The organism is Enterobacter sp. MF024 (assembly GCF_005843915.1).
Lineage (GTDB): Bacteria > Pseudomonadota > Gammaproteobacteria > Enterobacterales > Enterobacteriaceae > Enterobacter > Enterobacter barmai.
Genome location: NZ_VCBB01000001.1, coordinates 1 through 111278, shown reverse-complemented (window position 1 = coordinate 111278; position 111278 = coordinate 1). Strand labels below are relative to the sequence as shown.

Here is a 111278-nt window from a genome sequence, read left to right as displayed (position 1 = left end):
GAGTCTCACCAGTGATGTAACTCGCTTCGTCAGAGGCTAAAAATGCAACCGCGCTGGCGATTTCTTTAGGGTCGCCTAAACGACCCGCTGGAACTGCCGCCAGCGTACCCGCACGCTGCTCATCGGTCAGCGCACGCGTCATGTCCGTTTCAATAAAGCCCGGAGCAACAACGTTTACAGTAATTCCGCGGGACGCAACTTCACGTGCCAGCGACTTACTGAAACCGATCAGGCCTGCTTTCGCCGCAGCGTAGTTTGCCTGACCAGCATTTCCCATGGTACCAACCACAGAACCGACAGTGATAATACGTCCATGACGCTTCTTCATCATAGCTCGCATTACCGCTTTTGACAGACGGAACACAGATGACAAATTGGTTTCGATAATATCGTTCCACTCATCATCTTTCATTCGCATCAGTAAGTTGTCACGAGTGATTCCGGCATTATTGACCAGAATATCCACTTCGCCAAATTCTGCGCGAATATTTCCCAGAACAGATTCGATAGATGCAGGATCGGTCACATTCAACATCAGACCTTTACCGTTCGCACCCAGGTATTCACTGATGGCCTGCGCACCGTTTTCGCTGGTCGCGGTACCGATCACTGTCGCGCCGCGCGCGACGAGGGTTTCAGCGATGGCACGGCCAATACCACGACTTGCGCCAGTGACCAGTGCGATTTTTCCTTCAAAGCTCATGATATTCCTCTTCTTACTGCGCAAGTGCCGCTGACAGTGCTTCAGGCTCGTTAATCGCCGATGCGGTCAGGGTATCAACAATACGTTTGGTCAGACCGGTGAGGACTTTACCCGGGCCCACTTCATACAGGTGCTCAACGCCCTGTGCTGCCATGAATTCAACGGTCTTCGTCCACTGAACCGGGCTGTACAGCTGGCGAACCAGCGCATGGCGGATGGCCTCTGGTGCGGTTTCACACTTCACATCAACGTTATTCACCACCGGAATAGCCGGTGCGCTGAAGGTGATTTTTTCCAACTCAACAGCCAGTTTATCCGCAGCAGGCTTCATCAGCGCGCAATGGGACGGAACGCTCACCGGCAGCGGCAGCGCACGTTTCGCGCCAGCGGCTTTACAGGCTGCGCCTGCACGCTCAACCGCTTCTTTATGGCCGGCGATAACCACCTGGCCCGGCGAGTTGAAGTTTACCGGCGAAACGACCAGGCCTTCTGCGGACTCTTCGCACGCTTTCGCAATGGCAGCATCATCCAGACCAATAATCGCTGACATACCGCCAGTACCTTCCGGCACCGCTTCCTGCATGAATTTGCCGCGCAGCTCAACCAGGCGCACAGCATCAGCAAACGCAATCACGCCCGCGCAAACCAGCGCTGAGTATTCACCCAGGCTGTGACCGGCCAACAGCGCTGGGGTTTTACCACCCTGCTGCTGCCATACGCGCCACAGTGCGACCGATGCGGTCAGCAGTGCTGGCTGCGTCTGCCAGGTTTTATTCAGCTCTTCGGCTGGCCCTTGCTGGGTCAGCGCCCACAGATCGTAGCCCAGCGCATCAGAAGCTTCACGAAAAGTCTCTTCGATAACCGGATACTGTTCCGCTAATACAGACAACATTCCAACGGCCTGAGAACCCTGACCTGGGAATACAAAAGCAAATTGCGTCATTTTTTATCCTTTTTCTAGAAACGAACCAGCGCAGAGCCCCAGGTGAAACCGCCACCGAAGGCTTCGAGCAAGACCAGTTGGCCTCGTTGAATTCGTCCATCGCGCACCGCTTCGTCAAACGCGCACGGTACTGATGCTGCAGACGTATTGCCATGACGATCGAGCGTCACCACAACGTTATCCATAGACATGCCGAGCTTTTTAGCTGTGGCGCTGATAATGCGCAGGTTAGCCTGATGCGGCACCAGCCAGTCGAGAGCGGAGCGCTCCAGATTATTGGCTTCCAGCGTCTCGTCAACAATGTGCGCCAACTCGGTCACAGCCACTTTAAAGACTTCGTTACCGGCCATGGTCAGGTAAATAGAGCTGTCCGGGTTAACACGATCCGCGTTTGGCAGCGTTAACAGCTCACCGTAGCGGCCGTCCGCGTGGAGATGCGTGGAGATGATGCCCGGCTCTTCAGATTGTCCTAACAGGACCGCACCCGCGCCATCACCAAAAATAATGATCGTCCCGCGATCGTTTGGATCGCAGGTGCGAGCCAGCACGTCAGCACCGATAACCAGCGCGTGCTTCACGGCACCGGATTTCACGTATTGATCGGCAATGCTCAGCGCATAGGTAAAGCCTGCGCACGCAGCGGCAACGTCAAACGCCGGGCAGCCTTTGATCCCCAGCATGTTCTGAACCTGGCACGCCGCGCTTGGAAAAGCATGCGTGGCTGAGGTGGTCGCAACGATAATCAGGCCGATGTCATCTTTATCGACACCCGCCATCTCCAGCGCGCGCTGGGCGGCTTCATAGCCCATGGTGGAAACTGTTTCATCTGGCGCGGCAATACGACGTTCGCGGATACCTGTACGTGTGACGATCCACTCGTCAGAGGTATCGACCATTTTTTCCAGATCGGCGTTGGTTCGCACTTGCTTTGGCAGATAGCTGCCGGTACCTAAAATCTTCGTATACATGTACGCTCAGTCACTTTTTGCTAATACAGATCCCAGGCGAGCGGCAATCCGCTGTGGGACTTGTCGCTGCACCGCCTGCACTGCCTGTTCAATCGCGACGGTAAAGGCTCGCTGATTGGCCGCACCGTGACTCTTAATCACAATGCCGCGCAATCCTAACAGACAGGCGCCATTATACTGGTCGGGGTTGAGGTGACTGAATCGCCGCGCCAGGCTCTTTTGTAACCAACGCTTCAATATAATCAGCCACCATGACCGTTTTTTACCCTCTCCCTGCGATTTAAGCAGAGAAAGAAACATTCTCACCACCCCTTCCATGGTTTTTAATGTAACGTTTCCAGTAAACCCGTCACACACCAGGACATCCGTTTTTCCGGTCAATAATTCGTTGGCTTCGAGATATCCAATATAGTTTATGGATGGCTCATTTTTTAGCCTCTCGGACGCCTCGCGGATGCTGTCGAGACCTTTAGTCTCTTCCTCGCCAATATTCAGCAAGGCAACGCGGGGATGCGAAATCCCGACGACCTCTTCTGCCAGCACCGAGCCCATAACGGCAAACTGCGCGAGCATAACACTGTCGCAGTCAACGTTAGCGCCTAAATCCAGCACCACCGTTTTGCCCTTTTGCTGATGCGGCAGAACCGTCACCAGCGCCGGGCGCTCAATACCATCAATCGGTTTGAGCAGTAATTTTGCCAGCCCCATCAGCGCGCCGGTATTTCCGGCGCTGACGCACGCCTGCGCGCGTCCTTCTTTTACCAGCTCCAGCGCAATGCGCATCGAGCTTCCGCGACTGCTGCGGATCGCCTGTGAGGCACGGACATCACTGGCAATAACTGACTGCGCAGGAATGATCTGCAGACGCGAACGTTGTTCGAAGTCAGCTTTTGCGAGTAATGGCGTGATAGCGTCGGGATTGCCGACTAAAAGGAGAGTGAGTTGCGAATTAGAGTTCAGTGCCTGCAATGCTGCAGGCACTGTCACGGAAGGGCCAAAATCTCCCCCCATGACATCTAACGCCAGGGTTAGACGTGTCAAGGTATCGTCGCAGCCTGGTTCGGTATATCCCCGCTTGCACGGGGAAACCCTCACTAAGCCTAATCACGCAAACGCGTGATTACTTAGTGATAACCTTGCGGCCGCGGTAGAAACCGTCAGCAGTGATGTGGTGACGCAGGTGTTTCTCACCAGAAGTCTTGTCTACAGACAGGCTGGTAACTGCAGTCAGCGCGTCATGGGAACGACGCATGCCACGTTTGGAACGGGTTGGTTTATTCTGTTGTACGGCCATGGACCTTACTCCTTAATTACTTACGCTTTAAGCTGGCTAATACGGCAAATGGGTTTGGTTTTTGCGCTTCATCAGGCAGTTCCCCAAAGACCATGTCCGCCTCGGACACTTCACAGTGTTCAGAATCATGCACCGGAACTACAGGCAAGGTGAGGATGATTTCATCTTCAACCAGCGCCAGCAGATCGATTTCACCGAATTCGTTAACCTCAATCGGCTCATACGCTTCCGGGAGTGCTTCAGCCTGTTCGTCTGAACGAACCGGACTAAAACAATATGTTGTGTGAACATGAAGTGGGAACGGTTTCCCGCAACGCTGACACTCGAGCGTGACCGACACCTTTGCATCACCGGTGATAACGGCAAGGCGCTGGGGATCGATTTCGAACGACATGGAGCATTCCACATCACTGTCCACACTGACTACGGATTCGGCGATACGCTCAGCCTGATCACGAGTATAGATACCTTCGTAATCAAGGCGTTTTTGAGCCGTACGAACCGGATCAAGAGTCAGGGGTAATTTTACCTTTTGCATAGGGCGCGCATATTAACTTTGTAACGTCATAGAGTCAAAGAAAAAGGCAACCTCAGGCTGCCTTTTGCCAATTATTCGCACACATTGCGGCCCGTAGTTTAAAATGGCTGGCATCGATACGCTATATCTGGTGAAAAAAATATGCCAAATCTGATCCTCGCCTCGACTTCGCCCTACCGCCGCATGCTGCTGGAAAAACTTGGCGTACCCTTTGAATGCGCCGCGCCGGACGTGGATGAAAGCCCACAACCCGGTGAATCGCCACGGCATCTGGTGGTACGTCTGGCGCAGGAAAAAGCGAAAAGCCTGGCAGCGCGATTTCCTGACCATCTTATTATAGGTTCCGATCAGGTTTGCGTCCTTGATGGGATTATCACCGGAAAACCGCACACCGAAGAGAATGCGCGTCAGCAGCTGCTGAAAGCACGCGGCAATATTGTGACCTTCTATACTGGCCTCGCCCTCTATAACAGCGCTACGGGCCATCTGCAGACGGAATGCGAGCCCTTTGATGTTCATTTCCGCCATCTTAGTGAACAGGAGATTGAAGATTACGTCCGCAAAGAGCGTCCGTTAAACTGCGCGGGCAGCTTTAAGAGCGAAGGACTGGGGATTGCGTTATTCGACAGGCTGGACGGGCGTGACCCGAACACGCTGGTGGGATTACCGCTGATTGCGCTGTGTCAGATGCTGCGTCGCGAGCACTGCAACCCGTTGATAGCGTAATTTACGCCGGGTGGCGCTGCGCTTACCCGGCCTACAAAACCGTAGGCCGGGTAAGCGCAGCGCCGCCGGGCAATCAACCACGCAGAACTTTAAGACAGCGTTTCAGCTGCTCGTCCATCGGGGCTTCGATACGTATTACCTCGCCGGTACCCGGATGGGTAAACTTCAGCGCGGCGGCATGCAGGAACAGGCGAGATAACCCCGTACCGGCCAGCTGCTTATCAAATTCCCGGTCGCCATAGCGATCGTCGAAAGCGATAGGATGACCCGCGTGCAGAGTATGAACACGGATCTGATGGGTACGACCGGTGACCGGGCTGCAGCGTACCAGGGTGGCGAATTCATAACGCTCTTCAACTTTGAAGCGTGTTTCTGACGGCTTGCCTTCCTGGCTCACGCGGACAATTCGCTCGCCGCTCTGCAGAATGTTTTTCAGCAGCGGTGCCTGCACTACTTTGACATGGGATTGCCACTGGCCGCGCACCAGCGCGAGGTAATCCTTCTGCATCCCTTTCTCACGCAGCTGTTCATGCAGCGAACGCAGCGCCGAACGCTTTTTCGCCACCAGCAGTACGCCAGAGGTGTCGCGGTCAAGGCGATGAACCAGCTCAAGGAAGCGGGCTTCCGGACGCAGCGCGCGCAGGCCTTCAATGACGCCGAAGCTCAGTCCGCTGCCGCCGTGTACTGCGGTACCGGACGGTTTGTTGAGCACCAGGATATGATCGTCTTCATATAAAATCACATCCGCAAGCGCAGCAACTTTATTCAGATGCGGCGATACCGCCTCTTCTTCCCGCTCGGCGACGCGAACAGGTGGAATGCGTACTTCATCACCCGCTTCAAGTTTGTATTCAGGTTTGATGCGCTTCTTATTCACACGCACTTCACCCTTACGCAGGATGCGATAAATCATACTCTTCGGCACGCCCTTCAATTGGGTGCGCAAAAAGTTGTCGATGCGTTGCCCCGCTTCATCATCGGTAATGGCAACCATTTTTACGGCTGGAGTCTCTGTTTTCATGGGGGGCGATTCTAATTATCGGCAGCCAATAGCGCCACTCATTTTTCTGTGCTTATATTTACCTTTACCCGGACGGTGTTTCATTCACGCAATCGATTTGATGGTTATTAAACCAATCACGTCAGAGAAGTGAAAAAACTGTGAGTAACCGGGTGATAATTGGTAAAAGTCATCTTGCTATAACCCGGTTAGCAATGGAATAATGCTGCTGTTTTCCGCGTTAAATCCGGGTTTTGTAAGGATATCGACGGAATGACCAATTTTGTCTGACCGATCATCCACGCAGCAATGGCGTAAGACGTATTGATCTTTCAGACAGTTAGCGGGCTGCGGGTTGCAGTACTTACCGGTAAATGGAATCTTCTCTGGAGAGTTTTACCCAGGCTATTCCCCTGATAATCGCGCTGTATTTCCGTATGAAATACAGGCAACCGACACTTTGCGCCTCTTAAGCGAGCGACAACCGTGAGGTTGGCGACGTGAATAGACACGAGGCCATCGGTTCATACCCCGGAAAGCGTCACCTTGCCCGCAGCTTAGTCGTCAATGTAAGAATAATGAGTAAGTTACGATGAAAAGAATGTTAATCAACGCAACTCAGCAAGAAGAGTTGCGTGTCGCCCTTGTGGATGGGCAGCGTCTGTACGATCTGGATATCGAAAGTCCTGGACACGAACAGAAAAAAGCGAACATTTACAAAGGCAAAATCACCCGCATTGAACCCAGCCTTGAAGCCGCATTTGTCGATTACGGTGCCGAGCGTCATGGTTTCCTCCCGCTGAAAGAGATCGCTCGCGAGTACTTCCCTTCCAACTATAACGCCCATGGCCGTCCAAACATCAAAGATGTTCTGCGTGAAGGTCAGGAAGTTATTGTCCAGATTGATAAAGAAGAGCGCGGCAACAAAGGCGCGGCACTAACAACCTTTATCAGCCTGGCAGGCAGCTACCTCGTTCTGATGCCTAACAACCCGCGCGCGGGTGGTATCTCTCGCCGTATCGAAGGCGACGACCGTACCGAGCTGAAAGAAGCGCTGGCAAGCCTTGAGCTGCCGGACGGCATGGGCCTGATTGTCCGTACCGCAGGCGTTGGCAAATCTGCCGAAGCCCTGCAGTGGGACCTGGGCTTCCGCCTGAAGCACTGGGAAGCGATCCAGAAAGCCGCTGAAAGTCGCCCTGCTCCGTTCCTGATCCACCAGGAAAGTAACGTTATTGTACGTGCCTTCCGCGACTATCTGCGTCAGGACATCGGCGAAATTCTGATTGATAATCCTAAAGTGCTTGAGCTGGCTCGCCAGCACATCGCAGCCCTGGGTCGTCCGGATTTCACCAGCAAAATCAAACTGTACACCGGTGAGATCCCGCTGTTCAGCCACTACCAGATCGAATCGCAGATTGAATCCGCCTTCCAGCGTGAAGTCCGTCTGCCATCCGGCGGCTCTATCGTTATCGACAGCACCGAAGCGCTGACCGCCATCGATATCAACTCCGCACGTGCAACCCGCGGCGGCGATATCGAAGAGACGGCGTTCAACACCAACCTGGAAGCGGCAGATGAGATTGCGCGTCAGCTGCGCCTGCGTGACCTCGGCGGCCTGATCGTTATCGACTTCATCGACATGACGCCAGTACGTCACCAGCGCGCGGTGGAAAACCGCCTGCGTGAAGCGGTGCGTCAGGATCGTGCGCGTATCCAGATCAGCCATATCTCCCGTTTTGGCCTGCTGGAGATGTCCCGTCAGCGTCTGAGCCCGTCGCTCGGCGAATCCAGCCATCACGTCTGCCCACGCTGTAGCGGCACCGGTACCGTGCGTGACAACGAATCGCTGGCGCTCTCTATCCTGCGTCTCATCGAAGAAGAAGCGCTGAAAGAGAACACCAAAGAAGTTCACGCCATTGTGCCTGTGCCGGTTGCCTCCTACCTGCTGAACGAAAAACGTGCAGCGGTAAGCGCAATCGAATCCCGTCTGAGCGGCGTACGCTGCGTGATCGTCCCTAACGACCAGATGCAAACCCCGCACTATTCCGTGCTGCGCGTGCGCAAAGGTGAAGAGACGTCCACCCTGAGCTACATGCTGCCGAAGCTGCATGAAGAAGAGATGGCGCTGCCGTCTGAGGAAGAGTACTCAGAGCGTAAGCTGCCTGAGCAACCTGCTCTTGCGGCATTCGTGATGCCTGAAGCGCCACCTGCGCCAGCGCAGGAGACCGTTGCGGCTAAGCCTGCTGCAGCCAAACCGGCGGCAGAAGCCAGCCAGCCGACTGAGCAGCCAGGCCTGCTGAGCCGCTTCTTCAGCGCGCTGAAAAAAATGTTTGCAGGCGAAGAGCCGCAGCCAGCCCCGGCGCCTGTTGAGAAGAAAGAAGAGAAACAGGAGCGTTCACCGGATCGTCGTAAACGTCAGAACAACCGTCGAGACCGCACCGAGCGCCGCGATAACCGTTCAGACAGCAACGAAGGTCGTGACAATCGCGATAATCGCGACAACCGTGAGGGTCGTGAGCGCCGTGAAGGGCGTGACGACAACCGTCGCAACCGCCGTGAGAAGCCGCAGCAGAACGCGGAAGATCGTGAAATTCGCCAGCCGGTCAGCGAAGAGTCTGATAAAGGCAGACAGCGTGATGAGCAGCAGCCGCGCCGTGAGCGTAACCGTCGTCGTAATGATGACAAGCGCCAGGCCCAGCAGGAAGTCAAAGCGCTGAATCGCGAAGAAGAGACCGTGCAGGATGCTGAGCAGGAAGAACGCGTTCAGGTCATGCCACGCCGTAAGCAGCGTCAGCTGAACCAGAAAGTGCGCTTCGAGTCTCAGACTGAAGAGGCAGCGGTTGAAGCGGTCGCACCTCAGGCTGAACCAGCCCAGAGCACCGAACTGGCAAAAGTTGACCTGCCTGCCGTTATCGAAAACGCACCTGAGCAGGAAGAGAACGTCGAAGGCCGTGAAAACGCCGGCATGCCGCGTCGTTCACGTCGCTCCCCGCGTCACCTGCGCGTGAGCGGTCAGCGTCGTCGCCGTTATCGTGACGAGCGTTATCCGCTGCAGTCTCCAATGCCGCTGGCTATTGCCTGTGCGTCACCAGAGATGGCATCAGGTAAAGCCTGGATCCGTTATCCGGTTGCCCGTCCTCAGGAGCCACAGTTTGAAGAGCAGAACGTTGCTGCAGAAACGGTAGCCCCTGTTGCGCCAGCCGCCGTTGAGGCGATTACTGAGGCCGCTGCCGTTGCGATCCCTGAGCCGCAGGTTGCTGAAGTTGAAACGTCACATCCGGAAGTGATTGCTGCGCCTGTGACTGAACAACCGCAGATCGTCACCCCTGAAGACGCGGTTGTCGCAGAGCAGGTTGTGGAAGAAGCTGCCGCTGCTGAACCGGCTGAAACCATCGAGGTTGCAGCCGAACCACAGCCGGTCGTGGAAGTTGAAGTGGAAACTGAAGTTCAACCTGAAATCGAAATCGATGTTGAACCGGTTGAGGTTGCTGAAGTGGAACCTGAAGTCACCGAAGTCGCGGAAGTAAAAGCGCCAGAAGTGAAACCAGAACCTGAGGTGAAACCGGCGCCAGCCGCGCAGGTTCACGCTAAAGCGCATCACGCTACCGCTCCAATGACCCGTGCTCCGGCACCGGAATATGTTGCGGAAGCACCGCGTCACAGCGACTGGGTACGTCCGGCATTTGAGTTTGACGGTAAAGGCTCTGCAGGCGGTCATAGTGCTACGCATCAGGCCACTGCGCCAGCCACGCGCCCACAGCCGGCTGAATAAGCCCGCTTAAGCTTAAAAGCCGACCTTCGGGTCGGCTTTTTTATTGCATCTGCTCAGGCCTGCGCATTCCCGCAATTTCAGGCATCACCTCTCTCATCATCTCCAGAAAACGACGCAGTCGCGCCGGATAATAGCGTGACCACGGGTAGACCAGATGAACCGGCAGCGCGGCCGGCTGCCAGTCCGGCAGGAGATGCACCAGCCTGCCCTCGCGGATATCCGCTTCGACCGTCCAGCTCGAGACCACAGCAACGCCCAGCCCGGTGAGTGCGCTTTTACGCGCCACGTACAGGCTGTCGGTACTTAATCGCGGCGAGATAGCCACCCGCAGCGGTTGTGATGTCCCCGCGCTGAACAACTCTACATGCTGACGATAAAACGTATTGAGGGCCACCCAGGGCAGCGCGGAGAGATCTTCGGGCTTCTCCACAGGGGTAAAGCGTGCAAGCAATTCCGGGGATGCCACGATGCAGCGCGGCACCTCGGCCAGCAGCACCGACACCGTGGCGGGGTCGATCTCCGCCCCGACCCGAATAGCGCAGTCGATATTGTCGCTTAAAAAATCAGCCGAGCGATCGTTGAGCATCCACTCCACGTTCAGCCGGGGATAACGCAGCAAAAACTGCGTGAGTGGCTCAAGCAACTGCTCCTGACCGAAGGCATGCGGTGCCCTCACCCGGAGCACCCCCACCGGTTCATCTTCCGTCTGCCCCACTTCATCTTCCAGCGCATGCCAGCTGTCGATCACCCGCCGGGCATGTTGATAGCAGCGTTCGCCGTCATCGGTCAGCTTCATGGCATGGGTTGTTCGCAGGATCAGGCGCGCGCCGAGCAGCATCTCCAGCGACTGCAGTCGGCGGCTGACTGTGGCCTGGCTGGTAGCCATCTGCACGGCGGCAGCGGAAAGAGAGCCGGTCTCGACGATGCGTACAAAGGTCCGCATTAACTCTACTCTGTCTATACGTTCTGAACGTTTCATTATCGTCACGGTTATACGTTACACGTATAAGTGTTTTATCACTGGGCTGGCTACCACCGCAAGGCGGGCTGATAAAGAATAGCGACACACCCGAAATGAGGAATCGCATATGAACACCAGCTCCTTAACCCCAGCCGTCAGCCGCTGGGTCATTTTTATCCTCGCCATCGGCGCAGGATTTAGCGTCGCCGCCATCTATTATGCTCAGCCGCTGCTGCCGCTGATGGGCTCGGATTTGCATCTCAGCGTTGAAGGGATGGGAATGGTGCCAACTCTCACCCAGGCAGGTTATGCACTTGGGATCCTGTTCCTGCTGCCGCTCGGCGATCGCTACGACCGTCGCACCCTGATAGTGGTGAAAAGCGTCGCCCTGGCGCTGCTGCTTCTGGCCTGTAGCCTGACGGGGCAGATCCACTCCCTGCTGCTGGTCAGCCTGCTGATTGGTATGACCGCCACCATGGCGCAGGATATCGTCCCGGCTGCGGCAATTCTTGCGCCTCAGGGCAAACAGGGCAAAACCGTCGGTACGGTGATGACCGGCCTGTTGCTGGGGATCCTGCTCTCCCGTACGGTGAGCGGCGTGGTAGGGGAAGCCTTTGGCTGGCGCGTGATGTATCAGCTGGCTGCGGGCAGCATTGCGATCCTCGCCGCCGTGATGTGGTTCATTCTGCCCCGTTTCGCGGTGCCGTCGAACCTGCGTTATCCGGAACTAATGCGTTCCATGGCGCACCTGTGGCGCCGCTATCCGGCACTGCGTCGTGCGGCGCTGGCTCAGGGTTTCCTCTCCATTGCCTTTAGCGCCTTCTGGTCGACCCTGGCGGTCATGCTGATGGAACATTATGGGCTTGGCAGCGCGGTAGCCGGAGGATACGGTATTGCCGGTGCCGCAGGTGCTCTGGCTGCGCCGCTGGCGGGTGGTCTGGCGGATAAACTGGGTGCGGGTAAAGTCACCCAACTGGGTGCCGCCCTGGTGACCGTCTCCTTCGCCCTGATGTTTTTAATGCCTGCTTTAGGCGTACATGGCCAGCTGATCCTGATTGCCGTTGCCGCTGTGGGCTTTGATCTCGGTCTGCAGTCAAGCCTGGTGGCCCACCAGAACCTGGTTTACAGCCTCGAGCCGCAGGCGCGTGGTCGCCTGAACGCCCTGCTCTTCACCGGCGTGTTTATCGGCATGGCGTTGGGTTCAGCGCTGGGTAGCCAGCTGTATACCCTGGCCGGTTGGCCGGGCGTGATTGCCCTGGCGACGATGACAGCCGGTGTGGCACTGGTTATTCGTATGACCGGGAACGTCCGCTCAACCCCATCAGCCGTGCAGAATTCCTGAAAAAAAATGCCCAATCCGCAAAACGGATTGGGCACAGAGAACATAACCAGTTTCAAGCCATGTTCTAAAGGTCAAGTCAGTTATTTATTCATCTGGAACAGCGACATACCCTGCATATCGCTGAACGCTTTATAGGATGCCTGAAGCGCCGCCTGCTGCATGGTGTAGGACGAAATTGCAGCGTTCCAGTCTACGTCAATAAGATCGCTCATTTGCTGGGTCTGGCCTAACGCACGATCGCTGCCCAGCGTATCCAGTGCATCGAGTTCGGTCAGCTTAGTCCCCAGGTCAGCGCGCACGGTCAGCACGTTATCAAGGGAGTTACGCAGACCGCGGTTGGCCTTATCGATATCCAGATTCAGCTGATCCGTCTTGTCCTGATCGCCGCTGACCGGCGTTTTCAGGGCTGCAATCGCATTATCCAGGATCTTGAACAGATTGGTTTCCGGGGTTGAGCCGTCCGGCTCTGGCGCTGCATTACTGGTGAAGGATTCAAACACTTCACTGCCGGTATGGCTGATCTGCATGTTACGCGCGGAATCAACCTGCTGCCGGATAGGCGTGTCACCGCCGTTATAGGTACCCGTGGCCTGGTCGAAAGCCGCAGCGTCCGTTTTATAACCGGCGAAAATATAGCGTCCGTTACCGTCGGTGCTGTTTGCCAGGTTCACCAGCTGATCGCGGATACCCTGCAGGTCGGTAGCAATGGAGCTACGGTCGTTGTCACTCAGGGAGCCGTTACCGGCATAGACAATTTTATCCTGCGCTGATTGCAGCGCCGTGGTCACCTGACCCAAAACGCTCTCCTCCAGCCCTACTCGCTGGGAGGCAAAAGAGCGGGCCAGCGTAAACTGGCTGTTCTGCGCCTGGGCCTGCGACAGCACCACCGCCTGCGACGCGGCAATGGGGTCGTCAGACGGACGGTTAACGCGTTTGCCGGTGGACATCTGCTCACCGTAACTCAGCCACTTGCTCTGGGAATCGGTGATCCCGCGCATGTTCTGCTGGTACATCATCTGGGTGCTAATACGCATCGTTCACCTCAGCCTTAGCGAATATTAATTAACGCGTCGAAGAGCGTGCTGGCGGTTTGCAGCACCTGGGCATTGGCCAGGTAGTACTGCTGGTAGCGCTGCAGGTTGCCGTACTCTTCGTCGAGGTTAACGCCGGAGATCGACTGCTGCTGGTTGCTCAGCTGCGTCGTCACGTTTGCCTGGGTAGTGCTGCTGGTTTTCAGCGTCGCGGTTTTGCTGCCGACGGTACTGACCAGCGAGGCATAGGCATCGTTAAAGGTTTTGTTGCCGCCGACCACTTTGCTGTTCTGCAGATCCAGCAGCGCCTGGCCGTTGCGGTTATCACTTTCACCGCCATCAGGGTCAGAGGCCAGCGCCAGTTTTCCCTCTTCGCTGATCGCCACGTCCATATTCACGATGGCATTAGCAACAGGCTTGATGGTAAAGCTGTCTTTGTTTTTCGCCGCGCCGGATACGTTAACCTTCAGGCCATCGAAGGAGAGATTTCCGTTACCGTCATCGGTGGCAGTGACCGTCGTTTTATCGGAAAGGCGGGTGATTTTCCAGTTGGAGCCATCAAACTCCATTTTGTAATCAGTCGCCTGCACTTTGGAAAAGTTGTCCATATCGACCGTCGCGGACACGGCAGCCGTACCGGTATTTTTGCTGTTGGCCAACACCGCTGGCGCGCCGATATCAAATAATTTACCGCCGGCTTTGCCTTCTACGTCATAACCCTTTTCATGCTGGGTATTCATCGCGTTAGCGAAGGAGAGCGCCAGCTGGTTGAGGGTATTGCGCGCCGCGTCGAGCTCTTCGGTGCGGAAGGTCATCATGCCGCCCAGAGAACCGCTGGTAAGCAGTTTTTCCGGGATCTCGACCGGGCCCGAGGTACCGTCAACAAAGGCTACGGTGGTACGGGACGGATCGGCGCTGGATTTCACGGCCGCCAGCTGGTTGGCGGTGCTGCCCTGAACCAGGTTGTAGCCGTTACCGAAGGAGACGTTATAGGTGCCGCTGTCCTGAACGGAGACTTCAACGCCCACGATCTGGTTCAGCTCGCTCACAAGCTGGTCGCGCTGATCGAGCAGGTTGTTCGGGGACGCGCCCGCGCCCACGCCGGTCAGACGGGAAATCTGATCGTTCAGGTTGGCAATTTGTTTGGCGTAGTTGTTGATCTGCTCAACGCTGGTGCCGATCGCGGTGTTGATCTGCTTATCCTGATCGCGCAGATACTGATCGTTCACCTTGAACTGGTTCACCAGGCCATCGGCCTTGCCCAGCACCGTCTGGCGCGCAGCCGGATCTTCGGCGTTGCTGACCAGAGTCTGCAGGCTGCTGAAGAAGTCCTGCATGGTGGTGGCCAGGCTGTTGCTGCTGCCAGACAGAATGTCGTCGATTTTGGACATCTGCTGGTAGCGGGTGGTCAGGGCGCTGCTCTGGTTCTGCGCGGTGCGCAGCTGGTTGGTAATGAATGCATCATATTCGCGCTGTACCCCGGAGACATACACGCCGTTGCCAACCCAACCGCCGCCCGTCAGCGTGCTGTTTGAGGCACTCAGCACCGTCGTCTGACGGGTATAGCCCGTCACGTTGTAGCTCGAAATGTTATTACTGGCGGTATTCAGCGCAGCCTGTGCCGCACTGAGGCCACTCATGGCGCTGTTGATCAAACTGGACATGGGGGTTCCTTTTATACTTTCAGACACGAGTCCTGCTGGAGATTATCGGCAGTCTCCAGCCGGACTTGAGAACTTTCAGAACAGATTTTCGATATCGTTGCTGTAGGCTTTGCTGACTTTCTCACCCATCGATTTCAGCTGTTGAATCATGCTGGTCAGCTTGCGGGCATACTGCGGGTCGGTGGCGTAGCCCGCATTCTGCAACGCCTGCGCCCCCTGCTCTGCCGTCGCGGCCTGGGTCACTGCCGCATAGCGCGGGTTACGACTCAGCAGGCCGACATAGTCTGAAAGCGCCTCCAGATACGAACTGTACACGCGGAATTTGGCTTTGACCTTTTTCGCCTCGCCGTTTTCATATTCGGTGGTGGTGATCTCGGTGGTAGGCCCTTTCCAGCTTCCCGACGCCTTGACGCCGAAGATGTTAAAGCTCGGCTCGCCGTTCTCGCGGCGGATCTGACGCTGCCCCCAGCCCGACTCCAGCGCCGCCTGGGCGAGGATCAGGTGATGCGGCACCCCGCTCTGCTGGCTGGCAAGACGCGCCGGCAGCGAGAGCTGCGCCAGGAAGTCTTTGCTGTCGCCGGTGAGGGGTTCATCGTTACTTTCAGGCGCCTTTGGTACCGCTTTACGCACCATCTGGGTCAGGGCCTGATTTTGATAGCTGGTCACCTTTTCCAGATCGAACTTCATCGGCACCTGCTGCGGCGCATCTTCCGGCGGCACGCCCTGGGCGGCCGCCATCTGCTTGACGATCACGTCCGCAAGCCCGAGCCCTTTACCGGCGGTCATCTGCTGCGCAATCTGCTGGTCATACATGCTGGTGTACAGACGCGTTGAGTCGCTGCTGAAGATGCCGTCTTTCGGCAGGGCTTCACGCATGCTTTTCAGCATCATCTGGACAAACATTCCCTCGACCTGGCGGGCCACCGGACGGATATTCCCCGCCGGATCTTTACCCGCTTTGGACTTCAGTTCGTTGAGCGACTGGGTATCCCAGGCCGCGCTGCTCAGCAGTTTGCTATCGGTCAGCATCAGATGATTTCCAGTTTGGCGCGCAGACAGCCCGCGCTCTGCATGGACTGCAGAATCGACATCAGATCCATCGGGGTGGCGCCCAGGGCGTTGAGGGCACGGACCACGTTGTTCAGGTTGGCGCTGGAGCGCACGCTCTGCAGCGAGCCGCCGCTCTGGCGTAAATCAATCTGGGTCTGCGGCGTAACCACCGTTTCACCGCCGCCAAACGGCGTATCCGGCTGGCTGACGTTCGCCGAGCGGTTAACGGTAACGGAGAGGTTGCCCTGCGCCACGGCACAGCTGTCCAGCGTCACCTCACGGTTCATCACCACCGAGCCGGTACGGGAGTTGATGATCACTTTGGCGTCCTGCGGCGTGACGTTCACTTCCATATTCTGGATATCCGCCAGCAGACGTACCTGGTTGCTGCCGCCGCTGGAGACGCGGATCTGCACGGTGCGGGCATCCAGCGCGGTGGCGCTGCCAAAACCGCGGCCGCGGTTGATGGTGTCCGCTATCTGCTGCGCCATGGTGAAGTCATCCTGGTTCAGCTGCAGGTTGATGGTGTTGCCGGTGCCGAACTGGGTCGGCAGCTCACGCTCGATGACGGCCCCGTTAGTAATACGCCCGCCGTTAAGCTGGTTAACCTGCACGCTGCTGCCGCCTGCGGAGGCTCCCGCCCCGCCGACGAGGATATTCCCCTGCGCCAGGGCATAGACCTGGCTGTCCACCCCTTTCAGCGGGGTCATCAGCAGGGTACCGCCACGCAGGCTTTTCGCGTTACCCATGGAGGAGACCACCACGTCGATGGTCTGCCCCTGGCGCGCGAAGGCCGGGAAGGAAGCGGTGACCATGACCGCCGCCACGTTTTTCAGCTGCATGTTGGTTCCGGCCGGCACGGTGATGCCGAGCTGGGAGAGCATGTTGTTCAGGCTCTGGGTGGTGAACGGCGTCTGGGTGGTCTGGTCACCCGTACCGTCCAGCCCCACCACCAGACCGTAACCGATCAGTGAGTTTTCCCGCACGCCCTGTACGCTTGTGAGATCGCGAATACGGTCGGCCTGGGCACAGGTCGCCACCAGCACCAGCAGGAATCCGAAGAGGGATTTAAACATAGGTCACCTCGATTACATCGGTGAGAGGTTAAGGAAGAAGCGCTGCAACCAGCCCATATTCTGCGCTTCGTTAATGTAGCCGTTGCCGACATACTCAATGCGCGCATCGGCCACCTGAGTGGACGGTACGGTGTTGGAGCCGCTGATGGTGCGAGGGTTAACCACACCGGAGAAGCGAATGAACTCAGTGCCCTGGTTGATGGCGATCTGTTTTTCACCCACGACATGTAAATTGCCGTTCGCCAGCACCTGGTCGACGGTGACCGTCAGGGTGCCGCTAAAGGTGTTGCTGGCATTGGCGCCGCCTTTTCCGTTAAAGGAGTTGCCGCCAGACGCCTCGGCATCGGCGCGCGCATTACCGAAGAGGCCTTCGAGGTAGCGTGGCACGGTGTCGAAGCCAAAATTGGTTTTCCCGTCGCGGCTGGCATTCGCCGACGAGCTCTTACTGGCGCTGACGTTTTCCTGCAGCTGGATGGTCAGCGTATCGCCGATATTACGTGGGCGACGGTCTTCAAACAGCGGCTGATAACCGTAGTTAATCGGCTGCGCGGTCTGGAAAATTGAGCCATTCACTACCGGGGTCGGGCCAGGAATGGGTTGGGCGGAAGTCGCACCCTGCACCAACGGTTGAGACGGAACCCAGGCGCAACCGCTGAGGGTAACGGCCAGGAGAGTCACTATCGGATAACGAATCGCCGCGTGTTTTTGCATTGCCTTCATCTTCGAAAACAGGGAGCCGGTGCGGCGCGAACCGCACCGGGCTGCACCTTAGAGTTGCGTCAGTTTCTGCAGCATCTGGTCGGTCGTCGACACTGCTTTACTGTTAATTTCGTACGCGCGTTGCACCTGGATCATATTCACCAGCTCTTCCGCGACGTTGACGTTTGAGGTTTCCACATACCCCTGATACAGCAGACCTGAACCGTTCAGACCCGGCGTGCTCTCGTTCGGCGCACCGGAGGACTGGGTTTCGATGTACAGGTTCTCACCGATGCTTTCCAGACCGGTGTCGTTCATGAAGGTGGTCAGGTTAAGCTGGCCGACCTGCACTGGCGCGGCCTGCCCCTGCTGGGTCACGCTCACGATCCCGTCACGCCCGATGGTGATGCTCAGGGCGTTCGCCGGAATGGTGATCGCCGGTTGCACCTGGAAACCGCCTGCGGTCACCAGCTGGCCGTTCTGATCGACCTGGAACGAGCCGTCACGGGTGTAGCCAGAGGTGCCGTCCGGGAGCTGAACCTGGAAGAAGCCCTGGCCTTTGATCGCCACGTCTTTGCTGTTGTTGGTCTGGGACAGGTTGCCCTGGCTGTGCAGACGCTCGGTCGCCACCGGGCGAACACCGGTACCGATCTGCAGGCCGGAAGGCAGCGTGGTCTGTTCAGACGACTGCGCCCCTGGCTGGCGGATGGTTTGATAAAGCAAATCTTCGAAAACGGCACGCTGGCGCTTAAACCCGTTGGTGCTGACGTTCGCCAGGTTGTTGGCGATGACGTCCATATTGGTTTGCTGCGCGTCGAGACCCGTTTTCGCGATCCATAAAGAACTGATCATAAGAAGTCCTGTTAACTCATTGACAGCAGTTGGTTGGCGCGACCGGCGTTTTCATCAACGCTGGAGATCACCTTCATCTGCATTTCAAAACGGCGTGCGCTGGCGATCATGTCGGTCATCGCGGCCACCGGCTTAACGTTACTGCCTTCCAGCACGCCAGACATGACGCGAATGCTCGGGTCGGCCTGCAACGTCGGGCCACGGGTAGCCTGCGCCGCCTGGGTCAGACGGAACATGCCGTCGTCACCACGCTGCACTTCGAAACCTTCGGCTTTTACCAGCTTCAGGCGGCCAACCGGGGCCACGGTGTTCGGCGGATCGCCCGGGTTCAGGGCGGAGATAGTACCGTCTGCCGCGATGGTGATCTCCGAGCCTTCCGGCACGGTGATCGGGCCACCTTCACCAATAACCGGACGCCCCTGGATGGTCAGTTGCCCGACCGAATCCACCTGGATGTTCCCGTTACGGGTGTAGCCTTCGCCGCCGTCGGCGGTCTCAACCGCCAGCCAGCCGTCCTGCTGCAGCGCCACGTCGAGCGGGCGCGAGGTGTAATCCATCTGCCCCGGCGTCATATCGGCGCCAGGAGTGGACGCCGTCACCAGCGTACGCGTTGGCAGGGAGAGCCCTTCCACCGGCACGGCGCGCATGGCGTTCAGCTGCGCACGAAAACCCGGCGTGGAGGCGTTCGCCAGGTTACTGGCGGTCACGGCCTGCTGATTAAGCGTCTGACTGGCCGCGCCCATCGCGGTATATATTGCGTGATCCATTAAGCTATCCCGTCAGCCACTTAGCGGAGGTTAACCAGCGTGTTGAGGATCTGATCCTGGGTTTTGATGGTCTGCGCGTTCGACTGGTAGTTACGCTGCGCGACGATCATATTGACCAGCTCTTTACTCAGGTCGACGTTGGAGGCTTCCAGCGCGCCGTTGGTCAGGGTACCGAAGTTACCGGAACCGGCGGTGCCCAGCAGCGCCACGCCTGAGGACTGCGTGGCAGACCAGACGTTGTTACCTTCAGACTGCAGACCTTCGTTGTTGGCGAAGTTCGCCAGCACGATCTGCCCCAGAACCTGGTTCTGTTCGTTGGAGTAGTTACCCACAACGGTGCCGTCATCGTTGATCTGATAGCTCACCAGATCGCCCGGCTTGTAGCCGTTCTGGTTGGTGGCCACGATGTTGTTCGCCCCGGTGTTCTGCTGCATGGAGTTCAGGAAGCTCAGGGAGAAGGTCACCGGCAGCGCGCCGCTCAGCGGATCGGTAGTCACGTTGATAGACGCGTTGGCATTTGCCGTGGCGCTCATCGTCCAGGTTTCCGGCGTGGTGCCCATGGCGGTGTAGTTATAAACGCCTTCCAGGTTACCGTTGCTGTCGAAGCTCATCTGGGCAGATTTGGTGATCTTGCCGTTCGCCACGCTGCCATCCTGTGAATAGACATCCCACTTGTTGTCTGCCGTTTTCACGTAGTAGACATACATGTTGTGGGCGTTACCCTGGTTGTCATAAACGGTGATGGTGCCTTTCTTGTTGTAGCTGTCCGAATCCGGGTTGGCGTTGGTCACGTCAAACGCAATGGTCGGCACGCTGTCCGTAGAGTTCAGGTTGATCTGCTGGGCCGCGGTGCTGGTCGCTTTTGCCGACATCAGGTTGTTTGGGATGGTGATCGGCTGCGGGTTCGCGCCGGTCTGTACCGTTGGCGGGGTGCCGCCTGCCGGATAACCCGTTACCTGCAGACCCTGCATGTTCACCAGGTTGCGGTTTTCGTCCAGGCTGAACTGGCCGTTACGGCTGTAATAGACGGAACCGTTGCTGTCGAGCATACGGAAGAAACCGTTCTGGCTGATCGCGACATCCAGACCACGGCCGGTGTTGGTGGTGGTACCATCAGCGAAGTCTTGGGTGATACCAGCAACTTTTACGCCCAGACCCACTTTGGAGCCGGCGAACATGTCTGCGAACGACGCGCTACCGGACTTAAAGCCATAGGTCGCGGAGTTGGCAATGTTGTTACCAATGACGTCGAGGTTAGTGGCTGCAGCATTCAGGCCGCTGACCGCTTGTGAAAAGGCCATTTGTTACTCCTGATAAGGGTTAAGGCTTAAATAATCTGCCGAACTTCGTCGAGCGTTGTTGTACCGTAAGTCCCGAGATCCAGCGTGTTACCGCTGCTGCTGCGGATCACGCCCTGCACCATTGCGAACTGCAGCGGCTGGGCCACCAGCTGCGTGCTGCCGCTGCTGGCGGAAATTGCCACGTTATAAGAACCGTTTGGCGCACTGCTGCCATCGGTCATCGTGCCGTCCCAGGTAAAGGTGTGAACACCGGCTTTCAGTTCGCCGATATCAATAGTGCGAACCACCGCACCGTTCTTGTCGGTGATGGTGGCGGTCACTTTGTCGGCGCTCTGCTGCAGCTCAACGCCAAACGGCGTGGTGGAGGTGGTGCTGGTGCCGTCGGTGGTGCTGCTTCCCGCCAGAACGGTGGTTCCCGGGATCATCACGCCATGGCCAATCAGGGTGCTGGCCTGCATCGACTGGCTGCTGTCGATCTGCCCGGAAATGGAACCCAGGGTGGTGTTGAGCTTCTCGATGCCGCTCACCGTACTGATCTGCGCAAGCTGCGTGGTCAGTTCGTTGTTCTGCATCGGGTTGGTCGGGTCCTGGTTTTTCAGCTGCGCAACCAGTAGCGTCAGAAAGCTACTCTGCAGATCGGAAGCGTTGCTTCCGGTCAGTGAGCTGCTGCCCGTGGTGCCGGAGACACCCGTAGTCGCTGACCTGTCATTTACATTAACGGCAATAGACATTGATCTCTCCTTTACTGGCCCAGAGTGAGCGTTTTAAGCATCATGCTCTTCACGGTGTTCAGCACTTCAACGTTGGCCTGGTAGCTGCGGGACGCTGACATGGTGTTCACCATCTCGCCGACCACATCCACGTTCGGCATCTTGACGTAGCCATTGGCGTCAGCCAGCGGATTGCCCGGCTCGTACACCAGTTTGTCCGGTGCCTGGCTCTCAATCACACTGGCGACTTTTACCCCGCCAGTTTGTGCACCCGGTGCAGCATCCACCTGGAACACAACCTGTTTGGCGCGGTAGGGTTGCCCGTCCGGGCCGGCCACGCTGTCGGCGTTCGCCATGTTACTGGCGGCCACGTTCAGACGTTTGGATTGCGCGGTCAGCGCTGAACCCGCGATATCAAAGATATTGAGTAAGGCCATTATTAGTTGCCTCCTTGCAGTACATTCATCATGCCTTTAATCTGCCCGCCGAGAACGGTCAGTCCCATCTGGTACTTCAGGCTGTTATCGGCGAACTGCGTACGCTCGCGGTCCATATCAACAGTGTTGCCGTCCAGGGATGGCTGATCGGGAACGCGATAAAGTAAATCGATATTCGGGGTGGTCACGGTCTCTGCGGGAATGTGGCGTGCAGAGGTCAGCGCGAGGGCGACACCGCTATTTTCGGCCCGGCCGCGCTCCATCACTTTCTTTAATTCACTGGAAAAATCGATATCACGCGCCTGAAACCCGGGGGTATCAGCGTTTGCGATATTGGCGGCCAGAATCTCCTGACGCTGGGCGCGTAAGTTGAGCGCTTCCTGCTGAAAACGTAGCGCGGCGTCGAGTTTATCGAGCATGTCTCCTCCGCTGATGGCAAAATTTCAGTGGATAGCTTAAATCTCACCCCATCTCCTTCATCGACGGAATAAGCGCAAAATGCGTCGCTATTTATTGCGTTGATGCCAATGCGCTACAGGTAGAATTCTGCTCATCATTAAACCGACGGTAACTGGCGATATGGCATTCAAACGTGGTGTGACCGCAACCCTGCTCCTGTGGAGCGCCCTTTCGCAGGCACAGGATCTCGATGCCCAACTGACGGCGTTCTTTGCCCAGCGGCTGGCGGGATTCAGCGATGAGGTTTCGGTGCAGGTCCGCACGCCAGACAACATGCGTCCCTCCTGCGAGACGCCTGAATTCAGCGCCCCCGGCAACACAAAGCTGTGGGGCAACGTCAGCGTCAGGGCACAATGTGGCAATGAAAAACGGTTTATTCAGGTTGCAGTTCAGGCGACGGGCGATTATGTTGTCGCGTCCCGGAGCATCCCCCGGGGGGCCGCCCTGCAGCCGGGCAGCGTTACGCTGAAGCGCGGCAGGCTGGATCAGCTTCCACCGCGGGCTATTCTGGATATAAACCAGGTGCAAAATGCCGTCACGCTGCGGGATCTGGTGCCAGGACAGCCGTTACAGCTGTCGATGCTGCGCCAGTCCTGGCGAATCAAAGCCGGGCAGCGGGTGATGGTGATTGCCAGCGGCGACGGCTTTAGCGTCAACGGTGAAGGCCAGGCGCTGAACAATGCCGCGGTCGCGCAGAATGCACGGGTCAGGATGACATCGGGCCAGGTGGTAAGCGGAACCGTCGATACGGATGGGAATATTCTGATTAACCTATAATCTTTTTAAAGATTATGCGGCGGCTGCCGATAAATAAGTAACAAATGATGATGTCAGGCGCCAACGCCGCGAACCCTCGATGAGGACAACATAATGAGCATTGATCGTACATCGCCCCTGAAGCCGGTTAGCCCTGTACAACCGCGCGAGCTGAATGACACTGCCACTGCAAAGACTCGCCCGCAGAAATCGGCGACCGCCAACAGCACCAGCGTCACGCTGAGCGATGCCCAGGCGAAACTGATGCAGCCTGGTAGCAACGATATCAACATGGAACGCGTTGAAGCGCTGAAAACCGCCATCCGTAATGGCGAGCTGAAAATGGATACCAGTAAAATCGCTGATGCGCTGATCCAGGATGCGCAAAGTTTCTTAGAGTAATCACCGTATGAGTCGTCTGACGGAAATAATGGATCAAATGACGGTCGTGCTGAACGACCTGAAGACGGTGATGGACGCCGAACAACAGCAGCTCTCTGCCGGGAATGTTCACGGCAGCGCGCTGCAGCGCATTACAGAAGACAAAAGTTCCCTGCTGGCCACGCTGGACTACCTTGAACAGCAGCGACGCGGCGAGCAATCCGCGCGCCACAGTGCAAATGATGATGTCGTCGATCGCTGGCAAACTATTACCGAAAAAACGCAGCATCTGCGCGATCTGAATCAGCACAACGGATGGTTACTTGAGGGTCAAATCCTTCGCAACCAGCAGGCGCTTGAGGTGCTTAAGCCGCATCAGGAGACAGGACTGTATGGCGCCGATGGCCAGACAGCCAGCTCACGCACCGGCGGTAAGAAATTTTCGATTTAATCAGGCGATAGCCAAAAAAAGGGGAGCACCGACAGGCGCTCCCCTTTTTTTACGCCGTGCGGCGGGCGAACTCTTTAACCTTAAAGCCCAGCACCGCGAGGGTGGCGAAGTACGCCACCACACCCACCACGACCACCGCCATCAGGCGCAGCAGACGGTACGGCATGGTGCCCAGCGCCCAGTCAGGCATAACGTACAGCATCCCCACCAGCGCCGCCGCCATCACCAGCACGGCAATCACCAGACGCAACAGGAAGCTCGCCCAGCCCGGCTGCGGGGTGAAGATCTGCTGCTTGCGCAGCTGCCAGTAGAGCAGCCCGGCATTGAGACAGGCTGCGAGACCGATGGACAACGACAGACCGGCATGCTTCAGCGGGCCGATAAACGCCAGGTTCATCACCTGGGTCATGATCAGCGTCACGATGGCGATTTTCACCGGCGTTTTGATGTCCTGACGCGAGTAGAAGCCCGGTGCCAGCACTTTCACCACGATCAGCCCCATCAGCCCCACCGAATAGGCCACCAGCGCCCGCTGGGTCATCGCTGCATCGAAGGCGGTAAATTTCCCGTACTGGAACAGGGAGACGGTGAGCGGTTTGGCCAGGATCCCCAGCGCCACCGCGCTTGGCAGCGCCAGCAGGAAGCAGAGGCGTAACCCCCAGTCCATCAGGCGGCAGTACTCGTCATGATTGCCGCTGGCGAAACTGCGGGAGAGCGAAGGCAGCAAAATGGTCCCCAGCGCCACACCCAGCACCCCGGACGGAAACTCCATCAGGCGGTCGGCGTAGTACATCCAGGAAACCGACCCGGAGACCAGGAACGAAGCAAAGATGGTGTTGATGATCAGCGAGATCTGGCTTACCGACACGCCGAGGATCGCCGGGCCCATCTGCTTAACCACCCGCATCGCCCCGGCATCGCGCAGGTTAATGCGCGGCAGCACCAGCATGCCGATTTTCTTCAGGTGCGGCAGCTGATACGCCAGCTGCAGAACCCCACCCACCGTCACCGCCCACGCCAGCGCCAGGACCGGCGGATGGAAGTGCGGTGCGGCAAAGAGCGCAAAGCCGATCATGCTGACGTTCAGGAACGTCGGCGCAAACGCCGGGACCGAGAAGCGGTTCCAGGTGTTGAGGATGGCCCCAACCAGCGACGCCAGCGAGATCAGCAGAATATAAGGAAAGGTGATGCGCAGCAGCTGCGAGGTCAGGGCAAACTTGTCGGCGGTATCGGCAAAGCCGGGGGCGGTGACCATGATCACCCAGGGCGCCGCCAGCATCCCGATCACCGTAACGATCGCCAGGGCGAGGGTCAACAGTCCTGAGACGTAGGAGACAAACACCTTAGTCGCATCTTCCCCTTGCTTGCTTTTGTACTCAGCCAGAATAGGAACGAAAGCCTGAGAAAACGCCCCTTCAGCAAAGATACGGCGCAGCAGGTTAGGCAGTTTGAATGCAACAAAAAAGGCGTCAGTCGCCATTCCTGCGCCAAACACCCGCGCCACAATGGCGTCGCGCGCAAAGCCCAGCACGCGCGAAAACATGGTCATCGAGCTGACGGCGGCCAGCGATTTTAATAGGTTCATTAACGTGAATTTCCACTACCAGACGGCAAAACGCCTGCAAAGCAGGCGTGATTCTCGCCGGGAGGCGCTGCGCTTACCCGGCCTGCAAGACAATAAACGCGCCTAGTCTACTCGTAAAAACGCGAATTGCTATGGGCAGATGTTACAGCGGGTTATTCGCTCATGGCATCGCGCCAGAGCTTCTCCACGATGCGCTGGGCGCGGATCGCCTGTTCGCCCGATGTTTCAGGAACCGTCTGATTTTGCACGCATTCGATAAAGTGGCGCGCGCAGCCGGCAAAACCGCGCTGCTCCAGGGTGCTTTGCCAGCCCGGTATCGCCGGCGTGACCACGCCCGCTCCCCGCTCTTCGCGCCATTCGCGCATGTCGGTCACGTCCAGCAGCGCCCCGTCCGTTACCGCCTGGATCCACTCCCGCTGGCTCCCTGCCCGACGGTGCATGGAGGTGGTCACCTGTAGCGTTCCCGTACTGAAATGGTGCTCGGCATAGACCATCTCCCCCTGCTCATTGGTTTGCAGGGTACCGCCGGTCAGCTGCGCGTTATCCCCCGCCAGCCACAGGGCGGTGTCCACCACGTGCAGATAGTCATCGAGAAGGGTAAAACGCAGATCGTTGGGCCCGATGCTGTCGGCGCGATGCTTGTCCATCCGCAGCGATGCCGCACCGTTCAGCTGGGTTTTGAGCTGCTGGTAGAGCGGCGCAAAGCGACGGTTAAAGCCGACCATCAGGGTCAGTTTCTTCTGCGCGGCGAGGTCAATCAGCCGCTCGGCGTCGACCAGATTGTCCGCCAGCGGTTTATCGACACAAACGTGAACCCCGGCATGCAGCAGCTCGCTGACCACCTGATAGTGGGTGGCGGTGGAGGTATGGACAAAGACCGCATCACAGGCGCGGGCCAGCTCCTGCAACGATTCGTAGTAAGGCATGCGTACCGACTCGCAGATCCGCAAAGCCTTATCCCGGGACGGCGACCAGGCGCCCTGCAACGTCCAGTCTGACGCGGCGCTCAGCACCGGCAGCCAGGCTTTCTGGGCGATACCGCCCAGCCCTACCACGCCCACTCGTAATTTTGTCACCGTTAATCTCCCAGATGTGCCAGCAGCGAATCGAGGCGCTGCCTGAGTTCTTCGACTTCATTTTCCAGCGCTTCCACGCGGGCCAGTAAGGTTTCGTCGGTTGCCGGCGCCACGGCTTCCACCGCCGCGACGACGGTTTCAACCTCACCGCTGAAGAGATGCATATAGCGGCTTTCACGCTTGCCGGGCTCGCGCGCCAGACGCAGGACAAACGGGCCATCCTCCCGGGCGGCCAGCCCTTCGAGAGTCTGCTCCACTTCCTGCATATCGGCGAACTCATGCATGCGCGCGGCGCGGGTGCGCAGCTCACCCGGCGTCTGGGCGCCCCGCAGCAACAGGGTCGCGACGATCGCCACTTCGGCGGCGCTCAGCTTCAGGGCACCAAACTCGGAGTTGCAAAAACGCTGCTCATATTTGGTCACGCGATTGCCAAAACCGCTGACGGTGCGCAGGTAGTGGCGTTTGACCAGCGCATCGAGCTGATCCTGCACCTCATGCTCGGCCAGGTTCATCACCGGTTCACGGTTGGTCTTCTGGTTGCAGGCCAGGGTGACGGCATTCACCGAGAGCGGATACTGTTCCGGGGTGGTGACCTGCTTCTCCAGCAGGCAGCCGATGACGCGCGCTTCTGTGGCGGTTAATTGATATTTCATCTCTGTTCCTTAGCGCCCCGCGCTCCACTCTTTGGTTGTCAGCGCCGTCAGGACATGATCGCGCCATTCGCCGTCAATCAGCAGGTAGTCTTTGGCGTAGCCCTCTTTTTCAAATCCGAGGCGCGCCAGCAGATCGCCGCTGCGCTGATTGTGCGGCATATAGTTGGCCATAATGCGGTGCATATGTTGGGTACGTTGCATATAGCGGATCGCCGAGGTCAGCGCCTCGAACATCAGCCCCTGCCCCTGCCATTTTTGTCCGATGGAGTAGCCCAGATAGCAGGCGTGAAACGAGCCCCGCACCACGTTAGAGAAGTTGGCGATGCCGATAATCTCTTTTTCATCGGGATCCAGCAGGGCAAAATAGAACGCCGAGCCCTGCTTGTGAAACTCGGCAATCATGCTCAGCCGGGCCTGCCAGCCGGAGGGATAGCAGTGGCTCTCATCCCGTACGGGTTCCCAGGGTTTTAAAAACTGACGATTCTCAGCGTAGTAGTCCGCCAGCCGCCAGGCATCACGCTCATGCACGAGGCGAACCACCAGCCGGTCGGTCGTCAGGCGCACTTTCGGCACATTACTGCGATAGCCAAACATGGATACAACTCCTTCATGTTACAACCTTGACCCGTTAGCTTTACTATACCTGCGCCGCTGCCTTTCGGGAAAACAGTGACATACCATTTTGAAGACTTTTCACATTTTTCGATGAAAACCCTCAATCAAAGTACCCTTTTGATAAAAAAATATTGTCGCCTGCGCTGTGGGAAAAAACCGGCCGACACCGCAGAATATTAGCGCGCTCATCATCTTGATACCCTAAATAATTCGAGTTGCAGGAAGGCGGCGACGCAGCGAATCCCCAGGAGCTTACTCCGGTAAGTGACAGGGGTGAGCGAGGAGGCCAACGCACCGGCAACTTGAAGTATGACGGGTATCTTTGCCTGGAGGGGAAATGTTTCGTATATCACAGGCCCGGAGCCTGGGTAAATATTTCCTGCTTGTCGATAACATGCTGGTTGTCCTCGGCTTTTTTGTCGTTTTTCCGCTTATTTCGATTCGCTTTGTCGATCAGATGGGCTGGGCGGCATTAATGGTCGGCATTGCGCTGGGTCTGCGCCAGTTCGTTCAGCAGGGGCTGGGGGTGTTTGGCGGCGCGATTGCCGACCGCTTTGGCGCGAAACCGATGATTGTCACCGGCATGCTGCTGCGGGCGGCGGGCTTTGCCACCATGGCGATCGCTCACGAGCCCTGGCTGCTGTGGGTCTCCTGTATCGTCTCAGGGCTTGGCGGCACCCTGTTCGACCCGCCGCGTACGGCGTTAGTGGTCAAACTGATCCGCCCTCAGCATCGCGGGCGCTTTTTCTCGCTGCTGATGATGCAGGACAGCGCCGGTGCGGTGGTGGGTGCGCTGCTGGGAAGCTGGCTGCTGCAGTATGATTTCCGTCTGGTCTGCGCCACCGGCGCGGTGCTGTTTATCCTTTGCGCGGCGTTCAATGCGTGGCTGCTGCCCGCGTGGAAACTCTCCACCGTCAAAGCACCGGTGCGGGAAGGGCTCGACCGCGTCTGCCGCGACAAACGCTTTATCACCTACGTCCTGACGCTGGCGGGCTATTACATGCTGGCGGTGCAGGTGATGCTGATGCTGCCGATCATGGTCAACGATATCGCTGGCTCTCCGGCGGCGGTAAAGTGGATGTACGCCATTGAGGCCTGTCTCTCCCTCACCCTGCTCTACCCTATCGCCCGCTGGAGCGAAAAACGCTTCCGCCTTGAGCACCGCCTGATGTCGGGGCTGCTGATCATGTCCCTGAGCATGTTGCCTGTCGGGATGGTGGGCTCGCTGCAGCAGCTGTTTATCCTGATCTGCACCTTCTACATTGGCTCAATCATTGCTGAGCCCGCCCGCGAAACCCTTAGCGCGCAGCTGGCGGACGCCCGTGCGCGGGGCAGCTATATGGGCTTTAGCCGTCTCGGGCTGGCGATTGGCGGCGCGCTGGGCTATGCCGGCGGCGGCTGGCTATTCGACGCCGGGAAGGCCTTCAACCAGCCTGAGCTGCCGTGGGTGATGCTGGCCCTTATCGGGGTGATGACCTTCTTCGCGCTGGGCTGGCAGTTCAGCCACAGACGCACAGCCCCCGGTATGCTGGAGCCCGGTGCCTGACCGAGTCTCAGGCACTATTCCTGTTCTTCGCCGTTATCAGTTTTTTCTGCTGGTCTGGCTGGCTGTCCCCTGACATACTTGCGCGTCAGGATTGAAGCGCTGACATCATGTCGAGGAAAACCATGAAAAAATTTGTTATTGCCACTGCGTTGATCGTCAGCGGCCTGCTGGTTGGTTGTAATCAGCTTACCCAGTACACCGTCAGTGAGCAGGAGATCAACCAGGCCCTGCAGAAGCGCAATAACTTTGCGAAAGATATTGGCGTTCCGGGCGTGGCCGATGCGCATATCGTCCTGACCAATCTTACCAGCCAGATTGGGCGTGAAGAGCCGAATAAAGTGATGCTCTCCGGCGATGCCAGCCTGGACATGACCTCGCTGTTCGGCAGCCAGAAAGCCAATATCAAGCTGAAGTTAAAAGCGCTGCCGGTCTTCAATAAAGAACAGGGCGCTATCTACCTGCAGCAGATGGAGATCGCCGACGCCGTCGTGTCGCCGGACAAGATGAAACCGGTTCTGCAGACGCTGATGCCGTACCTGAACCAGTCCCTGCAGAACTACTTTAATCGCCAGCCCGCTTACATCCTGAAAGAAGATAACAGCAAGGGTGAAGCGCTGGCGAAAAAATACGCAAAAGGTATCGAAGTGAAGCCGGGTGAGATTGTTATCCCCTTCGTCGATTAACCTCTGAGGCGCTCCGGCGCCTTTTTTTACAGAAAAGAGTGCAAACGAAAACGTTTCCCTCTATTCTTTGTGTCCGGCAAAAATCATCTCACCCAGCCGGAGCCTATCCATGACTGTACAATCCCAGGTTTTGAAAATCCGCCGCCCAGACGACTGGCATATCCATCTTCGCGATGGCGATATGCTGAAAACCGTCGTGCCGTATACCAGTGAAATTTATGGCCGCGCGATTGTCATGCCAAACCTGGTGCCGCCAGTCACCACGGTCGACGCGGCGATTGCCTATCGCCAGCGCATTCTTGATGCCGTGCCTGCCGGTCACGATTTTACCCCGCTGATGACCTGTTATCTGACCGACACGCTCGATCCCAATGAGATTGAACGCGGCTTTAACGAAGGGGTCTTTACCGCCGCCAAGCTCTATCCGGCCAACGCCACCACCAACTCCAGCCACGGTGTCACCAGCACTGATGCGATTATGCCGGTACTGGAGCGCATGGAAAAACTGGGCATGCCGCTGCTGGTGCACGGCGAAGTGACCCATGCCGAGATCGACATTTTCGACCGCGAAGCGCGTTTTATTGAAACCGTGATGGAGCCGCTGCGCCAGCGTCTGCCGGGCCTGAAAGTGGTGTTTGAGCACATCACCACCAAAGACGCCGCGGAATACGTGCGCGATGGCAATGAGCTTCTGGCTGCCACCATCACCCCGCAGCACCTGATGTTCAACCGCAACCACATGCTGGTGGGCGGCGTGCGCCCTCACCTGTACTGCCTGCCGATCCTCAAACGCAACATCCACCAGCAGGCCCTGCGTGAGCTGGTGGCCAGCGGCTTTGAGCGCGCTTTCCTCGGCACCGATTCCGCGCCGCACGCCCGTCATCGCAAAGAGGCCAGCTGTGGCTGTGCAGGCTGCTTTAACGCCCCGACGGCCCTTGCCAGCTACGCCCAGGTGTTCGACGAGATGAACGCCCTGCAGCACTTTGAGGCGTTCTGTTCCCTGAACGGGCCGCGCTTCTACGGTCTGCCGGTGAACGAAACCTTCGTTGAACTGGTGCGCGAAGAGAGCAGTGTGGTGGAGTCGATCGCCCTGACCGACGACACGCTGATCCCGTTCCTCGCGGGCGAAACCGTTCAGTGGACGGTGAAGCGTTAAAAATTGTTTGTCCCCTGTTGTAAGTTCAACAATATAACTGTATAAATAAACAGTGTATTACACAGGGGGCAACTATGCGTATCGAAGTGACCATTGCCAGAACAACTGCTTTACCTGCCGGAGCGCTGGACGCGCTGGCGGGTGAACTCTCCCGCCGTATAAATCACTCCTTTCCCGAACGCGATGGTGCTGTCACCGTGCGTTATGCGGGGTCAAACAATCTGTCGGTAATTGGTGGCGCAAAAGAAGATAAAGAGCGCATCAGCGAAATTTTACAGGAAACCTGGGAGAGCGCTGACGACTGGTTTATTACCGATTAAATTTTCTCCTTCATTGTGTTTTTTTGCCGGGTCGCCCCGGCTTTTTTTCGTCTGATCAAGCCAGGCGCAAATAATCTGTTTGAGTCCATCAAAAATCATCAGCAAGGTGATGTTTTAATGTTCAAACAATCCTAAAAGCGATAAAAAAGTGGTGCTCCCTGTTTCTTTTTCCCTTCAGAAGCCTTATTTATTGATATACTGAAATTGCTTCAGAAAAACACGCATTGAACCTCACAGTCGTTGTCTTTTTAACACGTATTCAGGGGGTTATGATGGAAAAGAATAATGAAGTCATCCAGACACATCCACTTGTTGGCTGGGATATCAGCACGGTAGATAGCTACGACGCACTGATGCTGCGTTTGCATTACCAGACCCCAAATCACCCTGACACCGAAGAAGCGGAAGTTGGGCAGACCCTGTGGTTAACCACAGACGTCGCACGCCAGTTTATTTCTATTTTAGAAGCCGGTATTGCAAAAATAGAATCCAGTGACTACCAGGAAAATGAGTATAAGCGGCATTAGTATAATGTCTGAATCTCACCCCAAAGGCACCTGACGGTGCCTCACTTATTTCCCCCTTGTATAACCGCCCTGTCTTAATTACCCTGCTAACCAACGAAACGCGTAAAGAGATCCCCATGAAATACGACCTTATTATTATTGGCAGCGGATCTGTCGGTGCAGCGGCAGGTTATTACGCAACCCGGGCAGGCCAGAATGTGCTGATGATCGATGCTCATATGCCGCCCCACACCGAAGGCAGCCATCACGGTGATACCCGTCTGATGCGCCACGCGTACGGTGAAGGTGAGCGCTATGTGCCGCTGGTTTTACGCGCGCAGGCGCTGTGGGATGAACTGGCGCAAATCAGCGCTGAGCCGGTCTTTGAACGCACGGGCGTGGTCAACCTCGGGCCGTCGGATTCACAGTTTCTGGCCACCGTGGAGCAAAGCGCCCGTCAGTTCAGCCTCAATCTCGAGCGCCTGGACGCCGCAGCCATCATGAAGCGCTGGCCTGAGATTAACGTCCCCGAGGATTACATCGGCCTGTTTGAAGCCGAATCGGGCGTACTGCGCAGCGAACTGGCGATTAAAACCTGGATTGCGCTGGCGAAAGAGGCCGGTTGCGCCCAGCTGTTTAACTGCCCGGTGACCGCCATTACCCACCATGACGACGGCGTCACCGTCGAAACGCCGGAAGGCCCGTACAGCGCAAATCGCCTGCTGGTGAGCGCGGGGACCTGGGTTTCGCGTCTGGTGCCGGGTCTCCCGGTGCAGCCGGTGCGCAAAGTCTTCTCCTGGTTCCAGGCCGACGGACGTTACAGCCACCAGAACCACTTCCCTGCTTTTACCGGCGAACTGCCGGACGGCGATCAGTTTTACGGCTTCCCGTCCGAGAAAGATGCCCTGAAGATTGGCAAACACAACGGCGGCCAGGTCATCAACTCTCCGGAAGAGCGCAAGCCGTTTGGCGCTTACCCTGGCGATGGCTCAGAAGCCTTTAAATTCCTGCGTAACGTCCTTCCCGGCATCGGCGGCCTGCTGCACGGCGCAGCCTGCACCTACGACAACACCCCGGATGAAGATTTCATCATTGATACCCTGCCAGGCCATGACAATACGCTGCTGATCACCGGTCTGAGCGGACACGGTTTCAAATTTGCCAGCGTGCTGGGTGAGATTGCCGCGCAATTCTCTTTGCAGATCGACCCGCCGTTTGATCTCACGCCTTTCTCCCTGTCGCGCTTTAGCCGATAATGCTGTCAGGCTTCGGGTTTCCGAAGCCTTTCATTCATCCTCTCATCGGTATCTTCATGCGTCGTATCGTTAATTATCTGGTCAATAATATTCGCGAGCATCTGATGCTCTATATTTTGCTGTGGTCGCTGCTGGCACTGCTGGATATTCTCTACTTTGTATTTTTCTGATGAAAAATACTGACAAAAATTGACACTTCTTCAGATAACTATAATTTCACAATAAATTATTTGAACATCATAAAATCGTCACAACCCGCCAAAATCAGCCATAACACTAGCTATTAACAACCACATTGACTATAAACGTCAATTTTATTTCAAAATAACTGAACGAATAAAATTAATAATAAATATCTGTAAATATCATTTGCATTAATGTTTCCCCCACGCCATTTTTAGCGCTTGATAATTAATAACGGTACTCACAATGCAGGTGCGTAATTCCCCCACACGCTATGGCGTTATTTCCATGAGTTTGCACTGGCTGATGGCTATTGCGGTTTATGGCATGTTTGGCCTGGGCCTCTGGATGGTGACCCTCAGCTATTACGACGGCTGGTATCACCAGGCACCGGAGCTGCATAAAAGCATCGGGTTTATGCTGATGCTGGCGCTGGTGGTGCGACTGCTGTGGCGCCGTTTCTCCCCTGTTCCTCCGGCGCTGAAGAGCCAGTCGCGCCTCACGCGTCTCAGCGCCGCCGCCGCCCATATCGCGCTGTACGCAATCTTGTTCGCCATTCTGATCAGCGGGTATTTGATTTCTACCGCCGACGGCAAACCGATCAGCGTCTTTGGCCTGTTTGACGTGCCCGCCCTGCTGGCCGATGCCGGCGCACAGGCCGATCTGGCCGGCACCGTGCATTTGTGGCTGGCATGGGGCGTGGTGAGCCTTTCCGTACTGCATGGTCTTGCCGCCATGAAACATCACTTTATCGACAAAGATGCCACCCTGACACGTATGTTGGGCAAAGCGTCACCTGACTCTGGAGCATAAAATGAAGAAAAGCCTGCTGGGATTAACCTTAGCGTCTCTGCTGTTCACCACCGGCGCCGCCGTGGCAGCGGACTACAAAATTGATAAACAAGGCCAGCACGCCTTTGTGAACTTCCGTATTCAGCATCTGGGTTACAGCTGGCTGTACGGCACCTTCAAGGATTTCGATGGCTCCTTCACCTTCGATGAGAGCAACCCAGCGAACGATAAGGTCAATGTGACCCTGAACACCAACAGCCTCGATACCAACCATGCCGAGCGCGACAAGCACCTGCGCAGCGCGGATTTCCTCAACGTGGCGAAATACCCGCAGGCAACCTTCACCTCAACGGAAGTGAAAAAGGATGGCGACGGTCTGGATATTACCGGCAACCTGACGCTGAACGGCGTGACGAAGCCGGTAACGCTGGATGCAAAACTGATTGGCCAGGGTGACGATCCGTGGGGCGGCAAGCGCGCAGGGTTTGAAGCCTCAGGCAAAATTCACCTGAAAGACTTCAATATCACTACCGATCTGGGCCCGGCGTCGCAGGACGTTGAGCTGATCATTTCGGTGGAAGGGGTTCAGCAGAAGTAATACCCTCGCCCGGTCACAGGACCGGGCAAGGTTTCAGGATCATTCCGGGTCAGGAATGCCGAGGCGGGTGTTCAGACGACCACGCGACTTATTGAAGATCTTATTGCCATTCTCGCGTCCGGCACGACGGCGGCGCTGCTCCTCTTCAGGCAACACGCTCTCCTCGCTGCACAGCTCGCTACAGCAGCCGTTAAACTTCTCCGCACAGGCCGGACACTGAATAAACAGCAGATGACAGCCGTCATTTTTGCAGTTGGTATGGCTGTCGCACGGTGTGCCGCACTGGTGGCAATGGGCAATCACATCATCAGAGATACGCTCGCCCATGCGCTCGTCAAAGACAAAGTTCTTGCCGATAAAACGCACCGGCAGCCCCTGCTCGCGCGCGCGACGGGCATACTCGATGATCCCGCCTTCGATATGCCAGACTTTGTTAAAGCCGTTGTGCTTCATGAATGCGCTGGCTTTTTCGCAGCGGATCCCGCCGGTGCAGTACATGACAATTTTCTTGTCCTTGTGCTCCTGCATCATCTCGACGGCTTTCGGCAGTTGTTCACGGAAGGTGTCCGCCGGGATCTCAAGCGCGTTTTCAAAATGGCCCACTTCATATTCGTAGTGGTTGCGCATATCGATAAACACCGTATCGGGATCGTCCAGCATGGCGTTCACTTCCGCCGCTTTCAGGTAATCACCCACGTCGCTGGCGTCAAAGGTCGGGTCGTCAATGCCGTCCGCCACAATGCGCTCGCGCACTTTCAGACGCAGCACCCAGAAGGATTTACCATCATCGTCCAGAGCGATGTTCAGGCGCAGGCCGTCCAGCGCCGGATCGAAACCGTACAGGAAGGTGCGCAGCTCATCGACCTTGCTTTCAGGCACGCTGATTTGGGCATTGATACCTTCATGGGCCAGATAGATACGGCCAAATACGTTCATCGCGGTTAAGGCTTTATACAGTGCGTCGCGGGTTGCCTGCGGATTAACGATGGTGAAATATTTATAGAACGAGATCGTCGTGCGCGGCTCGGTTTCAGCCAACATGCGCGCTTTCAGCTCTTCGTTCGAAATGAGGTTGTGTAACACTGGCATGGTGTACGGTTCCTGCAATCGTAGTGAGAATGAAAATCGGTCGGCATGATATAGCAAACATTGGCAATTTACATCCCTTCATTTTGCGCTACATTTCACAGGTTAAATTATCCGGGAAATAACATCTGCTGTAATAATGACCAATCCATTGGCATGCGTTTTGGTTATGAATGGAAAAATGCGACACTAGGACAACAGGACGTATCAAAAACAGGAACGACATGACTCAACTACCTAAATTTTCCATTGCACTATTACATCCTCGTTACTGGCTGACCTGGGCTGGCATCGGTTTATTGTGGTTACTGGTGCAACTGCCCTACCCGCTGATCTACCGCATTGGCTGCGGCCTGGGTCGACTGGCGATGCGCTTTATGTCACGCCGCGCCCGCATTGCCCGCCGCAATCTGGAACTCTGCTTCCCGGAGATGAGCGAGCAGGAGCGCCACGACATGGTGGTGAAAAATTTCGAATCCGTCGGCATGGGACTGATGGAGACAGGGATGGCCTGGTTCTGGTCTGATAAGCGCATGGCGCGCTGGTCGGAAGTGACCGGCACCGGCATGGATCCGGTACACAATCTGCAGGAAAATAAAACCGGCGTGCTGCTGATCGGCGTCCATTTTCTGACGCTGGAGATCGGCGCGCGGATGTTTGGCATGCAGGCACCCGGCATTGGGGTTTACCGTCCGAACGATAATCCGGTGATCGACTGGCTGCAAACCTGGGGCCGGATGCGCTCCAACAAGAGCATGATTGACCGTAAGGATCTCAAGGGGATGATCCGCGCCCTGAAGTCAGGGGAAGTGATCTGGTACGCGCCCGACCATGACTACGGCCCAACCGCCAGCGTCTTTGTGCCCTTCTTTGCGGTAGACGAGGCAGCCACCACCACTGGCACCTGGACCCTTGCCCGTCTGTCGAATGCGGCCATTGTGCCGTTCGTGCCGCGCCGTAAATCCAACGGCAAAGGTTATGAGCTGATGATGCTGGAGCCGGAGTGCGCTCCGCCCCTGGACGATGCCAGAACCACGGCCGCGTGGATGAATGAGGTGGTGGAAAAATGCATTCTACTGGCCCCGGAACAGTACATGTGGCTGCATCGCCGCTTCAAAACCCGCCCGGAAGGCGTCCCTTCCCGCTATTGATTCCCCCCTGCGGCCGCCATGGCCGCAGCCTCCCTTGAGCTTATAATGCTCTCCGCCATTGCAGCAATCATCACCCAGGCGCATAATTAGCAGGCTTATTACCTTCTTTTATAATGATGCCGCTGCGCATCATAACGCGGATAGCTATGTCTCCCTCAGAAACGCCAATAAACTGGAAGCGGAACCTTACGGTTGCCTGGCTGGGCTGCTTTCTCACGGGTGCCGCCTTTAGCCTGGTGATGCCTTTCCTGCCCCTCTACGTCGAGCAGCTCGGCGTCAGCGGCCACAGCGCGCTCAACATGTGGTCCGGGCTGGTGTTCAGCATCACCTTTCTCTTCTCCGCCATCGCGTCACCCTTCTGGGGCGGACTGGCCGACCGCAAAGGCCGTAAAATTATGCTGCTGCGCTCGGCGCTGGGGATGGCCATCATCATGCTGCTGATGGGGATGGCGCAAAATATCTGGCAGTTTCTGATTTTGCGCGCGGTGCTGGGGCTGCTGGGCGGCTTTGTGCCCAATGCCAACGCGCTTATCGCCACGCAAATCCCCCGCCATAAAAGCGGCTGGGCGCTGGGAACCCTCTCCACCGGCGCGGTAAGCGGCGCCCTGCTCGGCCCGCTGGCGGGCGGTTTACTGGCGGACAGCTACGGCCTGCGCCCGGTCTTCTTCATTACCGCAGGCGTGCTGTTTGCCTGCTTCCTGCTGACATGGTTCTGTATCCGGGAAAATTTCACCCCGGTGCCGAAAAAAGAGATGCTTCACGCCCGCCAGGTCTTCGCTTCGCTGAAGAATCCCCGGCTGGTCATAAGCCTGTTTGTCACCACCATGATTATTCAGGTGGCTACCGGCTCTATCGCGCCGATCCTGACGCTGTACGTGCGCGATCTGGCCGGACACGTCGGCAATATCGCCTTTATCAGCGGCATGATTGCCTCGGTGCCCGGCGTGGCGGCCCTGATCAGCGCCCCGCGGCTGGGGAAACTGGGGGATCGGATTGGCCCGGAGAGGATCTTGATTGTCGCCCTGGTGATCTCCGTCCTGCTGCTCATTCCGATGTCCTTTGTGCAGTCGCCGTGGCAGTTGGGCGTGCTGCGCTTTTTACTCGGTGCAGCCGATGGTGCCCTGCTGCCTGCGGTGCAGACCCTGCTGGTCTATAACTCCACCAACCAGATTGCCGGGCGCATCTTCAGCTACAACCAGTCATTCCGCGATATCGGCAACGTCACCGGCCCTCTCCTCGGGGCGGGTATTGCTGCCAGCTACGGTTTTCGCGCGGTGTTTATCGTCACCGCCTGCGTGGTGATGTTTAACGCGGTTTACTCGTGGTTCAGTTTGTCGCGGGCGGTGCGTCGGCCAGCGGTTATTTCTGAGTCAGATAAGGTCTCATTGTCCGAATAAGACAACCTCGTGACGGCTTTTGCCGCTTTCATACTTGCAATTATGGAGAATCAGCTATTCTTTCCCTGAATACCACGTCAATTCACAGGGAGACGCCGATGACTATGTTTGCCACTTTAGAGGAAGCGATTGATGCCGCGCGCGAAGAGTTTCTCGCCGATAATCCAGGCATTGAGGAAGATGACGCGAATATTGAACAACTCAATATTCAAAAATATGTCATGCAGGATGGGGACATTATGTGGCAGGCCGAATTTTTTGCCGATGACGGTGAAGATGGCGAATGCCTGCCCGTACTGAGCGGCGAAGCGGCTCAGGCGGTGTTTGATGGCGATTATGACGAGATTGAGCTGCGTCAGGAGTGGCTGGAAGAAAACACCCTGCACGAATGGGATGAGGGTGAATTTCAGCTCGAGCCGCCGCTGGATACCGAAGAGGGTCAAACCGCAGCGGATGAGTGGGACGAGCGTTAATTATTCATAGGGCCCATGCTGAGCGTCGATGGGCAGCAGTAACGTATCAAAGACCAGCGAGAACGGCAGATCCAGTATCGTCAGGTAGCGCCATGCGGAGTCGCGGACATCCCATTGCACGCCCGGGTAATATTGATTGCCGTGCCCCTGTCCCGGGACCGCCCGGCTGATAATGCTGCCGCAGCCGCTCAGTAATAACGCCATTGTTATGACGATGAAAAATCTCATCCCGTACCTCAAAAGATAAAAATACCGGCCCTGGAGCCGGTATTTATTTGCCCGGCGGCGCTGCGCTTGCACGGGCCTACAGGTTTTGTAGGTCGGGTAAGCGCAGCGCCACCCGGCGCATCACTTCCCTTTCAACGCCTGCGGATTCAGCTTCAGCGTTTGATAATGGTTCACCCATGAAGAGTATTTCTCCGGAGCGGACCACACACGATGATGCAAACGCGCCATGGTCACAGGGTCGCTCAGCAGCACCAGACGACGATCGCGGTTCAGCTTCTCCGGCGTCTCGTTCAGCGCCTGCTCAACGTGACGATCGCGGGCGATCTCCAGCACACGGCTGGCACGGTGACGGGCTGTCGCCATCGCGATAGCCAGGGCGTTGAATGACGGGTTAAACACCGCGTGCATAAAGCCATCTTCCAGCGAACGGCTGCGATTGAGCTCCAGATAGCGGTCGGTATCCACCAGCACCTGCGGCGGGGAGTACTCTTCCGGGATCAGGAACAGTTTCCAGCGTTTGGTGCGCAGACCCACCGTCGAGCGGCTGGAGATCACCGACACGAACGGCGACAGGATCAGCGAGAAGACAATCGGCGCCAGCCAGAACAGGAAGCGCAGATCCAGCCACGCCATGCCCACCGCCCAGACCAGACCCAGCAGCATCTGGGAACCGTGACGCATAAAGGCTTCGCTCCACGGGGTGGAGTCGTCGTCACGCTGCGGCGAATTCCAGACCACTTCCCAGCCGAGGAACGCGCTGACCACGAAGACGGTGTGGAACAGCATACGCACCGGCGCCAGCAGCACGGAGAACAGCACTTCCAGCAGCAGGGAGAGGGTCACGCGGAAGAAACCGCCGTACTCCTTCGAGCCCTTGCACCAGATCAGCACGATACTCAACAGCTTCGGCAGGAACAGCAGCACCATCGTCGAGGCAAAGAGCGCTATCGCCAGCTCAGGACGCCACTGCGGCCACACCGGGAACAGCTGGCGCGGCTGCAGGAAGTACTGCGGCTCGGTCAGGGCGTGAACCACCTGCAACGCGGTCGACAAGGCCAGGAACATAAACCACAGCGGCGCGGAGAGGTAGGACATCACGCCGGTCAGGAACACGGCACGGTGTACCGGGTGCATCCCTTTCACGAGGAACAGACGGAAGTTCATCAGGTTCCCGTGACACCAGCGGCGGTCACGCTTCAGTTCATCCAGCAGGTTCGGCGGCAGCTCTTCATAGGAGCCCGGCAGGTCGTAGGCGATCCACACTCCCCAACCGGCACGACGCATCAGCGCGGCTTCCACGAAGTCATGCGACAGTATTGAGCCCGCAAACGAGCCTTCACCCGGCAGCGGTGCCAGCGCACAGTGCTCAATGAACGGCTGGACGCGGATAATGGCGTTATGACCCCAGTAGTGCGACTCACCCAACTGCCAGAAGTGCAGACCGGCGGTAAACAGCGGTCCGTACACGCGGGTAGCAAACTGCTGGCAACGGGCGTACAGCGTATCCATGCCCGACGCTTTTGGCGACGACTGGATGATCCCGGCATTCGGGTTAGCTTCCATCAGGCGCACAAGGCCCGTCAGACACTCACCGGTCATCACCGAGTCGGCATCCAGCACCACCATATAGCTGTACTGATTGCCCCAGCGACGGCAGAAGTCATCGATGTTGCCGCTTTTACGCTTCACGCGACGGCGACGACGGCGGTAGAAGATCTGCCCTTCGCCCTGCACTTCGGCGATCAGCTCCATCCACGCCTTCTGTTCTGCCACGCAGATGTCCGGGTCGTAGCTGTCACTCAGGATGTAAACGTCGAAGTGTTCGGCGTTGCCGGTAGCTTTCACCGACTCCCAGGTGGCGCGCAGGCCGGCGAAGACACGATCCACGTCTTCGTTACAGATAGGCATGATCAGCGCCGTACGGTGTTCAGGATTAAGGGGTTCATCCCCTACCGTCGAGTGCGAAATGCTGTACTTATCCCGGCCTATCAACAGCTGCAGGAAGCCCATCAGCGCGGTCCAGAAACCGGCCGATACCCAGCAGAAGAGAATGGCGAACAGCAGCAGGATGCCGCTTTGCAGAATGTACGGCAGCAGCTGCATAAACGACACCAGCAGATCCTGGTCGAACATATCGGCAGGATTGATCAGCGCCCAGCCCTGGTAAGGCAGAATGGTCTTCATATACCAGGTGGCGACGACGGTCTGCGCGATGGTCAGCAGCAGCAGGATGTAACGGCGAATACTCCCGACGGTACGCCATTTTTCCTCGCTGGCCTGCTGCTCTTTAGACAGGCGAGAGAGGTAGCGCGGGTTGGTGTCGCGACCGCGCAGGCGATCCCAGAAACGGCCCACCGGGTTGGTGCGCCACGGATCCGGGAACATCGACGAGCGCGTCGCTTTCGGCATCGCCTCAAGCTGGGCGCGCCCTTCGTCATCGCGAATCAGCTGGCCTTCGGCCAGTGAATCGGGCCAGGCCTGCTCGAGACGGCTTTTCACCGAGCCCAGCGGGGTATCATCTTCACGGGTAAACGGATGATGATCGGCATCCAGCGCGGTATGAACCGCACTGATGTCACCCTTCGGCAGTGCCGCCTTCTCGATATCGGTCAGCGGCATGGCATCGATATACTCAGTTATCTTATTCATTGGCAGGTAGCTGATAGCTCCAGGTTTCACTCAACGGCTGGTCTGCGTTCACCAGAGCGGCGCGCATTTCAGTCGGCTGTTTCGCGTCTTTTACCTTCACGCGCAGGGTTAAACGCCAGCCTTTGGTGACCGGGTTATAACGCACGCTGTTCTCAACGATTTCGCCGTTATCACCAATGCTCGCCTGAGCGGTGACCGGGGTTTCCGGTGCCAGTTTTTTCATATCCTGGCCGGTGAAATCGACAACAAACGCGATGGTGCCATCAGGCTGGCGAATCAGATTAGACTGTTTCACATCACCCGTTGAACGGCGGGTCTGCAGCACATACGCGCTTTCTGGCGCATGCAGCTTGTCTTCATCGCGGCTCATGGTGATGCTGTAGTTGAAGTTCATCTCTTTGCCGGCTTCCGGCAGCTGGTCCGGCGTCCAGTAGGCGACGATGTTGTCGTTGGTTTCGTCGTTGGTCGGGATCTCTACCAGCTCAACTTTACCTTTGCCCCAGTCGCCTTTCGGAGTGATCCAGGCGCTCGGGCGCAGATCGTAACGATCGTCCAGATCTTCAAAGCGGGAGAACTGACGACCGCGCTGCAGCAGACCAAACCCCTGCGGGTTTTCCATGCTGAAGCTGCTTACCGCCAGGTGTTTCGGGTTGTTCAGCGGACGCCAGATCCACTCGCCGTTTCCGGCCAGGATCGACAGACCGTTAGAGTCATGCAGTTCCGGGCGGAAGTTGCTGACTGAAGACGGCTGGTTTGGCCCGAACAGGAACATACTGGTCAGCGGCGCTACGCCCAGTTTGCCAACCTTGTCGCGCAGATAGACTTTAGACTGCACGTCGACCACGGTATCGCGGCCCGGAATAATGACAAAGCGATAGGCACCGGTTGCGCGCGGGGAATCCAGCAGCGCATAGATGGTCAGGCGTTTGTCCGTTGGTTTTGGACGCTCGATCCAGAACTCGCGAAAGCGCGGGAACTCTTCCCCGGAAGGCAGGGCGGTATCAATCGCCAGACCACGCGCAGAGAGGCCGTAAACCTGGCCGCCGCCGATCACACGGAAATAGCTTGCCCCCAACATGCTGACAATTTCGTCGTTTTTATCTTTACTGTTGATGGGATAAAGCACTTTAAAGCCCGCGAAGCCCAGATCTTTCACGGTGTCTTTGTCGTGTTGTACGTTGCCGAAATTGAAATAGTCCGGGCTATACTTGATTTTGCGTACCGCGTTAGAGGTCACTTCATTAATGGTGACCGGCGTGTCGAAGTACATCCCCTGGTGATAAAACTCGAGCTTGAACGGGGTCTTAATTTTATTCCAGTACGCTTTATCGTGATTAAACTGGATCTGCTGATAGTCCGCATATTTCATGTCGCGGAAAACGGAGGGTAAGTTACTTTTTGGCGCTTCGTACCCTTTACCGGCCATCGATTTTGCCTGTTTTGCGACGTCGTCGATGGTAAAGGCCAGGGCCGATGAGGTATACAGAGACAACAGGACTGCCGCTCCTAACCAACGCATTTTCATCATTTGTGGTTTATGTTTCATAATAAGTAAGCACTTCCCCCTTTGTGTGCTTATATCGATCCGATCCATTTTAATGGAAAATCAGGCATTCCGACAACATAATCACCGCTTTGTTCAGCGTGCTGGCTCATGGATTAAGCAAGTGAAAGTAACCCGTTTTCACTTTGCGTGCTTATCCTGGAGACAGTGTGTCAGACTTCGTGTAGGGTTGGCACCGAATGTAAACACTATTGGTCTTAGGGATAAGACGAAAAGTCTGAGAATGCGCAACGTTATATGAGTACCGTACCCGCACAACGCGAATATTTCCTTGATTCTATCCGGGCCTGGCTCATGCTGCTGGGTATCCCGTTTCACATTTCCTTGATTTATTCGAGCCACGTCTGGCACGTCAATAGTGCGGAGTCGTCATGGTGGCTGACGCTGTTTAACGATTTTATCCACTCCTTCCGGATGCAGGTCTTTTTCGTTATTTCTGGCTACTTCTCTTACATGCTTTTTTTGCGCTACCCGCTTAAGCGCTGGTGGAAAGTGCGCGTGGAGCGCGTCGGCATTCCGATGCTTACCGCGATTCCCCTGCTGACGCTGCCGCAATTCATTATGCTGCAGTATGTCAAAGGCAAAGCCGACACCTGGCACAGCCTGTCGCTGTACGATAAATACAACACGCTGGCCTGGGAGCTGGTCTCGCACCTGTGGTTCCTGCTGGTGCTGGTGGTGATGACCACCGTCAGCCTGTGGCTGTTCAGCCGTATGCGCCATCATCTGAGCGCCCGCTCGGACGCGTTTTTTGCCGATATCAGCTGGGGCAAACTGTCAGTGCTGTTTCTGGTGCTGGGTATCGCGTATGCCGCGCTGCGCCGCACGCTGCTCATCGTCTGTTCGCCGATCCTCAGCGATGGCCTGTTTAATTTCGTGGTGATGCAGACCCTGTTCTACCTGCCTTTCTTCCTGATCGGCGCGCTGGCCTTTGTCCATCCGAAGCTGAAAGCCCTGTTCACCACGCCGTCGCGCGGCTGCACTCTTGGGGCGCTGCTGGCGTTTATCGCTTACCTGCTCAACCAGCGTTATGGCAGCGGCGATGCGTGGATGTATGAAACCGAAAGCGTGATCACCATGCTGCTGGGTCTGTGGATGGTCAACGTGGTCTTTGCCCTGGGTCACCGCCTGCTGAACTTTAAATCCGCGCGCGTCACCTATTTCGTTAACGCCTCGCTGTTCATCTATCTGGTGCACCATCCGTTGACGCTGTTCTTTGGCGCGTACATCACGCCGCATATCAGCTCAAACCTGCTCGGCTTTATCTGCGGCCTGGTCTTTGTGGTAGGGATTGCGATTGTGCTCTATGAAATCCATCTGCGTATTCCGCTGCTGCGCTTCCTGTTTTCGGGCAAACCGGCCACGAAAGCGAATAACACCCCGCAGGCCACCAGCTAAGCCGTTGTGCGCCGGTCGCTGAACCGGCGCGTCATCACAGCAGCCACTCTACCGGCAGCCAGTAAACCAGACGCACCAGAACCCGCTGCCAGAAGCGGGTTTTGGGCTCCTTTTTATGCACGATCTCCTGCCCGTCCTTGCGCTCGATCCAGTTCAGACGCCCGAGCTTATCCAGCCGAATTTGCCAGGCTTCGTGACGCTGGCTGCGCACGAACCGGGTATGGATCAGTCTCGCCAGCTTCTTGCTCTCGATGACAAAACCCATCTCGGTATTGAGCATGGTGGAGCGGGGATCAAAGTTGAGCGAACCAATAAACACTTTCTCGCCGTCGACGCTGAACGTCTTGGCATGCAGGCTGGATCCGGAGTTCCCGGTGATCCCGCGGTCGTGCGCCGGCGGGACACCGTCCTGGGTGGGCTTCAGCTCATAGAGCTCGATGCCGTGACGAAGCAATTTTTTGCGCCAGCGGGCGTAGCCGGCATGAACCACAGAGACGTCGTTGGCGGCCAGCGAATTGGTCATGATGGCAACCTTAACCCCTTTGCGCACCATCTGCAGCAGCAGCGCCACCCCGGCCCGGGTCGGCACAAAATAGGCCGAGATAATCGTAATTTGCTCCACCGGTGAGCCCATCACGTCCAGTAAGCGCTGCGGCAACAGGGAGTGGCGTTTCGCCCTGCCCTGCCCTTTACGCGGATCGTCGCTAAGCAGCCGGGTTTTAGCCCAGATCAGCGGTAAATTGCCCGCTTCAAGATTGGTAATAAAGTCGCTGGACTGGAGTTTATCCAGATAGCGCCGGGTAATATCGTCCCGGTACCACTCCTCCGGCGGATGAATTTTATCCTCGATTTCGGCTTCAGAGAGTTCCAGAACCTGCTGGAGCGTGGAGACCGACGCGCAGTTCCAGTAACGCTCAAAATCATCTGCGACGTCCTGCACCACGGGACCGGTCGCCATCACATCCAGATCGGAAAAGAGCGGCTCTTCGCCCGCGCCAAAATAGGCATCGCCGACGTTGCGTCCGCCAATGATGGTGACCTCGCCGTCGACGGTAAAACTCTTGTTGTGCATCCGGCGGTTAAGTCGCGCGAAATCGGTGAGATAACCCAGCGCGCGCAGGGTGCGGAAGGAGAAAGGATTGAACAGCCGGACAGAAAAATTAGGGTGTGCGTCCAGCAGGCGCAGGATGCTGTCCAGCCCCTGGGTGTTGTTATCATCGAGCAACAGGCGAACGCGTACCCCGCGCATGGCGGCGGACAACAGTACGGAAAACAACAGCCGTCCTGACATGTCGTCTTCCCAGATGTAGTACTGAACATCTAACGTCTTTTCCGCCATCTCCGCCAGCCGGTAGCGGCAGGCGAAGGCGTCGAGACTGTTATCAAGGGGAAGAAGGCCGCAAAGTCCAGGGTGAGCGGAGCTGACCGGCGCAATAGCACGCCCCAGTCGCGTATTATGCGTCGGTTTCCTGTCCTCGTTGGGTAAGCAGTCGCTGGTATAGCCGGGCATTTTCTTCATCATAACAGACAAAGTATACCCGCTCCGGCAGAGGCTTGCGGGTGAGATAATCCGAAACCGTGTTTACGGCGATTTCTGCTGCTGCCGCACGGGGATAACCGTAAACGCCAGTGCTTATTGCGGGGAATGCCAGGGTGCGGTAACCGTTGGCTGCCGCCAGATTCAGGCTGTTGCGGTAGGCCTCTTCAAGGATACGTGCTTCATGCTGCTCTCCCCCATGCCAGACGGGGCCGACGGTGTGGATCACCGCTTTGGCGGGCAGATCGCCTGCGAGGGTAATCACCGCGTGCCCCGGGGCGCACTCGCCCTGCTGCTGGCGCACCAGCTTGCAGGCCTCAAGCAGAGCGGGTCCCGCCGCCCTGTGGATAGCGCCGTCCACGCCGCCCCCGCCCATTAAGGAAGGATTGGCAGCATTGACCACCACATCAACATGCAGCGTGGTGATATCACCATGAAAGACTTCAATTCGGGAGTACATAAGCAACCTCTGGATACCGCTTTTTTCTTAAGTGTATCGCAGAGGTTGGGTTGTGGCAGCCAGGTTGACAGAAAACGGCTCCGCCTTAGCGGTAATCAACCTGCACGATGGCGAGAGATTTTTGCGGGTTAATGTACTTCATGCTGACGGTCGCGCGGTCTGCAGCGGGAACATTGCCGTTGATCGCCTCCTGATAGCTTACCTGTTGGGTCGTCATCTTTTTATCCTGCGGGCAGGTAATGGACAACCTGTGTGAATCAGGCGTGATATTGCACGGGTCTTCAACAATCTGTCCGGTGAAATGAATAACATTGGCGAAAGCGGGAGCGAGCGTTACGGCAAACAAAGACGCTGCTGCAAGGGTAGTACGGAACGAAACCATCGGTATACTCCTCAATGACAATCGTCCCTGATCCTTAAACAACGTGCCCTCACAGGGGGCTATCGGCTGGCATCGACGACGCCAGCAACATGAGAATAACAATGGAATAACATTTTCGCCACATCAATTAATGCATTGATTTTATGAATATTTCAACCATTAGCCTTTAGACGGCGGCCACTGCTGTGATAAGTGCAGCGATTTCCCATCCGACACCGTCACAATGACGTTGACCTTGTCATTGGGCCCGGAATTGAGGGTCATGCGGGAAAGGTTGACCGTTTTATTAGCTGGCAATGAGACGGTGTTTTGCTGGCGCGAGGTGCTCTGCCCACCGGGGCCGCTGCGCGAGGTGAGGATCTGCACCTGGCATAAGCAGGGTTCCGTAACGGTCACCTGAGGAATAATAGTGACCATCTCACCTTCGGTGGAGGTCTGAAAGGTAATCTGACTGGTTAGCGCGGCAAGCAATAAAAGTGTATTCATCATTTTCTCCCAAAAAAAAACAGGGCCTCAGCCCTGTTTTTCGACGTTCAGCGGCAGTATTAGTACTGGCCAGCAGTCACGGTGTTGCCGAAGCCAACCTGAGTAATGTTAGCAGTAGCGCCGTTCATAGTTTGACGAAGATCGACTTCGTTACGGCCACCAGACTGGCTAACAGTCGCAGAGAGGTCACGACCGCTCCACTGGCTGATGGTCGCTTCGTTACCCTGGCCACGCTGGGTCAGGCTGATTTCGCTGCTGTCAGCGCCCTGAGACAGGTCAGCATCGTTACCGAAACCATTCTGACGAACAGTAATTTCAGACCCACGTGCATCGCTTTGCAAAGCGTCCACATTGTTACGGCCACCGTATTGATAAACGGTCAGCGATTCTGGGCTGACGTTGTTATTTCCGCCACCACCATGGTTATTACCCCATTGTGGAATAGAACCAGCCATAGCACTGCCAGAAACCACGATTGCTGCAATTACTGCCACTTTTAAAAGTTTCATTGTAAAGCCCCCATCGGATTGATTAATTATCGCCCAATAGCTAGCGTTGAATAACGCGAATCGCCATCTGCGACTGTCTCTGCACTACAACTGCCGTTTTTTGCGTACCATACTGCGTAATATTCGCTTTATTACCAGAACCTTTCTGAATAATCACTGCGGTATTACCATATGCACCTTGATTAATACTCGCATTGTTCGAGTTCCCTTTTTGATCTATATAGGCAAGGTTGTAACTGCCTGATTGATCAATGTTCGCCCGATTATTTCCGCCCTCCTGAGAAACGACAGATAACAATTTCTGACCTTGCTGTTGAACGTTGGCATTGTTATTCACACCAGTTTGTCCAATGATAGCTGCCTGGTTATATGAGGATCTGCTTAGCTCATTAACCGCGAAATTGTATTCTGACGCTGCTAAATCAGTCGTTGCGAAAACAAATCCAGGTGCACCCAGTAATGTCAACATCAATAACAACTTGTTCTTCATGTTATCACCCTGGACCTGGTGGTATAATAACTGCGTTAACAAGAACAAATATTTTGTTAACCCGGCGTTACGATGAAGAGTATGTCTGCCGAAACAATTTTAATATCTCACCCGCCAGTTGTATTTTTATTCTTTCGTTCACCCCAAAGTATTAAATAAAATTAAATACTGTGGCGATACAACGATTTTAGAGGGGTGCAAAAAGCGTCTTTTTCAGTTTGCAAAAATCAAAATCGTCAATTCGGCAGATTTGCCGTTTCGTCTGCTCTGCAGAAGGGAAAACGGGATATATCCATGATTGCGTGACAAACCTCGTGATTTCTTAAGACGTTTACACATTGTAAAAATAGACTTAGCTTTTTGAACAAGCTCATACCTGACTACACATATTGACAAAATAATATAACCTATAAAAATCATAAAGTTATCGTTATTTGTATGATTTTTAAAATGTGTGCATCAATAACAATGTGTACAACTTTTTAATGATTCCTAAGCAATTCATGAACTCATTTTTTACAAAGTAATATTGATTTTTACATCTTGTTACACGTTTAACACTTGCTTTAAAAATCGTAATAGCTAGATTGAAAACAGAAGTTCGGCATTGTTAATTTTATTTTCCCTTCTCTCAAGGGATATGGTCTTTCTTCTACACACAGCAGTGCACATCTGTCAGTACTTCTGGTGCCCCCAATATATATTGGGGGCAGCTGCCAGATGTTCAAAAAAGGGGTTTCATCATGTTTAATGAAGTCCAAAGCTTGCATGGTCAGACTTTATTGTTAGTCACCAAACCTTCTTTACAGGCGACAGCTTTACTACAGCATTTAAAGCATAGCTTAACGTTGAGCGGAAAATTGCATAGTATTCAACGCTCTTTCGATGACATTGCTCCTGGCAGCATTATTCTTTTCGATATGATGGAAGCGGATAAAAAGCTTATCCAATACTGGCAAGATATTTTAAGCAGGAAAAACAACAATATCCGTGTGTTGTTGTTAAATACTCCCGAAGAATACCCATTCAGGGATATTGAAAGTTGGCCACATATCAACGGTGTCTTTTATGTCAACGAGGACGAGACACGCGTGGTGGATGGCCTGCAGGGAGTACTGCGTGGGGAATGCTATTTTTCGCAGAAACTTGCCAGCTACCTCATCACGCATTCCGGAAATTATCGCTATAACAGTTCAGAGTCCGCTTTGCTGACCCATCGCGAAAAAGAGATTCTGAATAAATTACGTATAGGTGCTTCAAATATTGAAATCGCCCGTTCGTTATTTATCAGCGAAAATACGGTTAAGACCCATCTTTATAATCTTTTCAAGAAGATAGCTGTCAAAAACCGGACTCAGGCGGTTTCATGGGCGAATGATAACCTCAGGCGTTAACAGTATGAAACGCACAATGAGTTGGATTACCGCAGCAGGCCTGTGGCTTGCTGCCGGGAATCTTCATGCGGTTGAAGTTGAGATACCTGGATTGTTAACTGACCACACCGTCTCGGCTGTCGGCCATGCTTTCTATCGTGGCTTTAGCGACAAATGGGAAAGTGACTATCCCGGTAACTTAACGATCAATGAACGGCCCAGTGCACGATGGGGAAGCTGGATCACAATAACGGTTAATCAGGACGTTATTTTCCAGACCTTCTTATACCCCTCGAAAACTGACCTGGATAAAAACGTGGTCTTTGCTCTGGCTCAAACCGAAGAGGCATTAAATCGTCTGCAGATCGATAAGGCTCTGCTGAGTACCGGCGATTTAGCGCAAGACGAATTTTAATTCGGAGGCATTCATGCGTGTTGTCCATGCAGTTGTAGCTTTAATGCTAATTCCATCTCTGAGTTGGGCCGGAAATATGACCTTCCAGTTCCGCAACCCGAACTTTGGTGGAAACCCAAATAACGGATCTTTCCTTTTAAACTCGGCGCAGGCGCAAAACTCCTATACGGATCCAAGCTCTGATGATTTTGGTATTGAAACCCCGAGCGCGCTGGATAACTTTACCCAGGCAATCCAGGCCCAGGTTCTGGGCGGACTGCTGACCAATATTAATACCGGCACACCCGGCCGTATGGTGACCAGCGACTTTATTGTCGACATCGCCAATGCGGACGGTCAAATGCAGCTGAACGTGACAGACCGGAAAACGGGGAAAACCTCCACCATTCAGGTTGCGGGCTTGCAAAACAATTCTACCGACTTTTAAAAAATGTCGAGATAAGGACAATAATCATGCAGCGCTTTCTCCTCCTTGTTGCAGTGTGCTTATTGAGCGGTTGTTTAACTGCTCCGCCGAAAGAAGCAGCGAAACCGACATTAATGCCTCGCGCCCAGAGCTATCGTGATTTAACCAAATTGCCATTGCCAACGGGTAAGATTTACGTGTCGGTTTATAATATTCAGGATGAAACCGGGCAATTTAAACCGTATCCGGCAAGTAACTTCTCAACGGCTGTACCGCAAAGCGCCACCGCCATGCTGGTCACTGCGTTAAAAGACTCACGCTGGTTTATTCCTCTGGAACGTCAGGGGCTGCAAAACCTGCTTAACGAACGTAAGATCATTCGTGCTGCGCAGGATAACGGCACCGTAGCGATGAACAACCGCATTCCGTTGCATTCGCTTACGGCCGCGAACGTCATGGTCGAAGGCTCAATTATCGGCTACGAAAGTAACGTCAAATCGGGCGGTGTGGGGGCCCGTTACTTCGGTATCGGCGGCGATACGCAGTACCAGCTTGACCAGATTGCGGTGAACCTGCGTGTGGTCAACGTCAGTACCGGCGAAATCCTGTCGTCCGTTACCACCAGCAAAACGATTCTCTCGTACGAAGTGCAGGCCGGGGTGTTCCGCTTCATCGACTACCAGCGTCTGCTGGAAGGCGAAATCGGCTATACCTCTAACGAGCCGGTCATGCTCTGCCTGATGTCAGCAATTGAAACCGGGGTGATCTTCCTGATTAACGACGGTATCGATCGCGGACTGTGGGACCTGCAAAACAAAAACGAAGTGAAAAACGATATTCTGGTGAAATACCGCGAGATGTCGACGCCGCCAGAATCCTGACAGAAAGCGCATTAAAAAGGCGAGACCCGGGTCTCGCCTTTTTTTATTTGCTCAGCGCCGTGACGTGGCGCGTTCGTTCCCGTCGCGCCGCCAGCCAAAGTCCGCTGTTTTTCATGGCGTAACCAAACACCAGCCCCAGCGCCAGCGAAGGCACCACCTGCTTCCAGTCCCCCTGCCCTGCAAAGGTGGCGCAGGCCCCCATGAAGGTGCCAGGGACAAATGACAGCAGCAGATGTTTTGCCTGAATGCACATCAGAAACGCCACCACGCCGGTCATGACGTAGCCCAGGATTTCCAGATGCGGTGCCAGCGCGCTGCCGTGGATGATAATCATCGCCCAGGCCACGCCGCTCATTAGGGTACATGCCGAGATAAATAGCCCCTTCACGCCGCCCTGCGGGCAGGCAAAGTAGGCCGTGCAGCCGAGGAAGCCCGCCCAACTGAGGAGTCCGAGAGAGACGGCAACCCAACCCCATATCCCGGAGAGGATGCCTGTCGTGATTGCGATAGAGAGTAGTATGTTCATGGCGCGCATCTTAGCAGATACGCGGCCATGAAATGCGATCAGGAACACATAATATGCAAATTGAGATTTGCTGTTACATGTAAAGAGTGATCTAAATCACTCTTCATTCTCTTCCTGCAGTTCGTCCCACATAGCGGCAATGGCGTCACGGGTGAGTGGCGCCATGGTGCGCCAGAATGGAGAGGTGGCATGCGCTTCGACCTTACCGAGAAACGCCCCGCACCACGGCAGGATGTACTCCCCAAACAGGGTTTCCAGCGCCTCGTTTTCATCATCCGCCGCATGATCTTCAATCCACGAGGCCGCCAGCAGCAGCGTACCGATATGATCGGCCGGGGTATCGGTCAACGGCATCCCGCGTGCAGAGAGAAACGCGCGCACTTCGGCTTCGGTTGCGCCCTCTTCCCATGCGGAGCGATACGGCGACACGCGGCACTCTTCGCCCACAAACAGCGCATTGTAATCGGCGGCCACCTGCTGCATATCACAGCTGTTTTGCAGACGCTGCAACAGCTCATCCTGCTCAAGTGGCCAGTTCTGGGCCAGCTTGCCTTCGCGGATCAAGGTTAACAGCGGCACCAGCAGCGGATCCTGCGGCTGGCGATAGTAAAGAGAACCCAGTACGCGACAGAGGATGGAAAACTCATTCATTTATTTAGTCCATTACACAGTTAAAATTCGGCAAATTCAGCAATTGGCGCCATGCCGCGCGACTCGAGGAAATCCAGCATCCGGCGCGGCGTGACGTTCAGAATGCGATCTTGCGGGAAGTCTACATCGTCGAGGACTTTGCGGCATTCGCTAAAATCACCCAGCGTGAAGGCAGTGTGGGAATCCGATCCCAGCGCCACATAGCCACCGGCCTCCTTCACCGCCGCCGCTACTGCCCGGCAGTTCGCTTCACTGCCCTTGCGGGAGTGAATAAAGGAGGAGTTGTTGATCTCCAGCGCCACGCGATGCTCTGCCGCCGCCCGGGCGACAGCCTGAATGTCGATGGGATATTTCGGGTTACCCGGATGGCTGATGATATGTACGTTACCGCTGGCGATAGTGGTGATCATCGCCTCGGTGTTGGTCGCCCGATCCTGAGGTGCGAAAACCGGCTCGTGAAAACCGGCGAGGATCAGATCCAGAGAGGTGAGCATCGGGCCGGTACAGTCAATTTCACCCTGGGTGTTTTTGATATTGGCTTCAATGCCGCGCAGGATCCCGACGCCGTCCACCACCCGTGGCCAGATGCGCATATTCACAAAGTGCCAGTAGTGCGGCGCATCAGCCATATCCGGGCCATGATCGGTGATCGCAAAGAGTTTGATGTGCTTTTGTTTAGCCTGGGCGATGTAGTCATGAAGGTTGCTGTAGGCGTGGGTACTGGCGACGGTGTGCATATGCAGGTCAACGGGGTACATCGTTCTCTCCTCTCGTGTTTCCCAAAGGATAGCAGTTATCCAGGGCGTTTATTAGCAAAAACCCGGCAATCGCCGGGTTTGACTCAGTAACCGCGCTGTCTGTCGACCTGCCCGGTGACCTGCTCGCCCTTCTCCAGTTGGGAGATGGTGCGGGCAATATAGTCGATGGCTTCTGCCGGACGCGTCACTGCTGCAATGTGCGGCGTCATCGCCACGCGCGGGTGCGCCCACAGGGCATTGTCAGCGGGTAACGGCTCTTTGCTGTAGACATCCAGCATCGCGCCTTTCAGCTTGCCGCTCTCAAGCGCCGCCAGCAGATCGGCCTCCACCACGTGTACGCCGCGCGCCAGGTTCATCAGATAGCTGTTATCCGCCAACTGGCTGATAAGGTCCTTATTGATGATGCCGACGGTTTCAGCCGTATTCGGCAGCAGGTTAATCAGCACCCGCGTGCCCTGTAAAAACTGCGGCAGTTCTTCTTTCCCGGCAAAGCTGGTGACGCCAGGGTAGCTCTTGCGGGTACGGCTCCAGCAGCGCAGCGGGAAGCCCCAGGGAGCCAGCGCCTCGGCCACTTTCGATCCCAATACCCCGGCGCCGAGGATGCCGATGGTAAATTCTTCGCGCGGGTAATCGGCCAGCGGTTCCCAGCGAGCCTGCTTTTTCAGCGCCTGATAGTCGTCGAACCGGCGGAACCAGTGCAGCACCTGGCTTACGGCGTACTCCTGCATCTGCTGGCCCATACCGGTGTCTTCGAGGCGGAACAGCGGGATCGACTCCGCCAGCATTTCCGGGTGCGCCTTGAGCTTGCTGAGGATCGAGTCCACCCCGGCCCCGAGGGCAAATACCGCTTTCAGGTTACGGCCCTGCAGCATCTCAACCGGCGGATGCCACACCAGAGCGTAATCTGCCGGTTCATTATCGCCGCGCTTCCACTCCCGCACCCGCGCGCCCGGCAGCGCCGCCGAGAGTGTTTTTATCCAGTAAGCGTTATCAAATGTCGGGTGGTAAAAAATAATGTCCATTGCGATTGCCTTCTGTTGCGCTGTTTTACGTTCATTTTCAACTGCATTGCAGCATAACAAAATTTGCGACCGGGGTGTTGTTGATAAAAAAGGCGCTTTCAGCGCAATTAAAAATCATGTTGGTTGAAGTTTGTCTTAACGCGCTAATTTACTGAAAAAGTTGATTGACGTCAGTCAGGCTTTTCCTTACATTAGCGCCCGTCCCGGCAGCAACGGGATAACAATATGGTGAGGTGTCCGAGTGGCTGAAGGAGCACGCCTGGAAAGTGTGTATACGGCAACGTATCGGGGGTTCGAATCCCCCCCTCACCGCCATATTTAAAGAAGAGCTCGCATGAAAATGCGGGCTTTTTTTTCGCATAGTGCACGCCTGCAGGGGGGATGAGAACCCTCGACCGGGGTTCGACAACTGGCGACAGCCAGTTGGACAGACCACGAACGCAGTGAGTGGGCTGCCCGAAGGGCGAGCGAAGCGAGTCAATCCCTCCCGGTGCCAGATGCGGCACCGTGCGGTCTGCTTGTCGGGTGGCGCTTCGCTTACCCGACCTACAAAATCAAAACCTGACCCCAATCATTCTTCCACCATCCTCGCATACTCCTCCGTCAAAAAATCCACCAGCGTTCTGACTGACGGCAACAGCCCGCGGCGGGAGGGATAAACCGCGTGAATAACTTCCCGCCGCGGCTCCCATGCCTCCAGCACTTTTATTAACGCCCCGGACGCCAGCTGGTCTTTGACCATCAAAATGGGTAACTGCACCAGCCCTACCCCCGCTATCGCCGCTTCCCGCAGCGCCAGCATGTCGGTGGTAATAAGGCGCGGCTGAAAATGGACCTCCGCCTTTGCCCCTTCGGGCCCGCTTAACGCCCACTTATGGATCTGCCTCCCCTCCCCCAGACTCAAGCCGGGCCAGGCACTGAGCTCCGACGGCATTGTCGGCACACCCAGGCGCTGAATCAGCTCTGGCCCCGCCACCAGGCAATGCCCCCTGTCGGCCAGTACCCGCAGGACCAGATCGCTGTCGTCAAACGGACGAGGACGCACCCGGATGGCTACATCAATGCCCTCTGCCACCAGGTCCACCCGCCGGTTAGTCGCTTCCAGCTGCAGATTAATGCCGGGATAGCGCGCCATAAACCTTGCCAGCATCGGCCCAACGTGAACGTGCAGCAGCGTGACCGGGCAGGTGATCCGCACCATGCCGCGCGGTTCAGCCTGCAACGCCGCGACCGCCTCTTCCGCCGCCTCGGCCTCCACCAGCATCGCCTTGCAGTGCTGATAGAAGGTCTGCCCCACCTCCGTCACCGTAAACTGGCGCGTGGTTCGCTGGATCAGACGCACGCCCAGCCGCGCCTCAAGCTGGGCTATCCGTCGGCTGAGCCGGGATTTTGGCAGATCCAGCGCCCGACCTGCCGCCGCAAAGCCACCGTGATCGACCACTTTCACAAACCATACGAAATCATTGAGATCCTGCATCACGCCCTCATCGTTCCATAAACAGAACAGTGCAACTTATTTTCACTATCTACCGGGATATTAAACCTGAATATAAGCTAATTACATCAACAGAACATCAGGAGAACACCATGAAAAACGTTACAGGCATTTATACCGCACCCCGTCAGCACTGGGTTGGCGACGGTTTCCCGGTGCGTTCGATGTTTTCTTACCAGACACAGGGTGAGCCGCTGAGCCCGTTTTTACTGCTCGATTATGCCGGGCCTTACACCTTCCCGGCGGATGGCGCAAAACGCGGCGTGGGTGAGCATCCCCACCGTGGCTTTGAAACGGTCACCATCGTCTATTCCGGCGAAGTGGAGCATCGCGACTCAACCGGTAAAGGCGGCGTGATTGGCCCGGGGGACGTGCAGTGGATGACGGCGGGCGCCGGTATTCTGCACGAGGAGTTCCACTCCAGCGCCTTTGCGCAGAAAGGCGGCGAGCTAAAAATGATGCAGCTGTGGGTCAATCTGCCCGCGAAAGACAAGATGGCGACGCCGGGCTATCAGAGCATCACCAAAAGCCAGATTCCGGTGGTGACGCTGCCCGACAACAGCGGCTCGCTGCGGGTGATCGCCGGTCGCTACGAAGAGACTACCGGCCCGGCGCACACTTACTCGCCGCTGAATGTCTGGGATCTCACCCTGCGTCAGGGCAGCCATCTCACGCTGACTCAGCCTGAAGGCTGGAGCACCGCGCTGGTGGTGCTGGAGGGCAACGTGACGGTGAACGGCACCGCAGAGGCAGGTGAAGCCCAGATGGCGGTGCTGAGCCAGCAGGGAGAGACGCTCCATCTGGAAGCCAGCAGCGACGCCAAAGTGCTGCTGATGGCCGGGGAGCCCCTGAATGAACCGATTGTGGGCTATGGCCCGTTTGTGATGAACAGTAAAAGCGAAATCGCCGAAGCCATTCGCGATTTCAATTCCGGCCGCTTCGGTCAGATCTGAATGTAATAAAGGAGAGAATCATGTCTACCCCCGCTAACTTTAACGGCGCACGTCCGGCGATTGATGTGAATGATGCAGTGATGCTGCTAATCGATCACCAGAGCGGCCTGTTCCAGACCGTCGGCGACATGCCGATGCCGGAACTGCGCGCCCGCGCCGCGGCGCTGGCGAAAATCGCCAGCCTGGCGAATATCCCGGTGATCACCACGGCCTCCGTGCCGCAGGGGCCAAACGGGCCGCTGATCCCGGAGATCCACGCCAATGCGCCGCATGCGCAGTACGTGGCGCGTAAAGGTGAGATTAACGCCTGGGACAACCCGGAGTTCGTGGCCGCCGTGAAGGCGACCGGACGTAAAACGCTGATTATCGCCGGGACCATCACCAGCGTCTGCATGGCCTTCCCGTCAATCAGCGCGGTGGCCGACGGCTATAAGGTGTTTGCAGTGATCGACGCATCGGGCACCTACAGCAAAATGGCCCAGGAGATCACCCTGGCGCGTGTGGTGCAGGCAGGCGTAGTGCCAATGGATACCGCCGCTGTCGCCTCGGAGATCCAGCGCACCTGGAATCGTGAAGATGCGGCGCAGTGGGCGGAAGTCTATACCCATATCTTCCCGGCGTATCAGCTGCTGATTGAAAGCTACGGCAAGGCGCAAGAGGTGGTGAAGAACGGTGAGGCGCTCGATTCACAGCGCTAATGGCTCGCTCCACGGCCTGAAAACCGTGGAGCTGCTTATTGCTTAACCGAACGCGCAGTAAAGCATAAAATCTGCTTGACCGTTTTAGCCCGACTCCCTATAGTAGCGCCCCGTTGCCCCCGAGAGGAAAGGCAGCAAAACAATATGGTGAGGTGTCCGAGTGGCTGAAGGAGCACGCCTGGAAAGTGTGTATACGGCAACGTATCGAGGGTTCGAATCCCTCCCTCACCGCCATATTCGAGATGAGAGCTCGTACGCAAGTACGGGCTCTTTTCTTTTATATTCTCCCGAGAGGGAGGGATGAGAGCCCTCGACCGGGGTTCGACAACTGGCGACAGCCAGTTGGACAGACTGAGAGCGCAGCGAACAGGCTGCCCGAAGGGCGAGCGCAGCGAGTCAATCCCTCCCTCACCGCCATATTCGAGATGAGAGCTCGTACGCAAGTACGGGCTTTTTTCTTTTATATTCTCCCGAGAGGGAGGGATGAGAGCCCTCGACCGGGGTTCGACAACTGGCGACAGCCAGTTGGACAGACTGAGAGCGCAGCGAACAGGCTGCCCGAAGGGCGAGCGCAGCGAGTCAATCCCTCCCTCACCGCCATATTCGAGATGAGAGCTCGTACGCAAGTACGGGCTCTTTTCTTTTATATTCTCCCGAGAGGGAGGGATGAGAGCCCTCGACCGGGGTTCGACAACTGGCGACAGCCAGTTGGACAGACTGAGAGCGCAGCGAACAGGCTGCCCGAAGGGCGAGCGCAGCGAGTCAATCCCTCCCTCACCGCCATATTCGAGATGAGAGCTCGTACGCAAGTACGGGCTCTTTTCTTTTATATTCTCCCGAGAGGGAGGGATGAGAGCCCTCGACCGGGGTTCGACAACTGGCGACAGCCAGTTGGACAGACTGAGGGCGCAGCGAACAGGCTGCCCGAAGGGCGAGCGAAGCGAGTCAATCCCTCCCGGTGCCAGATGCGGCACCGTGCGCGCTGGGCCCCTCACACTCTCCCCAAAGGGGCGAGGGAACAAAGCGTTACCCGGCCTCAATCCCGTAGGCCTGATAAGCGAAGCGCCATCAGGCATGTTCACGGAATCCAGACCCCTAACCTTCTCACCGCCATATAAAAAAAGAGCCCGTACTTTCATACGGGCTCTTTTTGCACCATCAACTTAGTGTACGATTTCCCGACAGTGAAGATGTCTGACCCAGGCTCGCATCCTTTTCATCTTTACGGTCTTTAACCCAGTGATCGGCATTTTTAATCCCAAGTCGAATCGGATCAAATTGCGGATCGATACCTTGCGCCTTCTGGCTTTCATAATCTTTAAGACTGGCAAATGCTTTTTTATGTAAAAGAACAATTGCAATAATGTTAAGCCACGCCATCAGGCCGACCCCAATATCGCCCAACCCCCATGCCAGATCTGCAGTACGCACGGTGCCATATACCGTGGACGTTAACAGGCATATTTTCAGCAAGAACGTCAGCCACGGGCGGTGAATTTTACGGTTGATATACGCGATATTTGTTTCAGCAATATAGTAGTAGGCAATAATAGTGGTGAAAGCAAAGAAGAACAGCGCAATGGCAACGAAGTAATTACCAAAACCAGGCATCATGCTTTCCATGGCGGTCTGCACATAGCCAGGGCCTGCTGCCACGCCTGCAATCCCTGTATAGATTGCCGCGCCATCGACGCCCTGAACGTTATACAACCCGGTAATCAACAGCATGAATCCGGTCGCGGAGCAGACGAACAGCGTGTCGATGTAGACTGAGAAGGCCTGAACCAGGCCCTGTTTCGCCGGATGGCTCACTTCGGCCGCTGAGGAAGCATGTGGCCCTGTACCTTGCGCCGCCTCGTTGGAATATACCCCGCGCTTAACGCCCCACATTATTGCCTGCCCCAGAACAGCACCAAAGCCTGCTTCAAGGCCAAATGCGCTTTTCCAGATCAGCAGAATAACAGAAGGAAGTTGCTCAATATTAATGGCGATAATAACGCAGGCGACAATAATATAGCCGAGCGCCATAAAAGGAACGACCATGCTGCTAAAGCTGGCGATCCTTTTCACACCACCAAAAATAATGAAACTTAATAATATAGCCAATAATGCGGCGGTGACATTTGGATCGAGGCCAAAGGCAATATCCAGGCTGGCGCCAATAGAGTTTGCCTGTACACCGGGAAGTAATAAGCCGCAGGAGAAAATAGTCACAATAGCAAATAACCATGCGTACCATTTCACGCCCAAACCTTTTTCAATATAGAAGGCAGGACCGCCACGATATTCGCCGTTAATTTTTTCTTTATAAACCTGACCCAGAGTGGATTCAACAAAAGCGGAGCTGGCACCCAAAAACGCCACCATCCACATCCAGAATAGCGCTCCCGGCCCGCCAAAGGTAATGGCGGTTGCCACACCCGCGATGTTACCGGTCCCCACGCGACCCGCCAGCGTCATTGTCAGTGCCTGAAACGACGATACGCCTGCATCCGTGGCACGCCCCTGGAACATCAGAGCCACCATATGTTTGACATGGCGTAATTGTAAAAAGCGACTACGCAGTGAGAAATAGAGGCCAACACCCAGGCATAAAAATATTAACGCCGGGCTCCAGATAACACCATTAATTGCACTAACCAGTTCGTTCATGTATGGCCCTCAGCGTGATGTTCCAGAGAAAAGTCTTCCCGGGAGTTTCTTTTTAGAATTGTGTTTGAATGACTACGAAACATAGATAATAGCCCGAAAGTTACCAACTTAATATTCGGCTGACAGTAGTGAATTGTGACAACATTCACGTTTAATTGATTATTTATAATTAGCCTGATCATGGTTTTCATACATATTTTGTGGGTATTACGAATTAATATCACACTTCTGTCATTTTTATTAAAAAGCCTGTTGAGTTAACAACAAGACTTATAAATACAGCAAAACACCGCGTAATACCCGGCATTTTCTATACGAAATAAATATGTCATCATCATAATATGATCTTGTGAAAGACAACCGCAGGTACATTTCAACCGAGGAATCAGACGCAGCTTCCCGGCATTACGCCGGGAAGGGGTTACAGGAAGCAAGTAAAACGAGAAGGTTATGCTATGACCGGGAGTAGACCTGCAGCGTCCGCTGGCAGAGCGCCGAACGTACGCAATCGTCTTTATCGAAACGTACGATGCCCACCATCTCATCCTCTTCGAAACGTGCCAGCGCATCGCTCAGACCCGATTTGACGCCGGCCGGCAGGTCGCACTGGGTGATATCCCCGTTCACGATCACCGTCACGTTTTCCCCGAGGCGCGTTAAAAACATCTTCATTTGCGCAGCAGTTACGTTCTGAGCCTCGTCGAGAATCACAACTGCATTTTCAAATGTACGTCCGCGCATATAGGCGAACGGCGCAATTTCTACCTTACCAATTTCGGGACGCAGGCAGTACTGCATAAAAGATGCACCCAACCGTTTCACAAGCACGTCGTAGACGGGCCGGAAATAGGGGGCAAACTTCTCCGAAATATCGCCAGGTAAGAAGCCGAGATCTTCATCAGCCTGCAATACCGGACGGGTCACAATGATCTTATCGACGTCCTTATGAATCAGAGCCTCCGCCGCCTTGGCTGCACTTATCCAGGTTTTCCCGCAACCGGCTTCCCCGGTGGCGAAAATAAGCGACTTACTCTCAATAGCATTCAGGTACTGCGCCTGAGCGTCATTGCGCGCCACAATTGGGGTGGTATCACGGCTGTCCCGCGCCATGCCAATTGCTTCAACGCCACTCATCTGCACAAGCGAGGTGACCGACTCTTCTTCACGCTGTTTATGGCTACGTGAATCCCGTCTCAGCACACGTTTCGCTTCACGACGAGCTTTGATCACTGCTTTTTGTCTTCCCATGGATAGCACCTTGAGTTGTTGGTATTCATCACTCGCACCGCAATCAGTGCGATTAGGCGAACAAACATCTGAGGGTTGGCTTCCTTCTAAGCCATAGCTTGCTTGGTTAAATGACGCCGCCGGATCGCTATGCTCACCATTCGACGGGTCGGTAAAATCAGGATTTGCTGTGGAGGGGGAGAATTTTTCGGTGAAGAGATCGCTGCCGGAGTTTGAGCCTCCGCGCCGGGTGCTGCGGTTGTTACGTTTACCTTGTCCAGTACAGGACCCAACCATCGGCGATCTCCAGAGTGATTCATATTCACTGTAAGGTTTACCGCTTTCTTAAAGTAAGTACATCAGGATTTAGCATGAATGCAACATTTATTTTACCCGAATGCAACTTTTAAGACTCGACCTACAGTTTCACTTAGTCTGCTATCGGACTATTACAGAATTATAACAAGGAGATAGAGAGACGGAAAAAATCATCCCGCTTAAGGGTTAAGCGGGACGCTAATCAGGCTTCGAGCAGACCCTGTGCCAGCCAGCCGTTTTTATTCTGCACGCCCGGCAGGGCAAAGAAGTAGCCCCCGCCAATCGGCTTCACGTACTCTTCCAGCGCTTCGCCGTTCAGGCGCTTCTGGACGGTCAAAAAGCCCTTCTCCAGATCGTGCTGGAAGCAGACAAACAGCAGCCCCATATCCAGCTGACCGGAGTTGGTCACCCCCAGCGAGTAGCTGTATCCCCGGCGCATCATCAGGTTTTGCTCGGTCTCCTTCGTGCGCGGGTTAGCAAGGCGGATATGGCTGTCGAGGGCGATAACATTACCGTCCGGATCGCTGGCGTAATCCGGCACGTCGTGCTCGTTCTTCATGCCCAGCGGCGCACCGCTGTGCTTGTCGCGGCCAAAAATGGTCTGCTGCTCTTTGAGCGGCGTCCGGTCCCAGAACTCTACGCGGAACTGGATGATGCGCACCGCCTGATAGCTGCCGCCCACCGTCCAGGCCGGTTCGCCCTGATCCGCCGTCACCCATACCACGCGATCCATCAGCGGCGCATCCTGGCTGTCGGGGTTGGCAGTGCCATCCTTAAAGCCGAGCAGGTTCACCGGCGTCTCTTTGCCTTTGCTGCGCGCGGCGTGGTCAGAGATAAACCCTTCCCGCTTCCAGCGCACGCTCAGCAGATCCGGGGTGTGCTTGATCAGATCCCGCAGGGCGTGGATCACCGTGTCCTGGGTGTTGGCGCAGATCTGGATCAGCAGATCGCCATGACACAGCGCCGCATCCAGCGAATCATTCGGGAAACGCACCATCTTCTGCAGTGATTTAGGCTTAAGCCCGGCAAGGCCGAAGCGGTCATCAAAAAGCGACGCCCCCAGCGACACCGTCATGGTCAGGTTATCCGGAGCGATAAAGGCCCCCAGGATCCCGGAGTCCATCGGCGGCAGACGCGGGTTCGGCGTGTCGGGCGCCGGGCCGCCGGTGGTCAAAAAGGTGATGCGCTGGGTCAGCAGGCGGAACAGGCGTTCCAGCTCGCTTTTATCGCTGGCCAGCACGTCAAAGGCCACCAGCATCATCGAGGCCTGCTGCGGGGTTAAGATCCCGGCCTGATGCAGGCCGTGAAACGGCTGGGTCTCCATCCGCGCATCCGGGGAGAGCGTGCCCGGCGCGCTCTGCGGTTTTGCCGCATGCGCCACCGGACAGCCACCTGCCAGAGCAAGAGCGCCGCCAAGCGCCCCTACCCCTTTTAACAACCGACGCCGTGAAGGTTCAGCGACGTCGTACTCATCATGCTTGTTCATCGAATTAATCCAGGCCCAGGACACCACGCAGCTGAGCCAGATCTTCTGCCAGAGTAGTAATCGGCCCTTTCAGGGCATTACGGTCGGCATCGGTCAGCTTGTCGTAGGTCTCAAAGCCGTCTTTGGTGCGGTATTTCGCCAGAATGGTGGTCACTTTCTTGAAGTTAGCATCCACTTTTGCCAGCAGTTCGCTGTTGTCTTTTTGCAGCTGCGGACGCAGCAGGTCAACAATCTTCTGAGCCCCCTCGACGTTGGCCTGGAAGTCCCACAGGTCGGTATGGCTGTAGCGATCTTCTTCCCCGCTGATCTTGCTGGCCGCCACTTCTTCAATCAGACCGGCTGCGCCGCCCACCACTTTTGACGGCGGGAAGGCCAATTCGCTGATGCGTTTTTGCAGATCCAGCACGTCGCTGTTCAACTGCTCCGCGTACTGCTCCATCCCTTTGGTGGAGTTGTCGCCAAACAGCGCTTTTTCCAGACGGTGGAAGCCGGTGAATTTCGGATCGGCGGCTTTCTGCTCGTAGTCGTCTTCACGGGCGTCGATGCTGCCGTCGAGATCGGAGAACAGCTCGGCAATCGGCTCGATGCGCTCGTAGTGCTGACGGGTTGGCGCGTACAGCGATTTCGCTTTTTCGATATCGCCCGCCTTCACCGCGTCGGTAAAGGCTTTAGTACCCGCGACCAGATCGGCGGTCTCTTTGGTGACATACGCTTTATAGGCAGTAATGGCGTCGCCCAGGCTCAGCAGCGCTTCCCCTTTGGCGGCATCGGCGGTGGCGGCGCCTTTCACAATCAGCTTGCCTTTCGGGTTGGTCAGCAGGCCGCAGGTCATGTCGTATTCGCCCGGCTGCAGGTTGGCGGTCATCTTCTGGCTGAAGCCCGGCGCGATGTTTTCACGCTCTTCCACCACCATCACCCCTTTCAGGATCTCCCACTCCAGCGCTTTCTGGCTGTGGTTCTGAATAATGAACTGGGTTTTACCGCTGTTGACCGTGATGGTCATCGGCTCACACTGCTTATCATTGACGGTGACTTTCACCTGCGGGACATCCGCGGCCTGGGCCGCAAATGCAGACGCAATCAGCGCTGCCACGCCAGCCTGTAACGCACTACGACGAAAATGGATTGCCATGACCTTTCCCTTTTAAAAGTATGTTGTAACTACATTGAGCACTTCAGGGCGCAGACCGCGACGGCTGCGTGCCTGCACGCGGGGGCATAAAGAACAGCGCCAGCGCCGGAATGAGATAGATGAAATACATCGCCACTTCGCTGACGCTCGGCGCTTCCTGATAACCGAAGATGCCTTCGAGCAGGGTGCCGGTCAGGGAATGGGTGGAGAGGACGTTACTGAGGTCGAACGCCATATCCTGGAAGTGGTTCCACAGGCCCGCCTCGTGGAAGGCGCGGATCGCGCCCGCGGCCAGCCCGGCGGCCACCAGCAGAATAAACAGGCTGGTCCATTTGAAGAAGACGCCCAGGTTGAGACGAATGCCGCCCCAGTAGAGCAGAAAACCGAGCACCACCGCGGTCGCCAGGCCCAGCACCGCGCCCAGCGGCGGCCAGATCCCGACATCTTGCTGGAAAGCGGCGAGCAGGAAGAAGACCGACTCCAGCCCTTCCCGCGCCACGGCGAAAAAGACCATCATAATCAGCGCCCAGCCGTGGTGATTGCCCTTCGCCAGGGCGCTGTCCACCGCCTGCTCCAGCTGGACCTTCACGTTACGCGACACCTTGCGCATCCAGAACACCATCCAGGTGAGGATCACCACCGCAATCACCGCTACGATCCCTTCGAACAGCTCCTGCTCTTTCTGCGGGAATTCGCCGGTGGTTTCGTTAATGGCAATGCCAAGACCCAGACACAGCGCGGCGGCAAGGAAGACGCCAATCCACATGACGCCGATCCAGCGGCCCCGCTGGGTGCGTTTCAGATAACTGGCAATGAGGCTGACAATTAAGGCTGCTTCGAGCCCTTCACGTAACATAATGAGAAATGGAACAAACATGCAACACCTTAAATGTTTTTCGCCGTCAACTGATGCAAAGAAAGGTAAATTCTTGTGATAGTGATTATCATTACGGCAATAAGAAATACAAGCGAAATATGCTGCATTTTGATGACAGGATGTAAAACCATAACGTAAACATAATCACTTAAGTGATTAAAAGGTTTATAAGTTAAGACTTAAAAGTTCATTTACGGTTACGGCAGGCTGTGGCTAAATGTGCGCCTCACTAATCTGCTGAAAATCAACTATGTATCAATTCCTGCACTTCCTGCTGGCGCTGGTGGTTATCCTTGCGCTGGCCTGGCTGGTCAGCTTCGACCGCCGCAGCGTTCGCATTCGTTACGTCATTCAACTTATCGTTATTGAGATTGCGCTGGCGTTCTTTTTCCTTCACGCCGAAAGCGGCCTGTTTGTTATTCAGTACGTCTCGGGCTTCTTTGAGTCGTTACTGAAATATGCCGCCGAAGGCACCAACTTTGTATTTGGCGGGATGGGCGAAAAAGGGCTGGCGTTTATTTTCCTCGGCGTCCTGTGCCCGATTATCTTTATTTCCGCGCTGATCGGTATTCTGCAGCACTGGCGCATTCTGCCGGTGATTATTCGCGTTATCGGCACCCTGCTGTCGAAAGTGAACGGCATGGGCAAGCTGGAATCCTTTAACGCCATCAGCTCCCTGACGCTCGGCCAGTCAGAAAACTTCATTGCTTACAAAGGGGTGCTGGGAGATCTCTCTTCCCGTCGTCTGTTCACCATGGCGGCCACCGCAATGTCCACCGTTTCCCTGTCCATCGTCGGCGCCTATATGACGATGCTGGAGGCAAAATATGTGGTGGCGGCGCTGATCCTGAATATGTTCAGCACCTTTATCATCCTGACGGTGATTAACCCGACCCGCCCGGAAGCGGAGCCGGAAATTAAGCTCGAGAAGATGCACGAATCCCAGAGTTTCTTTGAGATGCTGGGGGAATATATTCTGGCCGGGTTCAAAGTGGCGATGATTATTCTGGCGATGCTGATTGGCTTTATCGCCCTGATCAGCGCCGTCAACGCCCTCTTCTCAAGCCTGTTTGGTTTGAGCTTCCAGCAGATTCTGGGTTATGTCTTCTATCCGCTGGCCTGGCTGGTGGGGATCCCGCTGAGCGATGCCCTGCACGCGGGCGGCATTATGGCAACCAAGCTGGTGGCGAATGAATTTGTGGCGATGATCGAGCTGCAAAAAATTGCCGCTCAGATGACGCCGCGCGGGCTGGGGATCCTGTCGGTGTTCCTGGTTTCCTTCGCCAACTTTGCCTCTATCGGCATTGTCGCGGGGGCGATTAAGGGGCTGAACGAGCAGCAGGGTAACGTGGTGTCACGATTTGGTCTGCGCCTGGTGTATGGCGCGACGCTGGTAAGCCTGTTGTCGGCGAGCTTTGCGGGACTGGTGCTGTAGCTCTGGTGCGGTAAAACGCCCGGCGGCGAGGTAAATGCAAAACGGTAACTCAGGTTACCGTTTTTAATGTTTTCACCCTCTCCCTTTGGGAGAGGGCCGGGGTGAGGGGATCAGGCCGCACCCTACCGGGCGGGTTTAAAACTGCACGCACACCGGCTGGTCAACGCGCATCACCGACTCCTGGGCGAAGCGCTGTTTATAGATCCCCCGCAACGCCTCGATATTGCTCTCGCTCTGAGCATCTTTGCCGTGGATCAGCATCAGCGCCTTGCTCGACTCGCGCGCCACTTTCCCGTCGTTACCGAGCCACTGCCCGCGCGCATCAAACACCGTTAAGCCATCGCGAAAACGCGGCGTGACGTCCCGATCGACAAACTGCTGCCACTCCTGGCCGGTGATCGCCTCGCCTGCCGGACGGTTAAGGCCGAAATAGAGGGTGGTCTGCTGCATCTGATTATCGGCTTTGCAGATGTTATCCGCGGGGGTGTGCGATGGGGCGTTGCAGCCTGCCAGCAGTAACATTGCGCCTGCCATCAGCCCTGTTTTGATTGTCATGCTTTGCTATCCTCATTGTTATAAGCACAAGGATATCAACGTAATTTTTGAATTTTGGCAAGAAAAAAGCCGGGTGGCGCTTGCGCTTACCCGGCCTACGTGAAGGGAGAAACTTTTTACTCAGCCTGTAACTTCGTTGGTGCAGTGGTGTGATACATCGCATCGGCGTCGGCAAAGCGTTTCTGCATCGTGGCAGACGGCGCTTTACCCAGCAGACTGAAGACCACAATCCCGATGCTGCCGAAGATAAAGCCCGGGATGATTTCGTACAGACCCAGCCACGCAAACTGTTTCCAGACGATCACCGTGACCGCACCGATAATCATCCCCGCCAGCGCGCCGTTACGTGTCATGCGGGACCACATCACCGAGAAGAGCACCACCGGACCAAAGGCGGCACCAAAGCCTGCCCAGGCGTAGCTCACCAGACCCAGCACGCGGTTTTCCGGGTTAGATGCCAGGGCGATAGCGACCAGGGCTACCACCAGCACCATCAGGCGACCGACCCACACCAGCTCTTTCTGGCTGGCGTTTTTACGCAGGAAGGCTTTGTACAGATCTTCGGTGATGGCACTGGAGCAGACCAGCAGCTGGCAGCTCAGGGTGGACATTACCGCCGCCAGGATGGCGGAGAGCAGAATACCGGCGATCCACGGGTTGAAGAGGATCTGCGCCAGCTCGATAAACACGCGCTCGGCGTTCTGGTTTACCGCGCCCGCCAGAGACGGGTTGTTGCTGAAGTAGGCAATCCCGAAGAAGCCTACCGCACAGGCGCCGCACAGGCAGAGGATCATCCATGCCATGCTGATACGACGGGCATGAACGATGGTGTGGTGAGAGTCTGCCGCCATAAAGCGCGCCAGGATGTGCGGCTGGCCGAAGTAACCCAGCCCCCAGCCCATCAGCGACACGATGGCGACAAAGTTCAGCCCTTTCAGCATATCGACGTTTTCAATGCTCTTCTGCTGGATAACCGCCAGCGAATCACCCAGACCGCCCACGGAGAGGATCACAATCACCGGGGTCAGGATCAGGGCAAAAATCATCAGGCTCGCCTGCACGGTGTCGGTCCAGCTTACCGCCAGGAACCCGCCCACGAAGGTGTAGAGGATGGTCGCCGCCGCGCCCGCCCAGAGTGCGGTTTCGTAGCTCATGCCGAAGGTGCTTTCGAACAGACGCGCGCCCGCCACGATGCCGGAGGCACAGTAGATGGTGAAGAACAGCAGAATAACCGCCGCTGAGATAATACGCAGGATGCGGCTCTTATCTTCGAAACGGCCGGTGAAGTAGTCCGGCAGGGTCAGGGCGTTGTTGTTGGCTTCGGTGTGCACGCGCAGACGCCCGGCCACCAGTTTCCAGTTAATCCATGCCCCCAGCGTCAGGCCGATGGCGATCCAGCTTTCCGAGATCCCGGAGAGAAAGATGGCGCCCGGCAGCCCCATCAGCAGCCAGCCGCTCATATCCGACGCACCCGCAGAGAGCGCGGTCACGAACGGCCCAAGGCTACGCCCGCCGAGGATGTAGTCGTCAAAGTTCTTGGTAGAACGCCATGCAAGGAACCCTATCAGGATCATGCCAAAAATATAGATAAGAAATGTCACCAGCATCGGTGTGCTAATTGCCATTTAAATACTCCGCAAAGATGTTCGACGGCCTTTCTGACCGTCTTTATTACACCCCCGGAACGAGGGGGTGATGATGTGTGTTTCTGTTGGCCGCGCGTATCCTGCCGTATGCGCCTCCATGACACAAACGATTTAACACTGCATTTACATCAATTTCATCCCCGGTTTCACACCAGATTCCTGGAGGTTGCACTCGCTCACGTTTTTTGCGGTTGCACCTTTAAAAAGTGTTAAGCGCCGCATGAAAACAGGCTTCACTCTTAAAATCCACACTTATTTTACGGTTAACCATGCAGTAACATTCCATTCATTTTCCAGCTTGCAAACCGGGTCACATTTAACGTGGTTGCACAAAGTTGCAACATAGTGGATATTTCACGTTAACTACACTAGCGCTACTGAATCACAGGAGTTTTTGGCATGGGCATGACCACTATGGGGGTTAAGCTGGATGACGCGACCCGCGAACGGATTAAATCGGCCGCAACCCGAATTGACCGCACGCCACACTGGTTAATTAAGCAGGCAATCTTCAACTATCTGGAAAAACTGGAGAGCGACGACGCCCTGCCAGAGCTGCCTGCCCTGCTGGCCGGTGCCGCCAACGAGAGCGACGACAGCGCCGAGGCGAGCGATGAGATCCACCAGCCGTTCCTCGAATTTGCCGAGCAGATTTTGCCGCAGTCGGTGAGCCGTGCGGCCATTACCGCCGCTTACCGTCGTGCCGAGACCGACGCCGTACCGATGCTGCTGGAGCAGGCGCGTCTGCCGGAGCCGATTGCCTCCCAGGCCCACAGCCTGGCGTATCAGCTTGCTGAAAAACTGCGTAACCAGAAAAACGCCTCAGGCCGCGCCGGGATGGTGCAGAGCCTGCTGCAGGAGTTCTCCCTCTCCTCTCAGGAGGGCGTGGCCCTGATGTGTCTGGCGGAAGCGCTGCTGCGTATCCCGGACAAAGCCACCCGCGACGCCCTTATCCGCGACAAGATCAGCAACGGCAACTGGCACTCCCACATTGGCCGCAGCCCGTCGCTGTTCGTGAACGCCGCCACCTGGGGCCTGCTGTTTACCGGCAAGCTGGTCTCCACCCATAACGAAGCCAACCTCTCCCGCTCCCTGAACCGCATTATCGGCAAGAGCGGCGAGCCGCTGATCCGTAAAGGCGTGGACATGGCGATGCGCCTCATGGGCGAGCAGTTCGTGACCGGCGAAACCATCGCCGAAGCGCTGGCTAACGCCCGTAAGCTGGAAGACAAAGGCTTCCGCTACTCCTATGACATGCTGGGCGAAGCGGCGCTGACCGCAGCCGACGCGCAGGCCTATCTGGTCTCTTACCAGCAGGCGATCCACGCCATCGGTAAAGCCTCCAACGGCCGCGGCATCTATGAAGGCCCGGGGATCTCCATCAAGCTCTCCGCCCTGCACCCGCGCTACAGCCGCGCCCAGTACGATCGCGTGATGGAAGAGCTCTACCCGCGCCTGAAGTCCCTGACCCTGCTGGCGCGCCAGTATGATATCGGCATCAACATCGACGCCGAAGAGGCCGACCGCCTGGAGATCTCCCTCGATCTGCTGGAAAAACTGTGCTTCGAGCCGGAGCTGGCGGGCTGGAACGGGATTGGCTTTGTTATTCAGGCCTACCAGAAACGCTGTCCGTTCGTGATTGACTACCTGATTGACCTCGCCACCCGCAGCCGTCGCCGCCTGATGATCCGTCTGGTGAAGGGCGCCTACTGGGACAGCGAGATCAAACGCGCCCAGATGGACGGTCTGGAGGGCTATCCGGTCTACACCCGCAAGGTCTACACCGACGTCTCCTACCTCGCCTGCGCCAAAAAGCTGCTCGGCGTGCCGAACCTGATCTACCCGCAGTTCGCCACCCACAACGCCCACACCCTGGCGGCCATCTATCAGCTGGCCGGTCAGAACTACTATCCGGGCCAGTACGAGTTCCAGTGCCTGCACGGCATGGGTGAACCGCTGTACGAGCAGGTCACCGGTAAAGTAGCGGATGGCAAACTGAACCGTCCATGCCGTATTTACGCCCCGGTCGGCACCCACGAAACGCTGCTGGCGTACCTGGTGCGTCGTCTGCTGGAAAACGGGGCTAACACCTCCTTCGTTAACCGCATCGCCGATGCCACCCTGCCGCTGGACGAGCTGGTGGCGGATCCGGTCCAGGCGGTGGAAAAAATGGCCGCTCAGGAAGGTCAGGTCGGTCTGCCGCATCCGAAGATTGCCCTGCCGCGCGAGCTGTACGGCAATGGCCGTATCAACTCTGCAGGCCTGGATCTGGCGAACGAACACCGTCTGGCGTCCCTCTCCTCGTCGCTGCTCAACAGCGCCCTGCAGAAGTGGCAGGCAAAACCGATTCTGGAGCAGCCGGTCAGCGACGGCGAAATGCAGCCGGTGGTCAACCCGGCCGAGCCGAAAGACATCGTCGGATTTGCCCGCGAAGCTACCGAACAGGAAGTGGATCTGGCCCTCGACAGCGCGGTGAACAACGCCCCTATCTGGTTCGCTACCCCACCGCAGGAGCGCGCGGCCATTCTGGAGCGTGCTGCGGTGCTGATGGAAGATCAGATGCAGCAGCTGATTGGCATTCTGGTGCGTGAAGCGGGTAAAACCTTCAGCAACGCCATCGCCGAAGTGCGCGAGGCCGTTGACTTCCTGCACTACTATGCCGGTCAGGTCCGTGACGATTTCGACAACGAAACCCACCGCCCGCTGGGCCCGGTGGTCTGTATCAGCCCGTGGAACTTCCCGCTGGCCATTTTTACCGGCCAGATTGCCGCCGCCCTTGCCGCCGGTAACAGCGTGCTGGCAAAACCGGCCGAACAGACGCCGCTGATTGCCGCCCAGGGGATCAATATCCTGCTGGAAGCGGGCGTTCCGGCGGGCGTGGTGCAGCTGCTGCCAGGCCGCGGCGAGACCGTTGGCGCGAAGCTGACCGCCGACAACCGCGTGCGCGGCGTGATGTTCACCGGCTCCACCGAAGTGGCCTCCCTGCTGCAACGCAACATCGCCACCCGTCTGGATGCTCAGGGCCGTCCGACGCCGCTGATCGCCGAAACCGGCGGTATGAACGCGATGATCGTCGACTCCTCCGCCCTCACCGAGCAGGTGGTGGTGGACGTGGTCGCCTCGGCCTTCGACAGCGCCGGACAGCGCTGCTCTGCCCTGCGCGTGCTCTGCGTGCAGGATGAAGTCGCCGACCACACCCTGAAAATGCTGCGCGGCGCGATGGCGGAATGCCGGATGGGCAACCCTGGCCGTCTGACCACCGACATCGGTCCGGTGATTGATGCCGAAGCGAAAGCCAACATCGAAAACCACATCCAGACGATGCGTGCTAAAGGCCGTCCGGTGTACCAGGCGGTGCGTGAGAACAGCGAAGATGCCCGCGAGTGGACCAGCGGCACCTTTGTAGCCCCAACCCTGATTGAGCTGGCGAGCTTCGACGAGCTGAAGAAAGAAGTGTTTGGTCCGGTACTGCACGTGGTGCGCTACAACCGTAACAATCTCGACCAGTTGATCGGGCAGATCAACGCCTCCGGCTATGGTCTGACCCTCGGCGTGCATACCCGTATCGACGAGACCATCGCCCAGGTGACCGGCAGCGCCAACGTCGGCAACCTGTACGTGAACCGCAATATGGTGGGCGCCGTGGTTGGCGTGCAGCCGTTCGGCGGCGAAGGGCTGTCGGGCACCGGTCCGAAAGCCGGTGGTCCGATGTACCTCTATCGCCTGCTGGCCAACCGTCCGGCGAAGGCGCTGGGCGTGACCCTGGCGCGTCAGGATGCGCAGTACGCGGTGGACACCCAGGTGAAAACGGTGCTGACCCAGCCGCTGGAAGCCCTGAAAGCCTGGGCAGAAAAACGCCCTGAGCTGCGTGAGCTGTGCCAGGAGTATGGCGAGCTGGCGCAGGCCGGAACCCAGCGCGTGCTGCCAGGCCCAACGGGCGAGCGCAACACCTGGACGCTGATGCCGCGCGAGCGCGTGCTGTGCGTGGCGGATAACGAGCAGGATGCGCTTACCCAGCTGGCGGCCGCGCTGGCGACCGGATGTGAAGTGCTGTGGCCGGAAGATGGCCTGCACCGCGACCTGGCGAAGCAGCTGCCGAAGGCGGTGACCGAACGCATTCGCTTTGCCAAAGCCGATGTGCTGACCAGCCAGCCGTTTGACGCGGTGATCTATCACGGTGACTCTGACCAGCTGCGCGAGCTGTGTGAGCAGGTTGCGGCCCGTAACGGCGCGATCGTCTCGGTGCAGGGCTTCGCCCGGGGTGAAACCAATCTCCAGCTGGAACGCCTGTACGTGGAGCGTTCGCTTAGCGTCAACACCGCCGCAGCAGGGGGTAACGCCAGCCTGATGACCATCGGTTAAGCGTGCAATCCGTCCCCGGTGGCGCTACGCTTACCGGGGCTACAGAGAATGACAATGTGGTTTTCACAGGCCGGATAAGCGTAGCGCATCCGGCTTTTTTATTCGGAGGGAAAGATGAAACGAGCTTTTATCGCCGGTGCTGCACTACTGCTGAGCACTGGCGCCCAGGCGGACGAGTGCGCCAACGCCAGCACCCAGACGGAAATGAATACCTGTACCGCGCAACAATATCAGGCCGCAGATAAAACCCTGAACCAGACTTATCAGGCGGCCATCAAACGCGCCGAAGCGCCCCAGCGCGAGCTGCTGAAAAAGGCCCAGCAGGCGTGGATCGCCCTGCGTGATGCCGACTGCGCCTTTATCGGCTCCGGCACCGAAGGCGGCTCCATTCAGCCGATGATTGTGAACCAGTGTCTGGCAGATAAAACCAACGAACGTGAAGCGTATCTGGCCACGCTGATGCAGTGTGAAGAGGGCGACCTGAGCTGCCCTCTGCCACCGGCGAATTAACGCACCCGGATCCCTTCGATGATCATCCGCTCAACGTTTTCCACCGTGCTGTGGAAGAAATCATCATCCTTGAGCGTCTTGCCCGTCACCGCCTCGACCTGAGCGGAAAAGTCGGCGTAATGCTGGGTGGCGGCCCAGATCATAAAGATCAGATGGTGCGGGTCCACCGGTGCCAGTTTGCCGGTGGCGACCCAGCCGGCAATGATCGCCGACTTCTCATCCACCAGCGATTTCAGATCGCCGCTCAGCGCCGCCTTCAGCAGCGGTGCCCCCTGCAGCATCTCCAGACAGAACAGCCTCGAGGCCTGAGGGTAGTCCCGTGAGACCTCCAGCTTCAGGCGGATATACTGCTGGATTGCCAGCAGCGGGGTGAGCTCCTCGCGAAACGCCTTCAGCGGTGCCAGCCAGATATCCAGAATCTGTTGCAGGACGGCAATGTACAGCGCCTCTTTCGAGGGGAAGTAGTAGAGCAGATTGGTTTTCGACACCCCGGCCAGTTCAGCCACCTGCTCCAGGCGCGTACCGTGAATGCCAAACTGCGAGAAGGTCTCCAGCGCCGCCGAGAGGATCGCCTGTTTTTTCGCGCTCACTGCCTGCGAACGTTTACCGCCTGTTTTCACTGCGCCTTGCGCCATGGGCTCACTCCTTGTTGATATGCCCCCAGCATAGCAAAAACCCCAGGCCTGCTACGACAATCTGCACCGCTACCGCGCACGACTGCCTGCTTTGTGTGCAACTATTTTGACCAGACAGTCCAGTTTTAGAGCCTGCAATTCATCAACCATTCGTTAACACCATAATAACATTACCAATTTCAAAACTGGCATCGCCTTTGCAAAACCGACCTCAGACTTTCCCCCATGCTGAGATGAAGAGAGGTTCGTGATGAAAATTGGCGTATTCGTTCCCATTGGCAACAACGGCTGGCTTATCTCTACCCACGCGCCGCAGTACATGCCGACCTTTGAGCTGAACAAAGCCATCGTGCAGAAGGCAGAGCACTATCACTTCGATTTCGCCCTGTCGATGATTAAGCTGCGCGGCTTCGGCGGTAAGACAGAATTCTGGGATCACAACCTGGAGTCCTTCACCCTGATGGCGGGGCTGGCGGCGGTTACCTCGCGCATCCAGATCTACGCTACCGCCGCCACCCTCACCCTGCCTCCGGCCATCGTGGCGCGGATGGCCTCCACCATCGACACCATCTCCGGCGGGCGCTTCGGCGTAAACCTCGTCACCGGCTGGCAGAAGCCGGAGTATGAGCAGATGGGACTCTGGCCGGGGGATGACTATTTCGCGAAACGCTACGACTACCTCACCGAGTATGTGCAGGTCCTGCGCGATCTGTGGGGCACCGGCAAGAGCGACTTCAAAGGCGAGTTCTTCACCATGAACGACTGCCGCGTCAGCCCGCAGCCGTCGGTGCCGATGAAGGTGATCTGCGCCGGGCAGAGCGATGCCGGGATGGAGTTCTCGGCGAAATACGCCGACTTTAACTTCTGCTTCGGTAAAGGGGTCAACACCCCGGCGGCCTTTGCCCCTACCGCCGCCCGCATGAAGGCGGCGGCTGAAAAGACCGGGCGCGACGTCGGCTCCTACGTGCTGTTTATGGTGATCGCCGACGAAACCGACGAGGCGGCGCGGGCGAAGTGGGAGCACTACAAAGCCGGGGCCGACGACGAAGCCCTGAGCTGGCTCAGCGAGCAGAGCCAGAAGGACACCCGCTCCGGTTCGGACACCAACGTGCGCCAGATGGCCGACCCGACCTCGGCGGTGAATATCAACATGGGCACCCTGGTGGGCTCTTACGCCAGCGTGGCGCGGATGCTCGATGACGTCGCCAGCGTCCCGGGGGCAGAAGGCGTGCTCCTGACCTTTGATGATTTCCTTACCGGCATTGAGACCTTCGGCGAGCGCATCCAGCCGCTGATGCAGTGTCGCGCCCACATTCCGGCCATCACGAAGGAGGTGGCGTAATGACGACCCTGCCCGCACGCCCGGAAGCCATCACCTTTGACCCTCAGCAGAGCGCGCTGATCGTGGTGGATATGCAAAACGCCTACGCCAGCCCCGGCGGCTATCTCGATCTCGCCGGGTTTGACGTCTCCGCCACCCGCCCGGTGATCGAGAATATCCGCACCGCGGTGGCCGCCGCCCGCCGCGCCGGAATGCTGATCGTCTGGTTCCAGAACGGCTGGGACGACCAGTACGTGGAGGCAGGCGGCCCCGGCTCGCCTAACTTCCACAAATCGAACGCCCTGAAAACCATGCGCCAGCGCCCGGAATTGCAGGGCCAGCTGCTGGCGAAAGGCGGCTGGGACTATGAACTGGTGAACGAACTGGTGCCGGAGCCGGGCGACATCGTGCTGCCCAAACCGCGCTACAGCGGCTTCTTTAATACGCCGCTGGACAGCCTGCTGCGCAGCCGCGGCATCCGCCATCTGATCTTCACCGGTATTGCCACCAACGTCTGCGTGGAATCCACCCTGCGCGACGGGTTCTTCCTCGAATATTTCGGCGTGGTGCTGGAAGACGCCACCCACCAGGCAGGACCGGCGTTTGCCCAGCAGGCCGCGCTGTTCAATATCGAAACCTTTTTTGGCTGGGTCAGCGACGTCGCCACCTTCTGCGACGCCCTCTCCCCCGCCGCGTATGCCCAAATAGCCTGAGGAGCAAGCCAATGCCGAAATCTGTGATTATTCCCCCGGGCACCAGCACCCCGATTGCCCCATTCGTTCCCGGTACCCTGGCGGACGGCGTGATCTACGTCTCCGGCACCCTGCCGTTCGATGCGCAGAACAACGTGGTCTTCCCCGACGACCCAAAGGCACAAACCCGCCACGTGCTGCAGACCATTCAGCGCGTTATCGAAACGGCGGGTGGGACCATGGAGGACGTGACCTTCAACAGCATCTTTATCACCGACTGGAAAAATTACGCCGCGATTAACGAAATCTACGCCGAGTTTTTCCCCGGCGATAAACCGGCCCGCTTCTGCATTCAGTGCGGGCTGGTCAAACCCGAGGCGCTGGTGGAGATCGCCACCATCGCCCACATCACGCCGTGAGGTTGCCATGAATCTGTCCATTTCACCGCCCCCCTTTGCCGGTGCGCCGGTTGTGGTGCTGATCGCCGGATTAGGGGGCAGCGCCAGCTACTGGCTGCCCCAGCTTGCCGACCTGGAGCAGGGGTATCAGGTGGTGTGCTATGACCAGCGCGGCACCGGCAACAATCCCGGCGAGCTGCCGGAGGATTACACCCTGGCGCAGATGGCCGACGAGCTGTGGCAGGCGCTGGATGCCGCCGGGATCGCGCAGTTCAGCGTGGTGGGCCATGCCCTGGGGGCGCTTGTCGGCCTGCAGCTGGCGGTGGATCACCCCGGCGCACTCAGCGCGCTGGTGTGCGTCAACGGCTGGCTGGCGCTGCATCCCCATACCCGGCGCTGCTTTCAGATCCGCGAGCGGCTGCTGCACGCAGGGGGCGCTCAGGCGTGGGTGGAAGCCCAGCCGCTGTTTCTCTATCCGGCGGACTGGATGGCGGCCCGCCAGCCGCGCATGGAGGCCGAAGAGGCGCTGGCCCTCGCCCACTTCCAGGGCAAAACCACCCTGCTGCGCAGGCTCAGCGCCCTGAAGCGGGCCGATTACAGTCGCCAGACCATGCGCATCCGCTGCCCGGTGCAGATCATCTGTTCCGCCGACGATCTGCTGGTGCCCGCGGTCTGCTCTTCGCAGCTGCACGCCGCCCTGCCCGACAGCATCTTCACCCGGATGCCCCGGGGCGGCCACGCCTGCAACGTGACCGAGCCGGAGGCCTTTAACGCCCTGCTGCAAAACGGGCTCGCCAGCCTGCTGCACCGCCACGAACGTTTATCGAAGGAGTTGCCATGAGTGAAGCCATCAACCCGACGGCGCAGCACGCGCTGTTTACCGAGGCGCGAACCCACAACGGCTGGCTGGATCGCCCGGTCAGCGACGAGACGCTGCGCGAAATTTACGACCTGATGAAGTGGGGCCCGACCTCGGCCAACTGCTCCCCGGCGCGGATGGTGTTTATCCGCACCCCGGAAGGCAAAGAGAAGCTGCGCCCGGCGCTCTCCAGCGGCAATCTGCAAAAGACCCTCACCGCCCCGGTGACGGCGATTGTGGCCTGGGACAGCGTGTTTTATGAGCGTCTGCCGGAGCTGTTCCCCCACGGGGATGCCCGGAGCTGGTTTGCCGCCAGCCCGCAGCTCGCCGAGGAGACCGCGTTTCGCAACAGCACGATGCAGGCGGCCTATCTGATCGTCGCCTGCCGGGCGCTGGGGCTGGATACCGGGCCGATGTCCGGCTTCGATCGGGAGAAAGTAGACGCGGCCTTCTTCACCGGCAGCAGCCTGAAAAGCAATCTGCTGATCAATATCGGCTACGGCGATACCAGCAAACTCTACGGGCGTCTGCCCCGTCTCAGCTTTGAAGACGCCTGCGGGCTGGCATAAGGAGCCACCATGAACATCGATAAACAGACTTTTCGGGATGCGATGGCCTGTCTCGGCGCGGCGGTCAATATTATCACCACCGACGGCCCGGCCGGCCAGGCGGGCTTTACCGCCAGCGCGGTGTGCAGCGTCACCGACTCGCCGCCGACCCTGCTGGTGTGCCTGAACCGCGGCGCGTCGGTATGGCCGGTGTTTAACGACAACCGCACCCTGTGCGTCAACACCCTGAGCGCGGGCCAGGAGTCGCTCTCGAATCTGTTCGGAGGGAAAACCCCGATGGCCGACCGCTTTGCCGCCGCCGACTGGCAGACGGGGGCCACCGGCTGCCCGCGCCTGGACGAGGCGCTGGCCTCGTTCGACTGCCGGATTAGCCAGGTGGTGAGCGTCGGCACTCACGACATTCTGTTTTGCGAGATCGTTGCAATTACCCGCCACCCGGTGCCGCAGGGCCTGGTGTGGTTTGACCGCGGCTACCACGCGCTGATGCGACCCGCCTGTTAACCCTCCTTAAGGAGCAGCTGATGGCACTATTCGGTTTTCCTCACTGGCAGTTAAAATCGACCTCAGAAAGCGGCGTGGTCGCGCCGGATGAACGTCTCCCGCTGGCGCAAACCGCGGTGATGGGCGTGCAGCACGCGGTGGCGATGTTTGGCGCCACGGTGCTGATGCCCATCCTGATGGGACTGGATCCTAACCTGTCGATTCTGATGTCGGGCATCGGCACCCTGCTGTTCTTTTTCATCACCGGGGGACGGGTGCCGAGCTACCTCGGCTCCAGCGCGGCCTTTGTCGGAGTGGTCATTGCCGCCACCGGCTTTAGCGGCCAGGGGGTTAACCCGCAGCTGAGCGTCGCCCTGGGCGGGATCATCGCCTGCGGCGCGATCTATACCGTGATTGGGCTGGTGGTGATGAAGATGGGCACCCGCTGGATCGAACGGCTGATGCCGCCAGTGGTGACCGGGGCGGTGGTGATGGCGATTGGCCTGAACCTGGCCCCTATCGCCGTTAAAGGCGTTTCCGGTTCGGCCTTTGACAGCTGGATGGCGGTGATGACGGTACTGTGCATCGGTCTGGTGGCGGTGTTTACCCGGGGAATGGTTCAGCGACTGCTGATCCTGGTGGGGCTGATCGTCGCCTGCCTGCTCTACGCCCTGGTGACCAGCCTCTTTGGGCTCGGCAAACCGGTGGATTTTGCCCTTGTGCAGCAGGCGGCGTGGTTTGGCCTGCCGCAGCTGACCTCGCCCACCTTTAACGGCCAGGCGATGATGCTGATTGCCCCGGTGGCGGTGATCCTGGTGGCGGAGAACCTCGGCCACCTGAAGGCGGTGGCCGGAATGACCGGGCGCAATATGGACCCGTATATGGGCCGGGCGTTTGTGGGCGACGGGCTGGCGACCATGCTGTCGGGCTCGGTGGGCGGCAGCGGAGTGACCACCTATGCCGAGAATATCGGCGTGATGGCGGTGACCAAAGTCTACTCGACGCTGGTGTTCGTGGCGGCGGCGGTGATTGCCGTGCTGCTCGGCTTCTCACCGAAGTTTGGCGCGCTGATCCACACCATCCCCGCGCCGGTGATTGGCGGGGCGTCGATTGTGGTGTTCGGGCTAATCGCGGTGGCCGGGGCGCGGATCTGGGTGCAGAACCATGTCGATTTGAGCCAGAACGGTAACCTGATTATGGTCGCCGTGACCCTGGTGCTGGGAGCGGGTGATTTTGCCCTTTCGCTTGGCGGCTTTACCCTCGGCGGGATCGGCACGGCCACTTTCGGCGCGATTGCCCTTAACGCCCTGCTCAGCCGCCGGATGGCCGGGGTGACGCAGGGCGAGGCGGTCCCTCAGGACTGATCCAGCGAGGCGCTGTCGGCTTCCGCCAGCGCCTTATTCTTTCTTTTGAGCTTTAGCTCGCTCACCAGCACGCCCGCAATGATAAAGGCGGCGCCCAGCAGAGCCAGCAACGGCAGACGCTCCCCGGCCAGACGGCCAAAGATCCCCGCCCACACCGGCTCGCCGGTATAGATAACCGTTGCACGCGTCGGGGAGACGCTGCGCTGGGCCCAGTTCATGGTCACCTGAATAATGGCGCTGAAAATCCCAAGCCCGAGCGCCACGATCCACAGCCCGGCCGACATCGGCGGAACGGATTCCCCCGCCGGGATCATGGTCAGAAACGCCACCAGCGAGGCGGTGGCCAGCTGCACAACGGTGACGCGCTTGACATCCACCTTTCCGGCCCAGGCGCTGATGAGGATAATCTCGGCGGCAATCGCCACCGCGCCCACCAGGGTAATGATCTCACCTTTCCCGAGCGCCAGCAGGTTATCTTCCGGCCCGGCCAGCAGGATCAGCCCGATAAAGGCCAGCACGATACCGATGCAGGACATCATCCCCGGCATCCGGCGCAGGCAGAGCCACTGCAGCAGCGGCACCAGCGGAACATACATGGCGGTAATAAAGGCCGATTTACTGCTGGGGATGGTCTGTAGTCCCCAGGTTTGCAGGCTGTAGCCCATCGCAATCGCCACCCCTATCGCCAGCCCCGCCTTCAGCTCGGTCATGGTCAGGCCGCGCAGGGTTTTGAGGGAAATCAGCGCCACCGCCAGCGCCGCCGTTGCAAAGCGCAGGCCGACAAAGAAGAAGGGATCGCTGAGCGTCACGGCGTACTGCACGGCCAGAAAGGTACCGCCCCAGAACATGGTGATAAGGATCAGGATCGCTTCCTGCGGCTTGATGGAGAAGGCATAACGAGAGGAGGACATGGGACACCAGGGTAAAAAGTTAATCCGCTAGTGTGGGAGGAATTTGATAACAGTTCAATAACAGGCACAAAAAAACCGCCGGGTATCCCGGCGGCGGGGGGCCTGGGGTCATGAGACCCGTACTTCAGACAGCGACAACTTATTTACTCCTGTTACCGCCATGGCTATTTTTACCCCCTTTTTTGCCAGCTTCGGATGCGCGCTGAGGGTCATTCTTGAAGTTACCCCCGCTCTGCTGGCCACCTTTACGTCCTGCTGCTGATGCTCTTTCACGGTCTTCTGCAAAATTACCTGACCCACCACGATGGTTTGCCATGTCGGACCTCCAGAGTTAGAAACATAAGATTTCATTCTGCATTCAGTGAAAGCGATTTCTTCCACCTGACGACGCTAAAAAAGTGGCTTTATCTGCGCCGCGTGAACCTAAGCTTAGTGGAGCATGGGCATTCAGCCAGCCAATCGTAATATCCTGCAATACGATATCAGCCTTTTGTATGAAGCCCGACGAAACGGAACCATAAACCTTTCTTATCATTCCAGAAATTCACAATAGGGAAAATGTGTCATTTTGCTACGAAGAAAGCCCGGCATTCTTTGTTGTTTAAAATCAAACAAATGGCCTTCAGATTTGCAGTCTCGCTGTCACGTCATATCTTTAAATGAGGACAGCATGCCGCTGGCCAAAAAAATCATGCGAGGAGTGAGGCGAAATGACGAGAATTCTGGTGCTCTACTATTCCATGTACGGACACATCGAAACCATGGCTCACGCAGTGGCGGACGGCGCCAGGAAAGTCGAGGGGGTTGAGGTAGTGATCAAACGCGTGCCGGAAACCATGCCGGCAGACGCTTTTGCCAAAGCAGGCGGCAAAGCGCAGGACGCGCCGGAGGCCTCTCCACAGGAGCTGGGCGATTACGACGCGATCATCTTTGGTACCCCGACGCGCTTCGGCAACATGGCCGGACAGATGCGCACCTTCCTCGATCAAACCGGCGGGCTGTGGGTGAAGAACGCGTTACACGGCAAGATTGCCAGCGTGTTCAGCTCAACCGGCACCGGTGGCGGACAGGAGCAGACCATCACCTCCACCTGGACTACCCTTGCCCACCACGGGATGGTCATTGTGCCGATCGGCTATGGCACGCAGGAGCTGTTTGATATTTCACAGGTTCGCGGTGGAACGCCTTACGGCGCGACCACCATTGCCGGTGGCGACGGCTCGCGTCAGCCGTCAGAAGCAGAACTGAACATCGCCCGCTACCAGGGTGAATATGTCGCCGGCCTGGCTGCTAAACTGAAAGGTTAACTCTCAACTGGAGGATCACTATGCCAACACAAGAAGCCAAAGCACATCGCGTCGGGGAATTTGCGCGCTTACGTAATACGTCACCGGAGATCGCCGAGGCGATTTTTGAAGTCGCAAAATATGACGAAAAACTGGCAGAGAAAATCTGGGAAGAAGGTAATGATGAGGTGCTGATGTTAGCCTTCGAAAAAACCGACAAAGACTCGCTGTTCTGGGGCGAGCAGACCATCGAACGTAAAAACGTCTGACCGCTGATCTATCCCCTCTCCCTTATGGGGAGAGGGTTAGGGTGAGGGGTCTATATGGCACTGGTGGTTATTCCGTTCACTTCCAGAGCTATGCTTTTCTGTCACAACGGAACCGGTGAACGTGCCAGGGCGGCTCAATCGCCACCGCCCTGGCAACCCGGGCTCCCGGCAAGAAAATCGCCGCTTCGCGGATTGTTCGCCCCATCCCTGGGACTCACCCCTTCGGGGCCAGCGCAAGCGCTGTCCAAAATTACTCCCGGCAATTTTGTCCTCAGCTTATTCCTTCAGGCTTTCGGGTCGGGCACCAGCCTGCATCCTTGCAGGCTATGCCCTCTCGGCGCATCCCTGCGCCTCGCCCCGGCCTTCCGGAAACGCTTCGGCGATTTTCAGCCGGACCATGACGTCGCTGTAGATATAAAGCCAGTCTGTACCACTGTAATCGCTATAAGCTCGATCGGTTCCCTCTCCTCTTTGGGGAGAGGGTTAGGGTGAGGGGCATCCCTTACTTCGCCGCCGTATTCAGCACCGTATTAAACGTCTCCACCGGGCAGAACCCATTCGCATCCACCGGACAGCCGTTCAGTTCCAGGGTGACGCGCTGCGCCGGGGCTTCTAACGTCAGCACCTGAGCATTTCGCAGCTGCTCCGTGCTCTGGTAAACATACTCAATTTTCATCAGGTCGCGGTTGCCGCTCTTGTCGTGCCAGCGCTGGAAGACGATCTTGCCGCCGATTGGCGTACGCTCGTACTGGCCGTGCAGCTGATAGGGTTTAAAATCGAGGGCCTTCAGCAGAGAGGCAATGTTGGAGTCATGCCCGACCAGCACGGTAATTTTCGGCGCTTTCGCCCGGTCGGTGACCAGCGCGTTGTCGATGTATTTCACCAGCGGTTTCGCCACGTTACGCGCCACCTCTGCGGAGGTGAAGAGCGAATCCTGATAGCCGTTTTTCAGCTGAGAGAGCACCCGCCACTGCTGGTCGGTTTTGATCTCGCCCCAGGCCACCTGATCCAGCGGGAAGCCCTCGTAATACTGCAACGTGAAGGCGTCCACCAGCGAGTTCCCTACCTTCAGCGGACCGGAGACGCCGGGCTCTTTCTGGTATTCGGCGCTGTAGGTGTCTTTCGCCTCCGTCAGGGAGCAGACCTGTTTCTCTTTGCAGGACGGCGACTGGTCGTAGTCGGTCATCTGCTCCAGCAGCTTGTAGCTCTCATCAAGCTGCATTCCGGCGCGCTCTTTATTCATCGCCTGCAGCGCTTTCTCGCGGAATTCCGGCGAGTTGTCGGTGATCACCGGATTGAAGGTTGGGTCCATGGTGCCCATCTGTTCCTGATGGTGCACCGGCACATCGCAGCCTGGGAAGGCGCCGGTAATGAAGAATTGCGCGGTCGCCACCGTGCGCTGGAGGCTGTTGGCATAGGCATAGACGCTGTTCGCCGCAGGACACTCCCCGGCGGTCACCAGGCCCTGCTCAGCCAGCCACTCGCGCATGTAGTGGCCCATATAGACCTCCAGCACGCCCCCTTTGGTGGTGAGCTGCCCGCCGGGCACATCCCACTCCGGCCATTTTTCCGGCGTCGACTGTTCAAGGACGCTGCCGTTGTTAGCCAGCGGCGCACGCAGGTTATGGCGGCTCATGATCAGAACCTGTTGCAGCTGATACCCTTCCGGCGCGGTTTGCGCCTGAACGCTACAAGACAATCCGATGCTGCCCGCCACGGCGACAGCGAGTAGTGCTTTTCTCATCCCTAATTCCTCACGTGTTTATTGTCGTTAACAGTGTGACAGATTTGTGACGAATTACCTGGAGCCTGCCCGCAAAGTGACGGCTTGCTTTGTACGTTAGGGCAGATTGGTTTTATAATTAAACTTACTGCTGATAAGGAGACACCGTGAAACGTACCCGTCTGGAAGAGAGTCCCTGCCCTGTTGCCCGCTCGCTGGATATTATCGGCGACTGGTGGTCCCTGCTGATCGTGCGCGATGCCCTGAGCGGCGTTACGCGTTTTGGTGAGTTTCAGAAAAGCCTCGGCATTGCGAAGAACATGCTGGCAACCCGGTTGAAGTTGCTGGTGGACGAAGGCATCCTGGAGCTGCAACCCGCTTCCGACGGCAGCGCCTGGCAGGAGTATGTGCTGACCGAAAAAGGCCGCGATCTGCAAACCGTGCTGCTGGCGCTCTCGCAATGGGGGAACGCGCACCTGTTCGCCGAGGGCGATACGGGAACCGTGCTGGTAGACGCGCGGGATCGCCAGCCCCTGCGCAGGCTAACGATGATCGCGAGCGATGGACGGGAGCTGGGGCCGGATGAGGTGGTGGCGAAATATCCGGCGCTGGAGGAGTCCTCTAACTCAGCAGATTAGATATTTCGAAAATCACCTGCATAAAGCACGACAACGCTCAGACTACTGTCTGATATATCACTGCCGGACAAAGGTTAAAAATGAAAAAAATAACGCCAGAATATACACCTGTTGACTTATCAACCTGGGCAAGGAAAGAGCATTTTGAGGTATTCCAGTCCTTTGCTGAATGCTCAATTAACCAGACGGTTCTGGTGGACATTACCGCGCTGCTAAAACATATCAAAGAGGTTGGCTGGAAGTTTTATCCGACGATTATTTCTCTCCTCGCTAAAATTGTGAACAGGCATGCGGAGTTTCGCATGGCCATGAAAAACAATGAGCTTGTCATCTGGAATGAAGTGCATCCCAGCTATACCATTTTCCATAATGAAACGGAGACCTTTTCATCATTATGGAGTCAATATGATGGCAATCTTCAGCACTTCCAGGACGTTTATTCAGAAGATGTAGCTCGCTATGGTAATAACCTTGCTTATTGGCCTAAGGGAGAGTCTCCGGAAAATATATTTTTCGTATCGTCGATTCCCTGGGTAACCTTTACCAATTTCAATATGAACATTGCGAAAATGCAGAACTTTTTCTCGCCGATGTTCACCTTTGGAAAATATTACAACCAGGATGGGAAAGTATTATTGCCTCTCGCTATTCAGATCCACCATTCGGTGTGCGACGGTTTTCATGCGGCAAGACTGTTTAATGAGTTACAGGAGATGTGTGACGACTTACGGCACCAGTGAGCGTCACGCAATGCGTGATGTGCTGTAGGTCTTCAAGTTCTTTTTACGGGGAGTGAGCGGGAAAGATGGCTATTATATGCTTTACTGCCCCGCTTTCTAGTGCAACGAGCCCAGCGCACAGACTCGTTTTATTCTCCAGCTTTTTGCTGCTGTGGCGCAGGCTTAGTCCAGGCATCAGCATATTTAATTACGCCGTCCAGATAATACCACTCAATGCTGTTATAACATAAACTAACAGTTTCAATCATATTGTGGCTATTGGTGCCCGGAATATACGTATGATTGGCATTTACAGACATGATGACAACACCTTCCAAAGTGACCCGATAGATTTCCCGCTCGATACCCGCAGCGTTGATTTCATAATATTTGATTTCAGCTTTTTGCAGTCGCCGCCCCACACAAATACAGATAGCAAGATAAGGAGACAGTTTATTCACCTGTTTATGGATAATGTATGGCGCATGCTGTCTGGTACCTGTCATTCTCCCGGTGTGCGTGTCAACCGGTTGGCTGACGCCATAGCTGCTACTCATTACTTCAATCGCGCCTTCACGGCCCAGAGCAAGGCTTCCGCCGTTTAATAACATCCCATTTTCATCGTAAAGAAACAGGTAGGCAGGTAATGACATGGTTAGTTTTTCCTTAGGCTTAAGTTAGTTTTACCAGTGTAGAATTTGGAGATTTCGTTGCCATTTAACATATTAACTGCATCGTTCATCACCACGGAACAGTACTCAAATAAGGACAGTCGATGCCCGACCATAAATATATGACATGGCCAGTATTATCCTTAATAAAAACGTTATAATATTTTTCATTATCCACTATATAATTTGCCCGGTAGATTACCCCATTTTCTAAAGGAACCATAAAACAACTGTCTGGATAGGAAAGATGTTTTGAACGTCCACTCAGTAAAGATGAGTAGACTTTACCAATTGCCGAAAACTCATAATGACTAAGCACTTGATTTTTATTAACGCTGAAACAGACCCGATTTCCGTCAATAAACACCCCCCCTCTTCTTACATGCTGTGAATCTTTACTCACGCATCCGAACAGTAACGCAATCAGAGTAAGCAACATGATTTTTCTCATCCTTGATAAGCCCCTCAATCCTTTTCTGCATGCGCAGAAGTTATTTCTGAAGCCTTACCCGGGAAAGGGCAAACTGCGTTCCAGCCTAAATCAATGACCTGACCGTGGTTATCAATAATGAAAGTGTAATAGTACATTTTTTGGTTGACCGTATAGCGTGTCCCGTAGACTACAGCCTTTTCTAAATTGACATGAAAACATGTGTCAGGATAGGTCAATTGCGCGGAATAATTTCTAAGTAACTTATCAATTACATCGTGGTTGGGTGATAAGCTATAACTTTCTAAAACATCATTTTTATCAAGAGTAAAGCAGACGCGGTTACCCTCAATGTGAATTGCTTTTCTTTCTCCATATTGTGCTCCTTCTTTACCTTTACCTGGACATCCTGTAAGCAGAACGACTAAAGAAGTTATTAATAGTTTTTTCATCCTGGGAAACTCCCTAGCACCCTCTCATATTTTCGCATTAACACCAGAAAAGGTTCAGAGGGATCATAATCCTTGTAATCATGTAGGCGTTCACTGCCTTCGAACCCATAATGTTTCAACAACCAGTAATCGCTCACAATAGACGCCTGCTGTTCCAGACCGTAATCAAGCAGGTTTGCTTTATCCAGGCTGTAGGTGTAATCCGCCATCCATGAAAATGCACCGCGCATCCGTACCCACATGCCACGCTGATGCTGCCAGACATGCATCATTTCATGCAGAAAAAGATGTTGGGCGAACGGCGTGTCCTCTTTGCCCGGAATAGAAAAATCATCCTGATATGTGCCGGTTCGGAACCACATCTCACCATCAGGAGCCATAGCCCGGTTAGGATCCTGCAGATTAAAAGGAAGATAACTTTCACGATGGATCCAGACTTTATGATAATGAATGCTGTAACCATAAAGGGTACTGGCTAAGTTTATTTCACCAAGCCTTAACCGCCTTAACCCGCCTTCTTCAGTCTCTGCCCATTCAACAGAATTTGGATAATACATATCGTTATTCCCGGAGTGGTATTTGACGAAAAGCGTATCTCATTCACTCACGTACTTCCGGAGCAAAACATACATTAAATTAAAAATAAGAAATCATTGAGAAATATATTTAAATAACACATTCAACCGTCTATCTTATATTCAAAATTTATGACACGAAAAAAAACGCGCCAGTAAAACGGACGCGTAATAAAAAGCCTTAACAATGGCGGCAATTAATTCATAAATTCACTCGCCATGTAGTCGATGCGAAAACCCCTCCTCCGACAGCATTCGTCCCTGGCTGAAGCTCCACTCATCGGCGGTGTTGAACTGGATCATCACCATCACGTCATCCGGATGAATATTCAGCGCCCGGTGCAACTCTTCACACAGCCTGCGGCAGAGGTTCTGCTTCTGTGCAGACGAACGGGGCTTGCCCGCCAGAATGTGAAACTGAATAAAATTGTCGCTGCGCCCGCCGCTTTTGTAGTGGCGATCAAACAGGTGCCGCGTGGCCGGGATCTCCTCAAAAATCTGGAAGCGATCCCCCGGCGGAACCGCGAATTCTGCCTCCAGGCACTGCTGTAGGATGTCGGAGATCTGCGCTATCCGTGCGTCGCTGTATCCCGGACGCAGGGAAATACGGATGAAGGGCATCGGGATCACTCCTCTTCCAGGCAGCCGAGGGCGGAGACCGCCGCAGGCCAGCCGGCGTAGAACGCCAGATGGGTAAAGACTTCGGTGATTTCGTCCCGGCTCAGGCCGTTTTGCTGCGCGAAGTCGATATGCCAGGGCAGCTGCTGTACCCGGCCCAGCGCCGTCAGGGCACCGAGAGTAATCAGGCTGCGATCGCGCGGGGAGAGCGCGTCGCGTTTCCAGATATCATTGAAAAGCACCTCCTGGCTCAGCTCGGCCAGTTTCGGCGCGACGTGGCTCAGGGTTTCAGAAGTGAGTGATTTCGCCATCGTGTTCTCTCCGCATTGACAGTAAGGCGATTCTGGCGTCATATTTTCATCCTGAAAATCAAATTATATGCGGCGCACCATCCCGCATTTCAGGACGATTATGAACAAGCTTCCCCCGACGCTCGACCTCGACGCACTGCGCAGTTTTGTTACCGGCATTGAGTGCGGCAGCTTTGCCCTGGCCGCTACCCACCTCTGCCGCTCCACCTCGGCGGTAAGCGCCCAGCTCAAAAAGCTGGAGCAGCAGTGCGGCGCAGAGCTGGTGATGAAAAAAGGCCGCGGCCTGACGCTGACCCGCAACGGCGAAATCGTCATGGCGTACGCCCGCCGCATGCTGGCGCTGAATGACGAGGTGCAGTTCGCGTTGAAGGGCGAACGGTTGCAGGAGGAGATCCGCATCGGCATGCAGGAGGATTTTGGCGAGTCGTTGATGCCGGGGATCCTGGGGGAATTCAGACGCCACCATCCGGGGGTACGGATCGTTGCCCGGGTGGATCGCAACCGGGCGCTGCTCAACGCCTTTGATGATAACGCCCTTGATATGGTGCTGCTGTGGCAGAACGAGAGCGAACCGCGCAAGGGCACAGCGATCGGCCAGAGCCAGCTGGTGTGGATCCAGCCCCCGGAGATGGACATCGTCAGTCTGCTGGCCCGGGGCGAGCCTCTGCCGCTGGTGATGTTCGACAGCCCCTGCCTGATGCGCTCCCACGCCATCGACTGCCTGAACCGGGCGGGCATCCCCTGGCGGGTGGAGTTTGTCAGCCACAGCCTGAGCGGGATCTGGGCGGCAGTGCAGGCCGGGCTCGGCGTGACGCTGCGCACCCGGATCGGGATGCCGCCCAGGCTGCAGGTGACGGGAAGCGAGCTGCCCGCGCCGGGCAGGCTGGGGATTACGCTGGAGCAGCAGCACGGGAGCGAGTCACAGCAGCGCGCGCAGATGCTGCTGGCCCAGCTGATGGAGCAGGCCCTGCGTGCAGTGACGTAAATGGCGGATCCTCGCCACAGGTTGTCAGTTTTGCGCCAGTACCCTTCCCCGTTATTCGCCAGGATGAAAGCACGACATCACCTGGAGAATCACTATGTTGCGCAATCCCTCGCAAAAGTACGCGGCCTATACCCCGATTTCCTTACCCGACCGCCAGTGGCCGGATAAGACGCTGACCCACGCCCCGCGCTGGCTCTCTACCGATCTCCGCGACGGCAATCAGGCGCTGGCCGAGCCGATGGATATCCCCCGCAAGCTGCGCTTCTGGGAGCAGCTGCTCAAATGCGGCTTTAAGGAGATCGAGGTGGCTTTCCCCTCCGCCTCCGAAACGGACTTTCAGTTTGTGCGCCAGCTGATTGAGGAGCAGCGCATTCCGGATGACGTCACCATTCAGGTGCTCACCCAGGCCCGCAGGGATCTGATTGAGCGCACCTTCGCGTCGCTGGACGGCGTAAAACGCGCCACGGTGCATCTCTATAACGCCACCGCGCCGCTGTTCCGCGAGCTGGTATTTCGCCAGAGCAAGGAGGAGATTGTCCAGCTGGCCGTCAGCGCCACGCGCCAGATACGCGCGTTGTGCGAGGCCAACCCGCAGACGCACTGGACGTACGAATACTCGCCGGAAACCTTTTGCTTCACCGAGCCGGAATTCGCCCTGCAAATCTGCGAGGCGGTAGCCGATGTCTGGGAGCCCTCTGCCGAACGGCCGATGATTATCAACCTGCCCGCAACGGTGGAGGTCAACACGCCCAACGTCTATGCCGATCAGATCGAGTATTTCTGCCGTCACTTTTCCCGTCGGGAAGACGTCTGCATCAGCATCCATCCCCATAACGATCGCGGCAGCGGCGTCGCCAGTGCCGAACTGGCCCTGCTGGCAGGCGCTGACCGGGTTGAAGGTTGCCTGTTCGGCAACGGGGAGCGCACCGGGAACGTCTGCCTGGTGACGCTGGCGATGAACCTTTACAGCCAGGGCGTGCCGCCTGAGCTGGATTTCAGCGACATGAAGCAGGTGGTGGAGCTGGTGGAGCAGTGCAACCAGCTGCCGGTGCATCCCCGCCATCCTTACGCCGGGAAGCTGGCCTTTACCGCCTTCTCTGGCTCACATCAGGACGCCATCAAAAAGGGCTTTCACGCCCGGGAACAGTCCACCTCTCCGCGCTGGGAGATGCCTTACCTTCCGGTCGACCCGGAGGATATCGGCTGTAGCTATGAGGCGGTGATCCGCGTCAACAGCCAGTCCGGGAAAAGCGGTGCGGCCTGGATGCTGGAGCAAAATCATGGTCTGGTGCTGCCCCGTGCCCTGCAGCAGGACTTTAGCCGCCACGTTCAGGCGCATACCGACCGGGAAGGCACCGAGATGACGCTGAGCGCCCTGTGGCAGCTGTATCGCGAGTTGTACGGGCCGCATCAGCTCGCCCCTCGGCAGCTGCTGGATTACCGCACCGAGAGCCAGGCTGACGGCGGGCTGGCGCTGTGGGCCCGCGTCCAGACTGCGGAAGGTATTGTGACTCTGGAGGGGAAAGGCAACGGCCTGCTCTCAGCCGCCGCCAGCGCGATGAAAGCCTGCTTCAGTCTGTCCTTCGCCATTGAGGATTATCACGAGCATACGCTTGGCCGATGCAGCGAAAGCCGCTCGGCGGCCTATATCCGCTGCAGCTTTAAGCAGGGTGCGAGCCGCTGGGGGACGGGCATCGACAACGACGTTTCCCGGGCGTCGCTTCAGGCCTTGCTGAACGCATTGCCGGAGAGCGCCCCGGGCGGAAAGTAGTCGCTCGGTGCCACCCCGAGCGTGCGGCGAAACATCGCGCTAAAGGCGCTGTGGCTCTCATAACCGAGGTCCAGCGCCACCCGAAGCACCGACTGACCCTGCGCCAGTCGGTTCAGCGCCTCCATCAGCCGCGCCCTGCGCAGCCATTCGCTGAACGCCAGTCCGGTCTGCTGGCGAAAGTGCCGCAGCAGGGTGCGTTCGCTGATATTGAGCGTTTTGGCCGCGAGCATCGTAGTCCACTTTGTTCCCGGCTCGGCCTGGATCCGGCGGCAGAGTGCCAGCAGCGCAGGAGCCTGGGGTTCTGGAAGGTTGAACGGCAGCACGCTAATCCCCCGGATCTCATCGAGGATCAGCTCGTAAATACGTTCTGCGCGGCTTCCCGCACCGTAGCTCTCCGGCAGGTGCAGCGAGGCGATGATCAGCTCGCGAAGCAGGGTGGATATCTGCACCACCTGGCACACCGAAGGTAAATCCGCCCGGGCAAAGGGATCGATAAACAGCGTCCGCGCCGCCACGTTGCCGGTGATCAGCAGCCGATGCCGGGTCCCGGCAGGCAGCCAGACGCCCCGCCCCGGCGGCACAATCCAGAACCCCTGCCCGGTCTCCACCCGCACCACCCCGCTCAGGGTGTGCAGCAGCTGCGCGCAGTCGTGGCTGTGCCACGGCTCCGTTTCTCCATGGGTGTAATCATGGGCAAATGGCACCAGCGGCCGGGTTGTAAAGCTGAATTGTTTTTGTGTGGTCACAGGTTAACTCGTGGATGATTTATTTTGATGCTCGATGAGCGTGGCTTTTTTATACGTCAGCTTATGCATTCCTTTCCAGGAAAATAACACCCTGCTTCCTCATATGACATATTCAGAAAAATGCAAAAATATATCCAGAAGAAGAATAATCCGAATTACGTCCTGCATAAAGGTGCGTTGCGTCACAGTGGCTACGCTTTAAATTCATTGACTAAGGAGGTCGGGATGACATCAGGAAACACCACTTCAAAAAACTACCCACAACCCCCATTTGTGGAACAACCGCAACAAATGCCAGGACTGGCATCAGAGATGAAGCCAATCCCCTATCATGGCGAAACCAGTTATACCGGCTCGGGTCGACTCGCAGGTAAAAAAGCGCTTATTACCGGTGGTGATTCCGGTATTGGCCGCGCCGTGGCAATCGCCTATGCCCGTGAAGGTGCCGATGTGGCTATTGGCTATCTGCCGGAAGAAGAATCTGACGCCGCAGCGGTTATTGCCCTGATTCAGGCGGAAGGACGTAAGGCCGTAGCGATCCCGGGCGATATTCGTGTGGAATCGTTCTGTGAGACGCTGGTTGAGCGCGCCGTCACTGAACTGGGCGGCCTCGATATTTTAGTCAATAACGCGGGCAGACAGCAGTTCTGCGAGTCCATTGAAGATCTGACCACCGCCGCTTTCGACGCGACGTTCAAAACCAATGTGTATGCGCCGTTCTGGATCACCCGCGCGGCCGTGCGTCACCTGTCGGAAGGTGCCGTCATTATCAATACCTCTTCGGTTCAAGCGTTTAAGCCGAGCGAGATCCTGCTGGATTATGCCCAGACCAAAGCCTGTAACGTGGCCTTTACCAAATCACTGGCAAAACAGCTTGGACCGAAAGGTATTCGGGTGAATGCCGTGGCACCGGGCCCTTACTGGACCCCGCTGCAATCAAGCGGCGGCCAGCCGCAGGAGAAGGTGCAGCAGTTCGGGGAAGATACGCCGCTGGGCAGACCGGGTCAGCCCGTGGAGATCGCGCCGCTTTATGTTCTGCTGGCGTCTGAAGAGTGCTCTTATGCCTCCGGTCAGGTCTGGTGCTCAGACGGTGGTACCGGCGTAGCCTGATTCTGTTGTCTTTATTTATGACCTGCCTGACGGCTGGCGGACTTATTATAAATCCATTATTCGAAGCGGTAATGGATTTTAAAATTTCAAAAGCCGTCCGGCATAAAATTATCAACTATTATTAGATCGTTAATTTTTGTTTTTTTATTCCTTTAAGCTTGAAAGTCTAATTTGTTAAAAATGACATCCTCTGGCTCTTAAAGGGCTTAAATGTTGAAGTTGATAATGTTTCCTGTTTTTCAATCGGTTCCTGTTTCCGAACGCATATTAATTAAAGGGCAACAGCTATGACTCACATTCACGAACACGCTACGGTTAACACTACGTATCCCGATACGCGTCTGCCCGTGCCTGCCGCGAGCAGTAGCGCCGTATCCTGGGGTGCCATCTTTGCCGGCGCGGCCGCCGCCGCATCCCTGTCGCTGATTTTGCTGATGCTGGGCGCGGGTCTGGGCCTGACGTCCATCTCGCCCTGGGAGAGCCGCGGACTCGACGCCGGGACGGTGGGCATCGCAGCCATAGCCTGGCTGACGTTCACCCAAATCGTGGCGTCGGGCATGGGGGGTTATTTAGCCGGGCGACTGCGCACCAAATGGGTCGATGTACACACGGATGAAGTTTATTTCCGCGATACGGCCCACGGATTTTTGACATGGGCGGTGGCTGCGCTGGTTTCGGCTGCGCTGTTAACCAGCACCGTAGGCGCCATTATTGGCGGCGGGGCTAAGGTTGTGGGTACCGTTGCCGGTGGTGCTGCGACGGCTACAGCGGCGGGCGCTGCGGGTATGGCGAACGCTTCGTCTGGCGCACCTGGTAATCCAATGGATTATTTCGTGAATTCGATGTTCCGAGGAAATGCAGCTCCAGCACCTGCGGCACCGACAGACCCTGCCGCGGCTCCTGCTCCGGCAGCGCCAGCCGCGCCCGGCCAGGATTTGACGCCAGCCCAGTTAAGCGAAGTGACCGGTATTTTTGCTAACAGCATTAGCACCGGGGCGTTACCTGCAGAAGATCGTCAGTATGTCGCCCAGCTGATTGCGCAGAAGACCGGCATCAGTCAGCAAGAAGCTGAACAGCGTGTACAGGCCACCTATGACAAAGCCCAGGCCAAACTAAAAGAAACCAAGGAGAAAGCACAGCAAGCCGCTGATGCTGCACGTAAAGCCACAAGCTACCTGATGCTCTGGACATTCATCTCACTGCTGGCCGGTGCTTTCGTCGCCAGCCTGTGTGCGACCTACGGTGGCCGTCAACGTGACTTATAATTTTTAATTAAGCAGGAGGTTTAAAATGCGCTCACTATTACTGTTCTTTTTAGGCGTTCCTATCCCAATCATTATTCTGATTGCGCTGTTCTTCCACTAACAGCCGCCGCCTGAACATAAATGCCCGAAAGGGCATTTATGTTTTTAGCTACAAGCATCCTGTCTATTTTATCGTTTAACCGTTGCGGATCCTGCCAGCGATGCCCGGCTGAGGTTTCCCGAACAGATAGCCCTGGGCAAGATCGCAACCCAGCGCCTGAAGCCTTTCCAGCTGCTCCTGAGTTTCAACCCCTTCTGCAACCGCCTTCATATTGAGGGACTTCGCCATGCCGGTGATGAGCCTGATGATATTCAGGGCATCATCCTGGGTGGATATCGAATGTACGAAGGATTTGTCTATTTTGATTTTATCGAAGGCAAGCTTACTCAGACGGGAAAGCGAAGAGTATCCGGTCCCAAAATCATCAATAGAAATTTGCACGCCCCGGGCTCTGAGCTTATTGAGCGTCTTCAGCGGCGTATCGTTCTCGGTAAAGAGAGAGGACTCGGTCACTTCCAGCTCAAGGCGATCTGCCGACAGCCCACTCTCTTCCAGAATAGAGAGCACGATCCCGGCAAAGGCTTTGCTGCTCAACTGGATTGGCGAGACATTCACGGAAATTTTTGCCGGCACCGCCCAGGTCGCCGCTTCCCGGCAGGCAATCTCCAGCACATATTTACCCATCTCGTTGATCATGCCTGTTTTTTCAGCGGCAGGAACAAAAGTGTCCGGCGACAGGAGCCCTTTTAGCGGGTGTATCCAGCGAATAAGGGCTTCATAGCTGTAGATTTCCCGGGTGAATGAATCGACGATAGGCTGGTAATACACCACGAACTCTTTATTCGCTAACGCCATCGCCAGATCGTGTTCCAGGGTCCGGCTTTCCTGCAGCTTTTGCAGCATAAATGGCCGGAACACTTTTATCTTACCCGGGCCTTCACTTTTGGCCTCATACAGGGCCAGATCGGCGAATTTATACAGATAATCGGAGCGTCGTTCAGTGTCTGAGATAACAATACCCACGCAGGTGGCGATATTGATGATGGTGTTATAGATGGTGTACGGCTGGTTGATAGACGCGCAAATCTGTCGGGCTCGTGAAACGGCACTGCTCTCCGTCAGGCCACTTGAAAGAAACGCAAACTCATCGCCACCCAGGCGATAAAGCGTATCGGCGGTCAGGCTCATGGAAACCAGACGGTCGGATATCTGACGAAGTAACATATCGCCGACATCGTGACCATAGGTGTCATTGATCTCCTTGAAGCGATCCAAATCGAACAGCATCACCGCCACAGATTCACCGTTTTTCTCGGCGGTCTGGATAACTTTTTTAATGTTTTCCCAGAAAAGCTGACGGTTATTCATCCCGGTCAGGGAGTCATGGTAGACGTCATATTCCAGCTGCGTATTCTGGATTTGCAGTTTTTCTTTGGATTTCTGTAATTCTTCAGCAAGGCTTTTAACCTGAAGGTGCGCTTTAAGAATATTCCTGTTTTGAAAAAATATCATCACGCCCAGGATGCCGCTCAAAATGATCAGCAGTAATGAAGCAGCCGAATAAATATAGTAAAGCGTCTGTATTTTCAGGTTAGCTCTGTTTATCGAGTTAACGTCATTATCCAGTGCACTGGAGGAAAGGTGGCTAAGGGGGGCATCAAGCGTATGCATTTTGTCCAGATAGACCTGGATCTCTGAACGGTCCATCCTCTCAAGATGAGCATCAAGATATTTGAGGATGTTTTCGACATTTAAAGCGAGTTCATGGTGGGCCTTATTGCTGGCAATATAACGCCCAAGATCCCCTTCTTTCATCAAACCACTCTGGCTGAGCATAATGTCCAGACGCAGGCGCACATCATCGATGGTCAGGGCTTCACTTTGATTTGCATAAAGACCCAGCGTTGATTCGAAACGATAATACTCCGATACCAGCTGGGCCGCAGACCATGAATCCGTGTAGTGAGTCAGTTTTTGTAACTCTTGCTGCCTTTCATGTACAAGGAAAGAGATGTATCCAGTAGAGATAAATAGGAAAAAAATGATGCCCGCCAGTATCCTGTTCATGATGCGCGTCTGAACTCCTACTCAATATTCATTTTGCTGACCTGCCATGCTGATCTTGAATAAAAAATCTGACTATTCAGCTCGGGCATGCTGTCATATGGATACACAATGAATAACGGGCCTTTGTCACGGATACGCATATATTCGCCGTTGACTTTTAAGGCAAGAATAACATTGTATTTATTGAAGTCATTGAGAGGGATAACGGTAGTATAGTCATTAAGCGCAATGACCTTGACGATAGAACCTTTGGCGCCAACATACTCCATGAGCTTTCGTAGCGGAACGCCCGTAAAGGTTGTACGCCCATTGTACCAGGGAGAAGTGGTCTGGAAACTGACCAGGCCCAGTTTCTCAAGGCTGGCGATATCAAAAACGGCTTTCCCGTCTGCATTCGTATTTTGAATATTACCGGAGAGGGTTAAAAGGACTTTGCCTTCAGGTTTGGGAAGTTCACCCGCCCAGACCTGGGTGGCGACCACCAGGCTCAACAACATGACAATTAACCGCATACTGACCTCCCCTTTCTACCGGATTTTACGGAATTATAATTTAGTTAACATGCTATTTATATATGCGACCTGGCTATTATTGACGCACTAAGAACATTCACATTATAACTCATTAAAATCAATAGGTTAAATTTTTCTATTTTTTAAAACGATTAAGTAAAATCTGCACTGTTATTTGAATTACGCCAGATTTTATTCTGTCTGTACAAAAAATAAGCCACGCGCTTATTTAATGCAATTAAACACACAACAATATAAAGGTTTAATTTTTGTTTGTATGGGCCGGGAAGTTGGGGACTCTCTTCCTTATCTGAAATCATTTCGCTTAACCTTTTCGCGCTGTTTGCGATCGGCAGCGATAACCATCGCTATCCCCGCCAGCACCACCAGCGTGCAAATCACCATTCTTATATCCGGCACTTCCCCAAGAAATAACCCCCCGCCTGCGGCGGCAATACAGGGCACGCTCAGTTGCAGTGTGCTGGCGGTGGCTGAAGAGAGGGTGGCGACCAGGGCATACCAGAGCACATAGGCTACGCCGGAAGCCAGCCCGCCAGACAGCAGCGCAAGAAGGATGCCGCTGGCGTCAATCTGCACGGGTGCCTGTCGTATCAGGCTCCAGACCAGAATGACCGGTAAGCCGAGAATGAAATTCCCCGCCGTCGTGCCTGCTGGCGCTTTGATATTTTTACCGCGCACGGAATAGGCTCCCCACGCCATGCCAGAGGCCACCATGGTAATGGCGGCAAACAGAGGAGGCGCGGTGGCGCCGGGCAACAGAAGCGTAACGATCCCGCCAATGGCAATAAGAATGCCGCAGGCCTTAACCCCGCTCAGTTTCTCGCCTTTTATCACGCCCCAGCCAATCATGCAGACCTGAACTGCGCCAAACAGCAGCAATGCGCCTGTCGCCGTATTGAGCTGAACGTAAGCCAGCGAGAAGAACAAGACATAGGCGCACAGCAATACGGCGTCGATGATTTTCCAGCGTATCTCTTTCACCTTTCCGCGCGCCAGATGCCAGGCGAACAGCACCCCCGCTCCACCCAGCAATCTCAGCATGCTGAAGGTCTGCGGATCGGCGTGGCCGTTTTTAAGGGCGATGCGGCAGAGAATCGAGTTAGCGGCAAAGGCAGTTAACACAAAAAGCACCAGCAACAGCTTTTTCATACGCTTCCTGACGAGGATCGCCAGCACCCGGCTGGCGTTTGGTTCTTTGTCTTTACTGTAATGCAAAATCGCACGGATGACTGTTTCACTTCTCCACCGCAAAGATCAAAAAAACCCCGCACAGTGGTTGCATTATAAAACCAAATGCTCCACCCTTAATTCAGTTTCATTTTGAAACCAATCATTTTACAACCCAGAGGTATTACGATGACTACGCAACGTTCCACCGCTTTAATCACAGGTGCATCATCCGGGATCGGCGCGGTCTACGCCGACCGTCTCGCCGCGCGCGGCTACGATCTGGTGCTGGTCGCCCGCCGGGAAGCGCGCCTGCTGGCGCTGGCGGAACAGCTTGAGCAACATTATGGGGTTAAAGTCGCCACCCTGACGGCGGATCTTACCGATGAAACCGGGATCCGCGCCGTGGAAGAGCTCCTGCGCAGCAATACCGCTATCGACACCCTGATCAACAATGCCGGTACCGCCCAGATGGCCCCTTTCCTCGCGGGCGACGTGGCGCAACATCAGGCGATCAACATGCTCAACACCACCGCCCTGATGCGCCTCACGTATGCTCTGCTGCCGCGACTGGCGCAAAATAATCGCGGCACGCTGATTAACATCGCCTCGGTACTGTCGATCCACGCCCGGGCGGGCAGCGCGCTCTACAGCGCCACCAAAGCCTGGGTGCTGAACTTTACCCGTGGATTGCAGGAGGAGTTTGCCGACAGCAAGGTGCGCATTCAGGCGGTATTACCGGCGGCAACGGCCACGGAGATCTGGGAGCTGTCCGGCATCACCGCCGACGATCTGCCCGCCGGGTCGGTGATGACCACCGACAACATGGTGGATGCGGCGCTGGCGGGGCTCGATCAGGGTGAGCTGATTACCATTCCGCCGATGCACGATGAAGCGCTGTGGACGCGCTATGAAGAGGCGAGGCTGGCGCTGTTTGCCAGCGCCCGGACCGGCGAACCGGCGCCGCGCTATCTGACGCGCTGAAATTTGCGGTATATTTTTTATTTCCCCTCTCATCTTCACAACGGGATAAACAATGTCGGTCGACTGTATTATTACCGCCGCAGGACTCTCCTCCCGGATGGGGAAGTGGAAAATGATGCTGCCCTTACGGGATGGGACGATTCTCGATGCAAGCATTGAAAACGCACTGCAATTTTGCTCCCGAATCATCCTTGTCACCGGTTATCGCGCAGAAGCGTTGCAGGCCCGGTATCGCCATCAGGAAAGTGTGACGCTGGTTCATAATCCCGATTATGAAAAAGGGATGTTGGGTTCCGTTATTGCCGGTGCCCGGGCGGTAAAGACGGAGTACTGCTTTATCACCACAGGCGATCTACCCTGCCTGCACGGGGATGTTTACCGTGAGCTGTGGGCGTTACGTGCCGAGGGGGCGCTCCTGCCGCACTATCAGGGCACGCCGGGTCACCCTGTTCTGGTTGATAAAAACAGCCTGCTCCAGGCCATTGCCCGGCCGGATATCCGCACTATGCGCCAGGCGCTAATGCAGGGTAAACATCACAGCGTGTCTCTTGAACGCCCGGAAATCATTTTTGATATCGATACTCCGGACGATTTCAGGAAGCTGCAACTGCTGGTTAAAAAGAGCTCAGCGTGATTGTGGTCCATTTGAAATGTCCCTGCGACGCCCGCTGAGATCGGGGTGTCGCGGTTTTTTTTACTCTCTGTCATAGTGAAGAGGACGCAACTCACTGAACAGGATGAAAACCATGCTCGAGCTTCGCCCGAACTGCGAATGGTGTGACCGCGATCTGCACCCTGATGACCTGGACGCCCGGATCTGCTCCTTTGAATGCACCTTCTGCGCCGCCTGCGCCAACACCCATCTCAACCACCGCTGCCCCAACTGCCAGGGCGAACTGGTGCGCCGTCCGGTGCGTCCGGCGACGAAGCTGGTGAACGCGCCTGCCTCCACCGTGCGGGTGCATACGCAAAAACGATCCTGACTCCCATGCCTTAACGAGGTAAATAATGATCCAGCTGCAGACCGTTCCTGCTCCGCGCACCTTCCCCGACGTGGCCCCGGTGTTGCTCACCGATGCCACCCTGCTTGAGCGTAAAAACAGAGTACTGACCCGCATTAACGAGGCGGGTTTAGACGCCCTGGTGATCTATGCCGATAAGGAGCACGGAAGCAACTTTGAGTACCTGACCGGGTTTGTGCCGCGCTTCGAGGAGGGGCTGTTGATCCTGGATAAAACAGGTGCGGCGACGGTGATTCTGGGCAATGAGAACCTGAAAATGGCGAAGCATTCCCGCATTCCGGTTGCGCTCAAACACTGCCCATTTTTCTCGCTGCCCAACCAGCCGATGGAAAATGAAGCCTCGCTGGAGACGCTGTTTGGCGACGCGGGCCTGAGCGCGCATGGCCGAATCGGGGTGGTGGGCTGGAAGATGTTTACCGCGTCCGGGACGGATAATAAGCAGCTTTTCGATCTACCGTATTTTATCGTCAAGGCGCTGAAAAACAGCACCCCGGCAACGCTTGAAAACGCCACACACCTGTTTATCGGCGGTGATAACGGGGCGCGTATCACCAACAACGCGAACGAAATTGCGCACTATGAATACGGCGCGAATCTGGCCTCAACCTGCATGCTGAAAGCTATGGACGCGGTGGTACCGGGCATCCGCGAGACTGAGCTGGGTGCGCTGCTGGCGGCAGAGGGCCAGTATCAGACCGTGGTCACCATCGCCGCCGCCGGGCAGCGCTTTGAGAAGGCGAACTTTTATCCCACCTATAAAAAGCTGGAGCGCGGTCAGCCGCTGTCGATGACCACCGGGTTTAAGGGCGGGCTTTCCAGCCGGACCGGGTTCGTGATTGCCGACGAGAGCGAGTTGCCGGAGGGTCAGAACGATTATCTGGATCGGGTAGCGAAACCCTACTTTGCCGCCGTCGCCAGCTGGCTTGAAACTATCCATACCGGAATGCCGGGCGGTGAGATGTATGCCCATATCGAGCAGGTGCTTGATAAAGCGCAGTATGGCTGGCATCTGAATCCGGGCCACCTCAGCGCCGATGAGGAGTGGATGTCTTCGCCCATTTACCCCGGCTCAACCGAGACGCTGAAAAGCGGGATGATCCTGCAGATCGATATTATCCCCTCCGTGCCGGGCTATACCGGCGTAAGCGCCGAGGAGAGCATCGCTCTGGCGGACGAGGATTTGCAGGAGAAGATCCAGGCGGCGTACCCGGAGCTGTGGGCGCGGATCGTCACCCGTAAGGCGTACATTCGTGACGTATTAAATATCAGGCTGGCGGACGAGGTGATCCCGCTGTCGAATACCGTGGCGTATCTGCGTCCTTTCCTGCTGGCGAAGGAGCAGGCGTTTACCTGCTGAGCCGGTTTTTTGCCCGGCGGCGCTGCGCTTGCGCGGGCCTACAAGGGACAAGTTTCCCAGGCCGGGTAAGCGCAGCGCCAGCCGGGAATAGGTGGATAAGCAGCAGCTCGCACGCAAGACCTTTGAGCTGGTGATGCAGGAGAGCGACGAAACGACCATCCTGTTGCCGGTGACGCTGGTGGTGAGAGGGACTACGGTGGAAGGCGTTCAGCATCATCCGTGATGATATTTTCCCGGCACAGGGCCGGGAAAACAGACCTGTGCTACTGCAACGCCTCCAGGATCCGGTACGCCGCTTTCACCCGCTCGGCGTTGGGATAACTTTTGTTTGCCAGCATCACAATGCCAAGCTGCTTCTGCGGAATAAAAGCAATGTAGCTGCCAAACCCGCCGGTAGAGCCGGTTTTGTGAACCCACGAGGCCTGCACCGGCGGCTGTGCGGGGGTGATTGCCGTGGCCTCCCGCGCGGCCAGGGCGTTTTTGTTATCCGCGCCCTCCTCCAGCGTTGCTGAGGAGACCGGCCAGTTGAGCATCTCCCAGCCCAGCCCCTGATACATCTCCCCCACCTGCCAGTAGCGTGACTGGGCGATTTCCACCCCTTTCTTCAGCGAAGCGTCTTTGATGTTCTCTGGTTGCATGTTGGCCCTGAGCCAGCCCGCCATATCCACGATGGACGTTTTCACGCCGTAGGCCTCGGCATCAAGCATGCCCGGCGAGACGTGCACCGCTTTGCCGTCGCGGTAGCCCCAGGCGTAGTCCCCCTGCTCGCTGGCCGGGACGTTCACCCAGGTGTGGTTAAGATTCAGGGGCTTAAGCACCCGACTCGTCAGCGCCTGCTCAAAGCTCATCTTCGAGGGTTTGACCGCCAGGGCACCGAACAGCCCAATACTGGCGTTGGCGTACAGGCGTTGAGTGCCCGGGGCCCACTCCGGCTGCCAGGTCTGGTAGTATTTTTTCAGCGCGGCGGCATCGGTCACCTCTTCTGGCACCTGAAGCGGAAGACCGCCTGCGGTGTAGGTCGCCAGATGCAGAAGAGTGATGCCCTGCCACTGCCTGCCTGACAGCGCGTCCCAGTACTTGCTGGCCGGATCGCTGAGCGCTATCTCCCCCCGCGCCACCGCATCGCCGCCGAGCACCCCGGTGAAGGTTTTGCTCACCGAGCCCAGCTCGAACAGGGTTTGCCGGGTAACGGGCTTTTTCCCGGCGACATCCGCCACCCCTTGCGTAAAGTAATAGGCCTGGCCCTTATAGATGACCGCGACGGCCATCCCCGGGATCGCCTGGGCATTCATCAGCGCGGTCATGGTGGGGTTGACCGCCTGTGCGACCTGCGCCTCCTCCGGGGTGGCGGCAAGGGCGGAACCGGACAGGCAAACGAGGAGCGTACAGAGCAGGGATTTTTTCATCGTTATGATCTTTAGCGAAAAGTGAGAGCGCTATTTTGCAGACCTGGCGGGGAGATGTAAAACGGGCGCGCGAACCGACGCCCGTGCTCACAGGGCTAGTTATACTCCAGCGCAAAGGTGGCGGTAGTGTTTGCCCAGCCCGCCGTCACGGTCGGCTCCGTCTGCACCAGTTGGGCAACGAAGTGGAAAGGCTGAGCATTGGCCGCGTCCGTCGCGGTCACCTGTCCCAGCCCCGGCAGGTTTCCGGCTTCGTTGATGTGCAGGCTGCTGCCTGCCGACGGCGCACCGGAACCATTATTGCCGTAGCTCAGCTTGACCCCCACGCCGCTGGCGCTTGTTGGGCTTTGCGTGATGGCCAGGGTATCGGTGACACCGGTATCGGCAGGCGTGCCGAAAAAGCCAATTTTGATCGTCGCGGGCTGGGAACAATAGACCGGAATGGTAAACGTTTGTGCCGTCCCCGCCGTTTGCCCCACCCCTTTAAAGTCGGCGCGGTTCACCTTGCCCAGATCGACAAAAATGCTCGGGGTGGTCACGTTGCAACTGCCCGCCGAGCCGATATCCACGTTCATCGCCGTCAGATCGGCGCTGATGGGGGTGCCGGTGGTGCCTGAACCCGGGAGCTCGACATACAGTTTGCCGACGTTTCCCAGGGGCTGCGCGTTGGTGTGGTTGCCGCTGGTCAGGCTGACGTCGCCGGTTTTATAGAAGGTGATGAACGCTTTCACCACGATATGCTCCTGATTCAGCAGGGCATGATTTTCGCTGCTGCTACAGACTTCCTCGTCATGCACGCCGGAGCCGTCCAGGTAGTGTATCGGCCCGCCGTCACACTGGAAGCCCAGCGCGTAACCGATGCCGGGAATAGCCGACGCAAACACCATCCGCCCGTTGATAAAGGTCTCATTCCCGGTGCGCGTCTGGGCATAGTGGACGCTTAACGCACTCGCCTGCTGGGCCTGCTGGTCGCAGGTGAAGCGAAACCCGCTGCCGCTGTCGGCCATGATGCTGGTCATCTGGGTGTTATTACGCAGCGAAGGCAGATATTTGATGTTCTGAAAGTTAATGGTCATCTGCCCGGTGTCGCCGTTGCAGGCTGCCGCCCACACGCCGGGGCTGAACAGCCCGGCCACTATCAGAAGTAAATACATTAAGCGCATGATTAATTTCCTCCGGGAGATAAACAGGCGGCATAGATACGCTTCACCGCGTCCTGCTGGCCGCCAGCAATGTGGAACGGCAGCGTGCACCGGTGGGCCACCCCGTCGTCATCCCAGTTCACCTCCAGGGTGCCGTCATCCGGGATACCGCTCAGATAGACGGTTCCACCGTCGGCGACCATGCCGGTGGCGGCGGTATTATCACCCGCCAGCTGCGCGCTGGCGCCAAACGGCACCGGGCCCTGTTTGTCATGCAGGGTGAACAGCACGCGATGGCCGATATGGGTCTGGTAGTTGGCCTCGACCACCGCTCCACCGCCGGGGATCACCGTTGCGCCGAACTGTTCGACGTCGGTATCGCTGGTCATCGATTCGGTATCAAGAGTGATGACGTTCTTGTGATACGCCGTCAGGGTGGGCACCACCGCGTAGCCCCGCCAGTCGGTGTGGACGTTGCTGCCGTTCTGGACAGCCACGTTAGCGGCCCCCGGTGCCCGCACGATGGCAAAGCTGTCACCGAGATTTTGCCCCAGCGTGACGCCGTGCGGGTGCGCGACGATAGAGCCCGAGGCTCCCCAGGTGAGCTGGCTGCTGTCGCGGTCGCGTCGATAGCCGAGCTGCGCCTGACCGTAGCCGCCGTGGTAATCGAGGGAAGCGCCGCTGTTACTCCCCTGCCCCTGGCGGGCGTAGCCCTGCTGCACCGAGTAATAAAGGTTCGGGTTCTCTGGCACCGAGCCGTACATCGCCGCCTGGTGCGAGGTGTAGCCGCGGTTATCCGACGAGGTGGTGTAGCTGACGGAACTGCTGGCCAGCGCGCCGCCCAGCGGAATATTGACGTTGAACGACCAGGAGCGATCGGGATTGTTGTGGCTGCTGGATCGGGTGTAGTAGTAGCCGAGCCCCCAGGAGATACCTTTCCAGGCGCTGTAAAACCCGGCATGGAGCGTTTTGTCGCTGCGCTGGCTGTGCCAGTAATCCTGGGACCAGGCGGAAAACGACAGGTTCCCCACATCGCCGAGGGTCTGGCTGATGGCTATTTCTTCCCGGCTGCGTTTGTTGTCAATCAGCCCTTCGCGACGCTCAAGCATCATCGCCTCGCTGAAATCATAAAACCCGCTGGAGGAGTAGCGATAGCTGGCGAGGCTGAAGGTGGTACCCGCCTGGGCAAAACTTTTCTGATACTGCGCCCTCAGGGAATGGCCGTTGTAGCGCCTGCCGGAGGGCGCGGCGGTGCCTGCCAGCGTCAGGTCCGCGCCAAGAGATCCGAGCTCGCCTAAGCCGTGCCCCAACCCGAGGGCCAGGGCGTGATAATCGTCGGCAACCTGCGTGCCACCATAGAGCGTGAATGCGGCCGGTAATCCGTAAAACAGCGTGCCCTGGATAAAAACAGGCGAGCGGCTCTCATCCTCACCGGAGTGAAAGCGCCCGGCGCTGAGGCTGTATTTAACCCGGCCCTCGCGCAGCATAAACGGCACGGAGGAAAACGGCTGGGTGAAGGTGCGTTCCGACCCGTCGCTCTCCTTCACTTTGACCTCAAGGTCGCCGCTCTGCGCCGTCGGGTAGAGATCCTTGATGGCAAACGCCCCGGGCGAAACATAGGTTTCGTAGATCACGTAGCCGTGCTGGGAGACGGTGACTTTGGCGTTGCTGTGGGCCACGCCTCGGATCACCGGGGCAAAACCGCGCTGGCTGTCCGGGAGCATCTCCTCATTCGACATCAGCTGGACGCCGCGAAACTGCACGCTGTCGAACACGTCGCCGCTGGTGTAAGTATCCCCCATCCGCAGCTGGCTTTTCAGCGCCGTGACGTCCCGTTGCAGCCAGGTGCTGAGCGAATTCCAGCGCCGGGTGGTGTCATACTGCATCGACGAGGTATTGCGTAAGCGCCACGCCCCAAGGTTCACGCCGCTGCGCAGGCTCAGGAAGGTGGCGCGCCCGTCATGAGTGGACTGCCCGGTTTGCGATCCGCTGAGCGTGTAGTCGACAAACGCGGCCGGAATACCCTCATCCCAGCGCGCCGGATCGACGTAGCCACGGCTCTGCACGTTCATCGCCGCCTGGGGAATGCTCAGATTGAGACGCTGGGTGGAGAAGTCGAACGCGCTGCTGGCATCCGGGATGTATTCCCCGATGCGGGTAAAGGTCTCCCCTTCATGCAGCCGTTCAAATGACGAGAACGCGCTGACGTTGACGCCATATTCCGCCAGCTGCGGGGCCGTCAGCACCGGCGTCAGTTTGTCGTTCTCTTCCACAAAGGTGATGTTGCTCTCGCTCACCTGCTGACCGTTGACCCAGATGCTGACCGGATACGTACCGGGCTGCTGCCCGCCCGCTGAGGCAAAATAGTGCAGGTCGGCGGTTTTTTGCTGCGGGGAGCTTAGCTCCAGCGCCGCCGGATCGAAGTAATCCTCAGCCCTTACCAGCCCGGGCCTGCATAACATAAACAGCGCCGTGGGAACCGTCGCCAGCAGTAACGCGCCGCCGGACGAGGCCGTCTGCGCGCGGTGACGGCGTGATGTCTGCTTTTTCACCCTCGCTCCCCGGTTTACTGCTGCGCGGCGTCAGTGATACCGCCCGAATCATTAATGGCGCGCCACGTCACCTGCCCGGTGCCGCTAACCGTCCACGTCTGGCTGCTCATTGGGGCGATCATCCCCGGCTCGAAGATCTCTTTTCCGCCAACCGCCAGACTGTAAAAGGAGACGTAAAACGGCGTCGGGTTGTGGGCCACCAGCCGGTTGCCGCTGCGGGTAAAGGTCAGCTTCTGCCAGGCCTCTTTTGCGTCGCCCAGCCCTTTCGGTCGCCAGAAGAGCTTGAATTTGGATTTGACGTTGATCTGCAGCTTGTTGGACTCCCCTTTTTGCGTCGGGGAGATATTTTTCACGCACAGCCAGAAAACCGATTCCCGGTCACCGGGCAACGCCCCGCCGGTAAAGCCGATTCGCAGGACGTTCTCCTGCTCGGGATCGAGGCGAAAGAGCGGCGGTGTCACCACAAAAGGCACCGGGCGTTTATCGTCCGCGGCCAGGTTTTCCACCCACGACTGCACCAGGTACGGAACGTGGGTATCCATATTGGTCACCGTAATGGCGGCCTCGCGTTTACCTTCCTGATAAATAACGCGGGTTCCGCCCATAACGATGCCAGCCTGCGCGCTGGCGCAGAACAGGAAAAAAGAGGCCATCACAGCGGCAAGAAGCTGTTTCATCGTGCAATTACCATCGAAGTCAGAGAGATGAACAGGCGCGGGGCCTGCTCATGCGGGGATCAGTTGTAAACCATCAGGAAGTTTGCAACGCCGTTGGCCGCACCCGAGGTGACGGTTGCCACCGTGGAGGTGTAGTCAGCGAAAAACGGCACCGTGGCTTTACCGGAGGCCACCGGAACGCTGGCAGACACGCTCCCCAGGTTGACCTGCGAGCTGGATGCGCCACCGTTATACAATTTAATACCCACGCCCTTCGCTCCGCCTGCTACCGCCAGCAACGTGGCATCGTCGGCATCTTTTTGACCATCAAACAGCACCGCCACCGTCTTAACCGACGTCGGGCAGTTATCTATCTGAATTTTGAAGGGGGTTTTTGTGGTTTCGACATTGGCTGCGGTGAAATAGCTTGCGCTCCATTTCCCCAGATCCACCTTCACATCTTTGCTGGAGGTGGTGACATCGCAGGAGTTGTCGACGATTTCACCGCTGAACTCGACGACGCCGCCGGTGCTTTGCGTACCTGCGGCAGCGCCCGGGTTGGTGGTTATATTGTTAGAAAATGCCGCACCAGTAGCCAGAATGCCCATTATGGCTGCGGCGACGCGAAAGTGATTTTTCATTATTACACTCAACTTTAATTGTTATTCATGATGACGTTGACCGAAGCCCTCCGGTCGTGACATTCATCCCTTATGCGTTTCCCTTTAAATTAAAATGCCTCGTCTGGTTAACCGGAGTGCATTATTCCCCTGATTAATCGCCCTTTATGAATGAATAAAATACGTTTAATTCTTTTACGCACAGAAAAATGATATTTCCCGTAACAATAAAACACAACCATTGCACGACGACGTAAAACTGCGCGCCCATCAATGTATACATGTCAACATTGATATGCCTGATTAATATGGTTATTTTTGTATTGAGTTGCACCACAATGGTGAGATATAGCTACAGAAATATAACATTTAAGCGTTTAAAATGGCTACACAAGAAATCATCCCAGACCGTAAAAATAGCAGTGAAATTAATATTAGGAAAAATCCTAAGGAGGTATTTTAAATAAAAATCACAGCGTAAATGTTTACATTAATATATTCATCGTGACGCGGGATGCTTACGGAATTAATTTGTGATATTGATAATGACCGTGCGCAGAATACAAATTAAGCGCTGTATCTTCCCCTGCTCATGGTGGGCAGGGGATAATTTAAAAAGGGGAATCTGATGTGTACAGGTCTTTATGACAACGCCCGTCGCTATGCTGACGAGAAAAAATAGAGCATGCCAGCAAAACCAGCACCATCAGCGTGATGCTGATGGTGCTGTATCGTTTATGCCGCCAGGCTTTAATAACTTTACACTGACGCGCTTCTTGTCGGCCTCGGATAAGTCCATAAGCCCTAACCCGGATACGTTTGTAGCATAAAATGAACATTCATCTACCGGTATCCCTGCGTTATATTGCTGAGTATTCCAGCATTAAACACCCTGTTTCTAACGCTGCAATCTGGAGTGACATGTATGTCTCAACCCAAGCTGTTTACACCGTTACGTATCCGCAATCTTGAACTTGATAATCGCATCGTGATCGCCCCCATGTGTCAGTATTCCGCCGAAGAGGGCTGTATGAATGACTGGCACACTCTCCATCTGGGACAACTGGCGCTGTCCGGCGCGGGCCTGCTGACCATCGAGGCGGCAGCGGTCTCCCCTGAAGGCCGCATTACGTACGCGGACGTCGGGCTCTATGATGATAAAACCGAAGAAGCCATGGGCCAGGTGCTTAACACGATTCGTAAGTGGTCAAATATTCCTGTAGGCATTCAGCTGGCTCATGCGGGCCGCAAAGCTTCAACGTACAAGCCGTGGGAAAAGCAGGGCCAGATCCCACCCGATCGGCAGGGTGGCTGGCAAACTCTGGCCCCTTCGGCGGTGCCCTACAACGAGGGTTATATCCCGCCGACGGCCCTCGACAGCAACGGCCTGGCCGAAATCCGCAATCAGTTCGTCGAGGCCGCTAAGCGTGCCGCCAGACTGAATTTTGATCTGATTCAGATCCATGCTGCCCACGGCTATCTGCTGCACCAGTTCTTATCGCCGCTCTCTAACCAGCGCACGGATAATTACGGTGGTTCGCTGGAAAACAGAGCCCGCTTCCCGCTGGAGATTGTCGATGCGGTGCGCGAAGTCTTCCCTGCGGACAAAGCCATCAGCGTGCGTATCTCTGCGACGGACTGGGTGGACGGCGGATTTGACCTCGAGGAAGCGGTCGCGTTCTCTGAGATGCTGGAAGCGCACGGCGTCGACGCGATCCACGTCTCCAGCGGCGGCCTGCATCCTGACCAGAAAATTGCTGTCTATCCTGGCTATCAGGTGCCGCTGGCAAGAGCGGTTAAAGCGGCGGTCAACATTCCGGTGGTGGCGGTGGGGTTAATCACCGAGCCGGAGCATGCGGAATCTATCGTGGCGAGCGGGGATGCGGATATCATCGCCATCGCCCGAGGGGCGCTCTACAACCCACGCTGGCCGTGGCATGCGGCGGCGGCACTGGGTGCGCAGGTGCATGCGCCGGAACAGTATCTGCGCTGTCAGCCCCACACCCTGAAGAACCTGTTTAAGTCCTGATCCTTCTTAGGGCAAGTACCCGTGGTCACACGGGTACGCTTTATGCCTCAGCCCCGAAAAACGCCGACAGCAGCTGAGCTAATGATGAAGAGCGTAAACAAAACAACAAAGATCCAGCTAAACAAATAAAATGCATTACTCGCTCCTAATCCTCTGCGAGAGAGAAATACATTATCACCTGAGATAAATAACCCGGACACCTTGCGAAACTGAACAATATAATAAACGCAATAACCCAGCATCAGGAATATGAACAGGACACCAACGACCTTATCAATAACGATCGCAAGCAGCATGCTAGTGGCAATGATCGCTAAATAGACCACCGCTGCGGTCGATTCCATTTTTTTTAGTTTGTTTCTGATAGCACCATCGTGCAGCTCTTTCCAGCGTCGAAGTGTAGTGATACTGAAACCGTATTGTTCACACAACGCCTTATCAGGCATGCCTTCTTTAGCCTGTCGAAGAAAATCTGCGATATGTTCCTCTGTAAAACGCTTTCTGCTCATAGAGTCTCTTCCTTCGCAGAACCTGGGCGGGCGTTGCCCTCACCTGAAAAATGAGTAACTGAAAAGAGGCGGAGTGAGAAAGGTACAAATTTTAGATACAAAAAAGCCCGTTTTCACGGGCTTTTTTGCAGAATTTGGCGGAAGCGTAGAGATTCGAACTCTAGAACCCTTTCGGGTCGCCGGTTTTCAAGACCGGTGCCTTCAACCGCTCGGCCACGCTTCCAAAGTGAGGCGCACTATAAACATCTCTGCGCGCTATGTAAAGGGGTGAATTGAAGAATTTGATAATGTGATGGTTTTTGCGTCTTTCGCATACCATCGCCGGGTGGCGCTACGCTTACCCGGCCTACGAATTTAGTAG

At 56.5% G+C, this 111278-nt stretch carries 114 protein-coding genes, 3 tRNA genes and 3 other RNA genes (1 of these 120 running past the window's edge); 54 read left to right on the top strand and 66 right to left on the bottom strand.

Annotated features, from left to right (window positions below; genetic code table 11):
• The 6 genes from fabG to yceD form a co-directional block, all read right to left on the bottom strand.
• Positions 1-703, bottom strand: partial view of a 3-oxoacyl-ACP reductase FabG gene (fabG, locus tag FFB58_RS00605; protein WP_039028930.1) — the 5' portion only. Its footprint begins 32 nt before the window's first position; the window shows 703 of its 735 coding nt (coding positions 1-703); the start codon lies at positions 701-703; its stop codon lies beyond the left edge, outside the window.
• A 13-nt stretch (positions 704-716) separates the two neighbouring features.
• Entirely contained in the window at positions 717-1646 is a 930-nt protein-coding gene (gene fabD, locus FFB58_RS00600; protein ID WP_138368636.1) for an ACP S-malonyltransferase, read from the bottom strand.
• A 14-nt stretch (positions 1647-1660) separates the two neighbouring features.
• Positions 1661-2614, bottom strand: coding sequence for a beta-ketoacyl-ACP synthase III (locus tag FFB58_RS00595; RefSeq protein WP_039028928.1), 954 nt, complete (start codon positions 2612-2614; stop codon positions 1661-1663).
• 6 nt (positions 2615-2620) lie between these two features.
• Positions 2621-3655, bottom strand: coding sequence for a phosphate acyltransferase PlsX (gene plsX / locus FFB58_RS00590; protein WP_205735732.1), 1035 nt, complete (start codon positions 3653-3655; stop codon positions 2621-2623).
• Positions 3656-3734: 79 nt separating this feature from the next.
• Positions 3735-3908 carry a 50S ribosomal protein L32 gene (gene rpmF, locus FFB58_RS00585; RefSeq protein WP_003857964.1) on the bottom strand — a complete coding sequence of 58 codons (174 nt, stop codon included), beginning with the start codon at positions 3906-3908 and terminating at the stop codon, positions 3735-3737.
• Between the two features lie 16 nt (positions 3909-3924).
• Positions 3925-4446 carry a 23S rRNA accumulation protein YceD gene (gene yceD / locus FFB58_RS00580; RefSeq protein ID WP_032617547.1) on the bottom strand — a complete coding sequence of 174 codons (522 nt, stop codon included), beginning with the start codon at positions 4444-4446 and terminating at the stop codon, positions 3925-3927.
• Between the two features lie 141 nt (positions 4447-4587).
• On the opposite strand from yceD, the gene FFB58_RS00575 reads away from it, so the two are divergent.
• Positions 4588-5172 carry a nucleoside triphosphate pyrophosphatase gene (locus tag FFB58_RS00575; RefSeq protein WP_138368635.1) on the top strand — a complete coding sequence of 195 codons (585 nt, stop codon included), beginning with the start codon at positions 4588-4590 and terminating at the stop codon, positions 5170-5172.
• Positions 5173-5245: 73 nt separating this feature from the next.
• Here FFB58_RS00575 and rluC read toward each other — a convergent pair whose 3' ends face one another.
• Positions 5246-6193, bottom strand: coding sequence for a 23S rRNA pseudouridine(955/2504/2580) synthase RluC (rluC, locus tag FFB58_RS00570; protein WP_039028925.1), 948 nt, complete (start codon positions 6191-6193; stop codon positions 5246-5248).
• Positions 6194-6764: 571 nt separating this feature from the next.
• On the opposite strand from rluC, the gene rne reads away from it, so the two are divergent.
• Positions 6765-9944, top strand: a complete 3180-nt coding sequence (rne, locus tag FFB58_RS00565; protein WP_138368634.1) for a ribonuclease E — start codon at positions 6765-6767, stop codon at positions 9942-9944.
• A 40-nt stretch (positions 9945-9984) separates the two neighbouring features.
• On the opposite strand, the gene FFB58_RS00560 is transcribed toward rne, so the two are convergent.
• Complete coding sequence (locus tag FFB58_RS00560) at positions 9985-10923, bottom strand: LysR family transcriptional regulator (protein ID WP_138368633.1); 939 nt, start codon at positions 10921-10923, stop codon at positions 9985-9987.
• Between the two features lie 109 nt (positions 10924-11032).
• Here FFB58_RS00560 and FFB58_RS00555 point away from each other — a divergent pair, with 109 nt between their 5' ends.
• Complete coding sequence (locus FFB58_RS00555; RefSeq protein ID WP_138368632.1) at positions 11033-12247, top strand: MFS transporter; 1215 nt, start codon at positions 11033-11035, stop codon at positions 12245-12247.
• A gap of 80 nt (positions 12248-12327) precedes the next feature.
• Here the strand turns inward: FFB58_RS00555 and flgL are convergent, their stop codons facing one another.
• The 11 genes from flgL to flgB form a co-directional block, all read right to left on the bottom strand.
• Positions 12328-13281 (bottom strand): flagellar hook-associated protein FlgL, encoded by a 954-nt coding sequence (flgL, locus tag FFB58_RS00550; protein ID WP_039028921.1) that lies wholly within the window; start codon positions 13279-13281, stop codon positions 12328-12330.
• Positions 13282-13295: 14 nt separating this feature from the next.
• Positions 13296-14942 carry a flagellar hook-associated protein FlgK gene (flgK, locus tag FFB58_RS00545; protein WP_138368631.1) on the bottom strand — a complete coding sequence of 549 codons (1647 nt, stop codon included), beginning with the start codon at positions 14940-14942 and terminating at the stop codon, positions 13296-13298.
• Positions 14943-15017: 75 nt separating this feature from the next.
• Positions 15018-15971, bottom strand: coding sequence for a flagellar assembly peptidoglycan hydrolase FlgJ (flgJ, locus tag FFB58_RS00540; RefSeq protein WP_039028919.1), 954 nt, complete (start codon positions 15969-15971; stop codon positions 15018-15020).
• Positions 15971-17068 (bottom strand): flagellar basal body P-ring protein FlgI, encoded by a 1098-nt coding sequence (locus tag FFB58_RS00535; RefSeq protein ID WP_138368630.1) that lies wholly within the window; start codon positions 17066-17068, stop codon positions 15971-15973. The genes flgJ and FFB58_RS00535 overlap by 1 nt, the downstream gene beginning before the upstream one ends.
• 12 nt (positions 17069-17080) lie before the next feature.
• Positions 17081-17779 carry a flagellar basal body L-ring protein FlgH gene (flgH, locus tag FFB58_RS00530; RefSeq protein WP_039028917.1) on the bottom strand — a complete coding sequence of 233 codons (699 nt, stop codon included), beginning with the start codon at positions 17777-17779 and terminating at the stop codon, positions 17081-17083.
• A 57-nt stretch (positions 17780-17836) separates the two neighbouring features.
• Positions 17837-18619 (bottom strand): flagellar basal-body rod protein FlgG, encoded by a 783-nt coding sequence (flgG, locus tag FFB58_RS00525; protein ID WP_039028916.1) that lies wholly within the window; start codon positions 18617-18619, stop codon positions 17837-17839.
• An 11-nt stretch (positions 18620-18630) separates the two neighbouring features.
• Complete coding sequence (locus FFB58_RS00520; protein ID WP_039028915.1) at positions 18631-19386, bottom strand: flagellar basal body rod protein FlgF; 756 nt, start codon at positions 19384-19386, stop codon at positions 18631-18633.
• A gap of 20 nt (positions 19387-19406) precedes the next feature.
• Positions 19407-20687: a flagellar hook protein FlgE gene (flgE, locus tag FFB58_RS00515; protein WP_039028914.1), complete on the bottom strand. Its 1281-nt coding sequence runs from the start codon at positions 20685-20687 to the stop codon at positions 19407-19409.
• A 26-nt stretch (positions 20688-20713) separates the two neighbouring features.
• The gene (gene flgD / locus FFB58_RS00510; RefSeq protein ID WP_039028913.1) at positions 20714-21418 is read right to left on the bottom strand and encodes a flagellar hook assembly protein FlgD; all 705 of its coding nucleotides are present in this window, start codon (positions 21416-21418) and stop codon (positions 20714-20716) included.
• Positions 21419-21429: 11 nt separating this feature from the next.
• The gene (gene flgC, locus FFB58_RS00505; protein ID WP_039028912.1) at positions 21430-21834 is read right to left on the bottom strand and encodes a flagellar basal body rod protein FlgC; all 405 of its coding nucleotides are present in this window, start codon (positions 21832-21834) and stop codon (positions 21430-21432) included.
• A gap of 2 nt (positions 21835-21836) precedes the next feature.
• Positions 21837-22253, bottom strand: coding sequence for a flagellar basal body rod protein FlgB (gene flgB, locus FFB58_RS00500; RefSeq protein ID WP_039028911.1), 417 nt, complete (start codon positions 22251-22253; stop codon positions 21837-21839).
• Between the two features lie 160 nt (positions 22254-22413).
• Here flgB and flgA point away from each other — a divergent pair, with 160 nt between their 5' ends.
• The 3 genes from flgA to flgN all read left to right on the top strand — a co-directional run bounded on the left by flgA (position 22414) and on the right by flgN (position 23881).
• On the top strand, positions 22414-23070 hold the full coding sequence (gene flgA, locus FFB58_RS00495; RefSeq protein WP_039028910.1) for a flagellar basal body P-ring formation chaperone FlgA: 657 nt from the start codon (positions 22414-22416) through the stop codon (positions 23068-23070).
• Between the two features lie 93 nt (positions 23071-23163).
• Complete coding sequence (gene flgM / locus FFB58_RS00490) at positions 23164-23451, top strand: flagellar biosynthesis anti-sigma factor FlgM (protein WP_039028909.1); 288 nt, start codon at positions 23164-23166, stop codon at positions 23449-23451.
• Between the two features lie 7 nt (positions 23452-23458).
• Positions 23459-23881, top strand: a complete 423-nt coding sequence (gene flgN, locus FFB58_RS00485) for a flagella biosynthesis chaperone FlgN (RefSeq protein WP_039028908.1) — start codon at positions 23459-23461, stop codon at positions 23879-23881.
• 49 nt (positions 23882-23930) lie between these two features.
• Here the strand turns inward: flgN and murJ are convergent, their stop codons facing one another.
• From murJ to rimJ, 4 genes are all read right to left on the bottom strand, one after another.
• Positions 23931-25466, bottom strand: a complete 1536-nt coding sequence (gene murJ / locus FFB58_RS00480) for a murein biosynthesis integral membrane protein MurJ (RefSeq protein ID WP_138368629.1) — start codon at positions 25464-25466, stop codon at positions 23931-23933.
• 152 nt (positions 25467-25618) lie between these two features.
• Entirely contained in the window at positions 25619-26542 is a 924-nt protein-coding gene (locus FFB58_RS00475; protein ID WP_138368628.1) for a Gfo/Idh/MocA family oxidoreductase, read from the bottom strand.
• 2 nt (positions 26543-26544) lie between these two features.
• Positions 26545-27195 carry a YceH family protein gene (locus FFB58_RS00470; RefSeq protein ID WP_138368627.1) on the bottom strand — a complete coding sequence of 217 codons (651 nt, stop codon included), beginning with the start codon at positions 27193-27195 and terminating at the stop codon, positions 26545-26547.
• A gap of 9 nt (positions 27196-27204) precedes the next feature.
• A complete protein-coding gene (rimJ, locus tag FFB58_RS00465; protein WP_039028904.1) occupies positions 27205-27789 on the bottom strand; it encodes a ribosomal protein S5-alanine N-acetyltransferase in 585 nt (194 codons plus the stop codon).
• A 358-nt stretch (positions 27790-28147) separates the two neighbouring features.
• Between rimJ and mdtH the strand changes: the two genes are divergently transcribed.
• From mdtH to FFB58_RS00420, 9 genes are all read left to right on the top strand, one after another.
• Positions 28148-29356: a multidrug efflux MFS transporter MdtH gene (gene mdtH, locus FFB58_RS00460; protein WP_138368626.1), complete on the top strand. Its 1209-nt coding sequence runs from the start codon at positions 28148-28150 to the stop codon at positions 29354-29356.
• 122 nt (positions 29357-29478) lie between these two features.
• Positions 29479-30039, top strand: coding sequence for a lipoprotein (locus tag FFB58_RS00455; protein WP_039028902.1), 561 nt, complete (start codon positions 29479-29481; stop codon positions 30037-30039).
• Positions 30040-30148: 109 nt separating this feature from the next.
• The gene (pyrC, locus tag FFB58_RS00450) at positions 30149-31195 is read left to right on the top strand and encodes a dihydroorotase (RefSeq protein WP_138368625.1); all 1047 of its coding nucleotides are present in this window, start codon (positions 30149-30151) and stop codon (positions 31193-31195) included.
• 74 nt (positions 31196-31269) lie between these two features.
• Entirely contained in the window at positions 31270-31515 is a 246-nt protein-coding gene (gene dinI / locus FFB58_RS00445; RefSeq protein ID WP_138368624.1) for a DNA damage-inducible protein I, read from the top strand.
• Positions 31516-31787: 272 nt separating this feature from the next.
• Positions 31788-32042 carry a biofilm formation regulator BssS gene (gene bssS / locus FFB58_RS00440; RefSeq protein WP_039032340.1) on the top strand — a complete coding sequence of 85 codons (255 nt, stop codon included), beginning with the start codon at positions 31788-31790 and terminating at the stop codon, positions 32040-32042.
• 116 nt (positions 32043-32158) lie between these two features.
• On the top strand, positions 32159-33277 hold the full coding sequence (gene solA, locus FFB58_RS00435; RefSeq protein WP_138368623.1) for an N-methyl-L-tryptophan oxidase: 1119 nt from the start codon (positions 32159-32161) through the stop codon (positions 33275-33277).
• A gap of 56 nt (positions 33278-33333) precedes the next feature.
• Positions 33334-33447: a DUF2770 family protein gene (locus FFB58_RS00430; protein WP_138368622.1), complete on the top strand. Its 114-nt coding sequence runs from the start codon at positions 33334-33336 to the stop codon at positions 33445-33447.
• A gap of 259 nt (positions 33448-33706) precedes the next feature.
• On the top strand, positions 33707-34273 hold the full coding sequence (locus FFB58_RS00425) for a cytochrome b (RefSeq protein ID WP_138368621.1): 567 nt from the start codon (positions 33707-33709) through the stop codon (positions 34271-34273).
• Position 34274: 1 nt separating this feature from the next.
• Positions 34275-34850, top strand: coding sequence for a YceI family protein (locus tag FFB58_RS00420; protein ID WP_138368620.1), 576 nt, complete (start codon positions 34275-34277; stop codon positions 34848-34850).
• Positions 34851-34889: 39 nt separating this feature from the next.
• Here the strand turns inward: FFB58_RS00420 and FFB58_RS00415 are convergent, their stop codons facing one another.
• Entirely contained in the window at positions 34890-35939 is a 1050-nt protein-coding gene (locus FFB58_RS00415; protein WP_039032337.1) for a rhodanese-related sulfurtransferase, read from the bottom strand.
• 221 nt (positions 35940-36160) lie between these two features.
• Between FFB58_RS00415 and FFB58_RS00410 the strand changes: the two genes are divergently transcribed.
• From FFB58_RS00410 to FFB58_RS00400, 3 genes are all read left to right on the top strand, one after another.
• Positions 36161-37087: a Kdo(2)-lipid IV(A) acyltransferase gene (locus tag FFB58_RS00410; RefSeq protein WP_138368619.1), complete on the top strand. Its 927-nt coding sequence runs from the start codon at positions 36161-36163 to the stop codon at positions 37085-37087.
• A gap of 146 nt (positions 37088-37233) precedes the next feature.
• Positions 37234-38484 (top strand): multidrug efflux MFS transporter MdtG, encoded by a 1251-nt coding sequence (gene mdtG / locus FFB58_RS00405; RefSeq protein WP_039032346.1) that lies wholly within the window; start codon positions 37234-37236, stop codon positions 38482-38484.
• A 98-nt stretch (positions 38485-38582) separates the two neighbouring features.
• Positions 38583-38957 (top strand): MysB family protein, encoded by a 375-nt coding sequence (locus FFB58_RS00400; protein WP_039032335.1) that lies wholly within the window; start codon positions 38583-38585, stop codon positions 38955-38957.
• On the opposite strand, the gene FFB58_RS00395 is transcribed toward FFB58_RS00400, so the two are convergent.
• From FFB58_RS00395 to mdoG, 3 genes are all read right to left on the bottom strand, one after another.
• Positions 38958-39185, bottom strand: coding sequence for a YceK/YidQ family lipoprotein (locus tag FFB58_RS00395; protein ID WP_039032334.1), 228 nt, complete (start codon positions 39183-39185; stop codon positions 38958-38960).
• A gap of 120 nt (positions 39186-39305) precedes the next feature.
• Positions 39306-41834 carry a glucans biosynthesis glucosyltransferase MdoH gene (mdoH, locus tag FFB58_RS00390; RefSeq protein WP_138368618.1) on the bottom strand — a complete coding sequence of 843 codons (2529 nt, stop codon included), beginning with the start codon at positions 41832-41834 and terminating at the stop codon, positions 39306-39308.
• The gene (gene mdoG, locus FFB58_RS00385; RefSeq protein WP_138368617.1) at positions 41827-43362 is read right to left on the bottom strand and encodes a glucans biosynthesis protein MdoG; all 1536 of its coding nucleotides are present in this window, start codon (positions 43360-43362) and stop codon (positions 41827-41829) included. The genes mdoH and mdoG overlap by 8 nt, the downstream gene beginning before the upstream one ends.
• Positions 43363-43635: 273 nt before the next feature.
• Here mdoG and mdoC point away from each other — a divergent pair, with 273 nt between their 5' ends.
• On the top strand, positions 43636-44796 hold the full coding sequence (gene mdoC / locus FFB58_RS00380; protein ID WP_138368616.1) for a glucans biosynthesis protein MdoC: 1161 nt from the start codon (positions 43636-43638) through the stop codon (positions 44794-44796).
• A gap of 34 nt (positions 44797-44830) precedes the next feature.
• Here the strand turns inward: mdoC and FFB58_RS00375 are convergent, their stop codons facing one another.
• From FFB58_RS00375 to csgB, 6 genes are all read right to left on the bottom strand, one after another.
• Entirely contained in the window at positions 44831-46315 is a 1485-nt protein-coding gene (locus FFB58_RS00375) for a phospholipase D family protein (protein ID WP_171029929.1), read from the bottom strand.
• On the bottom strand, positions 46251-46793 hold the full coding sequence (gene ymdB / locus FFB58_RS00370) for an O-acetyl-ADP-ribose deacetylase (RefSeq protein WP_039032330.1): 543 nt from the start codon (positions 46791-46793) through the stop codon (positions 46251-46253). The genes FFB58_RS00375 and ymdB overlap by 65 nt, the downstream gene beginning before the upstream one ends.
• An 85-nt stretch (positions 46794-46878) precedes the next feature.
• The gene (locus FFB58_RS00365; protein WP_286172409.1) at positions 46879-47175 is read right to left on the bottom strand and encodes a type 1 fimbrial protein; all 297 of its coding nucleotides are present in this window, start codon (positions 47173-47175) and stop codon (positions 46879-46881) included.
• A gap of 159 nt (positions 47176-47334) precedes the next feature.
• The gene (csgC, locus tag FFB58_RS00360) at positions 47335-47661 is read right to left on the bottom strand and encodes a curli assembly chaperone CsgC (protein ID WP_039032344.1); all 327 of its coding nucleotides are present in this window, start codon (positions 47659-47661) and stop codon (positions 47335-47337) included.
• 59 nt (positions 47662-47720) lie between these two features.
• Positions 47721-48170 (bottom strand): curli major subunit CsgA, encoded by a 450-nt coding sequence (gene csgA, locus FFB58_RS00355; RefSeq protein WP_039032328.1) that lies wholly within the window; start codon positions 48168-48170, stop codon positions 47721-47723.
• Between the two features lie 40 nt (positions 48171-48210).
• Entirely contained in the window at positions 48211-48660 is a 450-nt protein-coding gene (csgB, locus tag FFB58_RS00350) for a curli minor subunit CsgB (RefSeq protein WP_039032327.1), read from the bottom strand.
• 743 nt (positions 48661-49403) lie between these two features.
• Between csgB and csgD the strand changes: the two genes are divergently transcribed.
• Genes csgD through csgG form a run of 4 tightly spaced genes read left to right on the top strand, consistent with a single transcriptional unit; the run spans position 49404 to position 51735 of the window.
• A complete protein-coding gene (gene csgD / locus FFB58_RS00340; RefSeq protein ID WP_039032326.1) occupies positions 49404-50054 on the top strand; it encodes a biofilm master transcriptional regulator CsgD in 651 nt (216 codons plus the stop codon).
• A 4-nt stretch (positions 50055-50058) separates the two neighbouring features.
• Positions 50059-50448 carry a curli production assembly/transport protein CsgE gene (gene csgE, locus FFB58_RS00335; protein ID WP_039032325.1) on the top strand — a complete coding sequence of 130 codons (390 nt, stop codon included), beginning with the start codon at positions 50059-50061 and terminating at the stop codon, positions 50446-50448.
• Positions 50449-50461: 13 nt separating this feature from the next.
• Positions 50462-50875, top strand: coding sequence for a curli production assembly/transport protein CsgF (csgF, locus tag FFB58_RS00330; RefSeq protein WP_039032324.1), 414 nt, complete (start codon positions 50462-50464; stop codon positions 50873-50875).
• A gap of 26 nt (positions 50876-50901) precedes the next feature.
• On the top strand, positions 50902-51735 hold the full coding sequence (csgG, locus tag FFB58_RS00325) for a curli production assembly/transport protein CsgG (RefSeq protein ID WP_039032323.1): 834 nt from the start codon (positions 50902-50904) through the stop codon (positions 51733-51735).
• A 43-nt stretch (positions 51736-51778) separates the two neighbouring features.
• Here csgG and FFB58_RS00320 read toward each other — a convergent pair whose 3' ends face one another.
• The 4 genes from FFB58_RS00320 to ghrA all read right to left on the bottom strand — a co-directional run bounded on the left by FFB58_RS00320 (position 51779) and on the right by ghrA (position 54692).
• Positions 51779-52261 carry a DUF1097 domain-containing protein gene (locus FFB58_RS00320; protein WP_138368613.1) on the bottom strand — a complete coding sequence of 161 codons (483 nt, stop codon included), beginning with the start codon at positions 52259-52261 and terminating at the stop codon, positions 51779-51781.
• A 96-nt stretch (positions 52262-52357) separates the two neighbouring features.
• Complete coding sequence (locus FFB58_RS00315; protein ID WP_138368612.1) at positions 52358-52912, bottom strand: molecular chaperone; 555 nt, start codon at positions 52910-52912, stop codon at positions 52358-52360.
• 20 nt (positions 52913-52932) lie between these two features.
• The gene (locus tag FFB58_RS00310; protein ID WP_138368611.1) at positions 52933-53670 is read right to left on the bottom strand and encodes a phosphatase; all 738 of its coding nucleotides are present in this window, start codon (positions 53668-53670) and stop codon (positions 52933-52935) included.
• 83 nt (positions 53671-53753) lie between these two features.
• On the bottom strand, positions 53754-54692 hold the full coding sequence (gene ghrA, locus FFB58_RS00305; protein WP_138368610.1) for a glyoxylate/hydroxypyruvate reductase GhrA: 939 nt from the start codon (positions 54690-54692) through the stop codon (positions 53754-53756).
• A gap of 227 nt (positions 54693-54919) precedes the next feature.
• Between ghrA and FFB58_RS00300 the strand changes: the two genes are divergently transcribed.
• Positions 54920-55007: transfer RNA gene (locus FFB58_RS00300), tRNA-Ser, on the top strand.
• A gap of 256 nt (positions 55008-55263) precedes the next feature.
• On the opposite strand, the gene FFB58_RS00290 is transcribed toward FFB58_RS00300, so the two are convergent.
• The gene (locus FFB58_RS00290; RefSeq protein WP_138368609.1) at positions 55264-56169 is read right to left on the bottom strand and encodes a LysR family transcriptional regulator; all 906 of its coding nucleotides are present in this window, start codon (positions 56167-56169) and stop codon (positions 55264-55266) included.
• Between the two features lie 110 nt (positions 56170-56279).
• On the opposite strand from FFB58_RS00290, the gene FFB58_RS00285 reads away from it, so the two are divergent.
• The 6 genes from FFB58_RS00285 to FFB58_RS00260 all read left to right on the top strand — a co-directional run bounded on the left by FFB58_RS00285 (position 56280) and on the right by FFB58_RS00260 (position 58621).
• A complete protein-coding gene (locus tag FFB58_RS00285) occupies positions 56280-57140 on the top strand; it encodes a pirin family protein (RefSeq protein ID WP_138368608.1) in 861 nt (286 codons plus the stop codon).
• 20 nt (positions 57141-57160) lie between these two features.
• Positions 57161-57838 carry an isochorismatase family protein gene (locus tag FFB58_RS00280; RefSeq protein ID WP_138368607.1) on the top strand — a complete coding sequence of 226 codons (678 nt, stop codon included), beginning with the start codon at positions 57161-57163 and terminating at the stop codon, positions 57836-57838.
• Positions 57839-57984: 146 nt separating this feature from the next.
• Positions 57985-58072, top strand: a tRNA-Ser gene (locus FFB58_RS00275).
• A 45-nt stretch (positions 58073-58117) separates the two neighbouring features.
• A non-coding RNA gene (locus tag FFB58_RS00270) (RtT sRNA) lies at positions 58118-58255 on the top strand.
• A 45-nt stretch (positions 58256-58300) separates the two neighbouring features.
• Positions 58301-58438: non-coding RNA, RtT sRNA (locus tag FFB58_RS00265), on the top strand.
• 45 nt (positions 58439-58483) lie between these two features.
• Positions 58484-58621, top strand: a non-coding RNA gene (locus FFB58_RS00260) — RtT sRNA.
• Positions 58622-58996: 375 nt separating this feature from the next.
• On the opposite strand, the gene FFB58_RS00255 is transcribed toward FFB58_RS00260, so the two are convergent.
• The 5 genes from FFB58_RS00255 to efeU all read right to left on the bottom strand — a co-directional run bounded on the left by FFB58_RS00255 (position 58997) and on the right by efeU (position 65530).
• Positions 58997-60490 (bottom strand): alanine/glycine:cation symporter family protein, encoded by a 1494-nt coding sequence (locus tag FFB58_RS00255; protein WP_039032315.1) that lies wholly within the window; start codon positions 60488-60490, stop codon positions 58997-58999.
• Positions 60491-60943: 453 nt separating this feature from the next.
• Positions 60944-61738, bottom strand: coding sequence for a phosphate starvation-inducible protein PhoH (gene phoH, locus FFB58_RS00250; RefSeq protein ID WP_039032314.1), 795 nt, complete (start codon positions 61736-61738; stop codon positions 60944-60946).
• Positions 61739-62237: 499 nt separating this feature from the next.
• Positions 62238-63521: an iron uptake transporter deferrochelatase/peroxidase subunit gene (efeB, locus tag FFB58_RS00245; protein ID WP_138368605.1), complete on the bottom strand. Its 1284-nt coding sequence runs from the start codon at positions 63519-63521 to the stop codon at positions 62238-62240.
• 4 nt (positions 63522-63525) lie between these two features.
• Positions 63526-64653: an iron uptake system protein EfeO gene (efeO, locus tag FFB58_RS00240; protein WP_138368604.1), complete on the bottom strand. Its 1128-nt coding sequence runs from the start codon at positions 64651-64653 to the stop codon at positions 63526-63528.
• A 43-nt stretch (positions 64654-64696) separates the two neighbouring features.
• Entirely contained in the window at positions 64697-65530 is an 834-nt protein-coding gene (efeU, locus tag FFB58_RS00235; protein WP_138368603.1) for an iron uptake transporter permease EfeU, read from the bottom strand.
• 250 nt (positions 65531-65780) lie between these two features.
• On the opposite strand from efeU, the gene FFB58_RS00230 reads away from it, so the two are divergent.
• Positions 65781-66965: a nucleoside transporter C-terminal domain-containing protein gene (locus tag FFB58_RS00230; protein WP_039032310.1), complete on the top strand. Its 1185-nt coding sequence runs from the start codon at positions 65781-65783 to the stop codon at positions 66963-66965.
• A 135-nt stretch (positions 66966-67100) separates the two neighbouring features.
• On the opposite strand, the gene FFB58_RS00225 is transcribed toward FFB58_RS00230, so the two are convergent.
• Both FFB58_RS00225 and putP read right to left on the bottom strand, forming a co-directional pair.
• On the bottom strand, positions 67101-67520 hold the full coding sequence (locus FFB58_RS00225; protein WP_138368602.1) for a DUF3574 domain-containing protein: 420 nt from the start codon (positions 67518-67520) through the stop codon (positions 67101-67103).
• A gap of 116 nt (positions 67521-67636) precedes the next feature.
• Positions 67637-69145, bottom strand: a complete 1509-nt coding sequence (gene putP / locus FFB58_RS00220) for a sodium/proline symporter PutP (protein ID WP_138368601.1) — start codon at positions 69143-69145, stop codon at positions 67637-67639.
• Between the two features lie 420 nt (positions 69146-69565).
• On the opposite strand from putP, the gene putA reads away from it, so the two are divergent.
• Complete coding sequence (gene putA, locus FFB58_RS00215) at positions 69566-73528, top strand: trifunctional transcriptional regulator/proline dehydrogenase/L-glutamate gamma-semialdehyde dehydrogenase (protein WP_138368600.1); 3963 nt, start codon at positions 69566-69568, stop codon at positions 73526-73528.
• Between the two features lie 114 nt (positions 73529-73642).
• Positions 73643-74038 carry a lysozyme inhibitor LprI family protein gene (locus FFB58_RS00210; RefSeq protein WP_138368599.1) on the top strand — a complete coding sequence of 132 codons (396 nt, stop codon included), beginning with the start codon at positions 73643-73645 and terminating at the stop codon, positions 74036-74038.
• On the opposite strand, the gene rutR is transcribed toward FFB58_RS00210, so the two are convergent.
• Positions 74035-74673 carry an HTH-type transcriptional regulator RutR gene (gene rutR, locus FFB58_RS00205; protein WP_039032305.1) on the bottom strand — a complete coding sequence of 213 codons (639 nt, stop codon included), beginning with the start codon at positions 74671-74673 and terminating at the stop codon, positions 74035-74037. The genes FFB58_RS00210 and rutR overlap by 4 nt on opposite strands.
• A gap of 250 nt (positions 74674-74923) precedes the next feature.
• Here rutR and rutA point away from each other — a divergent pair, with 250 nt between their 5' ends.
• The 7 genes from rutA to rutG are packed head-to-tail and all read left to right on the top strand — an operon-like array spanning position 74924 to position 80356.
• On the top strand, positions 74924-76015 hold the full coding sequence (rutA, locus tag FFB58_RS00200; RefSeq protein WP_039032304.1) for a pyrimidine utilization protein A: 1092 nt from the start codon (positions 74924-74926) through the stop codon (positions 76013-76015).
• Complete coding sequence (gene rutB / locus FFB58_RS00195; protein ID WP_138368598.1) at positions 76015-76707, top strand: pyrimidine utilization protein B; 693 nt, start codon at positions 76015-76017, stop codon at positions 76705-76707. The genes rutA and rutB overlap by 1 nt, the downstream gene beginning before the upstream one ends.
• A gap of 11 nt (positions 76708-76718) precedes the next feature.
• Positions 76719-77105, top strand: a complete 387-nt coding sequence (rutC, locus tag FFB58_RS00190) for a pyrimidine utilization protein C (RefSeq protein ID WP_138368597.1) — start codon at positions 76719-76721, stop codon at positions 77103-77105.
• 7 nt (positions 77106-77112) lie between these two features.
• A complete protein-coding gene (gene rutD / locus FFB58_RS00185; protein WP_138368596.1) occupies positions 77113-77925 on the top strand; it encodes a pyrimidine utilization protein D in 813 nt (270 codons plus the stop codon).
• Complete coding sequence (locus tag FFB58_RS00180) at positions 77922-78512, top strand: malonic semialdehyde reductase (RefSeq protein ID WP_138368595.1); 591 nt, start codon at positions 77922-77924, stop codon at positions 78510-78512. The genes rutD and FFB58_RS00180 overlap by 4 nt, the downstream gene beginning before the upstream one ends.
• Before the next feature lie 9 nt (positions 78513-78521).
• Positions 78522-79013 carry an NADH-dependent FMN reductase RutF gene (rutF, locus tag FFB58_RS00175; protein WP_138368594.1) on the top strand — a complete coding sequence of 164 codons (492 nt, stop codon included), beginning with the start codon at positions 78522-78524 and terminating at the stop codon, positions 79011-79013.
• A 20-nt stretch (positions 79014-79033) separates the two neighbouring features.
• Positions 79034-80356 (top strand): pyrimidine utilization transport protein G, encoded by a 1323-nt coding sequence (gene rutG / locus FFB58_RS00170; protein ID WP_039032298.1) that lies wholly within the window; start codon positions 79034-79036, stop codon positions 80354-80356.
• On the opposite strand, the gene FFB58_RS00165 is transcribed toward rutG, so the two are convergent.
• Both FFB58_RS00165 and FFB58_RS00160 read right to left on the bottom strand, forming a co-directional pair.
• Positions 80347-81267: a DMT family transporter gene (locus FFB58_RS00165; protein WP_039032297.1), complete on the bottom strand. Its 921-nt coding sequence runs from the start codon at positions 81265-81267 to the stop codon at positions 80347-80349. The genes rutG and FFB58_RS00165 overlap by 10 nt on opposite strands.
• A gap of 139 nt (positions 81268-81406) precedes the next feature.
• Positions 81407-81583 (bottom strand): general stress protein, encoded by a 177-nt coding sequence (locus FFB58_RS00160; RefSeq protein WP_072036748.1) that lies wholly within the window; start codon positions 81581-81583, stop codon positions 81407-81409.
• Positions 81584-81977: 394 nt separating this feature from the next.
• Between FFB58_RS00160 and wrbA the strand changes: the two genes are divergently transcribed.
• Both wrbA and FFB58_RS00150 read left to right on the top strand, forming a co-directional pair.
• Positions 81978-82574, top strand: a complete 597-nt coding sequence (gene wrbA, locus FFB58_RS00155; protein ID WP_039032295.1) for an NAD(P)H:quinone oxidoreductase — start codon at positions 81978-81980, stop codon at positions 82572-82574.
• 20 nt (positions 82575-82594) lie between these two features.
• Positions 82595-82822: a YccJ family protein gene (locus FFB58_RS00150; RefSeq protein ID WP_039032294.1), complete on the top strand. Its 228-nt coding sequence runs from the start codon at positions 82595-82597 to the stop codon at positions 82820-82822.
• Between the two features lie 502 nt (positions 82823-83324).
• Here the strand turns inward: FFB58_RS00150 and agp are convergent.
• Positions 83325-84566 carry a bifunctional glucose-1-phosphatase/inositol phosphatase gene (gene agp / locus FFB58_RS00140; protein ID WP_138368592.1) on the bottom strand — a complete coding sequence of 414 codons (1242 nt, stop codon included), beginning with the start codon at positions 84564-84566 and terminating at the stop codon, positions 83325-83327.
• Between the two features lie 146 nt (positions 84567-84712).
• Between agp and FFB58_RS00135 the strand changes: the two genes are divergently transcribed.
• The gene (locus FFB58_RS00135) at positions 84713-85183 is read left to right on the top strand and encodes a helix-turn-helix domain-containing protein (protein ID WP_138368591.1); all 471 of its coding nucleotides are present in this window, start codon (positions 84713-84715) and stop codon (positions 85181-85183) included.
• Between the two features lie 80 nt (positions 85184-85263).
• Positions 85264-85923: a type A chloramphenicol O-acetyltransferase gene (catA, locus tag FFB58_RS00130; RefSeq protein WP_138368590.1), complete on the top strand. Its 660-nt coding sequence runs from the start codon at positions 85264-85266 to the stop codon at positions 85921-85923.
• A gap of 128 nt (positions 85924-86051) precedes the next feature.
• Here the strand turns inward: catA and tssD are convergent, their stop codons facing one another.
• The 6 genes from tssD to FFB58_RS00105 all read right to left on the bottom strand — a co-directional run bounded on the left by tssD (position 86052) and on the right by FFB58_RS00105 (position 88959).
• Positions 86052-86555 (bottom strand): type VI secretion system tube protein TssD, encoded by a 504-nt coding sequence (tssD, locus tag FFB58_RS00125; protein ID WP_138368589.1) that lies wholly within the window; start codon positions 86553-86555, stop codon positions 86052-86054.
• Between the two features lie 88 nt (positions 86556-86643).
• A complete protein-coding gene (locus FFB58_RS23110; protein ID WP_156126928.1) occupies positions 86644-87012 on the bottom strand; it encodes a hypothetical protein in 369 nt (122 codons plus the stop codon).
• A gap of 26 nt (positions 87013-87038) precedes the next feature.
• Entirely contained in the window at positions 87039-87455 is a 417-nt protein-coding gene (locus FFB58_RS00120) for a putative T6SS immunity periplasmic lipoprotein (RefSeq protein ID WP_197057151.1), read from the bottom strand.
• On the bottom strand, positions 87452-88012 hold the full coding sequence (locus FFB58_RS00115) for a hypothetical protein (protein ID WP_039032289.1): 561 nt from the start codon (positions 88010-88012) through the stop codon (positions 87452-87454). The genes FFB58_RS00120 and FFB58_RS00115 overlap by 4 nt, the downstream gene beginning before the upstream one ends.
• 228 nt (positions 88013-88240) lie before the next feature.
• Positions 88241-88651, bottom strand: a complete 411-nt coding sequence (locus FFB58_RS00110; protein WP_138368588.1) for a tautomerase family protein — start codon at positions 88649-88651, stop codon at positions 88241-88243.
• A gap of 5 nt (positions 88652-88656) precedes the next feature.
• A complete protein-coding gene (locus tag FFB58_RS00105) occupies positions 88657-88959 on the bottom strand; it encodes a carboxymuconolactone decarboxylase family protein (RefSeq protein WP_138368587.1) in 303 nt (100 codons plus the stop codon).
• Positions 88960-89059: 100 nt separating this feature from the next.
• Between FFB58_RS00105 and FFB58_RS00100 the strand changes: the two genes are divergently transcribed.
• Positions 89060-89944 (top strand): LysR substrate-binding domain-containing protein, encoded by an 885-nt coding sequence (locus tag FFB58_RS00100; protein ID WP_138368586.1) that lies wholly within the window; start codon positions 89060-89062, stop codon positions 89942-89944.
• A 94-nt stretch (positions 89945-90038) separates the two neighbouring features.
• Positions 90039-91715 (top strand): 2-isopropylmalate synthase, encoded by a 1677-nt coding sequence (leuA, locus tag FFB58_RS00095; protein WP_138368585.1) that lies wholly within the window; start codon positions 90039-90041, stop codon positions 91713-91715.
• Here the strand turns inward: leuA and FFB58_RS00090 are convergent.
• Entirely contained in the window at positions 91667-92461 is a 795-nt protein-coding gene (locus tag FFB58_RS00090; RefSeq protein WP_138368584.1) for a helix-turn-helix transcriptional regulator, read from the bottom strand. The two genes, leuA and FFB58_RS00090, sit on opposite strands and share 49 nt — an antisense overlap.
• A 225-nt stretch (positions 92462-92686) precedes the next feature.
• Here FFB58_RS00090 and FFB58_RS00085 point away from each other — a divergent pair, with 225 nt between their 5' ends.
• Together FFB58_RS00085 and FFB58_RS00080 are read left to right on the top strand one after the other, a co-directional pair.
• Complete coding sequence (locus FFB58_RS00085) at positions 92687-93571, top strand: SDR family oxidoreductase (RefSeq protein ID WP_138368583.1); 885 nt, start codon at positions 92687-92689, stop codon at positions 93569-93571.
• Positions 93572-93858: 287 nt separating this feature from the next.
• Positions 93859-94836: a hypothetical protein gene (locus FFB58_RS00080; protein ID WP_039032284.1), complete on the top strand. Its 978-nt coding sequence runs from the start codon at positions 93859-93861 to the stop codon at positions 94834-94836.
• Positions 94837-95011: 175 nt separating this feature from the next.
• Here the strand turns inward: FFB58_RS00080 and FFB58_RS00075 are convergent, their stop codons facing one another.
• From FFB58_RS00075 to FFB58_RS00065, 3 genes are all read right to left on the bottom strand, one after another.
• Positions 95012-96943, bottom strand: coding sequence for a bifunctional diguanylate cyclase/phosphodiesterase (locus tag FFB58_RS00075; protein WP_039032283.1), 1932 nt, complete (start codon positions 96941-96943; stop codon positions 95012-95014).
• Between the two features lie 17 nt (positions 96944-96960).
• Positions 96961-97455: a molybdopterin-dependent oxidoreductase gene (locus tag FFB58_RS00070; protein WP_138368582.1), complete on the bottom strand. Its 495-nt coding sequence runs from the start codon at positions 97453-97455 to the stop codon at positions 96961-96963.
• 306 nt (positions 97456-97761) lie between these two features.
• Positions 97762-98625, bottom strand: a complete 864-nt coding sequence (locus FFB58_RS00065; protein ID WP_138368581.1) for a DMT family transporter — start codon at positions 98623-98625, stop codon at positions 97762-97764.
• Positions 98626-98832: 207 nt separating this feature from the next.
• Here FFB58_RS00065 and FFB58_RS00060 point away from each other — a divergent pair, with 207 nt between their 5' ends.
• From FFB58_RS00060 to FFB58_RS22965, 5 genes are all read left to right on the top strand, one after another.
• The gene (locus FFB58_RS00060) at positions 98833-99627 is read left to right on the top strand and encodes an SDR family oxidoreductase (RefSeq protein ID WP_138368580.1); all 795 of its coding nucleotides are present in this window, start codon (positions 98833-98835) and stop codon (positions 99625-99627) included.
• A gap of 52 nt (positions 99628-99679) precedes the next feature.
• Complete coding sequence (locus FFB58_RS00055) at positions 99680-100261, top strand: NTP transferase domain-containing protein (protein ID WP_138368579.1); 582 nt, start codon at positions 99680-99682, stop codon at positions 100259-100261.
• A gap of 112 nt (positions 100262-100373) precedes the next feature.
• Entirely contained in the window at positions 100374-100610 is a 237-nt protein-coding gene (locus FFB58_RS00050; RefSeq protein WP_039032278.1) for a DUF1272 domain-containing protein, read from the top strand.
• Positions 100611-100635: 25 nt separating this feature from the next.
• The gene (locus FFB58_RS00045) at positions 100636-102006 is read left to right on the top strand and encodes an aminopeptidase P family protein (protein ID WP_138368578.1); all 1371 of its coding nucleotides are present in this window, start codon (positions 100636-100638) and stop codon (positions 102004-102006) included.
• Positions 102007-102097: 91 nt separating this feature from the next.
• Complete coding sequence (locus tag FFB58_RS22965) at positions 102098-102229, top strand: hypothetical protein (protein ID WP_286172407.1); 132 nt, start codon at positions 102098-102100, stop codon at positions 102227-102229.
• Between the two features lie 40 nt (positions 102230-102269).
• On the opposite strand, the gene ampC is transcribed toward FFB58_RS22965, so the two are convergent.
• The 5 genes from ampC to FFB58_RS00020 all read right to left on the bottom strand — a co-directional run bounded on the left by ampC (position 102270) and on the right by FFB58_RS00020 (position 108400).
• On the bottom strand, positions 102270-103412 hold the full coding sequence (gene ampC, locus FFB58_RS00040; protein ID WP_138368577.1) for a CMY2/MIR/ACT/EC family class C beta-lactamase: 1143 nt from the start codon (positions 103410-103412) through the stop codon (positions 102270-102272).
• Positions 103413-103507: 95 nt separating this feature from the next.
• On the bottom strand, positions 103508-104572 hold the full coding sequence (locus tag FFB58_RS00035; RefSeq protein WP_138368576.1) for a fimbrial protein: 1065 nt from the start codon (positions 104570-104572) through the stop codon (positions 103508-103510).
• Between the two features lie 2 nt (positions 104573-104574).
• Positions 104575-107013, bottom strand: coding sequence for a fimbria/pilus outer membrane usher protein (locus tag FFB58_RS00030; protein WP_138369224.1), 2439 nt, complete (start codon positions 107011-107013; stop codon positions 104575-104577).
• 104 nt (positions 107014-107117) lie between these two features.
• Positions 107118-107780: a molecular chaperone gene (locus tag FFB58_RS00025; RefSeq protein WP_138368575.1), complete on the bottom strand. Its 663-nt coding sequence runs from the start codon at positions 107778-107780 to the stop codon at positions 107118-107120.
• Between the two features lie 59 nt (positions 107781-107839).
• Positions 107840-108400 carry a fimbrial protein gene (locus FFB58_RS00020; protein WP_138368574.1) on the bottom strand — a complete coding sequence of 187 codons (561 nt, stop codon included), beginning with the start codon at positions 108398-108400 and terminating at the stop codon, positions 107840-107842.
• 904 nt (positions 108401-109304) lie between these two features.
• Here FFB58_RS00020 and FFB58_RS00015 point away from each other — a divergent pair.
• The gene (locus tag FFB58_RS00015) at positions 109305-110408 is read left to right on the top strand and encodes an NADH:flavin oxidoreductase/NADH oxidase (protein ID WP_138368573.1); all 1104 of its coding nucleotides are present in this window, start codon (positions 109305-109307) and stop codon (positions 110406-110408) included.
• 47 nt (positions 110409-110455) lie between these two features.
• Here the strand turns inward: FFB58_RS00015 and FFB58_RS00010 are convergent, their stop codons facing one another.
• Both FFB58_RS00010 and FFB58_RS00005 read right to left on the bottom strand, forming a co-directional pair.
• Positions 110456-110917 (bottom strand): transposase, encoded by a 462-nt coding sequence (locus FFB58_RS00010; RefSeq protein WP_138368572.1) that lies wholly within the window; start codon positions 110915-110917, stop codon positions 110456-110458.
• Positions 110918-111052: 135 nt separating this feature from the next.
• Positions 111053-111140, bottom strand: a tRNA-Ser gene (locus FFB58_RS00005).
• Positions 111141-111278 lie beyond the last annotated feature (138 nt).

Excerpts from the sequence above, each read along its gene's own strand:
- fabD (WP_138368636.1), bottom strand. The coding sequence starts at position 1,646 with ATGACGCAATTTGCTTTTGTATTCCCAGGTCAGGGTTCTCAGGCCGTT.
- FFB58_RS00595 (WP_039028928.1), bottom strand. The coding sequence starts at position 2,614 with ATGTATACGAAGATTTTAGGTACCGGCAGCTATCTGCCAAAGCAAGTG.
- rpmF (WP_003857964.1), bottom strand. The coding sequence starts at position 3,908 with ATGGCCGTACAACAGAATAAACCAACCCGTTCCAAACGTGGCATGCGT.
- yceD (WP_032617547.1), bottom strand. The coding sequence starts at position 4,446 with ATGCAAAAGGTAAAATTACCCCTGACTCTTGATCCGGTTCGTACGGCT.
- FFB58_RS00575 (WP_138368635.1), top strand. The coding sequence starts at position 4,588 with ATGCCAAATCTGATCCTCGCCTCGACTTCGCCCTACCGCCGCATGCTG.
- rluC (WP_039028925.1), bottom strand. The coding sequence starts at position 6,193 with ATGAAAACAGAGACTCCAGCCGTAAAAATGGTTGCCATTACCGATGAT.
- rne (WP_138368634.1), top strand. The coding sequence starts at position 6,765 with ATGAAAAGAATGTTAATCAACGCAACTCAGCAAGAAGAGTTGCGTGTC.
- FFB58_RS00560 (WP_138368633.1), bottom strand. The coding sequence starts at position 10,923 with ATGAAACGTTCAGAACGTATAGACAGAGTAGAGTTAATGCGGACCTTT.
- FFB58_RS00555 (WP_138368632.1), top strand. The coding sequence starts at position 11,033 with ATGAACACCAGCTCCTTAACCCCAGCCGTCAGCCGCTGGGTCATTTTT.
- flgL (WP_039028921.1), bottom strand. The coding sequence starts at position 13,281 with ATGCGTATTAGCACCCAGATGATGTACCAGCAGAACATGCGCGGGATC.
- flgK (WP_138368631.1), bottom strand. The coding sequence starts at position 14,942 with ATGTCCAGTTTGATCAACAGCGCCATGAGTGGCCTCAGTGCGGCACAG.
- flgJ (WP_039028919.1), bottom strand. The coding sequence starts at position 15,971 with ATGCTGACCGATAGCAAACTGCTGAGCAGCGCGGCCTGGGATACCCAG.
- FFB58_RS00535 (WP_138368630.1), bottom strand. The coding sequence starts at position 17,068 with ATGTTTAAATCCCTCTTCGGATTCCTGCTGGTGCTGGTGGCGACCTGT.
- flgH (WP_039028917.1), bottom strand. The coding sequence starts at position 17,779 with ATGCAAAAACACGCGGCGATTCGTTATCCGATAGTGACTCTCCTGGCC.
- flgG (WP_039028916.1), bottom strand. The coding sequence starts at position 18,619 with ATGATCAGTTCTTTATGGATCGCGAAAACGGGTCTCGACGCGCAGCAA.
- FFB58_RS00520 (WP_039028915.1), bottom strand. The coding sequence starts at position 19,386 with ATGGATCACGCAATATATACCGCGATGGGCGCGGCCAGTCAGACGCTT.
- flgE (WP_039028914.1), bottom strand. The coding sequence starts at position 20,687 with ATGGCCTTTTCACAAGCGGTCAGCGGCCTGAATGCTGCAGCCACTAAC.
- flgD (WP_039028913.1), bottom strand. The coding sequence starts at position 21,418 with ATGTCTATTGCCGTTAATGTAAATGACAGGTCAGCGACTACGGGTGTC.
- flgC (WP_039028912.1), bottom strand. The coding sequence starts at position 21,834 with ATGGCCTTACTCAATATCTTTGATATCGCGGGTTCAGCGCTGACCGCG.
- flgB (WP_039028911.1), bottom strand. The coding sequence starts at position 22,253 with ATGCTCGATAAACTCGACGCCGCGCTACGTTTTCAGCAGGAAGCGCTC.
- flgA (WP_039028910.1), top strand. The coding sequence starts at position 22,414 with ATGGCATTCAAACGTGGTGTGACCGCAACCCTGCTCCTGTGGAGCGCC.
- flgM (WP_039028909.1), top strand. The coding sequence starts at position 23,164 with ATGAGCATTGATCGTACATCGCCCCTGAAGCCGGTTAGCCCTGTACAA.
- flgN (WP_039028908.1), top strand. The coding sequence starts at position 23,459 with ATGAGTCGTCTGACGGAAATAATGGATCAAATGACGGTCGTGCTGAAC.
- murJ (WP_138368629.1), bottom strand. The coding sequence starts at position 25,466 with ATGAACCTATTAAAATCGCTGGCCGCCGTCAGCTCGATGACCATGTTT.
- FFB58_RS00470 (WP_138368627.1), bottom strand. The coding sequence starts at position 27,195 with ATGAAATATCAATTAACCGCCACAGAAGCGCGCGTCATCGGCTGCCTG.
- rimJ (WP_039028904.1), bottom strand. The coding sequence starts at position 27,789 with ATGTTTGGCTATCGCAGTAATGTGCCGAAAGTGCGCCTGACGACCGAC.
- mdtH (WP_138368626.1), top strand. The coding sequence starts at position 28,148 with ATGTTTCGTATATCACAGGCCCGGAGCCTGGGTAAATATTTCCTGCTT.
- FFB58_RS00455 (WP_039028902.1), top strand. The coding sequence starts at position 29,479 with ATGAAAAAATTTGTTATTGCCACTGCGTTGATCGTCAGCGGCCTGCTG.
- pyrC (WP_138368625.1), top strand. The coding sequence starts at position 30,149 with ATGACTGTACAATCCCAGGTTTTGAAAATCCGCCGCCCAGACGACTGG.
- dinI (WP_138368624.1), top strand. The coding sequence starts at position 31,270 with ATGCGTATCGAAGTGACCATTGCCAGAACAACTGCTTTACCTGCCGGA.
- bssS (WP_039032340.1), top strand. The coding sequence starts at position 31,788 with ATGGAAAAGAATAATGAAGTCATCCAGACACATCCACTTGTTGGCTGG.
- solA (WP_138368623.1), top strand. The coding sequence starts at position 32,159 with ATGAAATACGACCTTATTATTATTGGCAGCGGATCTGTCGGTGCAGCG.
- FFB58_RS00430 (WP_138368622.1), top strand. The coding sequence starts at position 33,334 with ATGCGTCGTATCGTTAATTATCTGGTCAATAATATTCGCGAGCATCTG.
- FFB58_RS00425 (WP_138368621.1), top strand. The coding sequence starts at position 33,707 with ATGCAGGTGCGTAATTCCCCCACACGCTATGGCGTTATTTCCATGAGT.
- FFB58_RS00420 (WP_138368620.1), top strand. The coding sequence starts at position 34,275 with ATGAAGAAAAGCCTGCTGGGATTAACCTTAGCGTCTCTGCTGTTCACC.
- FFB58_RS00415 (WP_039032337.1), bottom strand. The coding sequence starts at position 35,939 with ATGCCAGTGTTACACAACCTCATTTCGAACGAAGAGCTGAAAGCGCGC.
- FFB58_RS00410 (WP_138368619.1), top strand. The coding sequence starts at position 36,161 with ATGACTCAACTACCTAAATTTTCCATTGCACTATTACATCCTCGTTAC.
- mdtG (WP_039032346.1), top strand. The coding sequence starts at position 37,234 with ATGTCTCCCTCAGAAACGCCAATAAACTGGAAGCGGAACCTTACGGTT.
- FFB58_RS00400 (WP_039032335.1), top strand. The coding sequence starts at position 38,583 with ATGACTATGTTTGCCACTTTAGAGGAAGCGATTGATGCCGCGCGCGAA.
- FFB58_RS00395 (WP_039032334.1), bottom strand. The coding sequence starts at position 39,185 with ATGAGATTTTTCATCGTCATAACAATGGCGTTATTACTGAGCGGCTGC.
- mdoH (WP_138368618.1), bottom strand. The coding sequence starts at position 41,834 with ATGAATAAGATAACTGAGTATATCGATGCCATGCCGCTGACCGATATC.
- mdoG (WP_138368617.1), bottom strand. The coding sequence starts at position 43,362 with ATGATGAAAATGCGTTGGTTAGGAGCGGCAGTCCTGTTGTCTCTGTAT.
- mdoC (WP_138368616.1), top strand. The coding sequence starts at position 43,636 with ATGAGTACCGTACCCGCACAACGCGAATATTTCCTTGATTCTATCCGG.
- FFB58_RS00375 (WP_171029929.1), bottom strand. The coding sequence starts at position 46,315 with ATGAAGAAAATGCCCGGCTATACCAGCGACTGCTTACCCAACGAGGAC.
- ymdB (WP_039032330.1), bottom strand. The coding sequence starts at position 46,793 with ATGTACTCCCGAATTGAAGTCTTTCATGGTGATATCACCACGCTGCAT.
- FFB58_RS00365 (WP_286172409.1), bottom strand. The coding sequence starts at position 47,175 with ATGGTTTCGTTCCGTACTACCCTTGCAGCAGCGTCTTTGTTTGCCGTA.
- csgC (WP_039032344.1), bottom strand. The coding sequence starts at position 47,661 with ATGAATACACTTTTATTGCTTGCCGCGCTAACCAGTCAGATTACCTTT.
- csgA (WP_039032328.1), bottom strand. The coding sequence starts at position 48,170 with ATGAAACTTTTAAAAGTGGCAGTAATTGCAGCAATCGTGGTTTCTGGC.
- csgB (WP_039032327.1), bottom strand. The coding sequence starts at position 48,660 with ATGAAGAACAAGTTGTTATTGATGTTGACATTACTGGGTGCACCTGGA.
- csgD (WP_039032326.1), top strand. The coding sequence starts at position 49,404 with ATGTTTAATGAAGTCCAAAGCTTGCATGGTCAGACTTTATTGTTAGTC.
- csgE (WP_039032325.1), top strand. The coding sequence starts at position 50,059 with ATGAAACGCACAATGAGTTGGATTACCGCAGCAGGCCTGTGGCTTGCT.
- csgF (WP_039032324.1), top strand. The coding sequence starts at position 50,462 with ATGCGTGTTGTCCATGCAGTTGTAGCTTTAATGCTAATTCCATCTCTG.
- csgG (WP_039032323.1), top strand. The coding sequence starts at position 50,902 with ATGCAGCGCTTTCTCCTCCTTGTTGCAGTGTGCTTATTGAGCGGTTGT.
- FFB58_RS00320 (WP_138368613.1), bottom strand. The coding sequence starts at position 52,261 with ATGAACATACTACTCTCTATCGCAATCACGACAGGCATCCTCTCCGGG.
- FFB58_RS00315 (WP_138368612.1), bottom strand. The coding sequence starts at position 52,912 with ATGAATGAGTTTTCCATCCTCTGTCGCGTACTGGGTTCTCTTTACTAT.
- FFB58_RS00310 (WP_138368611.1), bottom strand. The coding sequence starts at position 53,670 with ATGTACCCCGTTGACCTGCATATGCACACCGTCGCCAGTACCCACGCC.
- ghrA (WP_138368610.1), bottom strand. The coding sequence starts at position 54,692 with ATGGACATTATTTTTTACCACCCGACATTTGATAACGCTTACTGGATA.
- FFB58_RS00290 (WP_138368609.1), bottom strand. The coding sequence starts at position 56,169 with ATGCAGGATCTCAATGATTTCGTATGGTTTGTGAAAGTGGTCGATCAC.
- FFB58_RS00285 (WP_138368608.1), top strand. The coding sequence starts at position 56,280 with ATGAAAAACGTTACAGGCATTTATACCGCACCCCGTCAGCACTGGGTT.
- FFB58_RS00280 (WP_138368607.1), top strand. The coding sequence starts at position 57,161 with ATGTCTACCCCCGCTAACTTTAACGGCGCACGTCCGGCGATTGATGTG.
- FFB58_RS00255 (WP_039032315.1), bottom strand. The coding sequence starts at position 60,490 with ATGAACGAACTGGTTAGTGCAATTAATGGTGTTATCTGGAGCCCGGCG.
- phoH (WP_039032314.1), bottom strand. The coding sequence starts at position 61,738 with ATGGGAAGACAAAAAGCAGTGATCAAAGCTCGTCGTGAAGCGAAACGT.
- efeB (WP_138368605.1), bottom strand. The coding sequence starts at position 63,521 with ATGAACAAGCATGATGAGTACGACGTCGCTGAACCTTCACGGCGTCGG.
- efeO (WP_138368604.1), bottom strand. The coding sequence starts at position 64,653 with ATGGCAATCCATTTTCGTCGTAGTGCGTTACAGGCTGGCGTGGCAGCG.
- efeU (WP_138368603.1), bottom strand. The coding sequence starts at position 65,530 with ATGTTTGTTCCATTTCTCATTATGTTACGTGAAGGGCTCGAAGCAGCC.
- FFB58_RS00230 (WP_039032310.1), top strand. The coding sequence starts at position 65,781 with ATGTATCAATTCCTGCACTTCCTGCTGGCGCTGGTGGTTATCCTTGCG.
- FFB58_RS00225 (WP_138368602.1), bottom strand. The coding sequence starts at position 67,520 with ATGACAATCAAAACAGGGCTGATGGCAGGCGCAATGTTACTGCTGGCA.
- putP (WP_138368601.1), bottom strand. The coding sequence starts at position 69,145 with ATGGCAATTAGCACACCGATGCTGGTGACATTTCTTATCTATATTTTT.
- putA (WP_138368600.1), top strand. The coding sequence starts at position 69,566 with ATGGGCATGACCACTATGGGGGTTAAGCTGGATGACGCGACCCGCGAA.
- FFB58_RS00210 (WP_138368599.1), top strand. The coding sequence starts at position 73,643 with ATGAAACGAGCTTTTATCGCCGGTGCTGCACTACTGCTGAGCACTGGC.
- rutR (WP_039032305.1), bottom strand. The coding sequence starts at position 74,673 with ATGGCGCAAGGCGCAGTGAAAACAGGCGGTAAACGTTCGCAGGCAGTG.
- rutA (WP_039032304.1), top strand. The coding sequence starts at position 74,924 with ATGAAAATTGGCGTATTCGTTCCCATTGGCAACAACGGCTGGCTTATC.
- rutB (WP_138368598.1), top strand. The coding sequence starts at position 76,015 with ATGACGACCCTGCCCGCACGCCCGGAAGCCATCACCTTTGACCCTCAG.
- rutC (WP_138368597.1), top strand. The coding sequence starts at position 76,719 with ATGCCGAAATCTGTGATTATTCCCCCGGGCACCAGCACCCCGATTGCC.
- rutD (WP_138368596.1), top strand. The coding sequence starts at position 77,113 with ATGAATCTGTCCATTTCACCGCCCCCCTTTGCCGGTGCGCCGGTTGTG.
- FFB58_RS00180 (WP_138368595.1), top strand. The coding sequence starts at position 77,922 with ATGAGTGAAGCCATCAACCCGACGGCGCAGCACGCGCTGTTTACCGAG.
- rutF (WP_138368594.1), top strand. The coding sequence starts at position 78,522 with ATGAACATCGATAAACAGACTTTTCGGGATGCGATGGCCTGTCTCGGC.
- rutG (WP_039032298.1), top strand. The coding sequence starts at position 79,034 with ATGGCACTATTCGGTTTTCCTCACTGGCAGTTAAAATCGACCTCAGAA.
- FFB58_RS00165 (WP_039032297.1), bottom strand. The coding sequence starts at position 81,267 with ATGTCCTCCTCTCGTTATGCCTTCTCCATCAAGCCGCAGGAAGCGATC.
- FFB58_RS00160 (WP_072036748.1), bottom strand. The coding sequence starts at position 81,583 with ATGGCAAACCATCGTGGTGGGTCAGGTAATTTTGCAGAAGACCGTGAA.
- wrbA (WP_039032295.1), top strand. The coding sequence starts at position 81,978 with ATGACGAGAATTCTGGTGCTCTACTATTCCATGTACGGACACATCGAA.
- FFB58_RS00150 (WP_039032294.1), top strand. The coding sequence starts at position 82,595 with ATGCCAACACAAGAAGCCAAAGCACATCGCGTCGGGGAATTTGCGCGC.
- agp (WP_138368592.1), bottom strand. The coding sequence starts at position 84,566 with ATGAGAAAAGCACTACTCGCTGTCGCCGTGGCGGGCAGCATCGGATTG.
- catA (WP_138368590.1), top strand. The coding sequence starts at position 85,264 with ATGAAAAAAATAACGCCAGAATATACACCTGTTGACTTATCAACCTGG.
- tssD (WP_138368589.1), bottom strand. The coding sequence starts at position 86,555 with ATGTCATTACCTGCCTACCTGTTTCTTTACGATGAAAATGGGATGTTA.
- FFB58_RS23110 (WP_156126928.1), bottom strand. The coding sequence starts at position 87,012 with ATGTTGCTTACTCTGATTGCGTTACTGTTCGGATGCGTGAGTAAAGAT.
- FFB58_RS00120 (WP_197057151.1), bottom strand. The coding sequence starts at position 87,455 with ATGAAAAAACTATTAATAACTTCTTTAGTCGTTCTGCTTACAGGATGT.
- FFB58_RS00115 (WP_039032289.1), bottom strand. The coding sequence starts at position 88,012 with ATGTATTATCCAAATTCTGTTGAATGGGCAGAGACTGAAGAAGGCGGG.
- FFB58_RS00110 (WP_138368588.1), bottom strand. The coding sequence starts at position 88,651 with ATGCCCTTCATCCGTATTTCCCTGCGTCCGGGATACAGCGACGCACGG.
- FFB58_RS00105 (WP_138368587.1), bottom strand. The coding sequence starts at position 88,959 with ATGGCGAAATCACTCACTTCTGAAACCCTGAGCCACGTCGCGCCGAAA.
- FFB58_RS00100 (WP_138368586.1), top strand. The coding sequence starts at position 89,060 with ATGAACAAGCTTCCCCCGACGCTCGACCTCGACGCACTGCGCAGTTTT.
- leuA (WP_138368585.1), top strand. The coding sequence starts at position 90,039 with ATGTTGCGCAATCCCTCGCAAAAGTACGCGGCCTATACCCCGATTTCC.
- FFB58_RS00085 (WP_138368583.1), top strand. The coding sequence starts at position 92,687 with ATGACATCAGGAAACACCACTTCAAAAAACTACCCACAACCCCCATTT.
- FFB58_RS00080 (WP_039032284.1), top strand. The coding sequence starts at position 93,859 with ATGACTCACATTCACGAACACGCTACGGTTAACACTACGTATCCCGAT.
- FFB58_RS00075 (WP_039032283.1), bottom strand. The coding sequence starts at position 96,943 with ATGAACAGGATACTGGCGGGCATCATTTTTTTCCTATTTATCTCTACT.
- FFB58_RS00070 (WP_138368582.1), bottom strand. The coding sequence starts at position 97,455 with ATGCGGTTAATTGTCATGTTGTTGAGCCTGGTGGTCGCCACCCAGGTC.
- FFB58_RS00065 (WP_138368581.1), bottom strand. The coding sequence starts at position 98,625 with ATGAAAAAGCTGTTGCTGGTGCTTTTTGTGTTAACTGCCTTTGCCGCT.
- FFB58_RS00060 (WP_138368580.1), top strand. The coding sequence starts at position 98,833 with ATGACTACGCAACGTTCCACCGCTTTAATCACAGGTGCATCATCCGGG.
- FFB58_RS00055 (WP_138368579.1), top strand. The coding sequence starts at position 99,680 with ATGTCGGTCGACTGTATTATTACCGCCGCAGGACTCTCCTCCCGGATG.
- FFB58_RS00050 (WP_039032278.1), top strand. The coding sequence starts at position 100,374 with ATGCTCGAGCTTCGCCCGAACTGCGAATGGTGTGACCGCGATCTGCAC.
- FFB58_RS00045 (WP_138368578.1), top strand. The coding sequence starts at position 100,636 with ATGATCCAGCTGCAGACCGTTCCTGCTCCGCGCACCTTCCCCGACGTG.
- ampC (WP_138368577.1), bottom strand. The coding sequence starts at position 103,412 with ATGAAAAAATCCCTGCTCTGTACGCTCCTCGTTTGCCTGTCCGGTTCC.
- FFB58_RS00035 (WP_138368576.1), bottom strand. The coding sequence starts at position 104,572 with ATGCGCTTAATGTATTTACTTCTGATAGTGGCCGGGCTGTTCAGCCCC.
- FFB58_RS00030 (WP_138369224.1), bottom strand. The coding sequence starts at position 107,013 with ATGTTATGCAGGCCCGGGCTGGTAAGGGCTGAGGATTACTTCGATCCG.
- FFB58_RS00025 (WP_138368575.1), bottom strand. The coding sequence starts at position 107,780 with ATGAAACAGCTTCTTGCCGCTGTGATGGCCTCTTTTTTCCTGTTCTGC.
- FFB58_RS00020 (WP_138368574.1), bottom strand. The coding sequence starts at position 108,400 with ATGAAAAATCACTTTCGCGTCGCCGCAGCCATAATGGGCATTCTGGCT.
- FFB58_RS00015 (WP_138368573.1), top strand. The coding sequence starts at position 109,305 with ATGTCTCAACCCAAGCTGTTTACACCGTTACGTATCCGCAATCTTGAA.
- FFB58_RS00010 (WP_138368572.1), bottom strand. The coding sequence starts at position 110,917 with ATGAGCAGAAAGCGTTTTACAGAGGAACATATCGCAGATTTTCTTCGA.